We start from the raw sequence: 115,343 nt of genomic DNA, 5'->3' as shown, positions 1-115,343 counted from the left end.
CCCGTGGAACTTCCCTCTGGCGATCTTTATCGGCCAAATCGCCGCCGCTCTGGCGGCAGGGAACGCTGTGCTGGCCAAACCCGCGGAACAAACCCCGCTCATCGCGACCCGCGCGGTTGAAATGCTTTATGCAGCGGGCGTGCCACGGACCGCGCTGCAACTGCTGCCCGGTGGGGCGGCTGTCGGGGCGGCGCTTACCTCTGATGCGCGGATCAATGGCGTGGCCTTCACCGGATCCACAGGCACAGCCTTGAAAATCCGCAGCGCAATGGCGGCCAATTGCGCGCCCGGCACGCCGCTAATCGCAGAAACGGGCGGACTGAACGCGATGATCGTCGACAGCACCGCCCTGCCCGAACATGCGATCCGCGATATCGTGAACGGGGCGTTCCGGTCCGCCGGACAGCGCTGTTCCGCCCTGCGCTGCCTGTATGTCCAAGAAGACATCGCCGCCCCTCTGCTGAAAATGCTCAAAGGCGCGATGGACGAATTGGTCATCGGCGACCCATGGTATTTGTCTACGGACCTTGGCCCCGTCATCGACGCAGCCGCGCATAAAACCATCGTTGACCACATCGCGCAGGCCGAAGCCGAAGGCCGGATCATCCACCAGATCAAAGCACCCACCGCCGACGGGCACTATATATCGCCCACCGCGATCAGATTGGACAGCATCGCCGACATGACCCAGGAAATCTTTGGGCCAGTGCTGCATGTTGTGACATACAAATCCGACCAACTTGACGCGGTGATCGACACCATCAATGCCACCGGCTACGGTCTGTCGTTCGGGCTTCATACCCGCATCGACGACCGGGTCCAAACTATTGTGGAACGGATCGAAGCGGGCAACATTTATGTCAACCGCGACCAAATCGGTGCAGTCGTCGGCAGCCAACCCTTTGGCGGTGAGGGTCTTTCAGGGACCGGACCCAAAGCCGGCGGTCCGCACTACCTGCCCAGATTCACCGCCGACCCCGCACCCGCCGCGCAAGAGACATGGGACACCGACAGCGATCTGCCCGTCCTGCTGGACAGGATGCGCAACACGACACCCGCGACCACCAAACCCGCCACAGACCTGCCCGGCCCAACTGGCGAATCCAACCGCCACAGCCTGCACGCGCGTGGCCCGATCCTGTGCATGGGACCGGGCGAAGCGGCCGCAAACGCGCAAGTCGCCGCAATCAAGGCGCTTGGCGGGATCGGGGTCAGCGCCAAAGGGCGCATTGCCCCACAATATGTCACGCAAATGCCGCTGCTTTCTGCCGTGATCTGGTGGGGGGATGTCGCCACAGGCCGCGATCTTGAAACCGCGCTATCACAACGCCCCGGCAAGATCGTCAACCTGATCACAGGCATCCCCGACGCGGGCCACGCGATGCACGAGCGGCACGTCTGCATCGACACCACCGCCGCAGGTGGCAATGCCGCGCTGTTGGCTGAAGTGGCCGACCAAGCAACATCTTGACGGCGCCTGCTACATAAATCACGGTCGCGGTATGATTTTCCCATTCCGCGACCACAACCCGTCGACGCGCGTGCCCTATGTCACGCTTTGCATTATTGCGCTGAACATCCTGATTTTTATGCTGACCTACGCCAGCCAATCAGAACGGGTGATTTCCGACATCTATCTGACCTATGGCATGATTCCCGCCCGCCTGTCCGCAGGCGAAGGCTTTGTCACACCCGTCACATCCATGTTCTTGCACAGCGGGTTTATGCATCTGGCCGGGAACATGCTGTTTTTGTGGATCTACGGCGACAACCTCGAAGACAAAATGGGGCATGTGCCGTTCCTGATCTTCTACCTCATTTGTGGAATCGCAGCGGCCTTTGCGCAAATGGCCGCCGGGCCCGCATCACCGGTGCCGATGGTGGGTGCGTCCGGTGCAATTGCGGGGGTGATGGGCGGCTATCTATTGCTCTATCCCAAGGCACGCGTTGACGTGCTTTTCTTTTTCGTCGTGTTTTTCCGGGTTGTCCCGATCCCTGCATGGATCACGCTGGGGTTCTGGTTCGGGGCGCAACTGATCAACGGCGCCGCCAGCCAAGACGCAGTCGGCGGCGTCGCATATTGGGCGCACGCCGGCGGCTTTATCATCGGCTTTGTGATGATGATTCCATTCTGGATGAAACTGGGCGGACCGCAATTCTGGCAGCGGACGCACGGTCATCCGGACCATCCGGAAACCCACTATGGACGCAGCAATATCCCGATTGTTCGGCGCTAAGCCTTCCGGATAATCTTGGCGAAGGTTTCGAAAATTGGTTCGTTGGCGCAGACAATCTCGCCATCGGCCAAAATATCACCGTCTGCGCGGATCGGCTCGACGATACCGCCTGCCTCGCGCACGATGATCACGCCAGCGGCCAGATCCCAAATCTTGAGTTTGCGTTCCCAGAACCCATCGTAGCGCCCCGCCGCGACATACGCGAGATCAAGCGCGGCCGCCCCAAAGCGGCGTACGCCGGCACAGGCAGGTAACACACGTGCAAGGTCTTGCAGGGTTTCGGGCAAATCAGACCGACCCGCAAACGGCAGACCTGTTGCGAAAATGCTTTCGATCATGCGGTGACGCCCCGACACGCGCAGACGGCTTTCGTTCAGCCACGATCCGCCGCCTTTTTCCGCATAGAACATTTCATCCTTGGATGGATCATAAATCACGCCAGCGACGATCTGGCCTTTATGCTCTAACGCAATCGAGACCGCCCAATGTGGCAGGCCGTGCAGGAAATTTGTTGTTCCATCCAGCGGGTCAACGATCCAACGGCGTGTCGGGTCTTCGCCTTCGATCTCTTTGCCCTCTTCACCCAAAAAACCATAGGACGGGCGGGCCAGCATCAATTCGGTGCGAATTGTTTCTTCAGCGGTGCGGTCCGCACGGCTGACAAAGTCACCGGGGCCCTTTGCGCTCACCTGAAGCTGTTCAACCTCACCAAAATCTTTCAGCAATGCGCGCCCCGCTTTCCGGGCGGTTTTCATCATTACGTTCAGGTTTGCGCTGCCAGCCATCGGTCACTCTCCGGGTTCGGGATCAAGCCGGGCGTATAGGCCCAAGTGGCACGCGGAACAAGGGGGAAGTCCGTTAAATGAAAAACAGGCACATGTGACCCCGTTAACGGGATCTTTGCAAGTTTGCGGGTTTATTCCAACAAAGGACACCTGACATCCATGCGCCAAGATTTGATTGCACACTTTTTGCACGAAACACAAATTGTGGGTCACATCTCTGGCCGCGATGTCGTCAAACGCATCGCCACCGCTGCGCTAATGGCCACCGTCTGTTTCTTGGCAGGGTTTACAACGCACGCCTATATCGCAGTCGGCTTTGTGGCGGCCGTCGAAATTGCGGCCTACCCCCTGAATTCACGCGCAGGCAGGTTTGATCAGCCGATCTCGCTCTTGGCAGGGATTAGCGTATTTCTGGTCAACTGGATCAGTGTGTTCGCATTCTTATCCTTCGCCATCATCCTGTCGCACAGCGATACGACACCCTTTATTTTGGCGGGTTTTTTGTGGATCTTTGGGATATGCGTCCACATCAGCAATTCGTTTGGGTTGATGCCTGTTTATAACTGGACGCAAATGACCCCGACATTCGTCGCGATCTTCGTGATGGTTTGGAACATGTCAAAAAACCCGGCGCACAATGCCCCGACGCAAGACTGGATCATGGTTTCTGCATTGGTTTTTGTCTATGTGGTGAACACCTTTGTCATTATGAATCGCCAAAAAGATACACATTTGGCGCTCGAAGCGGCCCGCGAAGAGGCTTATGCACGCTTGGTCGAACTTGAACGTCTCGCGCGGCACGACCCACTGACGGGGCTCATGAATCGCCGTGCCTTTGACGATGTTGCGACCAGTCAAATGCGCCAGCACGCGAACAAATTAGGGATCACAGTATATTTGATTGACCTTGACGGGTTCAAACCTGTCAATGACAGCTATAGCCACCACGCCGGGGATACGGTGCTTTGCACGATCGCGGAACGTTTGCAGGCGCTTGTTGACAAAAACGGATGCGTTGCCCGTTTGGGTGGGGACGAATTTGCTGTCCTTAAATCAAACATTACCTCGCCGCGGGCGGCATTGGCATTCGGTGCCGAAATTATCACGGCAATCTCGCGCCCGATCCAATTCGAACAAAAACACCTGCAAGTCGGTGCCAGCGTTGGCATCGCACGCCAAAGCAATGACACCCCTGTCCTTGCCACGCTGATGTCCGGGGCCGATCAGGCGATGTTTCGTGCAAAACAGGACCCGAACCGGGTGCCAATGATATATGACAAATCTGCGTTCCCGGTACGCGCCACACTTCAGGACCGCAAGGTCCTGATCTCGGCCTTTGATAGCGGCGAAATTCGTCCGTATTATCAACCGAAGGTGTCGCTGGATACGAACCACGTCGTCGGCTTCGAAGCACTGTCACGATGGGAACACCCCAAGCGGGGCCTTTTGATGCCCGCATCATTTCTGCCGCAAATCAACGAACTAGGCCTGCAAGGGGCCTTTACATTGCACACCGCCGAATGTGTGCTCGCTGACATCGCGCAGTGGATCGCATCCGGGCTCGACCCGGGTGAGGTATCGATTAACGTTTCAGAAGTCACGCTTGCGACTGTCACGGGCCACGCCGACCTTATGGCCGTGATCGACCGCTACCCGCAGCTGCGCCACCACCTTACGTTTGAAATTACCGAGGATATCTTTATCGCCCGATCAAGCGAAATCATCCAACGGTCCATTGCAAATTTCCGGCGGGCGGGCGTGCGGATCTCGCTTGATGATTTTGGTACCGGGTTCGCATCATTCCAACACCTGAAGGATTTGGAATTTGACGAGCTGAAACTTGACAGCGGATTTGTACGTGATCTTGGCCACGACACCGCCACAAATGTGCTGGTCGACGGTCTATTGACGATGGGTAAGGGGCTAGGTGTGCAGGTCGTGGCAGAAGGAGTCGAAACGACCCAGCAACGCGACATCTTGCGCCGCATGGGCTGTCATGTGGTGCAAGGCTATTACTACGGCAAGGCAGAACCGTTTTCCGACGCGTTTTCTCGGTTGCAAGAAAACCGGCGGGTCATGTCGCGGCCACTGTCGGAAACCTATGGCTAGCGGCGCTGCAATTTCACCGCTTCTTGCCGCGCCAATCGAATGAGATGTGCCATATATGGGCGACTGGTATCGTCTGACCGGGTCGCCGCATAAAGGCGGCGAGTGATTCCTTTTTTGGTCAGCGGACGGGTCACATAATCCGCGTTATAGCGCACTTGACTGACGACCCAATCGGGCAACACCGCCACCCCGCGGTTCGACGCCACCAAAAGCAAGATTACCGCCGTCAATTCCACCTGCCGGATCGCGGCAGGTTCGACCTTGGCAGGGGTAAGGAGCTGGGAAAAAATGTCCAACCGTGAGCGGTCCACTGGATAGGTGATCAAGGTCTGCCCGCGAAAATCTTCGGCCTCGATCACGTCTTTCTGGGCCAACGGATGCGCGGCCGCCGCGACAAACACGGGTTCATAATCAAATAGCGGCGTGAAATCCGTTTCAGGCAGGTCCTCGGGGTCGGACGAGACCACCAAATCCACCTCTTCCTTGCGCAGCGCCGGAAACGCGTCAAACGCGAGGCCGGGGCGAATGTCGACATCAACCTCTGGCCAGGCTTTGCGAAACTGTTCAAGCACAGGAAACAACCATTCGAAACAGGCATGGCATTCAATGGCGATATGCAACCGCCCGGCTTTGCCTTTGATCAGGCCGGAAAACTCTGCTTCTAGTGCGGCAACCTGCGGTAAAATTGATTCCGCTGCCGCAAGCATTTTCATACCCGCCGCCGACAGTTTAAGAGGCTTGGATCGCCGCACGAACAATTCAACGCCGGCCTGATCCTCTATCCCTTTGATTTGATGCGATAACGCGCTTTGGGTGATGTTCAACAGGTCAGCAGCACGGGCCAATCCACCAGTATCATGGATCGCCTTGATGGTGCGCAGATGGCGGAATTCGATATGCATATGTGAACGACCCTCATGATCGTGGTGAAAGTTATGAATTTGTCTCAACTCAATAAAGATGCGACAAGAGCAAATCAAGTATGAGGTCTGCATCATGTCAACGCCGTCTATTTCATTCGAATTCTTCCCACCCAAGTCGCTTGAGGGGTCGTTCCGTTTGTGGGACTGCGTCAACACGCTGGCGCCCTTGGACCCGACATTTGTGTCCGTGACATACGGCGCAGGCGGCACCACCCGCAAGCTCACCCACGAAGCCGTGGGGACCATTCACCGCACCAGCGGCCTGAACGTGGCAGCCCACCTGACCTGCGTTGATGCGACCAAAACCGAAACCTTGGAAATCGCCAACGGCTATGCCGAGGAAGGCGTGCGCGAAATCGTCGCCCTGCGCGGCGATGCCCCCAAAGGGTCCGACGGGTTCAAACCGCATGCCGAAGGTTTCGCCAGCTCGGTCGAACTGATCGAAGCGCTGGCCGACACCGGAAAGTTCAACATCCGCGTCGGCGCCTACCCCGAAAAACACCCCGAAGCGACCGATCAGGCCGCAGACATTGCCTTTCTCAAGCGTAAAATCGACGCAGGCGCATCCTCTGCGATCACGCAATTCTTTTTCGAGGCAGACACGTTTTTCCGTTTCCGCGATGCCTGCGTCAAAGCGGGAATCAATGCGCCAATCCTTCCCGGTATCCTGCCGATCGAAAACTGGGGCGGCACACAGCGGTTCGCAGCACAGTGCGGCACCCATATTCCACAGGTGATCCAAGACGGATTCACCAACGCAACCCGTGATGGCACCACGGACTTGTTGGCGACCGCCCTCGCAACCGAACTTTGCGATGACCTGCGCCGCGGAGGTGTGGACCACCTGCACTTTTACACGCTCAACCGCCCGGAACTGACCCGCGATGTCTGTCATGCGCTTGGGATCACCCCAAAAGCACGGTTGCAAAACGTCGCTTGAACCGCCAGCCTTGGGCGAAACAAACCGCCCGAGGCCCCATGACCACACCCCCGTACACACTCCCTGACCGCGACCGGATGTTGTCCATGTCCGGTCTTGATTACTTGCGCGCGATGCAACAAGAACCCGCGCTTGCCGCCCCGATCGGGCGCGTCATTAATTACTGGCTGGATACCGTCGCACCGGGCAAGGTCACTATTCGGGGTATTCCCGGCTATGAACACACGAACCCGATGGGCGGCGTGCATGGCGGTTGGTACGGCACTTTGCTTGACAGCTGTATGGCCTGCGCGGTGATGACGACCGTTCCCAAGGGCGCGATTTACACAACCCTTGAATACAAGGTGAACCTGACCCGTGCCATCCCGATCGGCACCGAAGTGATCGCCACAGGATTTCTTGACCACGCAGGACGCACCACTGGCGTGTCACATGGTGAAATTCGCGGGGCAGCCGACGGCAAGCTGTATGCGACCGGGTCAACCACTTGTTTGATTATGCAAATTCATAAGACCTGACCGGTCATCCGTTTGATCGGCAATGGTTTCATGCAATCGCTCTGACGGATCAAATCCGATAGGGCGGGTCTTGCGCGCCAGAAAAATCTTGGACCACCCGCGCCAGTTTCCCAATGAAGGCGCGGATACGTCTTGCGGAAACCGCGCGCGCCATCCGTCCGGTAGCGGAACACCACAGGTCTCCAGCCGGTCCAGCATCCAAACCAGCGGAATATTCGACAACGGACGCGCGGCAGGATGCTGCCAGACCTGACCGCCAATGTCGGCATGATTGCCCCGAAACCAGACCTGTTCCATGTGGCCGTCCCAATTGGGGGGACACTCCCAAATCACGGGCGCAAACGCACGGCGGCGTTCGTCAATCGCAAGCGCGTGAAACCCATTGCGTACATGTTTGCCCAGCGCGTGATTGTGAAAATCATGTTGGCCTTGCGACAGTCGCCACACCAATGGCAACCGCACCCCCAACGCCCTGACCGTATCCCAAACCGCAACCACGTCGACCTGCACATCGTCGTGGCAATACATTTTGTGAAACTGAGCAAACGCGTCCCCCGCCCCGCGGTTGCGATAATGCCGATAGGCCTGCCGTACGGCACGCACAGTCGCATGGTCATGCTGTAGCAATCCAACGACATCAATCACCCCCGCCAGTGACCGTGCGGCATAGGCCCCGCGGGAATAGCCGATCAGTACGATTTTATCACCCGGCCTGTAGCGCGATGCCACCACCCCATAACCGCGTTCAATTTGCCCGTTGATGCCCTTTCCGGTCATCACGCTCCATGTGCTTTTCCAATCGCGCCACTGAATCCCCGCCTCGTAATAGACAGTCAGGTTGGCGGTGCGGCTTGCCTCGCGCAGCAGTTTAAACGTCAGCCCGGCGTTGGTTTCCCGGGCCGGTTCCAGCGATGACATTGTGCCATCCAGAATGATCACATGGGTGGCGGGTCCGCGTCCGCGAACGCCACTTTCTTCGGTGCGCGCCCGGCGCCCAAATAGCCCAAAGAACCAATCACGCAGCTGCACTGTTATCCTTTGCCGCCTCGATTGTCGCCCAAATCCGGTGGGGGGTGAACGGCATATCTACTTGGCGTACACCCAGATCCCACAGCGCGTCTACGACAGCATTGGCCACTGCGGCTAACGCCCCCACGGTCCCGGCTTCGCCACAGCCCTTCATCCCCATCGGGTTATATAACGACGGCGTGGGTTGGGTCGCAAATTTGATCATCGGCATGTTATCCGCACGCGGCATCCCGTAATCCATGAAGCTTGCCGTTAGCAATTGACCGTCTTCGTCATACACAACCCGTTCTGTCAGCGCCTGCCCGATCCCTTGGGCAACACCCCCGTGGACTTGGCCTTCGGCCAACATCGGGTTGATGAGATTGCCGAAGTCATCAACGACCGTATAGCGATCAACGGTGACGACGCCGGTTTGCGGGTCAATCTCGACCTCGGCCACGTGGGCACCGTTGGGGAAACTGCGGTTATCTAGATTGATTGTCGCCGTATGCGTCAGCAAATCGTTGCGTCCAGCCGCGCGTGCCATATCCACCACATCCAGCATGGTTGGTGTCAGGTTGGACCCTTGAATGCGGAAACGCTCATCGTCAAAACTGACCATGCCCGCATCCACGCCCTGATCTTCGGCCAGAAATGCGCTAAAGGCCGACACCATCACCGCAACGGTTGCCAATGTGGCCGTGTTCTGCACCGTCACCGACCGAGATCCACCCGTGCCACCGCCCGTCGCAATCCGGTCGCTGTCACCTTGCACGACCGATATCCGATCTGCCGGAATTCCCGTTTGATCCGCCAAAAACTGCGCAAAAACGGTTTCGTGGCCCTGCCCATTGGATTGCGTGCCGACGTAAACCAACGCGCCATCCGCGGTGAATTCGACCTTGGTGGTTTCGTTTGTGTCGCCAAGAATGCTTTCGATGTAATAACACAAGCCCTGCCCGCGCAATTTCCCTGCGGCTTTTGCTACGGATTTACGGGCCGCAAATCCGTCACGGTCTGATTCTATGGCGGCGCGGTGCAAAAGATTGGCAAATTCACCCACGTCATAGGTCACCCCCGTGACCGATGTGTAAGGAAACTGATCCGGCCGGATAAAGTTTTTTTCGCGCAGCGCCCAAGGGTCCACGCCCAACTGTTTTGCCGCCTCATCCATTGCCCGTTCCAACACAAATATCGCCTCTGGCCGCCCGGCCCCACGATAGGCGTCAACAGGTGTCGTATTGGTAAACACGCCCACGCAGCGCATATAGGCTGTCTGCACGTCATAGGTTCCCATCATGACTTTTGCGAACAGCTCTGTCTGGATCGGTTGGGCGAAATTCGAATTATACGCTCCCATGTTGGCAATCGTGTCCAGATGGTAGGCGACGATGCGGTAATCCTTGTCAAACGCCAGTGTCGCGGTCGTCGTCAAATCGCGCCCGGCATTGTCCGACAACATTGCCTCGGTGCGTTCTGACATCCAACGCACGGGTCTGCCCAAAACACGCGCCGCATGCGACACGACAAAATATTCAGGGTACGGCATCCCCTTCATGCCGAATCCGCCGCCCACATCGGGGTTGGTCACGCGAATATCGGCGGCATCCAGACCAAAATGTTTGGCCAGATCTTTTTTCATCCCCCAAACGCCCTGCCCGCCAAAGGCAAGATGCAAACGTCCATCGACAACCTCGGCATAGCAGCCGCGCGGCTCCATCGAATTGACAATAATACGGTTATCAAAAACCTGCGTGGTGACGACATGGGCCGCGCTGGCAATCGCCGCCTGCACCGCATCATCGTCACCCAAGCCGAAATCAAAGGCTTGGTTTTGCGGGGCCTCAACATGGATCGTTTCACCACCCACCGCCAAATCGACGTAGACAGGCAGGTCATCAATCTCAAGACCGATCGCCTCTGCGGCGTCCTTGGCCTCCAGCAGACTGTCAGCGACGACCATCGCCACCGCTTCGCCGACATGGCGCACACGGCCTTGCGCCAACAGCGGGCGCAGCGGCGCCGCACCGCGCGAACCGTCGCGATTTTTCACAATCGTGGCGCCCATTCCGATTTTTACACCCGCTGCAATTAAATCATCGACAGTCACAATCAATTGCACGCCGGGCATGGCGCGCGCGTCATCCAGATCAAGCGCCAATATGTCGCCATGCGCGACGGGCGACCGCATGAAATATGCAAAAAGCGCGCCCTCGGGGGTGATATCATCAACGTATCGCCCGTGGCCGGTGAGAAGCCGCACATCCTCGACCCGTTTGACAGATTGGCTTTTGCCGAATTTTTCCATGGGTTTGCTCCGCGATTCCAATTTCCTCCACCCTAGGCTGACTACCCACGATGTCCAGTAAACTGCGCGACACAAAATTATTTTCACTTTTATCAGAATAAATCGGCAGGACCACGCGTAACCCTTGTAACTGACGGGCAGCCCGGCAGCACACCAACCCAGACAACCGGAGAAACACCATGAAACTTTCGATGATCGCCTTTGCAACTATCCTTGGTCTCAGCGCCTGTGACGCCTACGCAGCAGGCCACGCCAGCGCCCCTGCCATCGACACCAACGGTATCCTGACCAACGCTGACGGCATGACGCTTTACACCTTCGACCCCGACACGGCGACCACATCCGCGTGCAACGGTGGCTGCGCTAAAAACTGGCCGCCCCTGACAGCTGCGGACGATGCAACAGCATCCGGTGACTTCACGGTCATCACCCGCGACGATGGCAGCAAACAGTGGGCCTATGCGGATCAACCGCTGTACCTGTGGATCAACGATGCACAGCCCGGCGACACCACTGGCGACGGCGTTGGCGGCAACTGGCACACCGCCCGCCCTTAAAACCATCTTTCTGACAGGGGTGAACGCCGGCCCCGACCCTGGGGCCGGCGTTTGCATTGGGGGGCGAAACCCCCTTTCCCTTGGCCAGCCCATTGGGTATTCGGTCCCAAACCGGAATGGGAACGTGAAAATGGCCATGGACAAGACATTCGATGCAAAAACCGCCGAAGCACGCATCTACGCGATGTGGGAAAACGCGGACGCGTTCAAAGCAGGCGCAAACGCCAGCCGCGATGACACCTTTGCAATCATGCTGCCGCCGCCCAACGTCACCGGGCACCTGCACGTCGGCCATGCCTTTAACCACACCCTGATGGATATCCTGACGCGCTGGAAACGGATGCAAGGCTATGACACGCTATGGCAGCCGGGGCTGGATCACGCCGGGATCGCCACGCAACTGATGGTCGAAAAAGAACTGGCCGCAACTGGCCAACCCAAGCGCACCGAACTTGGGCGCGAGAAATTCCTTGAAAAGGTGTGGGAATGGAAAGCTGCCAAAGGCGGCGTGATCGAACAGCAGGCTCGCCGTCTGGGCGACAGCATGGATTGGTCCCGCTCGGCATTCACCATGTCCGGTGCCGCCAGCGCCCCTGCCTCTGAAAAGCCCGGAAACTTCCACGACGCCGTGCTGAAGGTCTTTGTGCAGATGTACAACGACGGGCTGATTTATCGTGGTAAACGTCTGGTCAACTGGGATCCGCATTTCGAAACCGCGATTTCGGACCTCGAGGTCGAAAATATCGAAGTCGACGGCCACATGTGGCACTTCAAATACCCACTGGCGGGTGGCGAAACATACGAATACATCGAAAAAGACGAAGACGGTAACGTCACCCTGCGCGAGACCCGCGATTACATTTCCATCGCCACGACCCGCCCCGAAACCATGCTGGGCGACGGTGCCGTTGCCGTGAACCCCAAGGATGAACGCTATGCACCCATCGTGGGCAAGCTGTGCGAAATCCCCGTCGGACCAAAGGCACAGCGCCGCCTGATCCCTATCATCACCGACCCCTACCCCGATATGGACTTCGGGTCGGGTGCAGTGAAAATCACCGGCGCACATGATTTCAACGACTACGAAGTCGCCAAGCGCGGCAACATCCCGATGTATTCCCTGATGGACACCAAAGGCGCGATGCGTGCCGATGGCAAACCCTATGTGGAAGAGGCGGCAGTGGCCCAAGCGATCGCCAACGGCGAACGCGAATTTGACGAGGCAATGATCGCCGCGATGAACCTTGTCCCCGAAGAATACCGCGGGCTGGACCGGTTCGAGGCCCGCGCGAAAGTCGTCGCCGACATCACCGCCGAAGGGCTGGCCGTCATGCATGACGTGACCCGCACCGAAAAAGACGAAGACGGCAACAAGATCGAAGTGACCGAGACCGTACCATACGTCGAAGCCAAGAAAATTATGCAGCCGTTCGGTGACCGGTCCAAAGTCGTGATCGAACCCGCGCTGACCGACCAATGGTTCGTCGACACCGCCAAAATCGTCGGCCCCGCACTGGATGCGGTCCGTGAGGGCCGCACCAAAATCATGCCGGAATCAGGCGAAAAGGTCTTCTACCACTGGCTGGAAAACATCGAACCCTGGTGCATCTCGCGCCAGCTGTGGTGGGGGCACCAGATTCCGGTTTGGTTCGGACCATCCATTTCTGAAAATGGATTAGACTACCTTAACCAACAACAGTTTTGCGCGACCTCGGAAAACGAGGCTTTAGAGCTCGCGAAGGAATACTATTCACCAACATACGGCGTCGAAATCAGCGAATTAAGCGCATTTGTCAGCCTTCAAAGCGGCCAAAGGGAAGTTGCGGTAACCGGGATGGGGGTCCATTCTGAAGTCTTGGGAAATAACCCACGAGCGGGAGAAGTATATGCGCTCATCGCACGCGACCCCGACGTCCTCGACACATGGTTCTCCTCTGGCCTTTGGCCCTTCGGCACGCTCGGCTGGCCCAAGGACGACCCCGCGATGAAATACTTCCCCGGTGATGTGCTGATCACCGGACAGGACATCCTGTTCTTCTGGGTCGCCCGGATGATGATGATGTCGCAAGCTGTTCTAAAGCAAGATCCGTTCCACACCGTCTATCTGCACCAGCTCGTCCGCGACGAGAAGGGCGAGAAGATGTCGAAAACCAAGGGCAACGTCATTGACCCACTGGACATGATCGACCTTTACGGTGCCGACGCGCTGCGGATGTCCAACGCGTCTATGGCCGCCCTTGGCGGCGTGCTGAAAATTTCCGAGGACCGGATCAAAGGCTACCGGAATTTTGGCACAAAACTCTGGAACGCGTTCAGCTTTGCGCAACACTATGAAATCGCCTACCCCGGCGATGCGGGGTGCCCGGCGGCCACGCAAACAGTGAACAAATGGATCATCGGCGAAACCGGCAAAGTCCGCGAAGAAGTCGATACCGCACTTGAATCCTACCGTTTCAACGATGCGGCCAACGCGCTTTATGCCTTCACGTGGGGCAAGGTCTGCGACTGGTATCTGGAGTTTTCAAAACCGATCCTGCAAGGCGAAGACGCAAGCGCCAAGGCCGAAACAGAACAAACCCTGCGCTGGGTGCTGGACCAATGTCTGATCCTGCTGCACCCGATCATGCCGTTCATCACCGAAGAATTGTGGGGGCTGGCCGACAACCGCGCCAAAATGCTGGTCCATGCTGATTGGCCGACCTACACGGCAGCCGAATTAATCGACGCCGACGCCGACCGCGAAATGAACTGGGTGATCGCGCTGATTGACAACACCCGTTCCGCCCGCGCCCAAAGCCACGTACCCGCCGGGGCCAAAGTGGCACTGTTGGTGATGGGACTGGACGACAAGGGACAGGCGGCGTGGGACAACAACGCGACCTTGATCCAGCGCCTCGCGCGGATCGACAGCCTGACAGCCGTCGACGCCTTCCCCAAAGGCTGCGTGACGATCCCGATGGAAGGCGGCACATTTGGCCTGCCACTGGCAGACCTGATCGACGTCCCCGAAGAAATCGCACGCCTTGAAAAGACGCTGCAAAAGCTGGCCAAAGAACTGGGCGGTCTGCGCGGACGGCTGAACAACCCCAACTTTGTTGCCTCTGCGCCAGACGAGGTGGTCGCAGAAGCCAAAGAAAACCTCGCGCTACGTGAAGGCGAGGAAGCGCAGATCAAAGCGGCGATTGGGCGTTTGAAAGAGATCGGCTAGGATAAGGGCTGCCCAATTGGGGCAGCTTTCGTCCACGCATGGTTGCTTCGGCTTGTCCCGTCGCACGTGGTTCTGGTGTCGCGATACGATCAATGCAACAAGAAGGCCAATCGGAATCCACAGTAATTGGATTAAGATTTCGTTCAATATTTTCACATCTGACACCCTAGGGCACAACCCGTTCAACAGCCCGCATCATCCCCAGCGCCTTGTCATAAACCAGCGTCAGAATCCGCCGCCCGCCAGTTTTGGTTGCGACCTGTGGCAGGGCGCGCACAGTAACGGCTGCGCCTGTGCTGGCCAGAAATCCGCGTCTCGTTAACTTCATTCGGAACCCTCCTGTTGCGAACAATTCTCAGATATTCACGATTGCAATAATTTCAATGCCCCGCTTATCTAGCCCCATGACAAAGCCCGTCCTTACCCCCCTCGCGCAGTCGCTGCCTGCATCGGTTCCTTTCGTCGGCCCGGAGGCCGCAGAGCGCGCCAGCGGCAAACCGTTCATCGCCCGCCTTGGCGCAAACGAGAACACATTCGGCCCCTCGCCACGCGCGATTGCTGCCATGCAGAAGGCTGCATCAGAGGTCTGGATGTACGGCGACCCTGAAAGTCATGATTTACGGCAGGCACTTGCGCAGCACCATGGCATTGCCCCCGAAAATATCATGATCGGCGAAGGTATTGATACCTTGCTTGGCGTGCTCGTTCGCCTTTATGTCGGTGCGGGCGATCCGGTGGTGACCTCTGCCGGTGCCTATCCGACATTCAATTATCATGTGGCCGGGTTCGGCGGTGTGTTGCACACGGTCCCATATGTGAACGACCACGAAGATCCGGCATCCCTGATCAAAAAAGCACGCGAGGTTGACGCCAAACTGATCTATATCGCCAACCCCGATAATCCTATGGGCAGCTGGCATTCGGCAGATGTCATCAATCAGATGATCGCCGATGTTCCCGACGGGTCACTTTTGGTGCTGGATGAAGCCTATATTGAAATGGCCCCGCATGGGACCGCGCCCGAGATGCAGGTCGATAACCCGAACCTGATCCGTATGCGGACGTTTTCAAAAGCCCACGGGATGGCTGGCGCGCGCGTCGGCTATGCGATTGGCGCACCCGAGGTGATTGACGCCTTCAACAAGGTCCGCAATCATTTTGGCATGTGCCGCATGTCGCAAGCTGGGGCGCTGGCCGCATTGCAGGACGTAGACTGGCTGACCCATGTGCAATCGCAGATCACCGATGCGCGAAACACAATCGCCAAGATCGCAGAGGCCAACGGGCTAACGCCGCTCTCTTCGGCCGCGAATTTTGTCACCATTGACTGTGGCCATGACGGCGGGTTTGCGCGCGCGGTGCTCGCCGCGTTGGTGACGGACGGCATCTTTGTGCGAATGCCATTCGTTGCGCCCCAAGATCGGTGCATCAGGATCAGTTGCGGAACACCAGACCAGCTTAACGCCTTTGCGGATGCACTGCCCCGTGCTCTTGAAATTGCAAATCGCAATTTGAACTTGGCGGCTGTCTGAAACAGTGCTTCACGTCTTTTTGCTTTGCATTCCAGCTACTGGAAGCTGCGATGTTTCTATTTAGGAAACTTATAGGTGCAACATGCAACGACTTAAACTGATCCTCTGCGCGGCTTTTTTTCTCACCACAGGTGCGACGGCACAAACGATGGTCACTGACCATAGCATGGATTTGACAGCCCCCGACGACAGCCCAGCAAGCGAAGCCTATGCCCGGGTCAATACGCAAATGCATAGCGCTATGAACATACCCTTCACTGGGAATGCTGACGCCGATTTTGTCCGCGGGATGATCCCACACCATCAGGGCGCTTTGGCCATGGCCAAAGTTGTGCTGGAATATGGCACTGACACCGAGGTACGCAAGCTGGCCGAAGACGTCATTGCAGCGCAAGAAACCGAAATTGCGTGGATGAAAGCATGGCTTGTTGAAAATGGCTATGACCTGCCCGACTAGGCAGGTCACTCCGCCTTTTTAGGCCGTCGCAATCACTTCTGATGCCGCGTCAAGCGCCCCACGGCCATGGGGGATGTTCAACGCCTTGAGACCTGCATCAATGGTACCCAGCGCGCCCATGATCATTTGCCCGCTGACATGCCCCATGTGCCCGATCCGGAAATACGCGCTTTCGGGATCACGGCCCAAACCGATGCCCAGCGTCAGCCCGCATTTTTGCTCGGTCCAGCGGCGCAGGTCTTGGGCGATGGGTGATCCCATCGCGACCGAAGTCACCGCATGGGACCGCAAAAGAGGGTCCGCAATATTCAGCGCCATAGGCCCATCAGACCCCCACACGTCAATTGCGGTCCAGACACAACGGGCCAGCTTTGCATGGCGGTCGAAAACGTTGTCCAACCCCTCGGATTTGATCAGATCAAGCGCGGCGCGCAGACCGTAAAGATGGTGGGTTGGGGCAGTTCCGGCAAAGTACTGATAATACATTGCGGGATCAGTGCGCGGTAGCCAATCCCAGTAACGCGACACACGGTCAGGGCGGAAACCTTTGGCCTTTTCATTAAAGAAAACAAAGCTGACCCCAGCTGGTGTCATCAGTCCCTTTTGGCAAGCCGCGACCATGACGTCGACGCCCCACGCGTCCATCTCGAAACGATCACAGCCCAGTGATGCGATACAATCCGCCATCAACAACGCAGGGTGCCCGACCCGGTCAAGCACCTGCCGCAGCCCCGCGATATCGCTTTTTACGCTCGTCGACGTGTCCACATGCACGGCCAACACGGCCTTAATGCGACCCGCGGTATCGGCGGCTAATGCCTCTTCTGCACGCGCCAAATCGATTGACGATTGCTGACCAAAATCAATTGTCTCGACCTTGGCACCAAGCCCCTCTGCGATATCGGCCCAGCCGAAACCAAACCGCCCCGTCGCCAGAACCAACACCGTATCACCCGGCGCAATCACATTCGCAAGCGCGGCTTCCCATGCGGCGTGACCGTTACCGATGTAAATCGCGACGTTGTGGTCCGTCATCGCCACGGTCTTTAGATCTGGAATCACGCTGGCAGTGATGTCATGCAGTTCGCCTTCGTAAATATTGGGCGAGGCGCGGTGCATGGCCCGCAAGACAGCATCAGGGATGACAGAAGGACCGGGTATCGCCAGATAAGGGCGACCGAATGACAAAGACATGGGGGGTGCTTTCGATAGTGGTTGTTCGTGGACACTAACGCCCAATCAACCGGCGTCAAGCGCAGCCAACTTGCCCCTTCCCCCCATTTCCGATTAGACCACACCTAAGTCAAACCGAAAGGCCTGCAATGCCCGCGCCCGCACCACCTATTGGCCATAAAAAAACGCAATCCGCAGTAGCGCTGTTTTGGTGGCTTTGGAAAGATTACCTGCGCCCGCAAAAGTGGGTCTTGGTTGGGGCGATGCTGCTGATGGCCGTCGAAGGGTCCATGCTGGCGTTGCTGTCACGCATGGTGCAGCCGATGTTCGACGACGTGTTTTCCGAAGGCAACGCCAGCGCGCTGTATTTGGTGGCCTTTGGCGTGCTGGGCATTTTCATTGTACGGGCCATCACGTCGGCGGGACAAAAGATCATGATGACGCTGATCGTCCAACGGACGGCTGCGGCTATGCGGCGTCACTTGTTGCGACACCTCATGTCGCTCGATAGCGGGTTTTATAATATCAACTCTCCGGGCCAACTGATCGAACGGGTGCAGGGTGATGTGGGGTCTATCAATTCCGTCTGGAGCAGCATCGTCACCGCACTTGGTCGCGATCTCATTTCGCTCATTGGCCTTTTCGGCGTCGCGCTATGGGTCGACTGGCGCTGGACGTTGATTGCAATCGTGGGCATCCCGCTTTTGGTGCTGCCATCGTTGCTGGTGCAGGCCTATATCCGTCGCCGCGCCCGCAGCGCGCGCGAAATCGCAGGGAAAATCTCGACCCGTCTGGACGAGGTTTTTCACGGCATCAACCCCATCAAACTCAACACCCTCGAAGAGTATCAGGCCGAACGCTATGACCGGCTGATCAAAGACGGGATGAAGGCCGAATTGAACAGCGCCGTCGGACAATCAGCGGTGCCTGCTTTGATCGACATCATGACCGGCATCGGTTTTATGGGGGTTATGCTATATGGCGGCGCCGAAATCATTTCCGGCGACAAGACGAATGGTCAGTTTATGGCGTTCTTTACAGCGATGTCGCTGGCATTTGACCCGTTGCGTCGCCTGGGCCAGATGAGCGGCCAGTGGCAAATGGCTGCGGCAAGCGTTGAACGTCTCCAGCATGTGCTGAACCTGAAACCGACCATCCTATCACCAGCGACCCCCAAGACGCTGACCGCTGGGCCGCCGCAGATCACCTTGACCGATGTCCACCTGAATTATGGCGATTTGCCAGTGTTGCGCGGCGCCGGATTTATCGCCAAGGCAGGGAAAACGACGGCGCTGGTGGGGGCATCTGGTGCAGGAAAAAGTACAATCTTTAACGTCCTTACCCGGCTGGTCGAACCCGGCAGCGGGCATGTGATGATCAATGACATGTCTGTCACCGATCTTGCGCTGTCTGACCTGCGCGGGCTTTATTCGGTCGTAACCCAAGACGCCGCCCTTTTTGATGAAACCTTGCGCGATAACATCCTACTAGGGCGTACCGACGTTTCTGAAACCCGTCTGAACGCCGTGCTCAAGGCAGCGCATGTCGCTGACTTCTTGCCGATGCTTGCGAACGGGCTGGACAGCCCGGCTGGCCCGCGCGGATCAAACCTGTCAGGCGGACAACGCCAGCGCGTTGCGATCGCCCGCGCCCTGCTGCGCGACACACCAATCCTGCTCTTGGACGAAGCCACGAGCGCGCTCGACACCAAATCCGAAGCCATCGTGCAAGAGGCGTTGGAAAAACTGTCAGCGGGGCGCACGACACTGGTCATTGCGCACCGTCTGTCCACCGTCCGCAACGCAGATTCCATTGTGGTCATGGACCACGGGCGGGTCGTCGACCAAGGGACACATGACGCATTACTGGCGCGCGGCGGGCTTTATACCGATCTTTACAATATGCAATTCAAGCAGACAGAAAGCACCGAAGATGAATGACCGCACTGTTCTGGCCGTCTCGGGAGACGACCGCATTTCTTTCCTGCAAGGGCTGATTACCAACGATGTTATGCGCGCCAAAGACAGCATTATATATGCCGCGCTACTCACACCCCAAGGCAAATTTATCGCCGATTTCTTTGTTGTTGGTCAGACGGACCGCCTGTTGATCGATGTTGCAACACCCCTTGCGGCGACGCTTGCACAACGCCTGTCCATGTACCGGCTGCGCGCAGCGGTGAAGATTGATGCGACCGATCTGGTGGTGTCACGCGGCACCGGTCCAGCACCACAAAGCGCCCTTCCCGACCCGCGCCATAGCGCATTGGGATGGCGTTTCTATGGTGACGCCGACATCAGCGATACCACTGATTGGGATCACCTGCGCGTCACGCATATGGTCCCTGAAACCGGGGCCGAACTGACCCCGGACAGCTATATCCTAGAGGCCGGCTTCGAAGCCTTGCACGGCGTGGATTTCAAAAAGGGGTGCTTTGTCGGCCAAGAAATCGTGGCGCGGATGAAACACAAGACCGAGCTTAAAAAGGGTCTCGTGCGTGTAAAGATTTCCGGCGCGGCACAGCCCGGCGAGGAAATCATTGCCGATGACGGCAAACCCGTCGGCACGCTTTATACGGTATCAGGGGATCTTGGGCTGGCGCATGTCCGTTTCGACCGCGCCACCGGTCCAATGAAGGCTGGCAGCGCGGTCCTGAAACGTGTCGTCGATTAGGCGCGTTCGACGTATTCGAACAGTTCAGTATTCACGATGATTTTTTCGTCTGTTCCGACGAAAGGTGGGATCATGACGCGCACGCCATTGTCCAAAATCGCTGGCTTAAAGCTGTTTGCCGCTGTTTGACCTTTGACCACAGGTTCTGTCTCGACGACGACGCAGGTCACCTTTTGGGGCAAAGTCACGTTCAGCGCTTCTTCGCCGTAGTATTCGATGTGAACAACCATGCCGTCTTGCAAAAACGGGCGGCGATCGCCAAGGATATCCGCTGGTAGCGCGATCTGCTCGTAGGTTTCGCTGTCCATAAATGTCAGCATATCGTCTGTCTCAAACAGGAACTGCTGGTCTTTTTGGTCCAGCGTCACGCGCTCTACCTTGTCGGCAGACCGGAAACGTTCGTTCAGTTTGCGCCCGTCGCGCAGGTTTTTCATTTCAACCTGAGCAAACGCGCCGCCTTTACCGGGCTTAACGTGGTCTGTCTTTACCGCGACCCAAAGGCCGCCATCATGTTCCAGCACGTTGCCAGGACGAATTTCATTACCGTGAATTTTAGGCATTGGTCACTTCATTTCGGATTTAAGGGAAAGGTTGAAAGATGCTGGACCTAGCCTATATATTGCGAGTGAGCGCCTGACAAGATCATGGGAATGGCTATACGTAAGCAACGAGCTATGCAATAAACGCATAGGAGCCATTCCAAAAGAGAACCCCCGAATCGGGTTCAAACATGCATATTGCGCTTCACTCGGGGACTACAAGAGCAAAAAAAGGAAGCAAGATGAGAGATTTCGTCGACGGTACGGCCTTCAATAACGAACAAGGCAACCGGGCGCGTAAGTTATTTGCTGCTGTCGTCCTTGCTGCATTGGATGATGCAATTGCAGACGACAAGAAATACGGTAATGGCCCTGAACAAATTGCACGCTGGGCACGGTCGCGCGATGGACGCGAAGTGTTGTCTTGCGCCGGTATTGACCCCAACGAGCGTGTGGTCACCGGTTTGATGGACTTTGTCAGCAAGGGTGTACGGACCTCGGTTGCGCTGTCGCGCGAAGAAAGCGAACGTCGCAATGCTGCCGAACTGGAAGCACGCGCCGCGTAAACTTTGCACGCGATCTGTAACAGATAAATAAAAGCGCGGCCCGAGGGCTGCGTTTTTCGTTTTGGCTTTCGCCCCCCCACGCCGCCCCCTATTGTCACCCAAAAGCGAGGCGAGATGACCAAATCAATCATGATTCAAGGCGCCGGGTCGAACGTGGGAAAGTCCATGTTGGTGGCTGGTATCGCGCGTGCCTGCGTCAGACGCGGATTGTCTGTCGCGCCGTTCAAGCCGCAAAACATGTCGAACAATGCAGCAGTCACAGCCGACGGTGGCGAAATCGGCCGCGCTCAGGCACTGCAAGCGTGGGCCTGTGGTCTTGAACCGCTGGTGGATATGAACCCGGTTCTGCTCAAGCCCGAGACTGACACGGGCGCGCAAGTGATCGTGCAAGGGAAGCGGTTTGCGACCCTTAAGGCGCGTGACTATGGTAAGCACAAGGCGCAGCTGCTGCCAAAGGTTCTGGAAAGCTTTCACCGCATCGGCCAAGCACGAGATCTGGTCATCGTCGAGGGCGCAGGCAGCCCTGCCGAAGTGAACCTTCGCCAAGGTGATATCGCCAATATGGGCTTTGCCACTGCGGCGGGCGTACCGGTGGTGCTGGTGGGCGATATTGATCGCGGTGGGGTGATCGCGCAACTTGTCGGCACGCATGCCGTGCTTGCCCCTGACGATCTGGCATTGATCAAGGGTTTTGCGGTCAACAAGTTTCGCGGCGATCCAAGCCTGTTCACTGACGGTATGCAAATGATTGCGGCGCGTACCGGATGGGGCGACCTTGGCGTGATCCCGTGGTTTGCTGATGCGTGGCGCCTGCCCGCCGAAGACGTCATGGACATCGCTAGCCGCACCGGGGGCGACATCAAAATCGCTGTACCCCGGCTAAACCGGATCGCCAATTTCGACGATTTGGATCCCCTATCTGCCACGCCGGGTGTCAGTGTCCAGATCGTCGACGCAGGGCGACCCCTGCCCGGCGATGCAGATTTGGTGATTATCCCGGGGTCGAAATCCACCATTGCCGATCTGGCCCATTTGCGCGCACAGGGCTGGGACATCGACCTGCAGGCGCATGTGCGCCGTGGCGGCCATGTGCTGGGCATTTGTGGCGGTTACCAAATGCTTGGTACACTGATCAGCGACCCCGATGGCATCGAAGGACCACCGTGCACCGTCGAAGGGCTGGCAGTGCTGGACGTGCAAACGGTGATGCGACCCCATAAACGCCTGAACCGCACCACAGCCACCTACCTGCACAGCGGCGACGCCGTCAGCGGCTATGAAATCCATATTGGCGAAACCACTGGCCCCGACACATCACGCGCATGGCTGTCAATCGATGGCCGCGGTGAAGGCGCCGCAACACCCGACAGCCGTATCAAGGGCTGTTATCTGCACGGGCTGTTCGAAGCCGACACCTTTCGCGCAACATTCCTAGGGCTTTTGGGCAAGCCCGTGAACGCACACAGATATTCACACGGCGTGGAACAAACATTGGATGCACTGTCTGAACACCTGGAAGCGCATATGGACTTAGATCGTCTGATCGGAATGGCGCAAAAGGTTTAGCCCAAGCCGCGGCTAACCAGAATACGGTTTATCTCGCGACGGACCAGTTTACGAACGTTGCGCGTGATGCGTTCGCCCAGTTCGCCGCCCAACTCTTGGTGCACAATCTCTACGACAAGCTTGCGCAATGCTTCTTCGTCGATTGAAATATCCGCAGTTTCAACGGCGTCATCATCGGCGACCTCTTGCTGATCAACGGGGTCTTCACGTAAAATCGGCGGTCCGTTCATGATCGGAGAAGAATCGAGAATGCGCGATTGAAATGCGCTGGCGGCCCATGCCGCCTCTTCAAAGGTCTCGCCTTCGTCGGCTTCCCATGACTGTGGATGTGATGTCACCGCGACTTCAAGTTCGGCAATCGTGGCCTCTAGGCCTGCGCGATCGGAACGTTTCGCCGGCTCAAGCACAAGTACGCGACTGGTTTCGCGCGTGTCGGGAATGGAAACTTCTTGTTTTTCTTCAATATTCCGGTCGTTATTTCCATCGACCCGCAGCGCAGGTGTCAGGATCAGCCGCCCCATCCCCGTGTCAGCGATCGCAGCGCGGTTTGCGGCGTTCACAGACACCAGCTTGCGCACAGAGTTCAGCAGTGAATCGTCGACTTCGCCTGTTCGCACGGTGTTGGACATACTGTTTCCCTCAATCCAGGTTCTGTTGAAAAAGGTAACTCAGAATGTTCGCTGGAACAATAAGCTGATTAATCTTGGCCGATCGCACGCAGGACACGATCAAGCGAACGACCCTGTTCAGACAACAACGGAGGCGCGTCTTTGACAAGGTTATAGTAGGCCGCCGGGTCATAGGTTTGCACGGGCAAATTCAAATGCTCCGCATTCAACAATCCCATTGCCGCAAGAACGGCATAGGACGCGATAACCTCGTCCGCTTGCCCGGAAATCCGGCTAGCCTCGGCATCCAGCAACTCTTGTTCCGCGTTTAACACTTCAAGTGTCGTGCGCGAACCCAGGGTCGCCTCTTCACGGATACCATCAAAGGCGATCCGCGCCGCCCCGATTTGCTGGTCCGCAGCTTGGCGCGATGCGCGCGCAATCTGAAGCGATGCAAACGCATTGCCGACCTGTTGTTCGACTGCGGTCATCGTCAGATGCAACCCGGCACGGCTTGCGTCACGGTTTGCGATCAACTGACGCATTGCACTGGCCACTTGGCCGCCAGCGTAAATTGGACCGCCAATGTTAATGCCGATCTGGCCTGCTTCGACGGAATCCTGATTGGTTGAAATAGATCCATTCAAGGTCACGGTCGGAATCACCGCTGTTTCTCCGCGGCGAATGTTCAACTCGGCGGCGGAAACAGAATGTTGTACTTGCAGGACATTCGGATGGTTACGGACCGCAAAATATTTTGCATCGCTCACGCTCTGCGATACGGGCGCAGGCGATACTGCCACCAGATTGCGGGGCCTGTTACCGACCGCAGCAACATATTCTTCCATTGACTGCACAAGGCTACCTTCAGCTGCCGCCAACAAGCTGCGGGCAGCAGCAAGACGGGCCTCGGCAGAGGCGACATCGGTGCGGGTCACCTCGCCCACATCAAATCGATCTTGCGCGGCGCGCAATTCCTGGGTGATCACACGCACGTTGCTTTGGCGCAAAAGCACAAATTCCTCGTTCCGACGCACGTTCATATACGCCTGAACTGCACGCAACAGCACATCCTGCTCCACGCCACGCAAAGATTGGCGGGTGCTCAACACCAGCTCCTTTTGGGCGTCGACCGCCAACCGGTTCGATCCACCATCATAAAGGGTGAAACTGCCGCTGATGGCTGCAATAGCGGTATTTGTGGCTTCGCGTTGCGATGCGGGCAGTGCATTGTTGATCGAACTGGACGCCTGTGCAGACCACTGTATCACCGGCATCATCGCCCCAACCGCTTGGGCGACGTTTTCGTCTGCGGCGCGCAACAACGCGCGGTTCTGTTCCAGCAGACCAGAGTTGGTATACGCAGCAGTTAGCGCATCCGCCAATGTTTCAGCATGCACCATCGGCGTTGCAAAAACAGAAAATACAACTGCCACTGCAGCGAACCGGTTGCGTTTGATCATCGTCTATCTCACTCACTTTTGGTTTGCGCCGCAATCTTCGGGATAAAGCGTTAGAGCGCGAATTCTTTTGTTTTTCCGAAACCGCGAATAACGGGAGCACTGGCGTTGAACGCAAAGCGCCAGTTCATGACACCATCAAGTTTGTAACCAATCCGCACAACACCAAGATTGCCTTCGGCAAAGACGCACGCAATCCGGCCACCTTCACGCAGTTGCGCCAAGATCGCGTCAGGCAAAGCCTGAACACCGCCTTCGATGATGATAATGTCATAGGGGCCAGATTTCGACGCACCGGTATCCAGCGGGCCAGCCATCACAGCGGCGTTGTCAATGCCCTGCCCAGACAGCAAGCTTTGCGCGGCTTCCGCGCGCGCTTCATCGTCTTCAACAGCGACAACAAATTCACACATGCGCGCCAAAATTGCGGTCGAATACCCAAGGCCACAGCCAATATCCAACGCAACATGGTTTGGTTGGATGTTCAGCGCGTCCAGCATCTTGGCTAGGGTGCGGGGCTCCAGCAGAACACGCCCTTTGCCGATATCTAGATTTTCACCGATATACGCCGCCTCGCGCAGGCTATCGGGCACAAAATTTTCTCGTGGCACTGACAGCATAGCATCAATTATGGGGAATTTGGTTACGTCGGATGGGCGCACCTGTGTGTCGACCATCATTGTGCGGCGGGATGCATAATCAGTCACGATCTAAACTCTTTCGTTCAGTACATTTTCTGTTTCATGCCACAGTTGGCTGGTTGCGGCAACGCTTGATCTAATGTTGCGCAGATATCAGCGCAAGCACAACACGCCTGCCAACCGTTAAACACCGATTGGGACGATATGGTTATCCCATGCCAGTTCTGCAACCCGCGCAAGCGCTAATTGTCCCCCCGCAATTTGACCCAGTTCGCCAAAGCCGGTTGTGATGATAAAACCATCATCAAGCGCGGCAACGCCGCCCACATCAGCAGCCGGCAGCGTTTGTTTCCAGCTGGCGGAGCCAATATCGTACAGTTGAACAACACCACCGCGCGGCGACGTCACGGCCACCACACCCTGATCGGGTGAAAACGCAATGCTTCCGACATAGCCTTTCATGTCCCGCGTGACCGCAATGTCTGCGCGCAAGAGTGTGACGGGGCTGCCCAACGCATGGACACCGGCAAGCACGTCGATATCGCCGTCGCCCTCCCACTGCATCCCAAAGGCAACCTGCCCCGCGGCAGTCACATCCAAATGCCGGATCGAGTTTTTATGGCGTTCTGGTCCAAGCGATACCACATCGATCACGTGGCCATCTTGCAAATACGACAGATTTGGCGCCATCGTTGCGATGTTGAGTTTGACGCGACCACTGTCCGGGTGGGTATCAATGCCACCATTGGCAACAACCAACGTTTCTGAACCGGGCAGCCGTTTGATGTCATGCGGGCCAACGCCACCGCTGGCAAATTCACCGGCCCGTGTATAACCCGCTGACACATCCCACACACCCACAACGCCGCGCCCTGCGTCATAGTCATTTTCGGTGGTAAACAGCCACGCGCCATTCGATGAAAATACACCGTGACCGAAGAAATGCCGCCCCTCAGGGGCTTCAAGTGTTGCCTTGGACTGCCCGGACAGACAGTCGATTACAATGGCAAAAGTACCCGGACGGCGCGCAAAGGCGACCGCTTCGGGACGGGTGGGATGCGCAGCGGCGGCATGACCACGCGCAGGCAAAGGGACTTGAAACAGCACGATGCGCTGCGCTGAAATTCCGCACAACACATACGCCCCGTCCGGCAGCGCCGCCGCCGATAAATAGGCCGGTGACCCGACATCAGCCCATGTTGGCGCCGGCACCAGCCCAGTGGCCAAAAGCCCCGCCAAAAATTGCCGGCGATTTGTCATGTCAGTCCCCATCAAGCGCGTTAAAACCGGCGACAACGCCCAACTTTGGCCCGACTTCATCGCGCACCAGTGTCCGGATATCGCTAATCGACTGCTGCAGCACCTCAAGCTTGAACCGCCCGTTAACATCAGTCACCGCCGCAAAATCGGGGTCATTCAAATGCGCAAGCCTGTCCTCAGTGCGGTTAAAAACGTCGTTCAGTCGGGCGACCAACCTTTCGTCGTCACCCGCCAACCGCAGGGCGATGTCACGCAGCGCGTCAAGAGACACGGCTACATGGCGGGCAGACCGACCCGAACGCCACACCTCTGCCCGTGTCGGGCGCGGGCGGTCAAATGTCCCCAACGGCCGGCCCAGACGCGTGTCGCCCGTAAACTCCAGCCCTGTCGACAGCGCTTTGAACAGCTCTTGGGCGGCTTCTTCGGTGCTTCGGTATTTCCCGGCCTCTGACGGGTTTAGCAGTACCTGTGCGTAACGATCATGCCAGTCCGCATCAATCGCACTCGCCACATTTGCGATATCGCCCGTGATGGCCTGTACCAACCCGCACCGATACGCGTCTGACCCCAATTGCGCGATAGCGTCGTCGTAAATCAAGAATTCCAGCGCGTAAAATCCGCGCCCTGCGATGGAAGATTCGGCATAGGTCTCTGCGCTCTGGCCGATCGGGTCTTGTGCTGTGATCAAACCCGACAATGTTTGCGGCGTGAACCCGCGCGTATCGGGCCAAAACGCCAATGCAAACGCGCGGTCGCCAACCTCTGTCGGGCCGAAACGCAAGTGGCTGACGGCGACCCACGCATCAAAGGCGTCAGAATACGCCGCGCGCAATTCGGGTGCCTCAGGGCCGCAATGGTCCACCGCGACAGCAGCAAGGGTTTGAGACTGCTTAGCCAATTGATCAAAGCCGGGAAGGATATGATTTTCGACGATATCAGCGGTAATCTGCGCGTTCGTTTGGGCCAAAGCACAACTTGTGCCGGCAAGCGAGACCGAGACAATGACAGCAAGAATGTAACGTTTCATAAGCTCTCCAAGAATGTGATCAATGCGTCACGGTCTGGTTTTGGCATGGCAATCACCGCGTCACGTATACGTTCAGCTTCACCTCCGTGCCATATGATTGCCTCTAACAGGCTGCGCGCCCGACCGTCATGCAAAAAGTAACTGTGCCCGCTGACCTGTTGTGTCAGGCCAATCCCCCAAAGCGGAGCTGTGCGCCATTCAGTGCCCGTCGCACGGGCCTCGGGGCGATGATCGGCAAGGCCTTCGCCCATATCGTGCAGCAACATGTCCGAGTAAGGCCAGATCAGCTGGAAACTTTGCTCTGGTTGATCGGTCAATCTATGGGTCACGAAATTCGGCGTGTGGCACGATGAACACCCCGTCTCGTAGAATATCCTTTTGCCCGCAAGCACCTCCTGATCGTCCACATTGCTGCGCGCTGGCACACCCAAGTTACGGCTGTAGAACGTCACCAGATCAAGCGCGGCTTGATCGACTTCGGTGCCGCGCGCGTCACCGTCGCCATGCAATGCGCGCTGGCAATCTTGTTGTGCCCACGTGCATTCACCCGCGCCATTGGGAAACAGCGGCGATGAAATGCCAATATCGCCCGCAAACGCCGCCGCCGATTGTTCGCGCACCGTCGGCATTCCAGCCTTCAGGCCAAAACGCCCCAGCATTGGCATGTCGTATTCGACCGACCAGACAATATTGGGACGGCCAGAAATACCGTCGCCATCGCGGTCATCGGGGTCAGCCCCCGCAACAATATCCGCAGCCGGGATCGCCTCTAGCAGACCCAGTCCGATCATCTGCGGTGTCACCCGCGGGCTTAGCATGGCATCAGGGTGCAGCGGACCGTAGCCAAGGTCAGCCGCGCGGTAGGTCGGGTGGCGCAAGAAAACGGTGTCGCCGCCTGAAAGGTTTATCAGTTCTTCGGTATAAGATACCTCTAGCCGGTATTCGGCCGCATGCCCCTGCACCGCAAAATCTTGTAGTTGCGACCCGTACGTCGGGTCTGGCAGCGTGGCAATGTAACCTTCGATATCCGCAATCTTTGCATCGTAATCCCCGGGGATAGACACACGCAAAAACATCGAGACCGCCATATCTTGGGCATTTTCCGGCGGATGACCTCGCCCGTCTTTGATATGGCAGCGCTGACAGGACCGCGCATTATAAAGTGGACCCAAGCCATCAGAGGCAAGCGTTGACGCCGGGGACGACACCCATATTTTTCGGAATAGCCCGTTGCCGACCTTAAAATCCAACTCATCTTCGAAACTGATGTTCCCCGAAGGTTGCGAAAACGCATCATGCCCCGTGCGTGCGCGTACTGTTGCAGCGCCGGCGGGCATGGCTTCGAACGGGGCGGAGGCGCTGAAATCGGTGGGGGCAGCGGTCACAGTGGCAATGCGCGTGGTTTCGGCACCCGTGCGGGTTACCACATTCAAATGCGGCTCATCAAGAACACCCGCAGGTGTCGCGACAGGCAAACACGCGAACCACAATCCTAAATATCCAACACGCCAGCGCATGTGGTTCCTTTCAACGACACGGATGCGTGTCTGAAATGAAAGAAGGCGGCGCAATGTGCAGACCGCCTTCCTCACAGATTACGATCCTAGCTTACTGAAAAACAGCGTCCGGGCTGTCAAGGCTGTCAGAGCCTTCAAAGGCCACCTGATCGATACCTAATGCGGTCACGACCCGTTCAAACGACCGCGTTTGATCGATAAGACCATTCACGCCGCCCATCACAAGGGCTTCGCCGCCCGCATTGCCGCGTTCCAGCATTTGGTCATAGGCAAAGCCCGCTTCAGCAGCCAATTTGATGCGGCCCAGCGCCAACATGGTATGCGCCAGCTTTGCCGTAACCTCGGTATCAAGTGCAGGATCGACTGCGGCAACCAGATCAGACAGCGACGGGCCGGACACCAGTGTGCCATCCACACGGACATATTCACCAAGGTAGACGTTCTGCACGCCCAAGCCATCATAATAGTGGCTGTTATGGGTGTTGTCCGAGAAACAGTCGTGCTCTTCCTCTGGGTCGTTCAACATCAGGCCAAGGCGCATCCGTTCACCCGCCTGTTCCCCGTACGACAGCGATCCCATGCCAGTCAGCATAGCGGAAATGCCGTTGACGTCGCTTTCTGTCACTTCGGCACGTGCCGCACCACCATCGGCCCACTGGCCCACCATCCATTCCAGATCCGAAACAAGCAGGTCAGTTGCCGCGATCAGATAATCGCCGCGGCGGTCGCAATTGCCACCGGTGCAGTCTTCGCCCGCAGCATAATCAGTCCAAGGACGCGCACCGGCACCACTGCTGTGTCCGTTCAAATCTTGCCCCCAGAGCAGGAATTCAATCGCATGGTAGCCCGTGGCAACATTCGCTTCGACGCCGTCAGCTTCGTGCAGTGTTTCACTCAATAGTTCCGGCGTGATTTCAGTGGCATCCACGTCTGTCCCTGACAGGGAAAATGTCGGGTTCGCGATCACGTTAAGCGCAGCAAATGCATTTTCATCGGACGGCCCGCCGTAAGACGTATCGACATAGTCCATCAGCCCCTCATCAAGCGGCCAGGCATTCACTTTGCCTTCCCAGTCATCAACAATCGCATTGCCGAACCGGAACACTTCGCTTTGCTGGTACGGGACACGCGCAGCCAGCCAAGCCGCTTTTGCGGCCTGCAAATTTTCCGCCGAAGGTTCCGCAACCTGCGCGTTCACAGCGCGCTGTAGCCGTTGCGCAGTGATCAACGCATCTTCGTAAGTCGCGGCGGCGATGTCGGCATAGTTTGTCAAAACATCCGCTTTTTCAACGGCCAGCACGGGTGTCGCAAGACACAGGCCAAGCGCGGTCGTGATCAAGTAGGTGTGTTTCATAATTTCTTTCCTTTGTAGCGTTTTCAGTGGTGGGTATAATTGCGCGTACGGTCCGCGCTATTTCGTCAAGATCAGCTTGCCCGCGCGCGTGATCCGCAATGTGTAGGTCTTGTCATCCAGTACGATCAGCGCCCGGTCACCCGCCGCGGTCAGGTCTTGCGCCGCGTAGCAGGGCAAATTTTCCCCCATCTCAGCGGGTACATTCGGCACTGACACGGCGGACATCACGCGCCCCACCGCATTGATGCGAGTCGACCATAAGTCTGAACGTGGCGCAGGCACGCAAACGCGCCGACGCCGACAGACGCACTGCCAAACACGCTCTTGCTTTTCTCGGTCCGTTTCATCGCGCATCCTTCCTTTGGGTCGCGCAAGAACAGCGCGATGACCACATTTCCGGTTATCGACATATACCTGAGTAATTTTATAAAGAATGTCAATCTGACTTTTTTAGTCGGATTAAAAGAGTGACCGTTCCCCGCGACCCGCAACCAGGTTTCGGGCGGTGCATCATCAATCGGGATTTGCGTGCGCGCATTGAAAAATTGGGGACGTGCAGTCGGGTCAACGGAATCCGATAGATCCGTTCCCTGCGCTTTTGAAACCAACAATTGGGTTAACTGCGCAAAACTAAACCACCATTATTTATGGCGGATTACAGAATCACAGTGCTTTTATCGGTGAAGGCTGTGACGCCAACGGGCATTGGCCGCCGGATCGGTTGATCCGCACGAATTGCCGATGCGTCATGATGCCAAACTGATCGCCACTTACGGCGTGACGGAAACGGACACCCGTTTAATGCGTCCAAGCTCCGCGGCGGTTAGTTGCAAAATTTTCGCCGTAGCCACCTTGGCGAATATTGGGTTTGCGTGGCTTGGGGTCCTGAACGACGGCATCAATCCCATGCGCCTGCGCATAGTCCAGCGCATCTTCCTTTGTCGCAAACATCAGACGCACCTGTGCCTGTGTGTCAGTCGATGACGTCCACCCCATCAACGGATCAATCTCGCGCGCAGAATCTGCGACATGTTCCAAAATCCATTGTTTGGTTTTGGCGGTGCCAGATGACATTGCAGTCTTTGCAGGGCTGTAAATACGTGCGCGCATGAATGATCTCCTTGGGTCGGCTTATTTCCAAGATAGGCCGCCTTGGCAAGAGTGGCGAGAGGAGAATTACTTGAGGCGTTAATCAAAGCGCAACAGGTCGCCTGTATCCCTGCCACCAGACCCGCGCCATGCGAGAAAACATTATTCACACTTAGGAAATGGTTATGTTGAAAAGAAGCCTGATGATTGCCGGTGTTATTTCACTCGCTCAAACTGCATCTGCAGACGAATTTGCCGACGCGCTGAATATGTATGTGCAAGAATACGTTGCGATGTGGGCAAGCGACCCCATCATAATTGACACCATCGTTCATGCGAACGAAGTCAATGCAGCCCTTGACGCGGCAAAAGTGCTAGAGCTTGACGCCACCTGGAGAAGTGAAGTCGGCACACAGGACACGCCGACAATCACGCCGATTCTCACAAACCCCGCCGCCGACTTTTTACGCGATAAAGTCGACGCATCAGGGGGTATTATTTCAGAGGCATTTATCATGGACTCGCGCGGTCTGAATGCAGCAGCCTCGTCGCTGACATCTGACATGTGGCAAGGCGATGAAGAAAAATTCACGGCAAGCTACGGCGCAGGTGTCGGCGCAGTTCACATCGGCGACGTCGAATTTGACGAATCGACGCAATCCTATCTGGGGCAAGTATCACTTGCGATTACTGATCCCGCCTCTGGCACGCTTGTCGGCGCACTGACTGTCGGTATCAACGCAGAAGCGCTTTTTTAGCCTCATGAAGGATAATGGCATGTCTCAGGCCCCAATTCCCAACGCTGTGCAAACTTCGGCGCATTCTGTCTACATAAAATGCCTTTTTGTCACCGCCGCATCAACGATCTTGGTCGCGGCCACGCTCGGTTTACTGAGCGCGAAACTTACCAGCGCCGTGGCACGAAATGGTATTGTCGAGATTGGCGCAATAAGTACCTCGCATGCCGCAAGCGCGTTGGGGGGTGCTATCCGGTTTAACAAAGTTGACGACATCAACGACCAAATTGCGCGCGTTTTAGAAGTTTCCGGAGGGAGCGCTATCGGCGCAGTCGTATATGGTCAGAACGGCGAAACGTTGGGTCAGATGGCAAGTGACGGGGCTGACATGGCGTCACTGCGGGCCACCGCCAATGACGCGTTGATGCAAAGGGTTAGCACAACCGCACGAAATGGACTGGATGTTGCGGTGCCAATCAGGTTTGGACAAGACGGCACACTGGTCGGCGTGGTGGCGATCGCCTGGACAGCGAAACCGATTCTTGCCGCGCTACAGACAGAGCGAGACCAGACATTTACAATCAGTGCAGGCGTGATGATCCTCATGCTCGTCCTTTCAACAGTGATTTTTCGCGCCATCCTTGGCCAACCTCTCACCCGGCTGCAGACTGCGGTCTCAGCGGTGACCGACGGGAAATACAGCCACGCGATATCAGACACGCAAAGGAAAGATGAAATTGGCCAACTGGCTAGAAATCTGGAAAAAATGCGCGATGGGCTCGCCGCCGGGCATCAAGCTTCAGAAACCACACGCGAGGCTCAGGTCAAGCAGCGCGTCGTTCTTTCAACACTTACCAATGCGCTCAAGGCGCTTGCAGCCGGCGATCTGACTGTCCGCATTCGTGAAGAGTTCACGCCAGAATATGGACAGCTTCGCTCGGACTTCAACGCCACCGCAGAAACGCTGCACCATACGATGACCGCGGTCGTTTCGAACGCCGAAACGATACGCGCAGAATCAGAAGAAATCGGCGAACAGTCCAGCGCGTTGTCACGAAGAACAGAAAATCAGGCGGCCACACTAGAGGAAACAGCCGCTGCATTAGACGAGCTGACAACAAGTGTTCGCGCTGCGGCGCAGGGCGCGCAGGATGTGGAAAAGATTGTGCAGCAAGCGAGATCAGAGGCCACCGATAGCACCACCGTCGTAAGCGAAACAGTCACGGCGATGTCCGCAATCGAAAGCTCTTCTAACCAAATTTCAACCATCATTTCGGTGATTGACGACATTGCCTTTCAAACGAACCTTCTTGCCCTGAATGCAGGCGTAGAAGCGGCCCGCGCGGGCGATGCCGGCCGTGGATTTGCCGTCGTTGCGTCAGAAGTGCGTGCACTTGCACAGCGATCATCCGAAGCTGCCCAACAAATCAAAACCTTGATTGGTGGCAGTTCGGCGCAAGTTTCGCTAGGGGTTAAACTTGTTGGCGACACCGGCGTGGCCCTGACGGCGATCACAGAGCGTGTCATACAGATATCCGCCCTGACGTCAGACATGGCGAGCGCTGCCGGAGAACAATCGCGCAGCTTGGCCGAATTAAACATCGGTGTCGGGCAGCTTGATAAAGCCACGCAGCAAAACGCGGGGATGGTGGAAGCCGCCGATGCCGCCAGTCAAAAACTGCGCCAGCAGGCAGCGGAACTCAGCAACTTGATAGCAAGGTTCAACATCAGCGCGGTTCATGGCAATCCCGTCCGATCAAGGGCCGCTTAGCGGCACAAAGCATAAACATTTTGACCGTGTCGGGTTGAAACCAGCCGTAAAAACCACAACTCTACACCCTATAACGGGGGTATGATCAATGGACGCAACATCACAGACTTTGAAGGCATCCGCCTCTGTACTGTCAAACCCTGCGCCCGCTGTGAAAAACCGGCCCAAGCTTGAGGGCGGCAAGCGGTTTGTTTTGAAAACAGAATTCGAACCGGCAGGCGATCAACCGACCGCGATCAACGAGCTAAGCAATGGTGTTCTGCAAGGCGAGCAAAATCAGGTCTTATTGGGGGCAACGGGGACCGGCAAAACCTTTACGATGGCAAAAATCATCGAACAAACCCAACGACCCGCAATTATTCTGGCGCCGAACAAAACTCTTGCTGCGCAGCTCTATGGAGAATTCAAAGGATTTTTCCCCGAGAACGCCGTTGAATACTTTGTTAGCTACTACGATTACTATCAACCAGAAGCCTACGTCGCACGCTCTGACACCTTCATCGAAAAAGAAAGTCAGATAAACGAACAAATCGACCGCATGCGCCATTCTGCGACGCGCGCGCTTTTGGAGCGTGATGATGTGATCATCGTGGCATCTGTTTCGTGCATTTACGGGATCGGATCGGTCGAAACCTATGGTGCCATGACGCAAGATATCCAGGTTGGGCTGGCATATGATCAGCGGCAGGTCATTGCAGATCTGATCGCACAGCAATATCGCCGCAACGATGCCGCCTTTCAACGTGGGACCTTTCGTGTGCGGGGTGATAGTCTTGAAATTTGGCCAGCCCACCTTGATGATCGTGCTTGGAAACTGTCATTTTTCGGTGAAGAGCTAGAGAGCATCACAGAGTTTGACCCGCTGACAGGTATAAAAACCGGCAGTTTCAATCAGGTCAGGGTCTATGCAAACAGCCACTACGTGACGCCAAAACCGACGATGCAACAAGCCATTATCGGGATCAAAAAGGAACTGCGGCAAACGCTTGATTTGATGCTGGCCAATGGCAAATTGCTAGAAGCGCAGCGGCTTGAACAACGCACAAACTTCGACCTCGAAATGCTTGAGGCGACCGGCGTGTGCAGTGGTATTGAAAACTACTCTCGGTATTTGACCGGGCGCGCCCCGGGCGAACCGCCGCCCACGCTTTTTGAATTTATTCCCGATAACGCAATTGTTTTCGCAGATGAATCCCACGTGTCTGTCCCGCAGATCGGCGGCATGTATAAAGGTGACTTTCGGCGTAAAGCCACGCTGGCTGAACACGGATTCCGCCTGCCTTCTTGTATGGATAACCGCCCCCTGAAATTTGAGGAATGGGACGCCATGCGTCCGCAGTCAGTTTTTGTCAGTGCGACACCGGCCGCATGGGAAATGGAACAGACGGGCGGCGTGTATACGGAACAAATCATTCGGCCGACCGGGCTCATTGACCCCCAAATCGAAATTCGCCCCGTCGAGATGCAAGTTGATGACTTGCTTGACGAGGTGCGAAAGGTGTCCGCTGCGGGCTACCGCACTTTGGTCACGACCCTGACGAAACGCATGTCCGAAGATTTGACCGAATACATGCATGAACAGGGCATCCGCGTGCGCTACATGCACTCTGACATCGATACGATTGAACGGATCGAAATTCTGCGTGATCTTCGGCTTGGCGCTTTCGACGTGCTGATCGGGATTAACTTGCTACGCGAGGGATTGGATATTCCTGAATGCGGGCTGGTTGCGATTTTGGATGCGGACAAAGAGGGGTTCTTGCGTTCTGAAACCAGTCTTGTGCAGACCATCGGCCGTGCCGCGCGGAACGCCGAAGGCCGGGTTATCATGTATGCCGACAAGATCACCGGGTCGATGGCCCGCGCGATGTCGGAAACGGAACGCCGTCGGACCAAACAGATGGCTTATAACGTTGAACATGGCATCACCCCCACCACGGTGAAAAAGAACGTCGAGGATATTCTGGCGGGCCTTTATAAGGGCGATGTCGACATGAACCGCGTTACCGCAAAGGTCGAAAAGCCGCTTGCGGGTGCCAATCTTGCCGCCGTTCTTGACGGATTGCGGACCGATATGCGCAAAGCGGCCGAGAACCTCGAATTCGAAGAAGCCGCACGTCTGCGCGACGAGGTTAAGCGATTGGAAACCGTCGAATTAACGATCGCCGCTGACCCGCTCGCACGGCAACACGATGTTGATCGCGCGGTCGACGACGCACAAAAGGCATCGGGGCGCAGCACAGCGGGCCGTGGCGGAATGCGCGGCGGAAAAAGTAGATATGTGGGGAAAAAATAGACGGTCCCGCCGTGACATTGAGGCATGTGAAAGCAATCAATCGTGGATGCTTTTGCCTGCCTCAAGATCACTTATGTGGACCTCTATTCCGACAGCGTGTGGTTGAAAACGTTGTCGGCCCACAAAAGCGCCTGATCCCCCCCCAATTTGCTGTGTGACAACGGGCGAAACGTGTCAGCGTATGCATCCAGTGCGGGGTCGGGAGACAGGACCAGATATGCCTCGAGCCACGCCATTTGGTAGCTTTGCAATTCATCGGTTCCGTCGAACAGGGTCTGCGGTTCCCCTGAAATCGCGGTACTGGCCGCCCCTGTCGCGAGGTCGTCAATGGTAAAGCGCACGATCCGATCCAGCGCATTGTCACAAACGCCGCGAATAGAGAGCCCCTGTTGTTCGAGTAAAAGCGTCGTGACAACCAGCGGCGCAACCGCGTGCAGTTGATAGTGCAGCGCATATTTCCCACGCCGCATTTCTTGCGGCAGGCTGCCGTCAGCTTGGGCCTGACATTGAATGTAGGTCGCGGACCATGCGGACCAACGCAAGGCAACCGGATCGTTGCGAATTTGCCCGACAAGGTTAATCGCCAGCGTCGCCCAAGCCCGCAAATTCCCCGTTTTAGATCCCGATGTTGCGTCCTCTTCCCAGAATGTCATCTGTTCGTTGGTCCGCTTGCCCAGCCAGTCTTCAATGGCTTGTCGGGCCTGCGGATCCGACGCAAAGGGCGCGACTTGACGATAGACCATGGCAAAACCGGCCAGCCTCGCGCCGATCGAAAAATTTGCGGTGATCGTTTCCAGTTCCGAGAACGCGTCAGCTTTGGCCCATGTCAACATCTGCGCCACCACGCAATCGGCCGCCGCGGCTTGGTCGCCTTCACCCTTAGTGACGTCGTTCGCGACACGCGTCAAATCCCGCAAAAAATCATCAATAGGCCCGAGCGCGGCATTTACCTCGGCGTTGCTTTCGCTATCGATATCCGAACGCGACTTGCTTTCGGCTGTGTATCGGCTGCCAAATCCCAAGGACACAACAGGTTCGGGCGCGGTTGCGCAGGTTTCTGTATCGCTTTGGGCCAAAACCGGACTGGCCAGCGTCACGAGCAAGCCTGCCCCTGCAATTCGCATGAAATTCCGCACTATGTGTCCTCACTTAGTTTGAGTAGGGCCGTGATCGCAGCCGCTTTTTCGGATCCGTTTGCGGCGGCGCGTTCAAGCCAGTCGATGGCTGTATTAAGGTCGGCGTCTGTTCCAATACCAAATGCCAAGGCATAGCCAAATTCTGCCATTGCAGTGGTATCCCCGCCTTCTGCTGCACGGCTAAGCCACTGCGTCGAAGCGGTTAAGTCGTCACGGCTGGCGGCGTTTTCTCGCAAATAAAGCGCGTATGAGCGCATCGAAAAAATGTCGCCTGTTTCGGCAGCAGCAAGATAGATCGACGGCATATCAACCTGCTGCGCGATCTCAGCCTGCGCAGATTCCTCCGAGGCGCGATAGACGCCCAGAAATTTGCCCAGATTTGTGTGCGCAGGATCCTCAAGCGCTTGACTAATCAACCGCGCCGCACGGTCTGGGTTATAGGTCGCCGCTGAGGTGTTCAGCAACAGTTCAAACGCTTCACGAGGGGCGTTGTCATCGCCTGCCGCTGCGGCAGCTTGAAACAACTCTAGCGCTTCGGGTGCAGCGTCAACCCCCACCACTTCCAGTTTAGACTGTGCAAGATCGACCATCGACCACGCGTTATCGCCCATCAGATGTTCTGCAATGCCCATCCAGTGCAGCGCGCTTTCGGTATCGTCGATGCGTAAAAACAACCGCGCCAGCGTCATCACATTTTTATAGTCGCAAGGAATGATCCCGGTTGCACGCGACAGATATTCCCGCTGTTTTTCATCGTCCACATAGGGGATGGCAAATACCAGTGCATCGAAGTCACCGTTTGTCTCAATCACATCAGCAAACTGATCGAAAATGCGTCGTCCGCTTTGACTGTCTTCATCCAGTGACGCGAGCAAACGCATCGCAGCACCTTTTCCAGTACTCGCCGGTTCCTCCAGCAAGCTGCGGATCTCATTGGTTTGCGTCGCATCGTCGCTTTCGTATGCAATCATCGCTTCTGCAAGCGCCAAAGCCGCGGTGGCGCCTGACTGTTGATACTGCTGGCGCAATAGGTCAAAGGCCACGTCGCGCTGCTGCGCGCTTTCGGCCAGCTCGAATTCCAGATCAGCCAAGGCCTCTAGGACACTCGCATATTGGTTCGAATAGTCTTGCCAAAATGCGACCACCTCGGGCGCGATCTCTGGCGCGTTTTCAAGATACTTCAGGTAACTTGCCATCGCCCGCGGACGCCCATACAGCGCGTGCGATTGTATCAACGCGATCGTAAGCGCGTTTTCATCCGGCGCTAAGGCAAGCAGATCACGGGCGGCAATCTCGACGTTGGCGGTGTCTGTCGCGGCTTCCATAGCCTGCCAATACAATGCCTCTTCTAGCCGCGGACTGTCTTGGGCTTGGCACATAAATACGCCGTGCAACAATTTTGCCGGGGTCACACCACCCAACGCAGAGACGGAATGCGACAACAAATCGACGGCACGTTCAAAGTCTTCGGGTTTTTCGCGGTGCGCGACAAGCTCTAGCGCCAGATCGATGGCACCATCCATGTCACCCAATGCAGCCGCCTTTTCCAAATACGGCATGGCTTCGGCATGCCCTGCCCAGCGGCCTTCGCGTTCAAAAACATCTTCGGCCAAACGCGTAAAGACCCATCCACCGACATCATCAAGTTCTGCCATCTGGTGCAGCGCACGCATCCGCTCGTCTTGCAGCTCTGGATAGCGGTCCGCGTGTTTTTCTAAAAAGAGTGCAAGACGTGTCAATCCTGGACGCAAGCCCGACCTTGCAGCCGCACGGAACAATGACAGCGTTTTATTCAAATCCTGCTCGACCAGCGCGCCGGTTTCATAGACGCGGCCCAGCGCAATCTGCGCGTAGGGCAGTTGAGCATCCGCAGCTTGTGTCAGATATTGCAGTAATACCGCATTATCCTTGTCGAACCCTTCTGCCTGCATGTGAAATTCGACGATCTTCCAGGCCGAGTTGGAATCGCCAAGGTCAGCGGCAAAGCGAAACCAATCATGGGCCAATTGCGGGTTGGGCTGAACGATCTCGCTGCTGCTGTATTCGCGTGCGATCCGCGCAACGCGGTCACAGATCGATGGGTCCAGTTCACCAACCAACGATCCGAACGCCATTGTGACCGCTAGGTCGGGCGCCACGTCCCAGCCTTCGACGCCGCGACCCTCTAGTTCCATTTTGGTCAGCGTCAGCAACGCGTCGGCATTTCCGGCGTAGCCCGCATCAACCAGCAATGCGTTGGCATGATCAATATCACGCGCGACACCGATCCCGTCGCGAAAATAGTCTGACAGCGCATTTTTGAGACGCGGGGAAAGCGTGTCTTCTTGCGCCGCCAACTGTGCGACAAGCTGTTGTTGGTTAAGTTCTTCAAATGCCCCGGCGGCCACCATCGCAGAAATCCGGGCCAGCAACGCGTTATTACCCGCATAGCTTGGTTCGGCTTCGGCCAGACGCATGATGATCTGATCAATGGTCGACAGCCAGTAATTGGGGTCGATTTGTTGCAGGCGGTTGATGTCACGTTTGATCAAAGCCGGGTCGATGTTTGGCAAACGTGTGCCATCCCAATTTTCCCAATTCGCAATCGTTTCCGCATCGGGCGCGCGTGGCACACAGATGCGGGTTGGAATAATCTGCGGCGGCACGAAAGACACGTCGAGCAATTGCTTTTCCGCCTCTTGTGCATGTGTCGCCGCAGCGCCGAAAGACAGGGCAAGCACCGAAAGGATCGCTGACCAGAGTGGTTTGGATTGATAAACGAAACCGAACATGTGTTTGCTCCTGTTAAAACGAATTACTTGAGATACGAGTTTGCTGTCGCAAAGGCTGAATAGCCGTCGGCAGTTTGCAGCAAGACAATGGAAACACCCGCGCCGCGTGCCAGATCAACCGCCGCGACAGATGCCAGAACGTCGTCACCCGACCGCAGTTCAAAATCCAGCGTCAAAGGTGCCTTGATCGCGACAGACTGACCTTGCATCGGCCCGATATCTTCGATCGCCAATGCGTTGGCTTGCGGTACAAACAGATCGATATCGGGCGTATCGGTAAGGTTATAGACGGAAATGTCGGCCTTTGATGGGCTATTGGTGATGTCGTCGGTTATCACCTGCGTTTCGCCATCTTCGGTAAAGATCACCGTATAGTACGTGCTTGGGCCAGCGTCGACCGTACCGGTCCCGTTCGGCAATACGACATCAATTTCGCCAGGCATAACAATTACATAATCCGACACACCTGATGCAAGATCACGTACATTTTTACCGTTGATTGACGCAACGGTTTGGCCGGGTGCGACGACCCGAACAAAGCTTGAGTTGGGATCGGCCACGTCTTCATACAGGGTATCTTGAGCGAAGGAGGGACCAACCTGAACAAGGATGGCCGCGACGGCGGCGAAAAGCGGGCGTTTCATATTTCTTCCTTTATTTGAGTGGTGCAGGCAAAGATGCTGGGTTGGGAGGTAAATGGACCCGACATCGAAATATCGACCGATGCTGCGCCGTCAGCCCATAGTCCGGACAACGGCATGTAAAAGCGGCCCGTCCGGCTTAGACGCTCGCCTCGTTCGATGGTTTTGACCCGTTCCATCCCGTCATGGGACCGGAACAGGAAATTTGCTTGGCTTCCCGCCGCCTGATTTATGTCCAGGAAAAGCGTATCCTGTGGACCAAAATCATAGCTGGTCAAATCAACGGTCAACGTGGTGCTGTCTTCGTTGATTTTCGGTTCCAGCGGCAAAGTGCAGGTTTCGCCAGCTGCCGCAATAAGTTCCCGCATCGGCTGATCGCCGAATTGGGCAAGGTTCGTATAGATGGGGTTTTCCCAAATCAGAAACCGGGGGCGTGTTTCCTGAAATTCGGTCGACGTCAAATAAGATGTCATTGCCCCGAACTGGTTCCCGCCGGTCAGTGCATAGTTCACGACCTCAAGCTCGGAAAATTGCGCTAGAAAGCCCGGAAAGTTGTTGATCGGGCTGTCGGAAAACGATGTCCCCAGCAGGGCCACCGGCACTGTCATTTCTTCTTCGCCGAACAGATCAAGCCCCCCGTCACCCACATCAAGTGTCGGCACCTGCGTGGTCCGATAGGTAATTGTTGCAGCTTCCGGCAACGTGTTGCGGCAATGTTGTTGCAGCTCGCGGCGCATCCCTGAAAATGCGACGCCGACCTCCATCGGGACCGTCTCAAACTCGGTTTTGTCCGTGTCCGCATATTCTGGCAAAGCTTTGATGGTGTCTGCGATGGCGCGTGCGGTTTCGCGTGCCCCCGCTGCCGACCAGTGAAAGTCAGCCTTAAAGAACGGCAGCGCCCCATCCGAGGTTTCCATCATGGCTGCGCGCGCATCGACCGTGATGACCCCCGCGGCGTCAAGCCTGTCCAGAATATCGCGGTGCACCGCCGTCGCGATATCAAGGTCGAAACCATATAACGCGGCTTCTGGGGGAAGATGGTCCGGCATTGTCACACTTTTGGTTGGGATCGGCACGAAGATAAGTGTGGTGCCGTTTTCAGCCAGCGCACGCGACAGTTCCGCCATCTGTGCAACGGTCTGATCCGAAAACGGGTGGTTCATGCGAAGATCAGCATTGATCCGAAAGAACACACCGTCTTTCCCTTCCAGCACCGGAAGGTCGTCATCCACCTCAAGACCCGTGCACCCAAAATATGAATCGGCCATCACCGGACGCGCATCAGCGATAAAGGCCGACAATGTGATGCATGCAATTCCCAATACCCTTGGAATTATGGTTATCTGCTGTGTCACTGTGGCACCTCCGTGGTCGTTGTTGGTTGCTCGGCCAAGGCTTGATCGAGCAGTGGAACAAGGTTCGCGGCAACAAGCTGTGTTTCAAGCGATGCAGACGCTGTTGCAGTTTCCAAATATCCGCGCGCCCGCAGCAGATCGTCAGGTGTGTGTGCGGGGTCTTGCATGATGTTCTGCGCCAGATGCAAACCCAGGGTGGCAGCGCCTTCGCCTTGGGCCAAATCGACAAGGCTTTGAACTTCCGTATCCAGCCGTCCGAAAGGTTTTTGTGAAATTTGGTATCGGATCACGGCATCAAGCGCGTGACTGTTGCCTGCGCGTGCATAGGCAAACACGACGCCTTCCAGAACATCACTGCGCGCACGCGACAAGTCCGCGGGTTCCATCCGATCAAGTATGGAAATCAGGTGGGTAATCGCCCCGCCACGTCCGGTTGCCGCGGCCATCCCATAATAATGTGCAACGTCAGACGCGCGCACATTATCGCCTTGCGCCTCTAACCACTGCGCGAATTTATACGCCGCGAAACCATCACCCAGATCCGCCAATTGACGCATCTGAGACGTGTAAATGGTCTGGCCCTGCGTCAGCGCCTTGCGTGCCGCAATCAGTTCGGGTGTTGGCAACTGCGCCGACGATGTGATGCCGGGCGTCATCTTGACGGTGATGCGGCTGGGTGCGACCGCTTCGTCGCTGGTCTGGGCGATGACTGGCGTGGCGAGGCCACACAACAAGAGAGCGACAAGTTTAATAGACATTGGCGTCTCCTTCGTGCGGGGCCAGGCTGTCCAACAGGGATGGATCGCTCAGGTAACGCACGGGAAATTCCCAGATAACCACCGGTGGGGCATCCACTGGTTCCAGCGATGCCATGTAGGCGTGCATCGGGGCGACCGGCCCCTGTCCTTGTTCCGCGTAATTCAAAACGTCGTGCCGCAGGTTCAACTTAAGCGCTTCGACAAAGCTCCAGTTGGGGTTGGCAGAATAGCTTGTACCAACCAAGACAAGCGGCGCAGGCCCGTCATTCCCGAACAGGTCGATCTGCCCGGTCTGCTCGGCGATCTCGGCCCGATAAGGTGTCACCGTCTCGGACTTCAGGCCCACAACCGGGCCAAGGTCGTCCGACGTCACAAAGGACACCAGATCACCCACAAAATCGACGCGCTCCAGATCCGTACGGATAAACGTGTCGGTTCCCAGATCGATGGCGCCGGACGCAGCAACCTGCGCCGCGACAGTGGCAGCGCCGGTCGATGTCCAATGGGTGTCGGTCGGAAAAAACATGCCCGACTGACCGACCAGCGCGGGGCGCGTATCAACGACTGTGACCCCCTTTGCCGCCAATTCGGTCATGAACCGGTCGTACGTTTCTGCAACGGCCTGCGCTTGCGCCAGATCGCCAGCATAGGCTTGATCGATGTCGAGCTTGGCAGGCACGGGCACAATCACCAGATCGGACCCCATTTCTGCCAACGCAGCTTGCACGGATACCATCCAATCGACGGTCGTATCCAGCCCAAGGGCGTCTGCGTCCTGCGCACGGTACTCCTCGGATGTGAACAGCCACCCTTTTTCACCGGGCACGACACCTTTGCGGCCCTCGTTCAAAAGCACATAGCGCGCAGCGCCGACCCAGCTGACAGCCACCTCGCGGTGCGGCAGGTTGGCGCGGTACAATGTATCAACATCTTTGGTAAAGCCGCCTTGAACAAAGTCGTCCAACCCCGGCCCGTCCACGTCGGCCTGAACCAACGCGATATTGGCAAAAACGGCATAGCCGAAGAATGCAACGGGGGCCGCCAGCTTGGTCGCAGTTTGAAAGAGCATCTTGGGCCTCCGTTCAGAATTGAAAGTAAAGAAAGGGCGAAAAGCTTTGTTCGGCGAGCTTAAGAATGGTCACCGTCCCGATCAGCAGCACAGCCAGCGCGTTCACGACCTGCATCGTTGGGTTGGCAACAACCGTGCCATCAGATTGCACATGCCCGATACCCGGTTGCGCCGCGCCGAGTGCCGCCGAGATATGCGGTTCTGCAAAGACCACGACAATCGCCAATCCGGCCAGCAGCAAACTTTCACGGGTCACAGATAGCCACACAGCGGGATCGCCAATCAGACCGTTCAGGCCGATCATGCCCCCGTAAATCTCGAAGGCTTCGCCAACATAGGCCGCGCGAAACATCACCCAACCCAACATCACAAAGAACAGGGTCAGCGGCAACGCATACCAATGGGTTTTCGCCGCGCGATCCCAGCCGGTGTACCGCTCGGCCGCCAACAGCGCGCCATGCCAAAAACCCCAGATCACAAAGGTCCAGTTCGCACCGTGCCACAGCCCGCCCAGCACCATCACCGTCATCAAGTTCACATAAGTGCGCGCCGCGCCTTTGCGGTTGCCGCCCAGCGCGATGTAGAGATAATCGCGCAACCAGTTCGACAGAGAAATATGCCAGCGCCGCCAAAATTCGGTGATGGATTTGCTGATATAGGGAAAGCGAAAGTTCTCTAGAAAGTTGAACCCCATCATCTTGCCCAAACCAATCGCCATATCGCTATAGCCCGAAAAATCAAAATAAAGCTGAAGCATATAAGCCACCGCCCCCGCCCAAGCGAGCGCCATACCCGGATTGTCGGTCGCGAACGCAAGGTCCGCCAGCGGTGCGACAGCGTCGGCCAAAATCACCTTTTTCCCTAAACCGATGATGAACCTTGCAAAGCCGTCACCGAACATCTCTAGTGAATGGGTACGTTCACGAAACTGATCCTCAAGGTCTTTATACCGCAGGATCGGTCCGGCAATCAGTTGCGGGAACAGGGCGATGAAGGCCGCGAAATCAATAAACGGCGCGTCAGCGGTGGCATCGCCGCGATGTACGTCGATCAGATAGCTAAGCGCCTGAAACACGTAGAACGAAATCCCGATCGGCAGGATCAAGCGCCAGTGAACACCCAGCCCGGCCGCATCCGTCCCCAGCAGCATCGCAAAGCTGTCGACAAAGAAGTTAAGGTATTTGAAGACGCCCAAAACACCTAAACACCCGACCACGCCGATGATCAGATATGTACGCCCCCGCGCCGTCCCGCGGTGCTGCGATATCTTCTGGCCGATCACATAGGCAAAGGCGGTTGTCAGAAACAGCAGCCCCAGAAAATCAACCCGCCACCACGCATAAAAGATATAAGATCCTGCCAGGATCGCATAGGATTTGAACCGCGTTGGCGTGGCATAATAGACCAATAAAAAGACCGGTAAAAACAAGAACAGGAAAGATTCTGACGAGAATACCATGGTTTAGCTATCCACTTTGAAGGTGCAGGTGACGGGCGGCTGATTGAAGACTTCAATGCCGCCAGCGGTCAGGTCGATGTCATGTTCGCCGCGCAGGTCTGCAACGATCTGATGGCTTTGCGCTGCAAGATCCCCATCCAAAAAGCGCGGGAACTGGTTCTGGAAATTATTGCCATGCAGCGTCAACCTGTGCGCCGATGCCGACGACAAGCCGATGCGATTAGCCACGAAAGTATTATCAGTGACTTGCGTCAAAGTGCCGACGGGTTGATCTGCGACAAACAAACCAATGCTTTGATTGCCCAGCAACTGATTGGCCAAAACCTCAGCGTTCTGGCTTGTTCGCAGCTCGATCCCTTTTAGGGCATTGTCGATACTGATGTTTTCAGCGACGTAGATACAGTTGGAACGCGAAGCCGAAATGCCACCACCGCCGCTTTTCCAGACCAGATTTTGGCGGATAATCGTGTCATTGCTGCCGCGGTTCACTGCAATGCCGGTGCGGTCGCTGCCCAACACGATGTTGCCAGCGATCGTGGTCCCCAACGATCCGTCAGTCACCCGCAAGGCCGCCCCGCGCGCGTTATTTAAAAAGAAATTCGCGGTGATATCGGCGTCACGGCTGTTTCTTAGTTCAAGCGCACCCGCATTTGCGCCCACAAATGCATTGCCTGCAATCGCGGGCGAATCCGCGCTGTCAAACGTCACCTTTTTGACATTACGCAGCACAGAGCCGGTCAGAAATGACGCGCCAATCGGCTGGTACAGACCACGGTTTATTACGGCGACACCGGAAAAAGCCGCCGTATCCCCAAAGCCAAGGTCAGCAAATAGCGCGTTCGACATATGCGCCATGCCTGTACCGATGGTGGTCACAAACGGTGCAAATTCGACCGCGCGCAGGTTCTTTTGTGCCGTCGCCGAGATTTCTGCATCGTTGACGACCAGCGTACCCAAATTCGCGATAAAGGCACCGTCTGTCTGACTTAACCGCAAGACATCGCCGGGTGTGAGATCAAAACGCGCGTTTTGGAAAATCACCAGCGGTAACCGCAAGGTATCGCCATCAATAATCGCCTTGGGATCGGGCAGCGTTGCGGCCCAAGCCTGCAACTGGCGCAGGTCGACTGCGCCATTGCGGATGGCAATGACTTGTGGCTGTGCCACAGGTTGGGCGCGCACGATCGTAATTTGATCGTTGCTGCCAACCGCAAACGACATCTGCACCAAGGCAAGGCGCAAATCGACCAAGGTCACATCGCCATTTGCCATCTCTTGTGGCGCAGTAAAAGAATGGTTGCCATGCGATACCGTCGTCCCGACGAAATCCTCGACCAGTGGCGCCAGGTCAGACGCATGACGCAACGACGGCGCGACCTCTTGCAGCGCGGCATGAAGGCCCGCGACCTGCACACGTTTGGCTTCATAGTCCTGCATTGTCTGTGATTGGGCCACAGTGACCCCGCCACAGACAAATGCAGTCAGGCAGAACGCCAACCTGATATGAAGACGCAAATCACCCATTCAAAACACTATCCAATGGAAGAGATGGTGAAATAGAGGCATTGAGGGTCACCAGAATGACGTCGATCCGATCCGAAGACGTATTTGTCAGCTTGGTCCGGTCCAAAACATCCAGCATCGCGCGTTCGCCCTTGCCCAATGTCCGGTTACGCAACCCGTCAAACACAGCCAAACCGCCACGCCCTGCAATGATCTGCCGACCCGGCAGCGGGTCCACCGTGATTGACGACCCCGGATTGATGCTGATCATCGTCATGTCGTGATCGCGTGATGTCATCACATGCTCACTTTTGCCCCAGTGATGGTCGCGTGCGAGATGGCGCACCGATTCACGGCGCGATTCAGCCTTGAGGGTCTCGACAACTTTTTTGACGTCTTGGCATTGGCCACGCGCCGTCACCAAAACGGCATCGGGGGTATCAACCACGATCACATCAGACACACCGACAACCGCAACCAGACGTTTGCCACCACGTACCAACGTGTTCTTGGAATTAACCGAAATCACGTCCCCGGTCAGCACGTTTCCGTCCGCGTCGGCTGTCCCGATCGCGTGCATTGAGGTCCAGCAACCTACATCGCTCCAGTCAACATCAAGCGGGGCAAAGGCCACCGATTTTGCGCGTTCAAAGATCACGCGTTCAGTCGGTTCGTTTGTGGCTTTGCGGAAACTGTCCGCATGCAGCATCAGACAGTTACCTGTCCACTCTCCCATGGTGACCGCCTGACCGACGGCATCCAACGATGTTTTGTCCAGACGGGTAAATTCCTGAATAATCGTTGTGGTCGCATACAGTGAAATGCCTGACGCCCAATAGGCGCAGCCTGTACCAACTAATGTAGCCGCTTTTGAAAGCGGCGGTTTTTCAACAAACTCGGCAACCCGGTGCAGTCCACCATAGTTCGCAAATGCACCGCCATCGGTGATATACCCGTATCCTGTTTCTGGATAGGTCGGCGTGATACCAAAAGTCACGATCAGCCCATCGCTCGCGGCTTGGCGCATTGCCAAAATCGGCGTATTCAGGTTGCCCTCGATAATGTGGTCAGCGGGCAGGATCAGCATCAGCGCATCGGGGGTTTCTGCTTCGATCACCATAGCCGCGGCCAGAACGGCAGGGCCAGTGTTGCGCGCCATTGGTTCGCAAATGACAGTCGCATCACACTGAATTTCGGACAGCTGTTGCTGCACGGTACGATAGTGCTGCGCAGCCGTCACAATGACGGGCTTGCCAAAACCCTTGCTGCGGTGGCGCTGCACAGTCGTTTGAAAGAAAGTTAACGACCCGGTGCCCGCAACTGGCTGAAATTGTTTCGGGCTTTGGGTCCGTGACATCGGCCAAAGTCGGGAGCCTGTACCGCCACATAGAATAATCGGTCTAATATCTTGCATTTGTCAAAAATTCCTCGTGTGAGCCCGCTCTTTTTGGGCTGTTAGGGAAACTAAGTTGGCTCAAATTGAGCCGGTGATGGCGCCCGTTGATCGGTCAAATGGCGCCGTTAAACAGGTTCGATATGCTTTCAGGCAAAAGCAGGCGGCGGAACCGCAACCGCGCGGTTTCACCAAGGTTGACCGCCGCTTCTGATGTCGCGTCAAAGGTAACTTTTGCAGCAATGCTATCGTTGGCGGTCGCGGTATCTGCACTGTCAACCAAGCTGATCGTCACAGGCACAATCTGCCCGTTGCTTAGCTCCAGCTCGGCGCTGTCCCCCGCAAGCAGGCGCGCGGCACCTTCAAAACTGACCTGTGTATTGGCTTCGATTGCGGCATCGACGCGCACCAGTTTCACCAATGGCGCTCCCGCAAGAATGGTGGCACCCTCATAAAAGTCAGCCAACGGCAGCATGGTACAATCACACGGCATTCGCACGCTTAGCAGATCGCCCGAATTGGCCCCGATAGAGTAAATGACATCACCGACGCCGGCCGCTTCGTTCAGGTAGGTGATTTGCCCGGCAGCGGTCGCGCGCAGTGTCTCGCCTTCTTGGCTGATGACAACGGGACGCGGTTCATAGCTGAACAACACACGTTCACGCGCCACACTTGCGGCAACCGCAACCAACGCCAAACTGAGCGCGACCAAACCAACCTGGCGTAGGGCTTTCCCCATGCGCGCGGTGGCTTTTGGTTGTGCTGCGGGGGCTTTTGGCTTGACCTGTGTCGGGCCAGTGTAGCCCAGAAAACGTCCGACCGTGACCAGATCACCTGCAAGATGGCTGTTCAGAATATAGCGCAGCGGCGCAAGGTGGCTGCCAGTCGGATTACAAAAACGCAGGCAATAGTCTGGACTGTCAGACGCACCGATCTTTTCCAGATCGGCCTCTAGAAACAGGCTTACCGAAAAGCTGTCAAAGTCGAATTGTAACACAACCGGACACTTCTGGTAATTGCCCGCAGGTGGCATCAGCCCGGACACCATCGCCTGCGTGATGGAAATAGATTGCCCTTCCAACCGGCGATCACCAATCCGCACCGCAAACGGCATCTGCAGTAGCGGATGTTCGTTTTCGTAGATGAAACCGCGCGCAACAGGCGCCTCTGCGTTCACTGGCTGGGTCAATTGTGTGTCGCTCATTGTGATGTCCTATGCTGCAAAATTTAGACGACGCCGGTCAGGTACAAGACGGCGACTGTCAGCCATCCCAGGGTCAAGACGTGAAGATAAGAGGAACTGGCAGCGCGCACGCGCTCACCAATGGGGCGGCGGATTCCGACCGCGCTTGCGCTGGCCTGGCGGGTCCATTTCTGACGGTCCAACCGGAACAAAACATAGCTTTTGACGGCAGCACCAAAGAGTTGACCAAAATACAGCAACCCTGTGTAAACAATCGGAAAACTGCGGCCGCGGAACAGGCAGATCGCCGTGCAAAAAACGTAGCGTGTGAACATGACCCAAGCGATATAGACAGGGATCACCATCGGATCGAAAAAGATCGCCGCCATGATCATACAGATCGGGCCGGCCAGCGTGGTCCACATCGACAACCGCTGATCAAGGATCGACCACCATGTGAACAGCCCGATATGTGACGGTGCCAGCTCCAGCGCGCGGCCATTGGTGCGCAGCATATTGCCAAACCAGCGGACCATCAGCGCTGTCGCACTGCCGACAAACGACGGCTTGGGCTGCGTTTCCATCGAACTGCTGGCCACATCCGGCAGATAGGCCATTTGATAGCCGTTCTTCATCAGCCAGAACCACGTTGATTTGTCATCACCGGTCAGAAAGTTGACGCGGCCCAAACGCCAGTGATCGATATAGTCATGTTGCACAGAGTTGATAAAATCAGGGTCGGTCGCCAGATCACCGCGAAACACCGACATCCGGCCTGTCAGTGTCAGCACACGGTTGCTGAGCCCCATTGAACACATCATCACCTGACGCTGGTCAAAACGCAGTTCGAACCAGTCGCGAAACAGCCCGGGTTTTGGAATCTCGACCTCTTCGTCGGTGGTCAGCGCGCCGATTTTCGGGTTGGTAAACACCGGGGCGGACTGCGCGACGATATCTTCGGGTACGCAGCTGTCGCCATCAACGAATAGAATGATATCATGCGCAGACGGGCATTCGCGGGCGATTAGGTTCAACGCCTTAGCCAAAGCATCACGTTTGCCGGTGCCGGGGATACGGTCGATGATCAACTTTACCGACGACATATCGACGGGCATGGTTGCGTAAATCTGCTGGATCAGCCGTTCATCCGCACCGTCGACCACAGACGACACAATCGTCGCGCCATTTTCAGATTTAGCCGCCGCCAAAAAGATACTGCGGTACACCGGGATCGTGACGCTGCTTTCGATCATATAGGATGTGGTCAAAAAGAACGCATGTGCGCGCACCGGCCGCGCCGCATAGCGGGCATGTGCCCGCGCCTTGCGCTTGGGGTAGACGTACCAACGGAACACCGCGGCGCGGGTGAAATTGATCGATGCCCACGAATACCGCCAAGCGCCAAGCACCCCCAGCACAACTGCCGCTTCTTTCACGTCACCAAGCAGCCCCGCTGGCACTGTTGATGCCAGCAGAACAATGACCGAAAGATACGCAAGATGACTAAGGGCGCGGATCATGGCGGGTTACCAGCAGATGCCAGCGTAGCCACCACCGGTGACCCGGTTACGGCTGATGCGGGTCAGATCGACCATCGGCTTGTTGCTCGCGTCAAGTTCCGCAAGCGTGTCTTTGTAGATGTTGCCCACAACAATCATGTCGGACCCGGCGATCATCGACGTCAGGTTCGCGTTAAGGCGCTGCTGCAAATCAGGCACCACATCATTGCCACGGCCAGCAGTTGAATTTTCGTTGGCATAGGCTTCGTGCACAAACGGGTCATAGATTTCGACAGCAACACCCGATTTGATCAGCCGTGACGCCAGCTCTGCCAACGGGCTTTCACGCATATCGTCTGTACCGGGCTTAAAGCTGATACCGACAAAGCCAACTTTGGTGGCTTTGGCATCTGTGATCATTGTCTGCGCTTTGACGATCTGGGCTTCGTTGGCTGCCAACACCGCGTTCAGCAAGGGTGCCGGTGTGTTGTTTTCTGCTGCCAGATGACGCAACGCCCGCACGTCCTTGGGCAGGCACGATCCACCAAATGCAAAGCCGGGACGCATAAAGTAAGGCGACATGTTAACCTTGAGGTCGGAACACAAAATCTCCATCACGTCTTGACCGTCCAGGCCGCATGACTTTGCAATATTGCCGATTTCATTGGCAAAGGTCACTTTGACCGCACGCCACGTGTTGGACGTGTATTTGACCATTTCAGCGGTCCGCAGATCGACTGTGTGAATTTTGCAATTCAGGTTTTCGTTAAGAGTGGTCAGAATTTCACGGGTACCGTCATCCAAGGCACCAAACACGATCAGGCCCGGATCATAGTAGTCTTCAATCGCTGTGCTCTCGCGCAGGAACTCTGGGTAATATCCCACGCCAAAATCTGTTCCGGCTTTTTTGCCCGATGCGGCTTCAAGGGTCGGGATGCAGGTATTTTCGCAGCTACCCGGCACAATGGTCGACCGGATGATCACCGAATGGAACGCATCCTTTTTGGCAATTGCTGCGCCGATATTCTCGCAGACCGATACCACATATTTCAGGCCAACCGACCCGTCCGGGGCGCTGGGTGTGCCGACGCAAACAAACGACGCATCGGTGTTATTGATCGCAAATTCCACATCGTCTGTGGCGCTGAGGCGGCCGGACGACACGACCTCTTTGACCAATTCATCCAAGCCATTTTCCACAATCGGAGAGAGACCCGCGTTAATCGCCGCGATCTTGCCGGGATCAACATCAACCGCGATTACATCGTGCCCGTCTTTGGCCAGACAGGCCGCAGCGACAACGCCAACGTAACCGATTCCAAAAATACTAATCCGTGCCATCATTTCCTCGCTAAATCATGTTCGCCTTTAAAATGCCGCAATGCAGAACATTCACCAGTCGGGAAAAATCCCTACAGTGTAGGGGAACACTGTCACCCTGTGAGGATTTTAGGTAAGTTATTGATTTTACAAGATTTTAGACAAGCATAAATCCGCAGGGATCCGGCGGATTTATGCTGCATGCGCAGAATAACAATTATAGATTGTGTTTATATTTGGTCGAAAATTAGACGATCCAGCCTTGCTGAATCACATAGCTGACCAATTGTGCACGGTCGCCCAAATCCAGCTTTTGGCTTGCACGCGCCTTGTAGGTATCGACTGTTTTATTGCTAATATTCAGGTCATGGGCGATCTGCTTCGCGCTCAATCCACGCGCGAATCCCACCAGCACTTCTTTCTCACGTTCACTTAGCCCGTCACCGTCAGATGTTTCGGCAAGCATCGGGCGCAAATGCGCGCCAAAAGCCTCGTCAAAGAAAATTCCACCGTCAAGAATCACCGCGAGCGCAATCGCCAATTGGCGCAGGCTCGCATTCTTAGAAATACAGCCACAAAAACCGGCGTCCAACGTTGCGCGGACCATCGGGTTCGTCGCTTTGAAACTATACCCCAGCATTCTGGTCTTGGGATTCGCGCGGCGAATCATGCGACCGAAATCCAGGATGTCGTTTTGTTTCGATAACTGAAGGTCGCCCGGGTCCAAAATCAATACTTCGGGGCGACGCATCGCCACGTGATCACCGATGCTGTCTTCATATGGCACAACCGTGCAATCCAGCGCCTCTGTCAAATTGAGCTGACTTGCGAGCGTTTCAGAAAGTACGGGGTTTCGATCGACGATTAAAACCCGTCGTTTACTTGATTCTGCGCTCTCAAATTGCGCAAAGTTTTTACTATCAAATTCGGCCACCACTTATAATCCTTTTGCATGCCGCGCAGTCCTCCCAGACCCCTGCGCCAGTTTCACTGCTGAAAACACAACTTTTATCGCCACACGCTTGCCCAAATAGTCGGCAATGGCCCATCTCAAATATCATTACGACGGCCCCTACCTCCCCCCACGAAAGGCGAACCAATTTAGTCCATGGACTCATATTGTCCCCAAACCGATCACAGTTCTACACTTTTCTGCGGTGACATGGTCCAATGTGGCGAATTTCCACCCAATAGGCGGAATTTGACCGATAATTAGGCGCCAAAATTTCGCGATACGGCATCCCGAACAAGATCATGTAGGCTAACTTTAGCCCCCTACTGTTCGCCGCTCACGTGTCACGCTCTCCCATCAAGTCAGGAAATCCACATGCCCTCAGCCCACATCTACACATCCGCATCCATGGCGACTGGTGACCTGCAATTGTTGATTGATACGGCAGAGCCCGGAACAACAATACATTTAGCCGCCGGAACATACACATTCACCCAAACGTTGCTGATCGACCGAAGCGATATTTCCGTTGTCGGTGCCGGAAGCGAAAAGACCATTATTCAAGCGTCAAAAGGCCTGATGGATGCACCCGTCATTCAAGTAGGGCATGATATATTTCGCCCCGACACGATCGATTCGTTCCAACTGGTGGCACGGGCGGCCGCAGGCAGCACCCAAATATCGGTCGAGGCGGGCCATGACCTGAGCGTTGGGGATTATATCTACGTCACTCAAAAAAATACCGCTGCATTTTTTGCAGAGATTGGTGACAGCGATTGGCAAAAAGAGTCACCTCTGCGCACCGTCCTTGCCAAAGTCACAAACGTTGATGGCAAAAAAGTGACGTTTGACACACCGCTTCCCTTTGATTTTGATCCCGCGATCACGACCGTCGAACACCGCGACATCCAAGAAAACAATACGCTGACGGGCTTCACCGTTGTTGGCGCGTGGGGACAGGCAGATCCGTCGGACTTTAACAACAGGCTTGGCACTGAAACCGGCGCCACAGCAATCCTGATTGCGGGCACCAGCAACGCCAAATTAACGGACATCGCAGTGCTCGATTCGGCGTCAAATGGGATCACGATCGCGAACTCAACACATCTAGAGATGACGGATATCATCGTTGATGGCGCGCACGACAAGGGCGATAGCGGCAATGGCTATGCGATTTGGATTCGGGATGTGTACGAAAGCACCTTCTCGGAACTCGCGCTAACTGACACGCGGCATGCCGTGGTTTTCGCCAGCCACAGTTCGGCGGTCGGAAACACAGTCCATGTAACAACGACCAATCGCGACATCAATTTCCACGGGGGTTTGGACCAAAACAACACAGTTGTGGTTGATGAATCAATCCGAACCGGTGCTGAAATGAATTATATGGCGCCGACAGTTTTCTTTAATCAGGGCACAACATACGGGGCGCCCACTGATCCAACAACGAACTCTGTAAGTTTTGCGACGATCGTCGGCACTGTCAGATCCGAAGAAGTCACCGTCGCTGACAAAGGTTCGTTGATCGCGATGATGGGCGGTGCAGACATCGTCCATACGGGCGGCGGCGACGACATCGTCGATCTGGGGACAGGCCGCGATATCGTTTATGCATCAGGTGGGCGCGATACCTTGGTGGGGGGCAATGGCCGGGACACCGTCGTTTTCGCCATGTCAGAGCAAAATTACACGATATCTTGGGATGACAACACATTGGTGGTCTCACATGGCGCGCATGAAACCCGCCTGCGCGAATTTGAAACGGTCACTTTTGGCGATGCATCCTATCAGTTCGCAGACGTCAAACAGAGCGACCTTGTTGTGTTGCCACAGTACCAAAGCCCTGAGGTCAATGGGCTGAAGACGGTCGCAGGTGCCAACGGGTGGCAGCGCGAAACGGTATCAGAATCGGTTGTGATGGGGGCGAACCTTGAGGCGATCAAAATGGTTGGAAGCGCCGATCTAACGGCAGTCGGCAATGTTCAAAACAACAATATCCTTGCCAACGCAGGGGACAATCTCATCGATGGTGCGGGGGGCCATGACCGCATCTTTGGGCGCGCGGGCGATGACGTCATCTTTGGGGGGGACGGGAATGATTTTCTGTATGGTCAGGCCGGCGATGACACACTTGTGGGCGGCTCGGGCAACGACATCCTGATTGGTGGCTTTGGCGCGGATGTCTTTGTCGGTTCATCAGGCCTTGATAAAATCGCCGATTTCAATACGGCAGAAGGCGACTGGATCCACTTTAACGCCGATGTCGACGGTAAATTCGATGCGGCCTTTGATCGGTTCCAAAAAACGGGCCAAAATTCTGACGGCTTCGAATTTTCTTATGTCAGTGGCGACCTTCATATTCACTTTGAAGACAGCACACTGGTACTGCAGGACACGGTACGCGCTGATTTCGATTTTTAGAACGGTGCAATCCGGATCATGATGGGACGCTGTGGCGCAGGTCACAGCGCGCAGCAGCCACATCCCACAGCACGCAGTGCCGGATCAAACGCTGCCTTCAGTTGAAATGTAGATCGTCGTGCCACAATGTTTGCAATGCACTGCATCCGCATCATGAAGAACCAATCCGCACACCTCACATTCTTGCCGGACCTTATGCGGGCGAAACAAGACCTGCAAAAGACGCAAGAACAGCGTCACACCAAAGATCATCACCGTAACGGACAGCATCCGCCCGCCCGTACCTGTCAAAGTGATATCGCCAAAGCCCGTTGTCGTCAGTGTCGTGACAGTAAAATAAAGCGCGTCTGCATAGTTTCGAATGTCCGGATTAACCCCGAATTGCGCGGCATAAATCAACCCGGTCATCACAAACAGAAAAACCCCAAGGTTCAGTCCCGCAAGGATGACATCTTCGTTTTCGCGAAAATATGCGAAATCCTGCCGCAGCCGCACCAACAGTTGATAGGTGTGCAACAAACGCAATGTGCGCAAAATGCGTAAAAACCCTAACCCTTCGCCCGCGATCGGCGCCAAAAATGACAACACTGCCACGATATCGGCCCAGGTATGCAGGCGCAGGAAATAACGCCCTTTTTCACGTTCCAGCCCAAACCGGATTGCGAAATCCGTCAGGATCAGTATGCCAAAAACCGCGTCGGTGATCTCGATGGCACGTGTGTGTTCAAAAAACGAAGTCGCGATAACAAAGACAATCGTCGCCACGTCAAAGATCAGCAAACCATAGCGAAATCTGTGCGCACGCGGCGTGTCGCCTTCATAAAGGGATCTGATCTGTCCGAACACGCCCATACCCATACTGTCGTTATCTCGCGACAGTAGTGCCCCCGTTTGACCGAACCATGCAAGGTCGCACCGCGTATTTTTTATCTACTCCGCCGCACCTGCCGCAGCAAAACAGGTACCAGAAACACCAAAATCAGAATACGCGCGAAGTGATGCGTGGCCACAAAGGCCGGATCATACCCAAGCGCCAACCCGATAGCGGCCATCGCCTCGACGCCGCCGGGCGCATAAGCGATCCACACTTGCCCCGCAGGCAATCCGGTCAGCCATACGGTCATTGCTGCGAACCCGATCGACATAACCAAAGATGTTCCGATCAAAACCACCCCTGCCCGCCCCATGACCAGCAATTGCCGGACCGAGATCGATGTGAGGCGCGTTCCGAGCGCCGTACCCGTCACGGCAAAGCTGGCAAAAATCGCCCAAGCGGGCGCCGGCCCATGCGCAAGATCGCCGACATGGGCACCCGCGCTCAGGATCATCCCAAACAGCAGGCAGGCCGCGGGAAGTTTGAAGCGCGCGGCGCTGATGCCCAGCCCCAAGGTCAGCACGAGCAAAGGCAAAAGCGCGCTGGCCTGCATGGGTGGCGCAAGGGCGCCCACCGCCGCAGGCGCATCAACCGATGCAGCCAGCAAAGGGACAACCGCGACCAGCACCAGCAGGCGCATGACCTGCAAAATCGTGATCGCCGTGACATCTCCATGCCCGTCCAATGCGATCGCGATTGCATTGGACATTGTGCCGGGTGAGCTGGCTAACAGTGCTGTTTCGCCATCAAGTGCGAACCATCGGCGCAGCATCGCCGCCCCCACCAGCATCGTGGCCAGCAATGACCCACCAAGCAAAATCAAACTTATCGACCACGCGCCCAGTTGATTCAAGACACCGGGCTCTACCCCTGCCCCCAGTGAAATGCCGATAATCGCAAAAGCGACATCGCGCAGCCGTTGCGGCAGCGCCATCGGCACGCCAGCGGTTGCTGCGACCGACACGGCAACCGCCGATCCGATCAACGCCGCAGCGGGCAAACCCGTTAGGGCGGCGCATATTGCGCCGCCCAATCCGATCACACATGCCGTGATCCATTTAACAAGCGTGGTTTTGGTCGGGACGAGGGACATGGATCGTTGGTCTTTTCTTCTAGGCCTCAACATTCATCTGGCGGCGGGCGCGGCGTCCCATCAGGATCGGGATCGCCACAACAATGGCTGCCAGCACATACAGCAAGATGCTTTTCCAGTTCTCGATCAGGATCATCCAGTCCCCCCCAGAAATCGACAGGGCACGGCGCAGGTTGTTTTCGAAAAGCCCACCCAACACAAAGCCCAAGATGACAGGGGCCAATGAAAAGTCGAGCTTGCGCAAGAACCACCCAAAGATACCAAGCCATGTGATCATGAACAGATCAAACGGATTGCCAACGATGGAATATATCCCGACAAAGGCCAAGATCGCGATCAGCGGCGTAAGATAGTGCTGCGGTATTGTCAGCATCCGGGCGAACAGCCCAACCAGTGGCAGGTTGATGATCAGCAGCGCGACGTTGCCAACATACATCGATGCAATCAGTCCCCACGCAATTTCCGGGCGCTGCGTAAAGAGCAGTGGACCGGGCTGGATATTAAACATCAACAACGCACCCAGCAAAATCGCAGTGGTCCCCGATCCGGGAATGCCCAAGGTCAGCATCGGCACCATCGCACCACCAGCGGCAGCATTATTCGCAGCCTCTGGTGCGGCCAAACCGCGGATGTCACCGGTGCCAAACGTCCTTTGACCCTCGGCGCCAGCCATCCGCTTTTCGGTGCCATAGGCCACAGCCGATGCAACAGACGCGCCTGTGCCGGGCAAAACGCCGATAAAAAAGCCGATCAGCGACGATCGCAGGATCGTCCACTTTGTCGCCGCGATATCGGCCCACCGCACAAAGCTGCGATCAACGGGCAGTGTTTTCAGGCGCCCAGTGACTTGCTGTTCCACAAGGTGCAACAGTTCCGCCATCCCGAACAGCCCGACAACGACGATCAAGAAATCGATCCCGGCCAGAATATCGGGCAGACCAAAGGTATAGCGCGCAACGCCTGTATTGCTGTCGATCCCGATCGTGGCCAACATCAGTCCAATCAGCGCGCCCAGCAAGGTTTTCACCGTACTTTTGCCGACCAGCGACGCCAATGACGCGAACGCAAATACCATCAGCGCGACATAGTTCGCAGGCGAAAATGTGACCGCGAATTTGGCCAACAGCGGTCCGAACAACGACATCAAAACGACGGCGATGGTCCCACCGATAAAACTGGCGACTGCCGACAACGACAGTGCGCGCCCTGCTTCGCCCTTGAGCGCCAACGGGTGACCGTCCAGCGTTGTCATCACCGCACCGGAATCCCCGGGAACGTTCAGCAGAATAGAGGAAATCCGCCCGCCGTATTCCGCACCGTAGTAGATGCCCGCAAGCAGGATCAGCGCGCTTTCGGGTGGAAAGCCAAGCCCGTAGGCAATCGGCAACAAGATCGCGACCCCGTTAATCGGGCCAAGACCGGGCAAGGCCCCGATCAGGGTTCCCGCGAAACAGCCCAGCAAAACCAGCATCAGATTAAAGGGCATAAGCGCGACACCAAAGCCGGTCGCAAGGCCAGAAAAGACCTCAGACATCAGATCATTCCTTCATATGTAGTCAACGTTTGCGCCGATAATTCAATCAGCTCGCCATCCGGCAGGTTCAAGTCCAACAAAACGACACACAGCAGATAGCCAAAGACACCCGCACAAAGGCCAAAAATTCCTGCCCGAACCCACGTTGCCCCCAACATGCGGGCGACGACGGCACCAAACAGCAGTGTCGAAATGATAAAGCCCAGCGGCTCGTAAAGTTCAGCGTAGGCAAACAGCAAGATGATCATTGCGCCCAAGCGGAACCAGGTTTTGCCAGCGACACCGATGATGTGGGTATCGGGTTTCCATAAAATTCCCAAAATGCACAGCGTCGCCACAACGGACAAAATCTGCGGCCAGCTTTCGGGGCCAAGCGGGTCGTATTGAAATGGCGCCTGAATGATGGTGAATGCGATATAGCCATAGGCCAACGTCACGATCAAAAGGACACCGGCGAATATCCGGTCGGCCATGGGTTTACCTTCCTATAGCATTAGAAAATAGGTGGGGTGGCAGCGGGAAAACGTACCGCCACCCCGGTGGGGTCTGATTATTGAATCAGGCCCGCCTCTGTGGCGATCTCGCGTAGGGTTGCCATATTTTCAGCAATCAGCGCGGTCAGGTCGTCACCTGCCACATTCAGCGGCAGCAACCCTTTTTCAGCCTGAACCTGTGCCCATTCGGGCGTGGCATAAGCAGCCTCAAACGCGTTGACCCATGTCGCATAATCCTCGTCCGACACGTTCTTGCCCATGTAGAAACCACGCATGATCGTCCATTCCACGTCAAAACCTTGTTCTTTCGCGGTTGGAATGTCCGCAAATTCACCACCCAGACGCGCATCGGACATCACAGCCAATACACGCATTGTGCCTGCTTCCATATGGGCCGCCATTTCGCCGACATCACCTGTGTAGACCTCGATAGAGCCACCCAGCAGCGCCGCAATCGCATCGCCGCCGCCGTCAAACGCGACATAGCGCATATCCATGGGGGACGCGCCGGTTTCACGCACGAGCAGCGCGGCCTTCATCCAGTCCTGCGACCCGACAGACCCGCCCGCGCCGACCACGATGCTGGAAGGGTCAGCACCCAGATCGGCCATCAGTTGGTCAAGCGACGTGTAGGCGCTGTCAGCTTTGACAACAACCGCGCCGAAATCAGCGCCGGCCGTGGCCACAAAGCGCGCATCATTTTCGGTGAATGCACCGTATTTTCCGGTTGCGAGGTTCAGCAGGGATCCGGTTGAAAACGCAACAATCGCATTCGGATCGTCGGTACGGGTTGTGTTGAACAGGTTGTAGGCCACCGCGCCGATACCGCCGGGCATAAAGGTAACCTGCATTGGGCCGCCAAACTGCGCCTCAAGCCCGGTTTGCGCAATGCGGCAGGTCAGATCAAAGCCACCGCCGGGCTGTGCCGGGGCGACACATTCCGGTTTGTCCACTTCGGCGTGGCCGAGCGTGGGCATGGCAACGGTCGCGGCGGCAATAAGCGCGCCGTAAAAACGGTTCATAGTCATAAGGGTCTCCTCCCAGTGAGACTGCGTGTTGGTCGGGCAGCGCCCTGCGGGAGACGTTAACGCCGCTTCCTGTTGTCTTGCTGAGATAGGACTGTTGCCAGCCTGACCTGAAACTGACCGGAAACTGACCTGCCCGCGCCTTCCGCCGATAGGACTATGCTGCGTCACGCGCGCCCCCTATGATCGCGCTCATGCGGATGCTTTTGGTAGAAGATAATGACGACCTTGCCGAAACGATCATTGATCGGTTGCGGGCCGAAGGCCATTCCATCGACCGAGAAGCCGATGGCAATGAAGCCAATGATCTTTTGCGTCATGCGCAGTTCGACATCATCTTGCTTGACGTCAATTTGCCCGGTCGCAGCGGCTATGAGGTACTGCGGTCGTTGCGCGCGCGTGATGACCGTACCCCTGTTCTTATGTTGACCGCGCGCAGCCAGATTGACGACCGGGTCATCGGTCTGGATGCAGGTGCCGACGACTATATGGTGAAACCCGTCGACTTTCGCGAATTGTCTGCGCGGTGCCGGGTGTTGGCGCGTCGGCGGGCGGGCGCAGCCAGCAACGTGTTCAGGGCGGGCGATCTGACATTTGACCGGGCCGCCAAACGGGCAACGGTCAAGGGGATTGATGCCGAACTGCGCGCCCGCGAAATCCAACTGCTGGAAATCCTGATTGATAATCTGGGACGGATGCTGACCAAAGAAGAAGTCGCCGACAAACTTTACAGCTTTGACGAAGCCCCTAGCATGAACGCCGTCGAACAACTGGTCGCGCGGCTGCGCAAAAAGCTGGACGGCACGCCATTGGTGGTGAAAACCGCACGTGGATTGGGATATATGGCGTATGTTACCGAAGACTGATCAGCCCTATTCGCTGCAACGCCGTCTGCTGGCGCTTATGGCGCTCGGGTTTCTGGCGCTTTTGCTTATTATCTCGACCCTGCTGTGGAGCTATTCGCGTGCGGCGGCCAATCGCACATACGACCTGCTGCTGGCGGGCGCGGCATTGTCGGTGCTGGACAGGGTGTCATCGGGGCCATCGGGGATCACGGTCGACCTGCCTTATTCCGCGATGGAGATTTTGGCGCTCGCGCCGGATGACCGGGTGATTTATCGCGTTTTCTCTGAAGGCCAGGGCGAGATCACCGGGACGGCTGACGTACCCGGACCGCGTGATGTCGCGCTCAGTACCGATCCCACGTTCTATGACGCGGATCTGGATCAACCTTTCCGGTTTGTGCAGCAAGGGCGCCAGCTTTCAACGCCCTCGGGCCGGATCTGGGTCGGGGTGCAGATCGGTCAGACCCGCGCCGGGCGATCCGCACAGCAATGGTCGCTTTTCGTGAATGGAATGGCCGGGTTGGCGATGGTCTCGCTGATCGGGCTGGTTTTTGTGTGGCTCGCGATCCGGGTCGCGTTGTCGCCACTGCGGCAGTTGGCCCAAGACCTGCGCGCACGCGATCCTGCTGATCTGTCACAAATAAGCGGCACGCCCCCCAAAGAAATCCGTAGCCTGTTTGATGCGATCAACGGATTTATCCGTCGGCTGAAAACAAACCGTACCCTGACAGAAACCTTTATTGCCGACGTTGCGCATCAGACGCGGACGTCGCTGTCTGCGTTGCAAGGACAATTGTCCTTGGCCAGCGACGCCGCGGATTTCGACCAGATCAAAGCCCGCCTTGCCAAGGCCGAAAACCATGCCAACCGGACAGTGCGCCTGACGAACCAGCTTCTGGCCCATGCATTGGTGATCCACCGGTCAGAAACCGGCACGCTTTCTCCGCTCGCGCTGCGACCCGTCGTGACCGAGTTGCTGACTGAAATGCTGCGCGACAGTGATATGCGCGGCGTGACGGTGACGCTGTCGGCTGACACGCTAGGCCCCGGCGAGGATCTTGTGCGCGGCGATGCGATTTCAGTGCGTGAAGCCCTGTCCAATCTGTTGGAAAATGCACGCAGGCACGGGCCCGCGAATAATACTATCGACGTCAGCCTTGAACCCTTTGGCAAGAACGACCTGTCACTGGTTGTCGAAGATGCAGGGCCCGGCATTGCGCCTTCGGACCGCGCACGGGCCACGGAACGGTTCACTTCGATCGCGCGTGATACCGCCGGGTCCGGGCTGGGCCTGTCGATCGTGCGGGCGGTGGCGGATAGCCACGATGCAAAACTGCTTTTGGGCACTTCGCCGCGGGGCGGGTTACGTGCAGAAATCCGGTTTCGGCGGCTGCTGTCGCCCGTGACGGCGCGTGCAATCGCAACTGCCACCGCAGTGTGTCTTGCGTTAACACTGATGGGGCAACCCGCCAAGGCGCAGGACCGCACCATCCTATCCATCGCAAGCAGTACCGATACCAGCACGATGGTCGCCGTCATCGCCGCATTTGAGGCGCGCAACCCAAACATCGTCGTCAGCTATCAAGAGCTTCAGACTGTCGACTTGTATGGCACAGTTTTGACAGCAACCGCTGAAACGATGCCTGATTTGGTGATCAGCTCTGCGATGGATTTACAGGTGGATCTGGTCAATCGTGGGCTGGCACGTGAATTGACGCTGCCTGAGGCGTCAGCGCTGCCCACATGGGCCAGATGGCGATCCGAATTGTTTGGTTTCACCTTTGAACCCGCCGCCATCGTGTACAACGTCGATTTGATTGCACCGGGGTCACTGCCACAAGATCACCGTGAATTGGTCAGCTTCATCCGCGAAAACGAAGCATTCCTGAACCGTCGGGTTGGAACGTATGATTTGCGCGGGTCAGGGATAGGATACCTGTACGCGACCCAAGATGCCGTCCAAGGCCTGCAGGCCCAACGCACGACCGAAGTTCTGGGTCGCGCCAACGTGCGCACCTATTGCTGCACCTCACAAATGATCAACGCGACCGCCACGGGCGAACTGGCGTTTGCGATGAATACGATCGGATCATATGCCCTTGCAGCGGCCGCGAAAGATCCCCGGATAGGGGTGCATTTCATGAGCGACTACAACCTTGTCATGGCGCGCAGTGTCTTTGTGCCAAAGGCCGCAGCTCACCCCGACGTCGCCACGCGCTTTGTCGCGTTTCTTTTGTCTGACGGACAGGAAATCCTCGCGACGCAATCGGACCTGATCCCCATTTTTCCTTTGCCCGGCCCCGACCAACCCGTTTCGGGCGATCTTTTTGCCGTTTCCGGCAGCTTTCTCCCCATCAGACTGGGGCCCGGGCTGCTTACCTATCTGGATGCCCGCAAAAAGGCAGAGTTCTTGGCCAGCTGGGAATCTGCCGTGCGGCAATGACCCGCAAGCCATGACACGCACCCCGGTCGCAGTGATCGCGTGTTGATGCGGCGGCCCCTGCGTATTGCCTCCGGCCTGCACCAACGCGTCTAACGTCCCAAACCCAACAAGATCACGCTGCCTTCCTGCCATCGGCCTTTGACCAAAAACCCCCGATCATTCAGTTTGGGGAACTGGTTCTTCCAGTCGATAAAACGATCATTGGTCAATACGCGCCAGCCTTCTGAACTGGCCCGCTCTAGCAAGATGGGATCGGCGGGTGTGCCACTGGGCGCGACAACCACGTCGTCTTCTGGTACGCCAAGAAGTTGGGCAATTTTGTCAGGGTCGACGTGTTTGTTCCACAATTTATAACCAAAATTGGCATCAAAATAGATAATCGGTTCATACCCGCGACGCTGCAATTCAGCAATCACGCGGGTCAGAACAAGCGCCGAAGGTTCATTCCCGGCCCAGTGCATTACGTTAGACCCGTCAACCAAAATCGGCTTGCCCAACCGACGCCTTGGGGGTGCTGGCGGCCTTTCGGGCGATTTCAGCCACCGTCGAAACCGCCAGACATAGCTAACCAGCACTGCGCCAAAGACAGCAAATACCGCCTTGCCTAGCCCGTCCATCACACGGATCTTATCTGCATTTTCGGGCAAGACGACACCACAAAGCACAAAGGCCACGACGGTGCAAATCAGAAACCCCTTCAGAAAGCGCATACAGTTTTCCATTTCAACGCCATCGCAATGTTTCGCAAAATTGATACAACCACAAGGCAAGCTTGGGGCAATTTAAAGGCGGCGTTCTGGATTGAAACCCGACGTAAAACGCAGCGTGCCGAAAAACCGTTGAACGGAAAATATGCGTGCGGCAAGCGTCCCGTTTCGTTCGTTGAACGTGCAAAATTCACGCGGCGGTACGATATGGCGCACCGACCGCCACAAATATCGCGCCACGCCAATGTTGCAAAGGTCGCGGAATGACAACGGGGCCGGTGGGATGTATACCGTCGCGGGTGCCAGCGGTCGCCCGATCCACGTGGTCGTCATCGCCGTCCCGCGCCGGCACATTTCAATGCTGGATGTCGTTTCTCTCGATCATCTCGCAGATTGCTGCGTAAAATTGCGGCACTGTCGGGTGATAGCAACGCCCGCCACTGTTTTATTTAAGGTGATCGTATTTCGGTAATTGTTCCAATCCCTCGCGTTTCAGCGTGTCACCGTGCCTGTTTCAACGCGGCTGTCGCGAACGTGCCGCGGCTGTGTACACCGTCGGGTCGATGCCCAAAATCAGGCAAACCCGGCGCAATCGGTCAATCAAAGTTAGAAATGGAACCGAAGATCGGGGACAGCTCATTAGAAATATTGGATATACGCATCTGCGCAAACTGGACCTATTGAGATTGCAACGTCTATAGGCAAACTGAACCAGAGTAAGGCAGCCGCGAATAGGATTCGCGCTACCCTTTTTTTCTTACACAGATGGAGCCACCTAGATGGACACCGCCAGCTTTTCGAATGATCCCGGCCATGTGATCGAGGCGGACCGCGCCCACATCTGGCACCACCTCAGCCAGCACAAACCCTATGAAACGATCGACCCGCGCATCATCGTCGAAGGGAAAGGCCTGCGGGTGTGGGATATCAAAGGCAAAGAGCATGTCGATGCCGTTTCTGGCGGTGTCTGGACCGTCAACGTGGGCTACGGGCGGGCGCGGATCGGACAAGCCATTGCCGATGCCGTGACCAAGATGTGTTTCTTTGGCGGTTCGGCAGGGACCATACCCGGCGCCCAATTCGCTGAAATGCTGATCGCAAAGATGCCCGGTCTTGATCGCGTATATTATGCCAACTCCGGCTCCGAGGCGAATGAAAAGGCGTTCAAAATGGTGCGCCAAATCAGCCACAAGCATCACGGCGGTAAGAAATACAAAATCCTTTACCGCGACCGCGACTATCACGGCACCACAATCGGCGCTTTGTCGGCCGGGGGGCAGGACGAGCGTAACGCGCAATACGGCCCCTTTGCGCCAGGCTTTGTCCGCGTCCCGCATTGTCTTGAATACCGTGCCGACAACGGCCTGACAGGCGAAGCCTACGGTCTGGCAGCCGCCCAAGCGATCGAAGATGTGATCCTGCGCGAAGGCCCCGATACTGTCGGCGCACTGTGCCTCGAGCCGATCACAGCAGGCGGAGGTATCATCGTTCCGCCCGCAGGTTATTGGGAACGCGTCCAAGAGATTTGCAAGAAATACAACATTTTGCTGCATATCGACGAGGTGGTCTGCGGTCTGGGACGCACCGGAACATGGTTCGGGTATCAGCAATTTGGTGTACAGCCTGACATTGTCACAATGGCCAAGGGCGTCGCGTCCGGCTATGCCGCGATTTCATGCTGCGTCACCACGAATGCGGTCTTTGAACAGTTCAAAGACGACACCGATAAAATGAGCTATTTCCGCGACATATCGACATTTGGTGGCTGTACAGGCGGACCCGCCGCCGCGATCGAGAATATGCACATTATTGAGGAAGAAAGCCTTTTAGCCAACTCTGCCGCTGTCGGTGATCACCTCAAAAACAATCTTTTTGCGTTGATGGATAAACACAAGTGGATCGGTGATGTGCGCGGGATGGGGTTGTTTTGTGGTGCAGAACTGGTCGTTGACCGCGCCACCAAAGAACCGGTTGACGAAAAACAGTTGGCAGCGATTTTGGCCGATTGCATGGCGCAGGGCGTCATCATCGGCGGTACGAACCGGTCACTGCCCGGCATGAACAACACTTTATTATTCGCCCCCGCACTGATTGCCACCAAGGACGACATCGACCACATCACTGGGGCTGTAGATCAGGCAATCACCCGCGTTTTGGGATGATCGTCACAGGGGCAGCGGCGATGTTGCTGCCCCTTGCCCCGCGCCGCCGATAGGTCCAGATTGGCCGAAACTTAGGGCCAAATCATGTCGATCGCTGTTGATACGTTTTTCCTTGATCCCTCTGCCGAAGGGACGCTGCAAGCGCGCGTCCAACAAATGGTCGCGCAGGGTATTTTGGCGGGGCGATTTCGACCGGGCGAACGCCTGCCGTCGTCGCGTAAAATGGCCGCGCATCTTGGGGTCAGCCGCATCACGGTGACGCTTGCCTATACAGAGCTTGTCGCTGATGACTATGTGACCTCGCGCGGACGATCCGGGTATTTCGTGTCCGATAATGCGCCCGAACCGCCTGCGTTTCCTGCACAACGTGTTCAAACTGGGACCGTCGATTGGAACCGTGCGATCGGGCAGCGGTTTACGCCGGACCTGAGCGTGAATAAACCCGCGGACTGGGCCAGCTATCGGTATTCGTTCATCTATGGGCAGGCTGACAAGACGCTGTTTGACAGCGCCAATTGGCGTCTGTGCGCGCTGCGCGCCCTTGGGAGGCGTGATTTTGGCGCGCTGACATCGGATTATTACGACCGTGACGATCCGCAACTGATCGAATTTATTGCCCGTCAGACACTACCGCGCCGAGGCATTTTGGCGAATGATGACGAAATTCTGGTGACCATGGGCGCTCAGAATGCGCTGTGGCTGGCCGCCCAAGCTCTTCTGAACAGTCGCCGTATGGCCGCAATCGAAGATCCCTGTTACCCCGCACTGCGCAATATTCTTGCGCACTCGCGCTGCCAATACACCGCCGTTCCGGTTGATGCTGACGGATTGCCACCTGACGCCTTACCGCAAGGGATCGATGTGGCGTTCACGACCCCCAGCCATCAATGTCCGACGACATCGACCATGTCTGTCAATCGCCGCAAAGCCCTGCTGCGCAAGGCCGAGGAAGATGATTTTATTATCGTAGAAGACGACTATGAATTCGAAATGTCGTTTCTCAAGTCGCCATCGCCATCGCTCAAATCGCTCGATCAGAACGGGCGGGTGGTCTATGTGGGGTCTTTTTCCAAATCATTATTCCCGGGCTTGCGGTTGGGGTATCTGGTCGGCCCAGCGCCATTTATTCGTGAAGCACGCGCCCTGCGCGCCACCGTCCTGCGCCACCCGCCCGGTCACATTCAACGCACGGTCAGTTACTACCTGTCGCTGGGCCATTATGACGCGCTGATCCGTCGTATGGCCAAGGCATACCATGAACGCCGACAGATACTGGACGCGGCGTTGATCGACTGCGGGTTGACCGTTGCGGGGCATGGCACCTACGGCGGATCATCGGTTTGGCTGCGTGCGCCCGAACGCATCGACACAACCATTCTTGCACATCAGCTAAGGGCGGACGGTGTCCTGATCGAGCCGGGCGCCCCGTTCTTTGCGGCGCAAAGCCCACCAAAAAACTTCCTGCGCTTGGCTTATTCGTCGATTAGCGCCTCACAAATCGCACCGGGCATGGCACTGATCGGGCGCGCTGTGACATCCTTTTAGGCAGGCTTTGCACTACGCGATAAATGGCGTTTCTTGGCCGTAAACAGCGCATCAAACTGGCCCTGTATCTCGACCTGTCCCGTTCGTAATGTCATGCTAGTAAACTGGATCCCGCTGCGCCCGTTTTTGATCGATCCAGCCATCAAAGGACTATTTTTCATGAAAATGCCCGCGCAAGAAGCGATTGTCAAAACCCGGCAAATGCGCGGCATCAAACATGATTTTAGCATGATCGGATCGGCCATGATGCCGGTTTCAGATATTTCCCCGACCGCAGGCATCGCGTTTTGGGCCCTGCGCATGATGGCTGTGCCGGGATTGCGCGGGCGTGTGGCCTGAATGATGTGCAGGCCAAGACAATGAACGCAGTCACATCCCCGCTAAGGAACGCGATGCATAATCAGATGACGCACACCACCACGGTGATCGCGGTCCCCTTGAACCAACGGTTGGGTGAACCTTTGCGCCGTGACGCCATGAAAAGGCCCCTTCGCGGTCGGGCTGATCGTCACGGCAGGGGAAACGCCTGTGCGGCTGACCATTTCTGCGGTCATCCTGGTGATGTCGGTTGCCTTGCTGACGGGATGGCAGTTCAAAAAATCGCTGACGGCATTTGGTCATACCTGCGTCGGGGTTTTGTCGGGCATGTGCAACGCGGCGGGGGTGGGCGGGTTGCCTGTTGCCGCGTTCTTGTCGGCGCAACCTATCGCGCCGCCGCAGTTTCGCGCGACCATGATCGTGTTCCTGACCGGGCTGGACCTGATCACACTGCCGTGGATGTGGCACGGCGGGTTGGTCACGTCTGATACAGCCATAGCCGCCGCGATGGCATTTCCTATTTTGGGTATCGGCGTCTGGCTGGGTGGACGCCATTTTCTGGCGGCATCGCCGCAAAGCTTTCGGAAATTTGCTGTTTTTCTCTTGCTGATCTTGTCGGCAATGGGCCTACTTCGGGCATGGATGACATGAAAGGCCGCCTTCCCATGACACACCCCTTCCCTTTTCTTGCCGCTCACGCAGCACCTTGCCCTGCGGGGTTGCTGGCGCGCGCGCAAGCCTTGCCCGCACCCAAGGTTGCGTTGGTTAACGCGGGTTCTGTCAATCCGCTACAAGGCATCCGCGAGGCGACAGACCTTGGGCTTGCCGACCCTGTTTTGATCGGTGACACCGACAAAATCCGTCAAACCGCCGATCAGATCGGGTGGGATATTCGCCCGTACCGTATTGAACACGCACCCCACGCCGAGGCGGCGCCGCGCGCTGCAGCGTTGGCGCGTGACGGTGCGGTGGACAGCATCATGAAAGGCCAAGTGCATACATCGACGTTTCTGAAAGGGTTGCTTCCCTCGGCGGCGGGCTTGCGTGAAAAAGGCACACGCTGTGGCCATGTTTTCCACATCACACGCGAAGGATCAGAGCGCCCGCTATTTCTGACCGATGCCGCCCTGAACGTGGACCCCGATCTGGACACACGCAAAGCGTGCCTGTCACATGCCGTATGGCTTGCCCAACTTTTGGGCAACCCCCATCCAAAGGCGGGAATTTTATCGCCGACAGAAGACCCGATTCCGTCGATTCCCAACACCATGGAGGCCGCCGCGATCGCGGCATGGGCCAAGGACGCCCTGCCACAGGCGACGGTCCAAGGTCCGATGGCGCTTGACCTTATTTTCAGCAAAGCCGCTGCCGAAGCCAAGAATTACGCGTCGGATGTGGCGGGTGATGCCGACATCATGCTGGTCCCCAACATCACATCGGGTAATGCGCTGTTTAAACTGATGGTGTTGGGCATGGGATGCTGCGCGGGCGGGCTGCTGATGGGCCTGAAGGTGCCGGTCCTGCTGACCTCGCGCAGCCAGCAGGCGCCCGCGCGCATTTGTTCGGCGGCGCTGGGGGCTATTGTGGCGGCAGCCCGATGATTTTGGTAGTCAACGCAGGGTCATCATCGCTCAAGGTCAGCTTGTTCAAAGATGGCCTGACCCGGATTGCTACGGGTAAGATAGAAAACATTGGCGCAAAAAGCATCCTGACACTGGATGGACAAAAAGCGCCAGTTGCCTGTCCGGATCACGCGACCGCGTTGATAGAAATGCTTGCGGCGCTGGATCGCGCGGGTCATAAAAACACGGATATTACAGCTTTTGCACACCGCGTTGTACATGGCGGCACATATTTTGTAGCCCCGGCGCGTGTCACATCCGAGGTGATCGCCGCCGTTCGTGCGTGCATTCCGCTGGCTCCGCTGCACAATCCTGTCAACTTGCGGGGCATCACGGCCTTAGCCAAAAGCCACCCGCATATCCCGCAATTTGTCAGTTTCGATACGGCATTTCACGCCACCAACCCAGACGTCGCCGTGCGCTATGCCATTCCCGACGCGCAATTCGCGCAAGGCATCCAACGCTATGGCTTTCACGGGTCATCTTATGCCAACATGGTCACAGAATTTGGTGCCGCCCTGCCCGCACGGCTTTTGGCGCTGCACCTTGGTAATGGCGCAAGCCTGTGCGCGATCAAGGACGGGAAATCCATCGCCAGTTCGATGGGATACTCCCCGATGTCCGGTTTGGTCATGGGCACCCGCTGTGGCGACATCGACGGGGCGGCGGTGCTGCGGATCGCGGCGGATCAGGGGCTGGAGGGTGCGGACCAGCTATTGAACAAAGAAAGCGGGCTGAAAGGTCTGGCCGGTGATAACAACATGAAAAACCTGCTGGCGCGCGATGATGATGCCGCAACGTTTGCGGTGGATCACTTTTGTTACTGGGCTGCACGGCAGGCGGGTTCGGCCATCGTGGCGATGGGCGGTGTTGACGCTGTCGCCTTTACCGGCGGGATTGGTGAAAATGCGGCCCCTGTGCGGAATAAAATCATGGCGCATCTGGCCTGCTTTGGCGACCTGCCCGTGCATGTCATCGCCGCTGACGAAGAAAAACAAATCGCCCGCGACGCGCGGGCGTTGATGGGGAAATAAGGACCGATGCCCAAGGATCAACCCACAGTTGATACATCGCCGCATGTGTCGGACGAGGTACGCAAAACGACCTGCTATATGTGCGCCTGCCGCTGCGGAATCAATGTACACATGAAGGGTGGCAAGGTCGCCTATATCGAGGGCAACAAGGATCATCCGGTGAACAAGGGCGTGCTATGCGCCAAAGGGTCAGCCGGTATTATGCAACACAACGCGCCATCGCGGTTGCGCGCGCCGCTCAAACGGGTCGGGCCGCGCGGGTCCGGTGAATTCGTCGAAATCAGCTGGGAAGAGGCGCTTGATATGGCGGTCGGCTGGCTAAAGCCGATCCGCGATATCGCGCCGGAAAAGCTGGCGTTTTTCACAGGGCGCGATCAGTCGCAAAGCTTTACCAGCTTTTGGGCCCAAGGGTACGGCACCCCGAACTACGCGGCCCACGGCGGGTTTTGTTCCGTGAATATGGCCGCTGCGGGCATTTACACCATGGGCGGCGCATTTTGGGAATTTGGCCAGCCGGATTGGGACCACACCAAGCTGTTCATGCTGTTTGGTGTCGCCGAAGACCATGACAGCAACCCTATCAAAATGGGCATTGGCAAAATCAAAGCGCGGGGCGCGCGCATCATCGGCGTGAACCCGATCCGCACCGGCTATAACGCGGTGGCGGACGATTGGGTGGGGATTACGCCGGGGACCGACGGGCTGTTCATTCTTGCGCTGGTCCACTGTCTGATGAAGGCCGGAAAGGTCGATCTGGACTATCTGGCGCGTTTCACAAATGCATCTGTTTTGGTCAACCAAGACCCGAAATCCGACCAATACGGGCTGTTTTTGCGCGACAATGACGGCCAACCGCAGGTGATCGACCGGCGCACAGGCAAGCTGGCCCCATGGAACGGCCAAGGTGTCGAACCTGATTTGTCCGCCACGCACCGCGCCAAGGGGGTCACCCACCGCCCGGTGTTTCACCTGATGGCGGACCGTTATCTTGATCCGTCTTACGCGCCCGAAGCGGTCGAAGCCCGCTGCGGTATCTCTGCGACCCGTATCCGCGCGATTGCCGCCGAACTGGCGCGCGTCGCCTTTGACGAGGCGATTAGTCTGGACCGCGCATGGACCGATTTTCGCGGCGTAAAACACACCAAAATGATCGGGCGGCCCGTCAGTTTCCACGCCATGCGCGGCATCAGTGCGCATTCGAACGGGTTCCAGACCTGCCGTGCGCTGCATGTATTGCAAATCATTCTTGGCACGGTTGAAACGCCGGGCGGCATGCGGTTCAAACCGCCCTACCCCAAACCCGCGACAGCCCACCCGAAACCGCATTGCAAGGTTACGCCCGGACAGCCGCTTGATGGTCCGCATCTGGGTTATGTGCAGGGGCCAGAGGATCTGTGTATCGACAGCGCGAATAACCCGGTGCGGATCGACAAAGCCTTTAGTTGGGAAAACCCGATGTCGGCGCACGGGTTGATGCACATGGTGATTTCCAACGCCCACGCCGGAGACCCGTACAAGATCGACACGCTGTTCATGTATATGGCGAATATGGCGTGGAATTCGTCGATGAACGTCGGCGGCGTGCACACCATGCTGACCGATACCGATGACAACGGCGACTATGTCATCCCGCATATCATTTATTCCGATGCCTATTCGTCCGAAATGGTGGCCTATGCCGACCTCATCCTGCCCGACACTACCTATCTGGAACGCCACGACTGCATCAGCATCCTTGACCGCCCGATTTGTGAGGCCGACGGCATTGCCGACGCGATCCGCTGGCCCGTGGTCGAACCGGATCGCAATGTGCGCGGATTTCAATCGGTGCTGTGTGATCTGGGCGCGCGGTTGAACCTGCCCGGATTTGTGAACGCGGACGGCAGCGCAAAATACAACGACTACGCCGACTACATCACCAACCATATCCGCCGCCCCGGCATTGGCCCGCTGGCGGGATTTCGCGCGGGCGGGGATGGGCGCGGCGGTGTCAATCCTGACCAGATCCAGAACTATATCGACAATGGCGGTTTCTGGGTCAGTCACGTGCCGGAAAACGCCGCCTATTATAAACCTTTTAGCATGGACTACCAAAATTGGGCTGTGGACATCGGCTGCTATGATGTGGTGCAACCCTATATCTTTCAGCTGTATGTTGAACCGATGCGCAAGTTTCAAATCGCCGCCGAAGGCAAAGGTATCCGACAGCCACCAGATCATCTGCGCGGGCAGATCAAGCTAACCATGGACCCGCTGCCGATCTGGTACCCACCGTTAGAGGATGGCTATAGCGATCCGGTCGAATATCCGATCCACGCGCTGACCCAGCGTCCGATGGCAATCTACCATTCATGGGGTGGCCAGAACGCGTGGCTGCGGCAGATCCACGGCCATAACCCGCTGTATGTGCCCACAAAAATCTGGAATGCATACGGATTTCAAGACGGTGATTGGGCGCGCGTGACATCCGGCCACGGGTCGATCACTGTGCCTGTCGCGCATCAGGCATCACTGAATGAAAATACCGTCTGGACGTGGAACGCGATTGGCAAACGCAAGGGCGCATGGGCGCTGGACAATGACGCGCCCGAAGCCACCAAGGGTTTCTTGCTTAATCATCTGATCCACGAATTGCTGCCGCCCAAAGGCGACGGGCTGCGCTGGGCCAATTCCGACCCGATCACCGGACAGGCCGCGTGGTTTGACCTGCGGGTGAAGATCGAAAAATCCGGAGTCCCGAACGAGGCGCAGCCTGTGATGCCCGCGATAAAGTCCCCGGTTCCACCCGCGCCGAAAACACTGCATTGGAAGGTCGGCCAATGACCCAATTACCCGAAAGCACCGTCAAAAAACTGGGTCTTGTGATTGATTTGGACACATGCGTCGGCTGCCATGCCTGCGTGATTTCCTGCAAGGGTTGGAACACCGAAAACTACGGCGCACCGTTGTCTGATCAGGACGCTTATGGCGGCGATCCGTCCGGTACATTCCTCAACCGGGTCCATTCCTACGAAGTGCAGCCCGAAGACGGCGCGGCGCAACTGATCCATTTCCCCAAATCCTGCCTGCATTGCGACGACGCGCCCTGCGTGACCGTCTGCCCCACCGGCGCAAGCTATAAGCGGGTCGAGGACGGGATTGTTTTGGTGAACGAAGCAGACTGCATCGGGTGCAGCCTGTGTGCGTGGGCCTGCCCTTATGGTGCGCGCGAATTGGACGCGGCGGCGGGCGTGATGAAGAAATGCACGCTGTGCGTGGACCGCATTTATAACGAAAACCTCCCCGAGGAAGACCGACAACCGGCCTGCGTGCGGACCTGCCCTTCGGGTGCGCGCCATTTTGGTGATCTGGGTGATCCTGACAGTGCAGTCAGCCAATTGGTCGCGGACCGGGGCGGATTTGATTTGATGCCCGAACAAGGGGCCAAGCCCGTGAACAAATACCTGCCCCCGCGCCCCAAAGACGCAGCGCCCGACATCGACATTCTGGCGCCGTTTCTTGACCCCATCGCCCAAGATGGCAATGGCTTTGTCGCATGGCTGGACAGGGCGCTTTCGGCGCTACCCGGGGGTGCCCGCTAATGCATCCAGCGCCGTCAGTCATTTTTTTCACCACGTTTTCAGGTCTTGGTTTTGGGCTGCTATTCTGGCTGGGCGTGGACCCGACCCCGCCTATGGGTTGGGTCGGGTTTGTCTTTTTTGCGATCGCCTATCTGGCGGCGGTTGGCGGGCTTTTGGCGTCGACCTTTCATCTTGGGCGGCCGGAACGCGCCATCAAGGCGTTCAGCCAATGGAAAACCAGTTGGCTCAGCCGCGAAGGCATCGCCGCCGTGGCAACCCTGTTGATTATGGCAGCCTACGGGGCGGGATTGGTATTTTTGAAAACGTCGTGGTGGCCGCTTGGCTGGCTGGGCGCGGTTGGATCGCTGGCAACCGTTTTCACGACATCGATGATCTATGCCCAGCTTAAGACGGTTCCGCGCTGGCGGCATTGGACCACGCCCGCGCTTTTCCTTGCGCTTGCGCTTGGCGGCGGCGCGCTGCTTGCAGGCAAGGTGACCATCGCATGGGTGATGCTGATGGTCGCTGGGGCGGTGCAGGTCGTGGCATGGATCACCGGCGACACCCGGTTGACACGATCTGGCACAGACATGGCCAGCGCCACCGGATTGGGACATATCGGCAAGGTCCGCGCGTTTGAGCCGCCCCATACCGGCACCAATTATCTGATGCGCGAATTCATCCATGTGGTCGGTCGCAAACATGCGCGCAATCTGCGCATCATTGCGCTATTACTGGGGTTTGCGGCGCCCATCGCACTGCTGCTGGTGGGGATCACACACATCACGGCCCTGCTTGCCGTGATCTGCCATATTGCAGGCGTTCTGACCCTGCGCTGGCTTTTCTTTGCGCAGGCTGAACATGTGGTCGGGTTTTACTACGGCAAGCGGTAAATCCGCAGCAAGTCGCGCTTTATTCTTCGGACGTGGTGATTTATCAATCGTCGTGCCGCTATAAAGTCCGGCGATGGCTACCTGATATATAGGCGGCCAAGGGGGGAAATTGATCGCAACCTATCACGACCTGAACGATGCCTCGGTGTTTATTACCGGCGGCGGCAATGGCATTGGCGCCGCCCTGACCGAAGGTTTTTTGGCGCAAGGCGCAAAGGTCGCCTTTGTCGGCCGCTCTGACGCCTCTGCATTTGTAGACGCGATGGAAGTGGCTTACGGCAATCGCCCGTTGTTTATTCCCTGCGATGTGACCGACACGGACGCACTGCACGCCGCGATGGACCGAGCGGCCGCAGCTCATGGCCCGTTCAAGGCGGTCGTCAACAACGCCGCGAACGACCAGCGCTATGAACCCGCCGATGTCACCCCGGGGATTTGGGACGACATGCAGGCCATCAACCTGAAGGCCTATTTCTTTGCCTGCCAAAAAGCAGCCGGTTTGATGGCCCCCAAAGGGTCTATGATCAACTACACCTCGATTTCCTATATGATCGGATCGGCTGATTTGGTCCCTTATACGACCGCCAACGCGGGGATCATGGGCATGACCCATTCTCTGGCTCGGGCGTGGGGGCCGCAAGGTATTCGGGTGAACTGCATCGCGCCCGGTTGGGTGTTCACACAAAAACAGGAAACGCTATGGGCAACCCCCGAAGCCAAGGCCGCCTTTCGCGAAAAACAATGCCTGAAAGACTTTATTCAACCGCAAGACATGGTTGGCGGCACGCTGTTTCTCGCGTCATCTGCGTCGGCGATGATGACAGCGCAAACGATGATCATTGATGCAGGTGTGGTGGCAACCGGATGACAAAAACAATCAAAGCAGACTGGGTTGCCGTCGATTGGGGCACCAGCAATATGCGGGCTTGGGCGATGTCTGCGTCCGGGACCGTCTTGGCCGAAGCCGGGTCGGATCAAGGCATGGGCAAACTGACCCCCGACACATTCGAGCCGGCATTGATGGACGTAATCGGTAACTGGATCCACGGCCCCACCACGATTGTCGCCTGCGGGATGGTCGGCGCGCGCCAAGGCTGGATCGAGGCCCCCTATGCCACCGTCCCCTGCCCCGCTATGCCCGACGGTTTCGTGCGCCCCAGCGTCCAAAACCCGGACCTGACGGTACATATCATTCCCGGTATCAGCCAAGCCCAACCTGCCGATGTCATGCGCGGCGAGGAAACGCAGATCGCCGGGTTTCTCGCACAGAACAAAAACTGGGACGGTGTGATCTGCCTGCCCGGCACCCATACCAAATGGGTCCATGTCAGCGCCGATGAAATTGTCAGTTTCCAAACCTGTATGACGGGCGAACTGTTCGACACGATCGCCAAACACACCGTGCTGCGCCATTCGGTGGCAGGGGACGGGTGGGATGGTGACGCGTTTCATGCCGCTGTATCCGATGGCTTATCGCGCCCCGAAAAACTGGCGTCACGGCTGTTTTCGCTGCGAGCAGAGGGGCTGTTGAACGGGCTGCCCCCTGCGGCCGCGCGGGCGCGCCTGTCCGGGCTGCTGATCGGCGCCGAACTGGCCGCAACCAAAGCATACTGGCTGGGGCAGCAGATCGCGGTGATCGGCGCAGGCGGGTTGTCAAAGCTTTACGTCGATGCGCTGGCTGCGCAATCCGCACCCGCCACACAGGTCAACGGCAGCGCCATCACCCTTACCGGCCTCACCGCCGCGTATCGCAAACTTAAAGGATAATCCTCATGCACCGTCCTCTGATCGCTATTTTGCGCGGGATCACCCCTGCCGACGCGGCGGCCGCAGCGGCCGCGCTGATTGATGCGGGCATCACCCAGATCGAAGTGCCGCTCAATTCGCCCGACCCTTTCGACAGCATCAAAGCGATGGCTGACGCGCATGACAAGGACGCGCTGATTGGCGCGGGCACCGTGCTGACCCCCGATGATGTGGGCCGCGTCAAACATGCGGGCGGTCAGTTGATCGTGTCACCCAATTGCGACCAACGGGTGATTGTCGCCACCAAAACGGCCGGGATGCAAAGCTGGCCGGGTGTGATGACGCCAACCGAATGTTTCGCCGCCCTGAAGGCCGGTGCCGATGGGCTCAAGATTTTTCCGGCCAACTTGATTGGTCCCGCAGGCATCAAAGCCATCCGCGCCGTTCTGCCCCAAGGCACACAGGTCTATGCTGTGGGGGGCGCGGGGGTTGAGAATTTCAAACTGTGGCTGGACGCCTCTGCGGATGGGTTTGGGATCGGGTCCGCGCTTTATACGCCCGGCATGCGCATCGCCGACATCAGTACCCGCGCCCGCGATATTGTTGCGGCGTTTGAAGAGGCCAAACATGATCTTTGATGCCACCCCCTGCCAATTAGGCGAAGGCCCGCTTTGGCACCCGACACGCAACCAGCTGTTTTGGTTTGATATTCTTGGACACCGCTTGCACACAAAAGGGCGTCACTGGCAGTTTGACACCTACGTCAGCGCGGCAGGCTGGGTCGATCAGGATACATTGATCGTCGCCTCTGCGAAGGCACTGCACCGGTTTGACATTGCCACTAGCGATCACAGCGAAATCTGCGCGCTCGATGCTGACAATAACGTCACCCGTTCAAATGACGGACGCGCCGATCCGCAAGGCGGGTTCTGGATCGGGACAATGGGTATCAATGCCGAAAAGGACGCAGGCGCGATTTACCGCTATTACAAAGGCGAGCTGCGCCAATTGTTCGCGCCAATCACGATCAGCAACGCGATCTGCTTTGCGCCGGACGGCAAAACTGCATACTTCACAGATACGCCCAAGGCCTTGATCATGCGCGTTTACTTGGATGACCACGGCTGGCCGTCAGGAACACCAGAGGTCTACATCGACATGGCGAAATCCGGCGACCACCCGGATGGCGCAATCGTCGATATTCACGGCAATTTCTGGAATGCGCAATGGGGCCAAGGGCGCGTGGCGGGTTATACGCCAGCAGGCGACTTCATCAAGGCATATGAATTCCCCGCCCCCCAAACCACCTGCCCCGCATTTGGTGGTCCGGATCGCACAACACTGTTCTGCACCTCCGCCGCAACAGGATTGCCTGAAAATGACAGTAACGGGCGCACCTTTCAGGTCGCCACCGATATCACGGGGCAGGCAGAACACCGGGTGATCATCTAACCCTCGCTTTGTCCGAAATACTCAAAATATCCGCGCCAGCGGACAGACATCAGGATCACGCTATGACAGCCTTCGGCACAACAAAGAACGGCGACAATATTGAAAAGGTCACTATTGGCGCGGGCGATTTGACCGTCAGCATCCTTACACGTGGGGCGATTTTGCAAGACGTCCGGCTGAATGGTATCGGCTACGGGCTGACCGAAGGGTCACAAGACCTGTCTGACTACGAAGCACAGATGGGGTATTATGGCGCAATCGTTGGTCCCATCGCCAACCGGATCAGCAACGCGCGCGTGCGTCTGGACGGGATGATGTACGAATTAGAGCGCAACGAGAATGGTCAAAGCCACCTGCATTCGGGCAGCGATGGCACCCACACACGGGTCTGGCAGGTTGTCACACAGACCGACAGCAGCGTCACACTCGCGCTTGATCTGGCGGATGGTGATTGCGGCCTGCCGGGGGCGCGCAAGGTTACGGCCACCTTCACCGTCACCGCCCCCGCCAGTTTGACCCTGACGGTCACCGGAACCACCGACACCAAAACGCTGATGAACTTTGCCAATCACAGCTACTGGAACATGGACGGGACCGAAAGCTGGGACGGGCACACCTTGAAGATCGCAGCCGACAGATATTTGCCGATCAACGACGCCACGTCGCCCACCGGCGATGTTCTGGATGTTGCCGGCACCGATATGGATTTCCGCGCTGGCCGCCAATTTGCGCCGGGCGCGCCGGCTTTGGATCACAACTTTTGTCTGTCAGACACCCGCGTGGCACTGCGCGACGTGCTGACGCTGACAGGGGCAACAGGCGTGTCGATGACGATTGCCACCACAGAACCCGGCATTCAGGTCTATGACGGGCGCACGGCCTACAAGGGGCTTGCGATCGAGCCACAGTGCTGGCCCGATGCGCCCAACCACAGCGGTTTCCCATCCATCACCGTCACGCCTGACGCGCCATATGCACAGACATCACGCTGGACGTTCCACCGCTAACTGCCGCGGTAGGTCGCGAAACTGAACGGCGAGACAAGCAGTGGCACATGATAGTGCGATGCCGGATCATTTATACCGAACCGGATCGGGATATCATCCAAAAAGCTGATATCTTCGGTCCTGTTGAAATAGGCACCTGCCTGAAACACCAGTTCATACTTACCGGTGGCAAAGGCATCGGCCGGTAGAATGGGGCTGTCGGTGCGGCCGTCAGCGTTGGTGACCATTGTCACCAGATGGTCGCGCCGCGCGCCAACCAGCCGGTAAAGGTCAACAGTCATACCCGCAGCAGGCAAACCGCTGGCCGTGTCGAGCACATGCGTCGTAAGAAATCCGGTCATATCAGTCCCTTTTCGTTGGGATGATTTTTGCGGAAAACATGCCGGAATGTCACGCCCGATTTACGAAACCAAAAAATGGATTGGTTAAAACCCCCCTTTGGGCACAGAATCGGTTTGACACCCCCCGCACCTTTGCTTAATCGGACGTTCGTGGTTAGGCGCGGTAGCTCAGTTGGTTAGAGCGATCGACTCATAATCGATAGGTCGGGAGTTCAAGTCTCCCCCACGCCACCACCACATTCCCCTTAACGCCTTTTTGTGCTGCATGATCGCCCGCGGGCGCGTTGCCGGATTAAACCCCATTGTATCAATCAGCTACACAAAGCCGCCGTGCTTTTTATCTGACTGTACTAAAGAACAGCTATGCACAGCGCGAATAATTTGAGAAACAGCTCTCCGAAAAGTTGTAAATGTGACAGGCCGCAAATTGGCCTATGTTTGGGTTAGGAATAGAATGCTTGATGTTTTACTCGTTGTCGCGTTGTTGGTGGGCGTTATTTTTGGCAAGCAAGGCACGCCCTTTGGTGGCTTCGCGGCGCACTCATGGCGGGAAAAAATCCATGCATGGCGCGGAACAACCATGGAACCTTTTGGTGTCGAAAGTGTTAACAATACAGACCACAACAGTTGCTAACACTATATTTTTAAATGTATTTCTTGTTTAGGGGTTATCACGGGCATTTTTCCGCTTATGATATTGTTTAAACTCTAGGCTGAATTCGGCCATTAGATTTCAGGAGTATTCCCATTCCATTGAGGTACATGTCATATGTTGCGTGCTCATTCGCAGGGCTCGTTCTTTTTGCGATCAGCTTGATAGGTATCTATGACTTGCCTTCACGGCCCGCAGAGGCGCTGACTGTCCTGCTGGAACCAACGGGATTTGGTTCATTTTTCGATATGGTATACCTCTGGTCTCTGATGTTTCTTGGCATTTGGCTCGTGCTATTCGTTTTCGTGCGCATCGCGTCGGGCTTGGCGCTGGTGCTAGTGTTGTTCAAGATACTGGTGACAAACGGCTGGCTCGCGCTCGCTGTGACGATCAGTCTTTGCGTATTGCTGAATATGGTAAGACACATCGCCCCCACCAATCAAACGGGGCATCAACGGTAATCCGGTGGCAACCCCAACAGTTTTATAGCCCCAGACCTTTCGCCGCTCTGCGATTAGCGTTAGCAATTCTGCAAGTTGATGCAGGGGATATAAAATGAGCATGTTGGACGATATTGCCGCGATTATTGGTGCGGATCGTATTCTGGTGGGGCGCGATGCTGCCCCTTATGCCACCGACTGGACCAGCCAATACAAAGGCACCCCGCTTGCTGTGCTGCGCCCGGGATCAACTGCCGAAATCGCCGAAATTATGAAAATCGCTTATGCGACGGGCACACCCATCGTTCCGGTGTCGGGCCACACGGGTTTGACCGGGGGAACGTTGGCGACCGACGCCTTGGTGTTGTCGGTGGACCGGCTGAATACCATTTACGATATCGACACTGCGGGACGTACGGCAACGGTGGGTGCAGGTGTCATCCTGTCAAATCTGCATAAAGCCGCTGATGCGCATGATCTGATCTTTCCACTTACCTTTGGTGCGCGCGGGTCCGCGATGATTGGCGGCGTGTTGTCGACAAATGCGGGCGGGTCAAATGTCGTGCGTTACGGCAACACCCGTGATTTATGTCTGGGGCTAGAGGTGGTGATGGCCGATGGCCGCATCATGAATTTAATGAGCGCGCTGCACAAAGACAATTCCGGCCTGAACCTGCGCCACCTGATGATCGGCGCGGAAGGTACGCTGGGCATTATCACCGCCGCCGTGATGAAGTTGAAACCCAAACCCGGCGCTTATGCCACCGCCATGATCGCGGTCCCGTCATTAGACGACGCGTTATCGCTGTTGCACACGATGCAAGACAGTACCGGCGGTGCAGTTGAAGCATTTGAATATATGCCGCGTAACTATATCGATCGCCATTTGTCGATTATCAGCGGATCGAAGCCTCCGTTTGAAACCAGCTATGACGTCAATATTTTGATCGAAGTTGGCGCGACGGCTGCGCGCGATGCAATCCCCGGCCCAGACGGGCAAATCCCGGTTGTCGCCCAGTTGGAAGATACGCTGGGTGCAATGCTAGAGGATGGCCGCCTGTTGGATGCCGTTATCGCCCAAAACGACGCGCAGCGCGCCGAAATGTGGCGCCGTCGTGAAGACGCTGGCGAAGTTATGGTGCACGGCGAGGTCATCGTGAATACCGATGTCGCCGTTCCATTGGACAAGGTCAGCGCGTTCGAGGCCGCGATCACCCCGCGCCTCAAGGCGCTTGACCCCGATTGTTTCGAAGTCATCGTGTCCCACCTTGGCGATGGCAACATCCACCACACCACATTCCCCAGCCGCAACGACCCGGCCCTAAAGGACGCCATGGTCGAAGCGGTCGAAGACGTGGTCCAGGAATTGGGTGGATCGTTTAGCGCCGAACATGGCGTGGGCATTTCCAAACTGGAAACCATGCGCCGCCGCAAAGACCCGGTCGCGCTGGATACGATGCGCGCAATCAAGGCCGCACTCGACCCCAAAGGAATACTGAATCCCGGCAAGGTGATCCCCCGCGCATGATGCAGCTTTGGCATGATCGCACGCTACGGCTGATCAGCGTTCTTGCACTGCTGTTCGGTGTTTTTGCCGCGTCATTTGCGCCATATGTGTCACTGCTGGGCATCACCATCTTCGGCCTTAGCGACCCGATGTTCGCGCTACAAATGACGGCGACGCTGTTGGTCTCTGTCGTCACGTCAGTGGGCATTGGTATTCTGACAGACCGGCACCCGTTGCGCCGCCTGTTTGCGTTGATCGCGATGGGGGCGTCCTGTGCGGCGCTGTTGCTGGTTTGGCTTTGGGGCAGTACGTCTGCGTTTTTGATCGCGCATACTTTGATCTTTCCGCTGGGTGGGACCATTTTCGGGCAACTGTTTGCGGTCATGCGTCTTTATACAACGCATCTTCCTGCGGATACCCGCGACGCGCTGACCGCGACGATCCGGGCACTGTTTGCGGTGCCTTTTATTATGGTCCTGCCGCTGTGGGGGTGGGCGTTTGATGCGGGTGTCCCGCTTGTCACGCTGTACCCCGCGGTTTTGGTGGTCATGTTGGTCATGTCCGCGCTGATCTATTTTGCATGGCCCGCCGACGCTGATGCGCCTTGGGGCGAAGAAAAATCCACCCTGACATTTATGCAATCCGTCCAAGAGGTATTGGCGTCCAACATCGTGTGGCGGCTGTTTTGGATGGGCGCGATCCATGCCGGATCGACCCTGATGGGAGTTCTGCTGGCGCTGGTGTTTGATGCAGCAAACGGGCGCGGTGCTGGTGACGTTGGCCTGTTTTTCGGCAGCTTTGTCGCGCTAGAGGTCGCAGTGATGTTCGCGGTCAGTCCCTTGCTGCGCTACGTCCGTCGGCTGCATATTATTGCCATCGGCGCGGTGTTTTATGCTGTGTTCTTGGGGCTATTGCCGGTGCTTGCGCCATATGGCGCGGTCTGGTTGCTGATCGTGCCTGCGGCCGTGGGCGGCGGGCTGCTGTACGGCCTTAGCATCACATATTTGCAGGATCTTTTGGGCGCGCGCGCGGGGGCAGGTGCGTCGTTGGTCACGCTGCAACGGCTGGTGTCCGAAGGATTAGCCGCAGTGATCTTTGCGATAGGCACGTGGTTGGGTGGCTATCACATTGTGGCGTTCATGGGCGCGGTGGTGATCGTGTCGGGGGCCGTAAGCCTGCTTTGGATCGACCGTCGCAACAGCTAGCGATTAAAAAAGTCGGGCCCCGCGCGTGACAGCAACCGCAACGCCATCGCGCTGCCCATGTCGGGGCCGCTGGCCACAGGGCCTGTAACGTCATCTGTCAGGACGCTGGACCCGTCTTCGCGCAGGATTTCACCGCGCAGGCGCAGCTGATCACCGTCAATTTCAGCCAAGGCACCAATCGGCGTTTCGCACGATCCATCAAGGCGGCCCAAAAATGCACGTTCCGCCGCGATACGCAGGCCAGTTGGCACATCGTGAATCGCCGCAAGCATCGCCTGCGCCCGCGCATCATCATTGCGACGTTCAATGCCAATCGCGCCCTGCGCCACGGCGGGCAGCATGTCATCGGGTGAAATCGGGGTGTATGGCACGTCGTCCATGCCCAGACGGCGCAAGCCAGCGGTGGCAAGGAATGTCGCATCGGCCACGCCGTCAGCCAGCTTTTTCAGGCGGGTTTGAACGTTGCCGCGAAATTCAACAACTTTGAGCTTTGGGAAGCGCGCGGCAAGCTGCGCGCGGCGTCGGGTTGAAGACGTGCCAACAACCGCGCCATCGGGAAGGTCATCGAGGCTTTGGTATTTGATTGATACAAACGCATCGCGCACGTCTTCGCGCGGCAAAAACGTATCCATCACCAGTCCACCCGGCTGGGCGAACGGCATGTCTTTGGTCGAATGCACCGCGATGTCGATACCGCCGTCCAGCAACGCCTCTTCGATCTCGCGGGTAAACAACCCCTTGCCGTCGATCTCGCGCAGGGGTTTGTCTAGGATTTGATCGCCGGTCACCTTGATCACGCAAATCTCAAAGGCATCCTGAGGCAGATCAAACGCCGCCGCCAGCCGGTCGCGGGTTTCATGCGCTTGTGCAAGCGCAAGTGGCGAACCACGGGTTCCGATTTTAAAGGTTTGAGCGGGGGAGGGCATTTGAAATGTCATGAGCGTTTGTTATCCGCCCCGATCTCGCTTGACAACAAGCCATGCAATTGGGACCACCATTGCAATCAAAAGGACGACCCTATGACGCAGCAAAAAACCATCCTTCGGGCCCTGGCGGGCGAAACTTTGGCGACACCACCGATCTGGATGATGCGGCAAGCCGGGCGGTACCTGCCCGAATACAAGGCGACGCGCGCCCAAGCGGGCGACTTTTTGTCGCTGTGCTATAACCCCGAACTGGCCGCCGAGGTCACTTTGCAACCGATCCGGCGCTATGGGTTTGACGCGGCAATCCTGTTCGCCGATATCTTGCTGCTCCCGCAGGCTTTGGGTGCGGACCTGTGGTTTGTCACTGGCGAAGGTCCACGCCTGTCGACCATCACCACCGCCGATGAGCTGGCGCAGCTTAAACCCGTTGACGCGATTCATGACACGCTGAACCCCGTCTACGAGACGGTGAAGATCCTCTCGCAAGAGCTGCCCAAAGAAACCACATTGATTGGTTTCGCCGGGGCGCCATGGACGGTGGCCACCTATATGATCGCCGGACAAGGCACGCCCGACCAAGGACCGGCACATGCGTTAAAGGCCGAAAACCGCCCGGTGTTCGAAGGTATCATCGACCGGATCACCGAAGGCACAATTTCTTATCTGTCGAAACAGATCGATGCCGGTGCCGAAGTTGTCAAACTGTTCGATAGTTGGGCGGGATCGCTAGAAGGCGACGATTTCACCCATTTTTCGGTGCGGCCAATGCAGCGGATCACGGCGGCGCTGAAAGAAAAGCACCCCGGCATCCCGGTCATCGCGTTTCCGCGCGGTGCAGGCCACCGCTATGCCGGGATGCATGCAGCCACCGGCGCGGATTGCATCGCGCTGGATGACGGGGTCGAAGCCACATGGGCCGCCGCGCACGTGCAAACTGACGGCTGCGTGCAGGGAAATCTGAAATCGTCCCATATGGTGACTGGCGGTCAGGCCTTGGTTGATGAAACACGCGCCATCTGTGATGCGTTTGGCAAAGGGCCGCATATCTTCAACCTAGGGCACGGCATTACGCCTGACGCGGACCCGGCAAATGTGCAACTGATGATCGACACGGTTCGCGGTGGCTAGGCTGCGCCTGCCTCTGACACTGCGGGTGGTGTTCCACAGCTTGCGTGCGGCATGGCTGGGGCTGCTGTTGATGATCATTGCCTGGCTTTGGCTGGTGCCCGCGACGCCCGTCGAGCGGTCTGCACTGTCTGCGCCGATTGGGGTAGAACGTCCCGCGGGCCTGACCGCGATGCGCGTGGCCCGCGCAATGGTGCATTTCGCGCCAGAGCGTGCTGCAAAGATGCTCAGCGATGCCAGCGAAGGCGAAATTTCACCCGAACTTGCCGGGATGATGCTGCGTCAGGTTGCAAACGGCGATACCCCGCAACCCACCCAACCTGAAACCACAAGTCGCATGGGCGGCGGTGCAAAGTTTATTCGACCGGAAGCGCCGTCGACCACCCAAACCACAGCGCAACCATAACAAGCGCCAGCGCCAGTGCGCGCCGCGCAATCCGGCTGCGTCGTTCGTCTTGCAGCAGCGCTTGGGCGGTTCCTGCCAGCGCAACAATCCCTGCGTGAATCGCTGTCGCGACCACCACAAAAACAGCCGAAAGCGCAAGCGTTTGCGGCATCACCGGTGCCTCCGGCGTCACAAAGCTGGGCAGGATCGCGATGTAAAACACCGCCGCTTTGGGGTTTAACAGATTTGTCACCAATCCGCGCCGGAAATACACCCCGGCAGAAAAGCCGCTTGCGACCTTTCCGACGGGTTCATCCGCGCCGCGCCAGCCATCCCATGCCAACCACAGCATATAGATCACACCACCAATGCGCAGCGCCTGATAAAGAACGGGCGACGCGTTGATCACTGCCGCAAGCCCCAGCGCCGCAGCAATGCCGATCAGCGCCAGACCCAATGCCACGCCAGCAACAGCCGCATAGCCAAGCCTGCGCCCTTGGGTCGCCGCAACCACCGCCAGATAAACCATATTCGGTCCCGGAGTCAGTTCGATCAGCATCGACGTACCCGCAAAGGCCAGCAATGCCGCCGGGTCGATTCCCGTTAGACCCATTTGGCCATCGGAGGCAGGCTCATCAGCACCGCGTTTGCGTCATGGCCGGTGGCAAGACCGAACTTGGTGCCCCGGTCATAAACAAGGTTATATTCGGCATAAAGCCCACGGTGGATCAGCTGCGTCTCTTTGTCGGCATCGGTCCACATGCTATCGCGCCGTTTATCAACCAAGGGCACGTAGGCCGGCAAAAACGCGCGTCCGATGTCTTGGGTCAGTGCAAAATCAGCGTCCCAATCGCCCGTGCAGTAGTCATCCATAAAAATACCGCCAACGCCACGGGCGCGGTTGCGGTGCGGGACGTAGAAATATTCATCCGCCCAAGCCTTGAGGCGCGGGTAGTGGTCAGTGCCATGCGGATCAAGATGCATTTTTTGCACGCTGTGAAAATGTGCGGTGTCATCAGCATATTCGATGCAAGGGTTCAGGTCTGATCCACCACCAAACCACCATGCATGGGGCGTCCAGAACATTCGCGTGTTCATATGGACCGCCGGCGTATGCGGGTTTTGCATATGTGCGACCAACGAAATGCCCGAGGCCCAGAACCGTGGATCTTGATCCATGCCCGGAACGCCGCGCGCCGCCATCGCTTTTTGTGCGGCCTCGCCCAGTTGGCCGTAAACCGTCGAGACATTCACCCCCACCTTTTCGAAAACGCGCCCCCCGCGCATCACCGACATCAACCCGCCCCCCGCATCCAACCCGTCGTCTGATGCGCGCTGGGTCTCGGTTACGTCGAATCGGCCAGCGGGCGCGTCAGATTTCTGGCGGTCTTCTACAGCTTCAAATGCCGCGACGATCTCGTCACGCAGGGTGCGGAACCATGCCGCGGCTGTGCTTTTTTGTGCTGCTAATTCATTTGTCATGACGGTCTCTTTACGCTCTGCTATTGTATATCAGTCTATGTTTGTTTCTTTGCAGGATATCAATGAACCTACGATGATCCAGATCAACCCGGAGACCGCTATGCGCCCTGCCCTTTTTATTCTTCCACTTCTTGCGCTTACCGCCTGCGCCACCCCACGCGAGCAGTGCATCAGCGGTGCCAACCGCGAAACCCGCGTGTTGGGTAGCCTGATTAACGAAGCCCGCGGCAATATTGCACGCGGCTATGCGATTGAAGAGCGGCAAGATGTGCGCACACTTGTGCGCAATTGTCGCGGTGAAAATGCGGACGGTTCGACGTTCAGTTATCCCTGCAATGAAACCGAAACCTATACGACCACCGTCCCCGTCAGCATTGACGTCGCTGCCGAAAAAATCAAACTTGCCCAACTTGAACAACGTTTTGCACAGGCACAGGCCACATCGGACCAGATGATCGCACAATGTATTGCGATCCACCCGGAATAATCAGTGGCAGGACACGCCTGCCGGGTCCAGCAATGTGCGGCCGCCATCAACTGTGATCACCTGCCCAGTCACAAAGCTGGCGGCATCCGACGCCAGATACTGAACGGCATCGGACACTTCTGACGCGCTGGCGATCCGGTGCAAGGGTGTGTTTTCGACAATGTCGTCACGGTCTTCATCGCTGTCTTGCAATGATCCCTTCAGGCTCGCGCTCATCACGCTGCCAAATGACACGGCGTTGACCCGGATGCCGCTGGTGGCCAAGGCCACGGCCATCGACCGGGTCAACTGATCCAGCGCCGCCGAACTGACCGAATAGGCCAGCAAATCAGGGTGCGTGCGGCGTGCTGCAATCGAACTGATGTTGATGATTGTACCAGTCTGCTGAACGTTTTCCGCGTTTGCTTGTTTGATCATCTTGCGCGCGACGGCCTGACTGACCCGGAAAGCGGTCAATGTGTTTTGCTGCAACAATTCTTCGAGGCTATTGTCATCCGGGTCGAGCGGGGCCGTTTTCAATATCTGGCGCGAGGCGTTGACCAGAATATCCACACGATCAAAGGCGTCAATCGTGGTGGACAGCAGATTTGTGATTGTCAATTTCTTGCGCAAATCGCCGGAAAACACGCGAATGTTTTCTTGTTTTTCGTGCGCTTCGCCCATTTCCGCATACAAGGCTTGTTCGTCCATATCCGCGAACACGACGTTGGCGCCCTGCTGGGCAAAGTGGCGGCCAATCGCAAGGCCAACACCATTTGCGGCGCCAGTCACAATGGCGGTCTTGCCAGAAATCGAAAAGGACATCGCGGTTCTCCTGTGGCCGGGCTAGCGCTGCGGCCGATTGGCGTGAAAAATTTTAAACGCACCATTTCCGCCAATCATGTCGACATTACGGAAACATTCGGACAACACCGTTTCATAGGGCAAATGGCGGTTCGCAACCATCCAAAGCTTGCCATGCGGCGCCAACATCCGCGCTGCAGATTGAATAAAGACACGCCCTAAACTTGGGTCACTGGCGCGCCCTGTGTGAAACGGCGGGTTCATGATGACAGCGTCATAGCGCATCGCGGGTTGAAACTGTGTCGCATCCGCCCAGTGAATTTTCGCGCGCGGATCGGTCACATTGCGTTTTGCGCAGGCCACTGACAGGGCCTCGGCTTCGATCAGGTCGACAGATTGCACACCGTCACGCTGCAAAATGGCTTCGGCAAGGTAACCCCACCCTGCCCCCAAATCGGCAATACGCGCAGGCAGTTTTGGCGGCAATGCCGCAACCAGCAGCGCAGACCCCGCATCAATCGCGCCGTCTGAAAACACGCCAGCGGCCGTGTAATAGCCATGAGGCCCTTGGGTTAACGGTGGCGCGGCCCAATCAGCGAACACATCGCTGGCCGCGAACCAAAAGATGCGCCCGTGCGCCTTCGTGATCGAACCCAGATGACCAAGCCGCTTGCGGCAATCTTTGAAAATACTATCAACGCCATCGGTTTTCTGTCCATCGACGATCACCAGATCCGCATTGGCGCAGGCCTCTGCGACCATGGCGCGCGCTAATGCCTTGGCGCGGGGAACCACCACGATCGCAACAGCAACTTTGCCCAGTGTTTGGGACACGGCATAGCCCGCGTTTTCCCACGCAGCGTAATCAGGATAAAATCCGTGCACGATCTGAACGCGGTCGCGGGGCAAGCCGGCAACATCATATGTGGCGTCGGGGCGCATAATGGCAATCAGCCCATCGGGCAAGGCAAGAAGGCCGTCATCGAGGGCGGTGCTGAGGCGTGACTGTGACATATTTGGTGCGAATAGCGGGGGGCGCTATTCTTTCTCCATCGTACATTGCAACGGGTGTTGGTGACGCTGTGCGAAATCCATCACCTGCGCGACCTTGGTTTCAGCGATCTCATGGCTAAAGACGCCAACGACGGCAACACCTTTTTTGTGAACCGTCAGCATAATCTCGAAAGCTTGGGCGTGCGACAGCCCAAAAAACCGTTCCAGAACATGCACGACAAATTCCATCGGCGTGAAATCGTCGTTCAGGATCATGACCTTATACATCGGGGGGCGTTTTGTCTTCGGTTTTGTCTCGACCACGACTCCAAAGTCGGTGTCGTCACCGCCGTCTTTCTTATCTGCCATCATCGTGAAGTCAGCCAATGTGAAATCGCCTTTTTTGCTAGGCTTTATATATAGGACAGCATGCCAAAGTGAAAAGCCCCCCGTTTGCAACCCCGACATACACAAATCGGCCATGTAGCGGGCCACCTGGTCAGCACCACTAAATGTGCGATTTACCATGTCATGATCACCGGAAAAGTCTTTGAATTTAGGGTATTTTCTGAAACAACATCTTATGTTAGCCTTTCTGAATAACAATAAGGGCACCGGAAAAATCCGGGTCCAGAGGCAGTAAAAAAAGAGGCAAACGACGTGGCAAGTCGTACGGGACAGCTAGCCCTTCGCGGGCTATATCTATTCGCATTCGTGATCGTATCACTGCTCGCGCCGATCAGCGCGGCGGCAGCGCCTTATGCGGCGCTGGTGATGGACGCACGCACCGGTGAGGTTTTACAGTCCACCAACGCGGACACGCGGCTGCATCCGGCGTCGCTCACGAAAATGATGACGCTTTATATCGCGTTTCAGGCACTGGAGCGTGGTGAAATCACGCTTGATACTGAAGTACGGATCAGCAGCAAGGCCGCCAACGAGCCGCCATCGCGTCTGGGCCTTCAGGCAGGGCAGACGATCCGCCTGCGCTATCTTTTGCGCGCGGCAGCCGTCAAATCAGCGAATGACGCAGCGACCGCCGTCGGCGAGGCGATATCTGGGTCCGAAGAAGCGTTTGCCACACGCATGAACCGGACAGCAGCCGCCATGGGGATGCGCAACACAACATTCCTGAACGCCCACGGTCTGACCCAATCCGGGCACATGTCCACAGCACGTGACATGACCATCCTTGGGCGGCACATCATCTATGATTTCCCACAATATTATAACCTGTTTTCGCGGCGGACTGCTGACGCAGGCATCGCCACGGTGCGTCACACCAACCGCCGCTGGCTGGACAGCTATGAAGGCGGCGATGGGATCAAAACCGGCTATACCAATGCGGCGGGTTTTAACCTTGTGGCGTCGGCGCAACGCGGTCAGGAACGGATTATTGTCACCGTCTTTGGCGGCACATCGACCGCCGCACGGAATGCGCGTGTTACCGAACTCATGGATATGGGCTTTGGCCGCGCGCCATCGCAGGCCACGATTCGCAGACCAAATCCGCCCGCGGCGATGCTGACCAGCGCACCTGCCAGCCAGTCGCGGTCTGCGACCCGCACGTCGGGACTGGTCAGCCGTAGTTTGCGTCCGGTGTCACGACCTGTGCCTGTGGCACCAGTTCCCGAGGCCGCACAAGAGCCTGAAATGCTTGTCGCCGCAGTCGAGGCGCCCGCGGTCACCGACGCGGCCCTGATTGACAGTGTTCTGGCTGGCGTAATTGACGCCGCATTGGCCGAGGCATTGGCAGAGCCCGACCCTGCACCCGTCGCGGAAGCAGAACCAGAACCAGAACCAGAACCAGAGGTCCAGATCGCCGCTGCCGAGACAACAATAGCACCACTGTTGGCCAGCACGGAACCGGTTCTTGTACCACAGATGCGCCCTGCCAACCTTGTTTCGGCGCCCGCTGAAGCCACCGCAACGATCGCTGTCGCCGCCGCAGCGCCTGAAACCATCGTCGATGATGGTCCCGAGGTCGTGACCCGCATTTCCACATCGGGTGGGCGTCACTGGGGCGTGAACGTGGGCCGCTACAACAGCCGCTATGACGCCGAACGCGTGTTGCTACAGGTCGCATTGAACGAAATGAGCACGTTGGATGGATCATTGCGCCGCGTTGTACAGCGGTCTGGTGGATTTGATGCCAACTTTATGGGCCTGACCCGCGAAGGCGCCGACCTTGCCTGCCGCCGCCTGCAAGCCCGTGGAACAACATGTTTCATGATCGGCGCGGAATAAGAAAGACGCGCGCGACCTGAGGGTGGTGAACCAGATTACGGGTGACTGATAGGTCAGCCGTACCAAGATAAACCTGAAGCGTGTTGACCGGGGGCCGCATGAATGCCGCGAGGTCGCATCGCAGTTCGCAAAATTTTTGACGACCGTTTCTTGATTCTTTCACAGCATACACGGGAACGGATGCCGTTCAAAAATGCGCCTACCCCCTCACAAAGCTGTTGGATGTGATCCCAGAAATTTCGGACAAACCGTTTGCCTGAACGGCCCGTAAGTGAAGCAATGAACGCTTGCGCGCTGTACGTCGCCATGCCCCCCCCAACGCAGGCATTCCACAGCGTAGCCCCTTAAACCACGTCCCCGTCAAACGCCGCGGCCATCAGCGCCCGCGTGTACGCAGTCTGGGGCGCGTCAAAGATTGTGCTGGCTTCGCCGGCTTCGACCACGTCGCCTTGTTTCATCACCATCACCTTGTGAGAAAGCGCGCGCACGACCTTCAGGTCATGGCTGATGAACAAGTAAGCGAGTTGGTATTTCTGCTGCAAATCGCGCAAAAGCTGCACGATCTGACCCTGCACGGTCATATCAAGCGCGCTTGTTGGTTCATCAAGGATCAGCAGTTTGGGCCGCAGGATCATCGCACGCGCGATGGCGATCCGCTGCCGTTGGCCGCCAGAAAATTCGTGCGGGTAGCGGTCCATCATGACGTGATCCAACCCGACCTCGCCCATGATCTCAGCCACCATGCTGCGCCGGTCGCGCCCGGGTTCCACACCGTGCACACCCAAACCTTCGGCGATGATTTCAGCCACCGTCATGCGCGGGCTCAGCGACCCATACGGGTCTTGGAACACGATCTGCATGTCGCTACGCAAAGGCCGCATTTGGCGCTGGGTCAGGTGCTGAATATCTGTGCCTTGGAACGCGATCCGCCCTTCCGACCGGATCAGACGCATCACGGCAAGCGCCAATGTCGTTTTGCCTGATCCGCTTTCGCCAACGACGCCCAATGTTTCACCGGCACGCACCGTCAGGCTGGCGGCATTCACCGCCTTCACGTGGCCAACAGTGCGGCGCATCAGGCCCGCATGGATAGGGAACCAGATCCGCGCGTTTTCTGTGCGTAGCACGACAGGCGCATCGGCGGGCACGGGCACCGGCAAGCCAGTCGATTCGGCGGCCAGCAATTTTTGCGTATAGGGGTGCTGCGGGTTTCCGAAAATTTCGGCGGTGGGCCCGGTTTCGACGATTTCGCCGTCTTTCATCACGCAGACCCGGTCAGCGATCTTGCGCACGATGGTCAGGTCATGGGTGATGAACAGCATCGACAGGCCTGCGTCGGCTTTCAACGTCGCCAGCAACGATAGGACTTGCGCCTGAATGGTCACATCCAGTGCGGTGGTCGGTTCGTCCGCGATCAGCAGATCGGGACCGTTGGCCAGCGCCATTGCGATCATGACCCGTTGCCGTTGGCCGCCGGACAATTGGTGCGGATAGGCAGACAGCCGGCTTTCGGCATCGCGAATGCCAACACGTTCCAATAGTTCAAGAACACGCGCGCGCACCTGTGGACCACGGATGCCTTGGTGCAGTTCAATGCTTTCGGCGAGCTGTTTTTCCAATGTGTGCAGCGGGTTGAGCGATGTCATCGGCTCTTGGAAGATAAAGCTGATGTCGTTGCCACGCACACGGCGCAGCGTGCGTTCATCGGCGCCAACCATTTCGGTCCCTTGATAGGTGATTGAACCGGACATTACCGCGCTTTCGTCCAAAAGCTGCACGGTTGAAAGCGCAGTGACCGATTTACCGGACCCGGATTCACCCACCAGCGCCACGGTTTCGCCCTTGTTGACCTGAAACGACACGCCGCGCACGGCATGGGTCACGGCGCCGTCTTGGCGGAAACCAACGCGCAGATCGCGCACATCTAGAACGGTATTCATAGGGTGGTATCTTTCGCTGGGCCATCCGACAGGATGCCCACATCAACCTTGCCGTCCGCCACAAAGGTTTTACGCGGATCAAAGGCGTCGCGGATACCTTCGAAAATAAAGACCAGCAGCGACAGCATGATCGCAAAGGTAAAGAAGGCGGTGAAGCCAAGCCATGGGGCCTGCAGGTTTTGTTTGGCTTGCAGGGTCAATTCGCCCAGTGACGGCGCGTTGGATGGCAAGCCATAGCCAAGATAGTCAAGCGTTGCCAAAGTACCAATCGCCCCGGTCACCAAAAACGGCAGCATCGTCACCGTGGCGACCATGGCATTGGGCAACATGTGACGGAACATAATTGTCCAGTCACCAACGCCCAAGGCCCGCGCCGCGCGAACGTATTCCAGATTTCGCGCGCGCAAAAATTCGGCGCGCACCACGCCCACCAGGGCAGGCCAGCCAAACAGCACCGTCAAAAACACCAATAACCAATAGCTACGGCCCAAGATGGCGAACAAAATGATGATGACGTAAATCGATGGTGTGCTGGTCCAGATTTCCAGCACCCGCTGAAACACCAGATCGACCCATCCGCCGAAATAACCCTGCACGGCCCCCGCCAGAATACCCAGCGCAGATGCGGCCGCCGTCACGGTCAGCGCAAAAATCACCGACAATCTGAACCCGTAGATGACCCGCGCGGTCACGTCGCGTTTGGTGTCGTCGGTGCCCAGCCAGTTATCCGCCGATGGCGGCGCGGGCGCCACCCCCTGCACGTCCACAATCGTCTTGTACGAATAAGGGATCGGCGGCCAAAGCACCCACCCCTGTTGGAAATCGCCGTCTGGCACGTCGCCCGCTTTGACCGCAGCACTGATGGCGTCCGGGTCGTCGAAACAGGCGTCCAGGCCCCCGGTGACAATCAGGCAGTTGACCTCGGTGTCCTGATAGGCAGCCTCTGTCGGGAAATCGCCGCCAAAGTCCTGTTCGGAATAGAAGGAAAAGATCGGCATCCGGATTTCACCGCGATAGCTGACCATGATCGGCTTATCATTGGCCAAAAATTCTGCAAACAGCGACAGACCAAACAGCACAAGAAACACGCGCAGCGACCAAAGCGCACGACGGTTGCGTTTGAAATTACGCACCCGGCGTTGGTTTAACGGGGACAGACCGATCATTCGCGGGCCTCGAAACTGATCCGCGGATCAATAAACACATAGGTCAAATCGGTAATGATCCCCACAACAAGTCCGACAAGGGAAAAGGTGAACAGTGTGCCAAACACAACCGGATAGTCGCGCGCGACCACCGCCTCGAACCCAAGCCGCCCAAGACCATCCAGCGAGAACAGCGTTTCGATGATCAGCGAGCTGCCAAAGAACACCCCAATAAACAGCGCCGGAAAGCCCGAGATCACGATCAGCATGGCGTTGCGAAACACATGGCCATACAGCACCCGGCTTTCTGACAACCCCTTGGCTTTGGCGGTGATCACGTATTGCTTTTTGATCTCGTCAAGGAAGCTGTTTTTGGTCAACAATGTCAGGGTCGCAAAGGACGCGATTGTCGATGCCAGCACGGGCAAGGCGATGTGCCAAAGGTAATCAAGAACCTTGCCGATCAGGCTAAGTTGATCAAAGTCGGAAGATGTCAGACCACGCAGCGGAAAAATCCGCCAATACGAACCGCCCGCGAACAAAACGATCAGCAAAACAGCGAACAAAAATCCGGGAATCGCATAGCCGATGATGATCGCGCCCGATGTCCATGTATCAAACCGTGACCCATCGCGGATCGCCTTTTTTATGCCCAGCGGGATCGATACGAAATAGGCGATCAACGTTGACCAAAGGCCCAAGGTGATCGACACCGGCAGCTTTTCGATCACCAGATCAACAACGCTGATGGATCGGAAATAGCTCTCTCCGAAGTCAAAACGCATGTAGTTCCACATCATGTTCAGGAAGCGTTCCAGCGGCGGCTTATCGAACCCGAATTCCTGTTCCAGCTGTTTGATAAACGCGGGCGGCAGGCCGCGCCCACCGATATATTCGCTGTCGCCCTGGCTACCCATATCGGCATCAGATCCACCACCCGAAATGCTTTCGAACACGTCACCGCCGCCTTCCAGCCGCGCCAAGATTTGTTCAATCGGGCCGCCGGGGACAAATTGCACAAGGCTGAAATTGACAATCATGATCCCAAGCAGGGTCGGGATCACCAGCAAAAGCCGTCGAAGGATATAAGCACCCATACCGGTCTACTGAAACGCGCCAGCGGCGGTCAGCGCATCAGCTTTGCCCTGATCAAACCACCAGTAATCCAAATACCCCAACCCGAATTCAGGCAGGTTCGCCGGATGATCATACATGTCGTAGTAAGCGACCCAATTTTTGCCCAGGTACCAAACCGGCACGATGTAATAGTCATAGCGCATGACCCGGTCGATGGCGCGCACCGCCGCGGCCATTTCTTCATAGTCTGCGGCGCCGGTGACGAATTCAGCCAATTTATCGACGGCTTCGGAACAGTAGCCCGCCGGGTTAAAGACATCATCTTTATCTTCACACCCAAAGCGCTGGGTCAGCCCGCTGCCTTCGACCAGCCCTGTCGAATAGACGCCAAACATCATGTCAAAGTCGTTTTCCTGCGTGCGGGCCTGATACTCGGACGGATCAACGCGGGTATAGGTGATATTCACGCCAAGGCGTTTGAGATTTTCAATGTAGGGGTTGATGATGCGGTCAAAACTTTGGCGGGTTTCCAGAAATTCGATATCAAGCGTGTTGCCATTGGCATCGCGTAGCAACCCGTCAGTGCCGCTGGTGTAGCCAGCCGATTCCATCAAAGTCAGCGCCTGCCGCAGGTTGTTGCGATCCAGCGGACGATCCCCGCTTTGGTGTGGCAGGGTCGCGTCCTCGGCAAAAACCTCGGGCGGCAAAAATGCACGCACGGTTTCCAGCATTTCCAATTCGCGGCCTTCGGGTAGGCCTACGGCCTTAAGGCGATCATTTTCCCAAAAACCTTCACGCTGCTGGAACAGGCCATATTGCAGGTTTTCATTCGTCCACGTGAAGTTGAACATCATGCCCAGCGCCCGACGCAGGTTGCGGTTCTGGAATTTTTCCTGACGCAGGTTGAAAACAAACCCGGTCGCAGCAGGCAGCGTGCCATCGGCCAATTCGTCGCGCACAACCCAGCCTTTTTCAATCGCTGGGAATTCATAGGATGTGGCCCAGTTCAACGAACTATTTTCCCGACGGAATGTGAATTCACCCGCCTGAAACGCCTGAAACGCCGCAGAGGTATCGGCGAAATATTCGATACGGATACTATCGTAATTGCCGCGTCCGACATTGATCGGGACGTCTTGGCCCCAATAGTCGGGGTTGCGGGTATAGATAATCTGACGACCGGGGTCGATCGATCCAACCATGTACTCGCCAGTCCCCGGTGACGTTTCCATGCTCGCCTCGTCCAGACGCGCGCCTGTTTTTTCAAACCATGCTTTTGACATCACGATCTGGCTGACGATTTGCGCGACACGCCCGCGCACGTCCGATTCGGGATTAAATGTGTATTTGACCCGGTAGTCGTCCAAAATCTCGGCGCTGGCGACCAATTGTGCAAGGCCTGTGCGATAGGATGGTGTGGCTTGGGTCAGCAGCAGTTCATGGGTGAAAATCACGTCTGCGGCCGTCATCGGCGTACCATCTGAAAATCGCACATCGTCGCGCAGGTTGATGATGACCCATGCTTGATCTTCGGGGTATTCAATCGTGGTACACAGTGCGCAATATTCTGACCCGACCTCATCATCGGTCGGAGTCATAATGCGGTCATACATGATCGATGACATCATACCCGGTGTCCCGCTAAGGGTCGCGAATGGGTTCATGCTGTCAAAGGTGCCGCTCGCGGAAATGCTGATCTCTCCGCCCAGCGGTGCATCAGGGTTGACGTAATCCAGATGTGCAAAATCGGGCCCGTATTTCAGGTCGCCATATTCATTGAAACCGTGGCTTTCGATGACCGCGGCATGGCTTTCGGCGTGCAGGCTTTGCGCGGTGGTCAACGCAGCCATCGCGACAAACGACCCCAAAATCCAATGCGACAACGTGAGACCATCAGTTTCACGATGTCGGGCGATGGCACAGGCATTGGGGCGATTTTGCATCATTCTCTCCAAGGGGACTAAACGGTTGCCTGCAAAGCTACGTGACGGACCACATGACATTCAAGTTGAGAATGCGTGATCACGCTGTGTTCACCGGCATTTGCACAACAAAAAGGCCGCCCTGGCAGGACGGCCTTCATATGTTGCGCGTCAACTCGCGCTTTAGTTGTCAAGGCTATCCAGATACGCGATCAGGTTGGCGCGGTCTTCGATTTTGCGCAGGCCGTTGTACCCCATTGCGGTACCCGGCGCGAAGCCTTTTGGATTTTCCAGGAAGTGGTTCAGATTCTCTGGTGTCCAGACATCGACCACGGCTTCGAGTGCGCCGGAATACCCATAGCCCGGTACAGCATCAACTGCGCGCCCCACAACGCCATACAGCGCGGGTCCAGTGGCGTTTTCGCCAGGCGCAAGCGAGTGGCAAGACCGGCAGTTGCGGAACACGCCTTCGCCGTCAGCGGCGCTCGCGGTTGCGTAAATTTCATCAAACGACGGACCCTCGTCAACAGGGGCATCGCCACCAGCATCTGCAACCTCGATCACATACGCCTGTGCATGGTCGCCATGCCCGCCTCCGGTCGCATAAATGGTATCTGCAACCCAAGAGCCCAGAAGAAATACCAGCAACGTACCGCAAAGGCCGCCTACTACTTTTGTCAAAGTCATTGTGTCGAACATGTCGCGTTCCATTCAGTTCACATTTTTGAAGGTATCTATCCGCTTCCCCTAGGTGGTTGCAAGGTATACTGCCGCGACCAATCGCCCATTTTTGACGGGTGTTGCGCAGGAGGGCCGGATATGTCGCAGAAAATCGCGTTCCAAGGAGAGCTTGGTGCCTATGGTCACGAGGCCTGCGCGACAGCGCGCCCGGATTATGAACCCCTTCCGTGTCCCACCTTTGAAGATGCCATCGAGGCGGTGCGCAAAGGTGACGCCGACCTTGGCATGATTGCTGTCGAAAATTCGACATATGGTCGGGTTGCCGATGTGCATTCACTGTTACCCGAAAGCGGTTTACATATCGTTGACGAAACCTATGTCCGTGTTCACGTCAACCTTTTGGCGAAAAAAGACGCACAATTACAGCATGTTAAGACGGCATTTGGGCACCCCGTTATCCTGCCGCAATGTGCGGGTTTCCTGCGCAGTCACGGCATTATCGGCCACACCAGCACCGATAACGCCCGCGCCGCGCGCGAGGTCGCCGAAGGTAACGATTTGACCGTTGGTGCGCTGGCGTCCGAACTTGCTGCCGATATTTATGGCCTTCAGGTGCTTGCCCGCCATATCGAAGACCACGACCGCAACACCACCCGTTTTCTGGTGATGGCCCGCGACCCCGACTACCGCAAACGCGGCGAATTTGGCATGATGACCAGTTTTGTCTTTCGCGTGCGCAACATTCCTGCGGCCCTTTACAAGGCAATGGGGGGATTCGCGACAAATGGAATCAACATGACAAAGCTGGAAAGCTACATGGTGGGGGGCACATTTACCGCAACCCAGTTCTACGCCGAAATCGAAGGGCACCCCGACGACAGCAATGTAAAGCGCGCGATGGAAGAGCTCGACTATTTCACCGACAAATTACATGTCATGGGCGTTTACCCCGCAGCTGCGCGGCGCCACGAATAATGCGTCAGCGCCTTTTGCGATAGTCGTCCTCGATATCTTCGGTGAATTCCAGAACCCGTACGCGAAACCGTTTCGCCAGCTTGGATTTGGCCAGCTTCATCGACTGCAAGACAAGCCGCGCAGTCAACGATCTGGCGCGCAAATCCATCCCGACCATAACGCGGGTCCGTGTGCGCGAAAGCGCGATCAATTCGACATCGGTTGTGATGTTCATGCCATCGCTTGCCGCCTCGATCTGATAGCCATTCGGCGGATCAAGCCTGACCAATTCGGCAACCAGAGACCGATTGCGTCCACGGAATTTTAAATTGATTTGCCATTTGGTACCAGCCTGCGCGGGCATGGAAGGGTCCGCGTTTTGCCAAGTAACTTGCACGCCATGGCGCAGCGCACGGCGTTCAAACGCTACAAAATCGCTCAATTGGCTGTAGACAACGTCAATTGGCACTTCGATATCTTCGCGCGAGTTAAACTTCATACTGACCGACCTTTTGGAACATCATAAAAGAGTATTGGTTAATCAAGTCGATCCGCCAACCAGTTTTCCAACAAAAAATGTGCAATCGCACCTTTGCGCGCCGGTAGGATGTCCGGATGCTGACCAGAAAAGGCCTGTGCCAGCTCTTCGCGGGATACCCAGCGCGCATCTTCGATTTCCGATGGATCGATTTCTATCTTTGTGGTTGTGGCAACCCCTGCACACCCCAACATTAACGACGACGGGAACGGCCAAGGCTGACTGGCGAGATAGCGCACATCGCCAACATGAATTCCAGCCTCTTCCAGCACTTCGCGCCGCACGGCTGCCTCGACCGTTTCACCCGGTTCAACAAACCCGGCCAGCAACGAATACATGCCCTCGGGCCAACCCGGCGACCGCCCCAAAAGAACGGCATTTTCATGGGTGATCAGCATAATAACGACCGGATCGGTCCGCGGGAAATGATGGCCCCCACATGCCGCGCAATCACGTTGCCAGCCCGCCTGGGTCATTTTGCTTTCTTCGCCGCAGCGCGCGCAAAATCGGTGTGATTGATGCCAGCCAAAGATTGCCCGCGCGGTTGCCGCAAGCTCTGCGTCTTGCGGGCTAATGCGGGTCATGATCGCACGCAATTCGGCGAAAACTGCGGTGTGCGGCATCGCCGGGTGGTGTTGTTCGGACGGGTCCAGAAATGTGTCGATCGTTGTGGCGTCAAAATCTGTGGGCGTCCACCCCGACAGATCGGCTGCAAAGATTGGTCCGGTGTCATCTTGACCTAGAAAAATCAATCCCGCCGCCGCGTCTTGCATCACCGGATGCAACAGTGGCACGCGCACCAACGCGTCGCCATCGCACATGGGTTTGCCACGCCACATCAAGATGGCACAAGCTGTTGGATTCTTTGCAACCACCTCTGACTGACCACGCAAATGCGCAGCACGATCAAGGCCGGAGCCACCAAATGTCACTGTTTCTGCATGTCTCATTGCGCTGCAATGACATGACGTACGGGCAAGTTCAATTTTTTATCCACACGGGGTGTGGTGCTCGCTAATTTTCTAGTTATAGTTGCACCATGACAGTTCATGCGCCAACGAGTGATACCGTTCAGGAGCCGAGCAATACAGCGACCGGTGCGTTGCGTATTTTGGAAACATCCGATCTGCACATGCAGATATTAGACTACGATTACTTTGCAGATCGTGCCGATGAACGCACTGGTTTAATCCGCCTGGCGGACAAAATTGCACACCTGCAGGGCGACCAGCACGTGACCACGATTTTACTTGATAACGGCGACTTTTTGCAGGGCAACCCGTTGGCCGATTATATCGCGGCGGGATGGGAATACGGCCACTTACATCCGATGATCGCAGCAATGAATTTGCTCGGTTATGATGCGCTGGCGCTGGGAAATCACGAATTCGACTATGGCCTACCGTTTCTGCGTGACGTGTTGGCAGGTGCGCGCTGCCCTGTCGTTTGCGCCAACGCGGCCGTGGCGGGGCAGCCGCCGTTGGCGCAATCCTTTGCCATTTTGCCGCGCGATATTCTGTGTACAGACGGTGTCACCCGCCCCATTAAAATTGGCGTCGTCGGCTTCTTGCCACCGCAAACAGCGGACAACGTTCCGAACGATTTTGGCGAAACCCTCAAAACCCAGGACATTCTGACCTGTGCCAAAGATGTCGTTCCGCAGTGCAAGGCGGCCGGTGCCGACATCATTGTCGCCCTGTGCCATTCAGGAATAGACTTAGGTGATCAGGGGCCCAACGGTGAAAACGTTGCGCTTCCGCTGGCGGCGATTGATGGAATTGACGTCGTCCTGACGGGACATACACACGAATTTTTTCCCGACAGCCGCCGGCCCGCGACTGATATGATCGACACAGGTTCGGGCAAACTGCATGGCAAGCCGGCTGTGATGCCGGGGTGTCACGGCCATCGCCTTGGCAGGATCGATGTCACCCTGCATTGGTCTGACGATCAGTGGAAAATCGGCGCGTCACACAGCCAGCTTGAGTGCGGTCAGCAGGGCGTCATCAAGGAAAGTGTGCTAACGCGCGCAGTGCGTCAAAAGGTCGATGCAGCACATATCGCGACGTTGAACCATATCCGCCAACCGATTACGACCACCCAAGTCCCGATCCATAGCTATTTTGCACCAATGATTCCCGACATTGGCCAGTGCCTGCTGGCCGACACACAGCGGGCATATATTCAGCACCGGCTGAAAAATACGGTGCACGCCGACCTACCCGTTCTGTCTGCCACAACCTGTTACATGACCGGCGGCAGGGCCGGACCAGGGCATTATATCAACATCGCGCCCGGCCCCATCGCCCTACGCGACGCCGCAGCCATATTTCCGTTTGCAGATACCCTATGCGGCATCCGCCAAACCGGCGCTCAGGTACGCGATTGGATCGAACGATCGGCGGCCCATTTTATTCACCTGAACGTTGGCGCAGACGGTCAAACTTTGATCAATCCGCTCAGCCCCGGGTATCTTTGCGATACCATCTTTGGTGTCACCTATGAAATTGACCTGAGCCAGCCACCAAGGTTCGATGTCCGTGGTGGGCTGATTGACGCTGCAAACCACCGCGTGCGCAATCTGCGCTATCAAGGCACAGCAGTGAAAGATAGCGACATTTTTATCCTTGCCGTCAATCATTATCGGGCAAAAGGCGGCGGCGGATTTGTTCACCCAAAAACGACACCCATCCTTTATTCATCAAATCAACAGATACACGAAATCCTGGCAACGGCGTTGCGGTCCAATCCCATCGCGGCCATAGACTGCGCATCACCTTGGCAGTTTACGCCCCTGCCAAATACCCATGCGACCTTTGCATCCGGTGCATCCGCCCAAAAATACATGCCCGCAGGCGTCACGCATATCGGGCCTGCAGGTGATGGGTTCGATCTTTACCGTCTCGCGCTCTGACGCCTTGCATCGCGTGCAATCCGGCCCTATATGAAACCCCGAGAGGTTGGCGCGGGCAAGTGCCTCGCCAACCTGGTCAGGTCCGGAAGGAAGCAGCCACAACGAGCCCCACTTGGGTCGATGTCCAGCCTCTCACCTTTGCACGTTGCGCATACGCGTATTGGTGCCCCGTTCGGTATGACGTTTCAGCGTCTTTATCCGGTCAGCCTTTCAGACAATCTTCGGGCAATTGGTCTCTCCATAGATATGGACCCAGAACAAGGCTGGGTTTTACGGATGTTTCATCGGCAGCGTTATAGGCCACGGCGCATTCCGGAACATCACGGCCCATCAGATCAAGACGCACATAGCGTGCCCGGTCAACCGCCCAACCCGTCTTGGTGCGATGCATGACAAGTTCCGCAGTAAATGCGCCATCCATTCCCCAAAAAACAATTCCATCAGGCTGTCCGGGTTCGGATGCCTGCGTCGATCCGATTGTTTGCAAGTCTTGGCGTGTTTCAATCGCACCCGCAGGTAAAATCGCTGGCACGACCTCTGTCTCCGCCAATACTCCTGTCGCGGGGTCTGAAATAAACGCCAGCAGATCAACGGCGTCCCCTGCTTCGTTGCGCACCAATAAAACCCTGTCGAACACCGTATCGCCATTCAGATCCAGAACGCTGATCGCCGCCGCCAAACGCGTCAAATCAAACCTAAGGTCAGCATCATCACCATCAGCGGCCATCGCAACCGGACAGGCAAGCAGCATGAGCAGCATAAAATAACGCATGGTCGTCGGCTTCCACATTATGGCAGACACGGATTGGGCAGATCGCGCCAAGTCCACTGCATCAACACCGGTTCTTGGTCCAACGGATATTCGGTTTTGACCCCGTCAGGCCCTAAAACCATGGCGCGGGGCGCGACGCCGGAACCATACAGGTCAACATACAGAAATTCACAAACCTGCGTGGACCGGGTGGCGTCGTCCGCAGGCGCAAACGTCGACACGCTTAGCACGCCGGACGCTGTACCCCGGGCGTTGATGCTCAGGTAAAGTGTGCGCAGGCTGTCGGTCTGATAGCTGACAACAGGTTCGTAAGCCTCGTGGCCCGGGCCGATCCCATAGGTCGCGCGCCGATCATAGGGTAGTATCCCGTAGGCCACATCAGTGACATCCAGCAGGCCTGTTTCGGGGTCTGACGTCGCAAGATAGACGTCCACTGCGTCGCCTTGGCTCGAAATCGCAAGCACGGCCAGATCGGAAAACCCGTCAGCGTTCCAATCGTTTTCACCGTATTCCGAATTGCCATAAACACCCAAAATCCGGTCAGCCGTCACATCGAAAGCCGCGGCAGACAGTGGCAGCATCCCAAGCGTCACAAATATTGCGATCTTATACAGTGTCCTGCCCTCGCGCATGTTGCAAAGCGATATTAGCGCAGTGCAGGTTTGCTGCACAGGTGCAAATTTTTGATCGGTCGCGTGGCAAACCCATCGCCTTATTGACATTGCCATCCCGCATCGGTGATCAATGACATAAGTTACAGGCAAAAGGAGGACAAAGATGATTGTGCTGATTTCCCTCCCGGTTTGGGTGCGCTGAATCGAATTTCGTTCCCTCGTCCGGCTCGAACTGGTAGCTTGCGCGTACCAGCCAACGTATTTCCTTTGACGAGGACACTCTATTGACACATCTGACACGCGACGCCCTTGGCTGGTCGCCTTTTTTCATGTCGCAGCTTGATCTATCAGAGCTGGAAACGTTCACCCCTGCCCGCATTTCAACGGTGCACCGCGACCGGGTGTTGGGTCTTTCCGAGATTGGCACGCTTGAACTTACGTTGGATCCCGGCCTGACCACCGCCGCGGTGGCCGTTGGCGATTGGGTTCTGGCCGCGCCAGAACAACACCGCCTGATCCGGGTGCTTGACCGCAAAACGGAATTATCGCGCGGGACAGAATTTCATACGGGTGAAAAACAGTTGATCGCCGCCAATCTGGATACCTTGTTTATCACAACATCCTGCAACAACGACTTTAACGTGGCGCGGTTAGAACGGTATCTGTCATTGGCCCATGACGCGCTGATCACGCCGGTCATTTTGATGACCAAGGCGGACCAATGCGACAATCCACAAGACTATATCGATCAGGCGCGCGCGCTTGGGCGCAATCTGGACGTCATCGCGATTGACGCAAAATCGGATGATGTCGCGGCCATTCTTGGGCCATGGTGTGGCAAAGGGCAGACCGTGGCACTGACCGGATCATCAGGCGTGGGCAAGACCACGGTCGCCAATGCGCTGACCGGCGGTAACGCCCTGACCCAAGATATCCGTGAAGACGATGCACGCGGACGCCACACCACAACCGGGCGGTCACTTCATGCCCTGCCAATGGGTGGGTGGCTGGTTGATACGCCGGGGATGCGTGGCCTTGGTGTGGCGCAGGTGGCCTTTGGGATCAACGCGACGTTCCCCGAAATCTCAGAGCTTGTGGAATCCTGCAAGTTTCGCGATTGCGCACATGAAAGCGAACCGGGCTGTGCGGTGCAGGCGGCGATTCAGACGGGCGATATCGATCCCGAACGCCTGAAACGATTTAAAAAGCTGCAGCGCGAAAACACCCTCGCCAATGAAACCATTGCCCAAGCGCGTGACAAAGCCAAAAAATTTGCAAAACACGTCAATCGCACAGTCAAGAACAAAGGGCGCTAAACCACCTGTTCCATCAGTGTGGCGGGCGCTCCGGTGCCGCCCATACCGCCGTCTTGGTCCTGCATCGGCGCTGTCGTACAGGCCACCAATCCCAACAGACATATGACGATAAAGATGCGGCGGATCATAGGCCTGTTTCCTTGTAAAAATATCCACCTGCGCGAAACCGGGTCTGCCCCGGATCGCGGGCTTGCAACGCTGCCGCGCGGGTGTTGATCTGTTCTAACACATGCATCTGCGCCGCGCGATACTCTGTCTCTAGCGTTTGCGCAGCCGCTTCCGACAGTTGGTTGTAATGCACGGCTCTTTCGAAAAAGGGTGCAGGGTCTTGCAACAGGTTTTCAGTTGCAGCCATTAGAAAATCACCGCCGTTACGCGCCAGATAGTCCATCTGCGCATCGGACCCCGGCAAAGGCTGATAGGACGTGGCTTGCAGTGTCACCATGTCGCCTTCAACCGTCACCGTGCCGGCATCTTGCAACTGTGCCCGCATCGTCGCGGGGTGCACGTCGCGGCGGATGTCTTGGGCTAGGGTATCAAATGCCTTGCGATCCAATGGCGCGCCACCCTGCGCGACCCACCGCGCGACAAGCCGAGACAAGTTGTTAATCGGTGGCGGAATGTCCTGCTGTGCGGCGCGCAGCCGGACAATATCGCGCCGTTGCAGCCCAGTCATCACACTGATCCGGCTGTCCGTCGCTTTGCCCGCGATTTCCGCCTCGGCGGCACGCACGAATTGTAGCTTCAGGCGTTCTGCCACCGCCCCATAGCTCAGCCCGCGCGCAACACACAGGCGCGCAATCGGGAAAAGCAATTTATTCAAAACGAAATTCATATGTGCATATTGCACATTTTATATTGACAGCGCAACAAGATTCAAAATATGTGCAATTTACACATTAATAGGAGCCACCCATGTTTCGCCCTTTTATCTTCGTTCTTGCGCTGGCCGTTGCAGGCTGCGACGCAACTGTCCAAACCACATCTGGTCGCGATTATGTCGCCGCCGCTGGCGGGCAGATTGATCCGACCATCGCCGCCATTGCGTCGGTGGAACCTAATTTGCACTTTCCGGCCAGAATCGGCGTCGCACGCATTGTGAATGACCGGTTGACCTTGCCCACGGCCCCAGAAATAGCATTGTTCGAACAGGCCATTGCGGGCCGGACATACGGGACGTTCGTCCCCGTGAACCCGCAAATCACCGACCTTTTGCGCAGTGTCCCCGTGCCCACCCAATTGAATGGCCGGCCGCAGTATGTCACCGATGTCAATCAACTGGTGCGGATGACAGCGGCACGCCAGCATCTGGACTATGTGCTGATTTACAAGGTGGGCGCACGTGGCGCACGGGTTCGCAGCCCCTTTGGGCTGGATGATATCAGGGGGACAACCATTGCAACACCAGACACTGACGTCACGGGGATCGTCCAAGCGGTGTTTTTGGACGTGCGCAACGGCTATCCCTATGCCGCGCTTCAAGTGGATACCGACCTGAGCCGTGTGCAAACCAATTACCGGTTGCGCAACCGCACCGACATGGCGCAACAGGCCGCCATTGTTGCGCTGACGGTCGAAATGATGCCCCAAGTGCAGCAAATGCTTGCCGACTTGGCCGAAGAGGCGCGCTGATCCGTAGGGTGGGTTTTAACCCACCCTGCCGTCTTGGGTGGCCCACGCCAATTGCGCTGCGGTTTCCACCGCACAGGGCCGCAGATCGCGCAGCCGTTTCAACGCCCCATCCGGGCTTTCACCTGCTGCGATCATCATGCGCAAAACCATCATTCCCGACCGACCGCATCCCCCCTTGCAATGCACAAGAACTTTGCCACCTGTTGCCAGCAATGGCAGGACGTGTGCAGGCACCACCCCCCAATCAAACGCGACTGGCACCCCAAAATCGGGGACCGGTAGATGGTGCCAACCGATGCGCTGCGCTGTTAACCGTGTGCCTAAGTCGCCAATCCCGGCCAAGGCCAATTCCGACACTTCCGTCATTGTCAGTACCAGATCAGGCCGCCAAACCATCAGCGTTTGCAACCCCGCACCTTTCGGCATTGGCGACAACGCGAGCGTCCCACCCCCCACCTGCCACGCGAAAATTTCAAAACTTTCCGACGTCATCGACATCCCCTTAGGCAATCACCCGGATAAACCCGGCCAAACCGGTTTTCTGGTGTTCGATCACATGACAGTGAAACGCCCAATCGCCGGGGTTATCCATCACCATCGCGATTTCGACGGTTTCTTCGCGCAGCAACAACACGGTGTCTGTCCAATTCGACGGCAATACCCGTTTGTTCGATGACAGCGGGCGAAACGTCATGCCGTGTAGGTGGATGGGATGGTCATTGGGGCTTTCGTTGCGCAACCGCAGCACCACGCTTTCGCCTTGCTGAAATGTGGCCAGCGCAGGTGTCGCATTCGCGGCATCCCCGGCCCAAGGTGTGCGGTTGATCGACCAGAACGAATAACCAAGCGACCCGCAAAGCCCGTCATTTGGCGCGGTTCCCTCGGGCGTCCAGCCAAACACGAACTCTTCGACGCGGGGCGCGCTTAGGTCCGGCTCTGACACCGGATTTGGCGGCAGAACCGGCGCATCGGCCAAAGCGCGGTTCAGACTGGCGCCCACACTGTGCAACACCGCCAACTCGCGCGGCCCACCCGGCGCATCGGTGAACACGATCACTTGCGCCCCCGCGACGTCCGGAATCCGCAGCACGATATCGGCGCGCTGGCCCGGTGACAGGGTCAGCGGGGTGTCAGCGCCCGGAAACGGCACTGCCTCGCGCAGCGGGTGTCCATCCATCGCGATAACCTGACCATCGGCACCAGCGATCCGCATCTGATAGATGCGGGTTGTATCGGTCGCAGCCAGACGCAGGCGCACCAAGCCGCCCGCAGGCACATCATGCTGATCCAACTGCTGCCAGTTTGCGGTCATCACCGTGCCAAATGTGCCCGACCGCGCCGCACCACGCGCAGTCCACAGATCGATAAATTTCCCCGCGCCGTTCAGGCGAAAGTCGCGCAGGTTCAACACAATTTCGGCGTCGAAACCGGGGGCATCGGCCTCTTCGACGATCAACACCCCCGTCATGCCGCGCGCCATCTGTTCCATTGTCATGCAGTGCGGGTGATACCAATACGTCCCTGCATCAGTGGGCGTGAACGCATAGCGAAAGCTTTCGCCGCGTGCGATCGGGAATTGCGTCAGATAGGGCACACCATCCATCGCATTCGGCACCCGCAACCCATGCCAATGCATCGCCGTGTAATCGGGCGTGTCATTCGTCACATCAATCACAAAGGCCTGGCCCTGCACCATGCGCAAAACGGGCGGTGGCGCATCAGCTGAAGCGGACACCATATTCAGGGTTGGCTGCCCCATGACCGGATAGCTGGCCGCCTGAATCGTCATGCTGTGCACTTGGGCCACGGCTGGTTGCGGCCAAAGTCCGGTGGTTGCTGCCGCAACAGTACCACCGCCCAAAACGCCCATAAACCTACGCCGAGACATGACCATCTGTGACACTCCTGCTGGTTCTCATCAGCACAGATATGCCCGACCCACCCCCAAAGCAAAAGTGGCATTGCGGTCGCGGTCAAAGCAGGTGGACCTTACGCGCCCCGTTGCTTAGGCTAGGCCCGACAGAATCCCGCGCACAAGGCCCCCATGACCGATACCCCCGTCTACCAAGTTCTCGCCCGGAAATACCGGCCTGAAACCTTTGCCGACCTTGTGGGCCAAGACGCGATGGTGCGCACGCTCAAGAACGCCTTTGCCGCTGACCGCATCGCGCAGGCCTTCATGATGACCGGCATCCGGGGCACCGGAAAGACAACGACAGCCCGCATCATTGCCAAAGGCATGAACTGTATCGGTCCTGATGGGACCGGCGGTCCGACGACAGACCCTTGCGGGGTTTGCGAGCCTTGCCGCGCGATCATGGAAGGGCGCCACGTTGACGTGATGGAGATGGACGCCGCGTCGAATACCGGCGTCGCCAACATCCGCGAAATTATTGATTCTGTGCACTACCGGGCCGCGTCCGCCCGCTACAAAGTGTATATCATCGACGAAGTACACATGCTGTCGACAGGCGCGTTCAATGCCCTGCTGAAAACGCTGGAAGAACCACCCGCGCACGTCAAATTCATCTTTGCGACCACTGAAATTCGCAAGGTGCCAGTGACCGTGCTTTCGCGCTGCCAGCGGTTCGATTTACGCCGGATTGAACCCGAAGTGATGATCGCCCTTCTGCGCAAGATTGCAGGGGGCGAAAATGCGCAAATCAGCGATGACGCATTGGCGCTGATCACCCGCGCCGCCGAAGGATCCGCGCGCGACGCAACATCACTGCTGGATCAGGCCATTTCGCATGGGGCCGGCGAAACCACCGCCGATCAGGTTCGCGCGATGCTGGGGCTGGCCGACCGTGGCCGCGTTCTTGATCTTTTTGACATGATCCTGCGCGGACAAGCCGCCGAGGCGCTGACCGAGATTTCCGGACAATATGCCGATGGCGCCGACCCGATGGCGGTGCTACGCGATCTGGCCGAAGTCTGCCACTGGATCAGCGTCATCAAGATCACGCCCGAAGCCGCCGAAGACCCGACAATCGGCCCGGACGAGCGCACACGCGGTCAGGCAATGGCCGCAGACCTGCCGATGCGCGTGCTCTCGCGGATGTGGCAGATGCTGCTGAAAGCGCTGGAAGAGGTCGCGATGGCGCCGAACGCGATGATGGCGGCCGAAATGGCGGTGATCCGCCTGACCCATGTCGCCGACTTGCCAACGCCCGACGAGCTGGTGCGCAAATTGCAAAACGCAACACCACCCCCCGGTGGTGGCCCGTCCGGCGGGCGTCCCGCCCCGACAGGTGGCGCGACACACGCCATGTCCAGCACCCCCGCGCCAACCCACAGCGGACCAAGCGGCAGCACCATGTCGTCGGGCGCACAAGCCGCTGTCGCGCTATCCACGGATGCCTTGCACCACTATGCGCGCTTTGAAGATGTTGTTGAATTGATCCGCGCGCACCGCGATGTCAAACTGCTGGTCGAGGTCGAAACCGGATTACGTCTGGTCGCTTACCAACCCGGCCGGATCGAGGTGAACCCGACCGCAGATGCCGCGCCTGATCTGGTCGGCAGGCTTGGGTCGCGCCTGCAAGCATGGACAGGCAACCGCTGGGCGATCAGCGTCACCAACACTGGCGGCGCGCCCACCATCGCCGAGGTCCGCGATGCCGCCGAAAACGCGATCCGCGCCCAAGCCCAGAACCACCCGCTGGTTCAAGCCGTGATCGCGTCCTTCCCCAAAGCCAAAATCACCGACATCAAGACCGAAGCTGACAAAGCCCAAGACGCATTGACCCAAGCCCTGCCCGAGGTTGACGACGAATGGGACCCGTTCGACGCGGACTAACCCACATTGTCAAATTCAGGCAAAGCCCCTATCTGAAGGACAAAGAGACAGGAGATTACGACATGCTTAAAGGACTAGGTGGTCTTGGCGATATGGCCAAGATGATGAAACAAGCCCAAGAAATGCAAGGCAAGGTCGCGCAGATGCAATACGATCTTGACAACATCATGGTCGAAGGCGTCAGCGGCGCAGGTCTGGTCAAGGCGACCGCCACCGCCAAAGGTGAACTCAAGGGGCTGGATATCGACCCGTCCATCTTTAACGGCGACGATAAAGAAGTCGTCGAAGACCTGATCTTGGCTGCGATCAAAGACGCGCAATCCAAAGCATCCGAACGCAGCCAGCAAGAGATGGCAAAAATGGCCGAAGACCTGGGTCTGCCCGCCGGTATGAAGCTGCCGTTCTAACCGCGTCATCAAAGCCTATTTTCCCCGCCGTAGGCATCAAAGCTGCACAGTGGCTTTGATATCAAAAACCGAAAGTTCCGATGTCAAACGGCAACGAAGATCTTGATCACCTGATTGCGCTGATGGCCAAGTTGCCGGGGCTTGGCCCGCGCTCCGCGCGGCGTGCGGTTCTGCATCTGATCAAAAAACGCAGCCTTGTGCTGCTGCCGTTGGCGGACGCGATGCATAGGGTCGGGACCACGGTGCGCGAATGCCTGAACTGCGGCAACGTCTGCACCAACGATATCTGCGACATCTGCCAATCGGACAAGCGCGCGATCGGGCAGATCGCCGTTGTCGAAGACGTGGCCGATCTATGGGCGATGGAACGGTCCGGCGTGTTCAAAGGGCGCTACCACGTTTTGGGTGGTACGTTGTCCGCGCTTGACGCTGTCGGCCCCGAAGAACTGCGCATTCCGCAATTGATCGCGCGGGTGCAAACCGAAAACGTGACCGAAGTCATCCTCGCGCTTGGTGCCACAATCGACGGGCATACCACCGCGCATTATATCGCGGACCAATTGCCCGATATCGCCGTTACATCGCTGGCCCAAGGGGTGCCCGTCGGTGGTGAACTCGACTACCTTGACGACGGGACGATCACTGCGGCGCTGAACGCCCGCAAGGCGCTTTAGCGGCGCGGCAGGGCATCTAATTCTTGCGCCAGCAGGTCAAAAACAACACGGATGCGGCGACTTGTGTTCAGTTCGCGGTGCGTTGCGAGCCAAACAGGAAATTTCATCGGCGGCAGGTCCGGCAAAACCTGTTCGACACCCGTTGTGCCAGGCCATAGTGTCGGAATGGCTATATAATGAGACTGAATTACTGGGACTGTGAATGCAGTCTTATCAAAGGTCTAGGTTGTTAGCTGTATTCATAGTTTTTCGGTCAAATCTTGGTAGTTCCTTGCTGATGTCACGCCGCAAGGTAGCGCTTTGCGTTACACGTATAACGAAGAACAGCTGATCCAATTAATTGGAGATTCCGGTTCGTTGATGATAGCAACTGCGCTTTGGTGCTGCGGTGCAAACCCCTGCCGCATAATGGACGCTATCGGCCCACAACGGACATTGACACATCCTTGGCCATGCTGCGGCGCGGTCCGTCATTGCAGCCATTCGTGCATCTTGCAGCATTTTGGCGGCTTAAAGACAATCGTCCGGATGCCGATGCATTGGAACTGGAGATATGTGAGCTTTTTATTCAGCTTATGCCTGAAATTAATACAGCTCTCGCCGACGCTGAAGATATTCAATTTTGGGCGGATGAGAGGTGGGAGCGACAAGCCTTGTCCCATCAAACTTTTGCAATGCTTCCTTTAGCTTGTGGTCTTCACCAACCTTCTCCCAGTTAACGGTAACAGTAAAGTCGTCAGCAATAATTAAGCATCCTATTTCAAATGCTCGATCCACAAGAACGGATAAGCAGATTCCATTGGAGGGGTCTAGTCGGATTGTTTCGTCTACGCTCCAAGGAACGATGTGCGAGGCTATAAGGAATTCACGTGTATTGATGCCTGTCAACGCACAACGATGGCCGTAATTCCGTTTGACCGCATCTGCGAACACCCGCTGAGCACTACCGCGGGTCTTAACTGTCGCACTGGAATCAGCGACTTCATAACTTCCGGTTTTCAAGCTCTCTTCTAAGGCAGAGACTTCTTCGTTTGAGAGCGGGGACACTTCTGCCGAAGCGTCACTGTCTATGGCATAATCTGGCGGCAGATGGGCTGACCAAATTGCTACTTTATCTGCTGCGTCGGTAGCCTCTGCATTCCATGGATCGGTTTTTCTGCTTGAATCAAAATATAGATCTTCTTCGATTTCGTTTGAAGAGAACAACTTCCACGCAAGCGCCGAATTTTGCGATGTGCTGGCCGCCAAGTCTTGGATCGATTGAGGTGCCATATCCAAAGAGGCCCATTCAAAACCGTCGCTCGGCGTGCCGATGAGAACGCGCAAGTGGACCTTCTGCGTTTCGTTCCGAAGCTTAACAGCTACCAAAAAGGGCTGCCCAAAGTCTGATGCATCCAACTTAGCAAATTCCTCATCAGCGGCAGCCGCTGTGGTATGCTCGGGGTCGCCGAGTATTGTCTCGACAGTTAATTCAGTGGGATGTAGTGACATCTTCCATGGAGGGGGCGCGCTATTGGTTTCCCAAGCTAAGTGAGGCCGATCTGCTGATCGCCTGAACAGTTTTCCCATTGCCGTTCCTGAAGGCCACTGAAATGAATAGCCCCTAGTATTGTAGACGCTTTCTTCCCTAATTTTGAGGCAAGGAGGCCGTTATGGGGAAGCCAAATTTCAGTGAAGATTTCAAGCGTGATGCTGTGCATCAAATCACGGTG

At 56.9% G+C, this 115,343-nt stretch carries 106 protein-coding genes, 1 tRNA gene and 1 other RNA gene (1 of these 108 running past the window's edge); 50 read left to right on the top strand and 58 right to left on the bottom strand.

Annotated features, from left to right (window positions below; genetic code table 11):
- On the top strand, positions 1–1,471 hold the final stretch of the coding sequence (gene putA / locus ACXJGX_RS09550) for a bifunctional proline dehydrogenase/L-glutamate gamma-semialdehyde dehydrogenase PutA (protein WP_474781008.1). 2,003 nt of this gene lie to the left of the window's left edge; the window shows 1,471 of its 3,474 coding nt (coding positions 2,004–3,474); the start codon falls outside the window, past its left edge; it ends in the stop codon at positions 1,469–1,471.
- 34 nt (positions 1,472–1,505) lie between these two features.
- Entirely contained in the window at positions 1,506–2,237 is a 732-nt protein-coding gene (locus tag ACXJGX_RS09545) for a rhomboid family intramembrane serine protease (RefSeq protein WP_474781899.1), read from the top strand.
- On the opposite strand, the gene ACXJGX_RS09540 is transcribed toward ACXJGX_RS09545, so the two are convergent.
- Positions 2,234–3,022, bottom strand: a complete 789-nt coding sequence (locus tag ACXJGX_RS09540; protein ID WP_474781006.1) for an inositol monophosphatase family protein — start codon at positions 3,020–3,022, stop codon at positions 2,234–2,236. The genes ACXJGX_RS09545 and ACXJGX_RS09540 overlap by 4 nt on opposite strands.
- A 159-nt stretch (positions 3,023–3,181) precedes the next feature.
- Here ACXJGX_RS09540 and ACXJGX_RS09535 point away from each other — a divergent pair, with 159 nt between their 5' ends.
- Positions 3,182–5,131 (top strand): putative bifunctional diguanylate cyclase/phosphodiesterase, encoded by a 1,950-nt coding sequence (locus ACXJGX_RS09535; protein WP_474781004.1) that lies wholly within the window; start codon positions 3,182–3,184, stop codon positions 5,129–5,131.
- Here ACXJGX_RS09535 and ACXJGX_RS09530 read toward each other — a convergent pair.
- Positions 5,128–6,033, bottom strand: a complete 906-nt coding sequence (locus tag ACXJGX_RS09530; protein WP_474781002.1) for a LysR family transcriptional regulator — start codon at positions 6,031–6,033, stop codon at positions 5,128–5,130. The two genes, ACXJGX_RS09535 and ACXJGX_RS09530, sit on opposite strands and share 4 nt — an antisense overlap.
- 94 nt (positions 6,034–6,127) lie before the next feature.
- Between ACXJGX_RS09530 and metF the strand changes: the two genes are divergently transcribed.
- Both metF and ACXJGX_RS09520 read left to right on the top strand, forming a co-directional pair.
- On the top strand, positions 6,128–6,994 hold the full coding sequence (gene metF / locus ACXJGX_RS09525; protein WP_474781000.1) for a methylenetetrahydrofolate reductase [NAD(P)H]: 867 nt from the start codon (positions 6,128–6,130) through the stop codon (positions 6,992–6,994).
- Positions 6,995–7,032: 38 nt separating this feature from the next.
- Positions 7,033–7,512: a PaaI family thioesterase gene (locus ACXJGX_RS09520; protein ID WP_474780998.1), complete on the top strand. Its 480-nt coding sequence runs from the start codon at positions 7,033–7,035 to the stop codon at positions 7,510–7,512.
- Here the strand turns inward: ACXJGX_RS09520 and ACXJGX_RS09515 are convergent.
- Together ACXJGX_RS09515 and ACXJGX_RS09510 are read right to left on the bottom strand one after the other, a co-directional pair.
- Positions 7,474–8,541, bottom strand: a complete 1,068-nt coding sequence (locus ACXJGX_RS09515; RefSeq protein ID WP_474780996.1) for a DUF2235 domain-containing protein — start codon at positions 8,539–8,541, stop codon at positions 7,474–7,476. The genes ACXJGX_RS09520 and ACXJGX_RS09515 overlap by 39 nt on opposite strands.
- Positions 8,528–10,828, bottom strand: a complete 2,301-nt coding sequence (locus ACXJGX_RS09510) for a xanthine dehydrogenase family protein molybdopterin-binding subunit (protein WP_474780994.1) — start codon at positions 10,826–10,828, stop codon at positions 8,528–8,530. The genes ACXJGX_RS09515 and ACXJGX_RS09510 overlap by 14 nt, the downstream gene beginning before the upstream one ends.
- A 179-nt stretch (positions 10,829–11,007) precedes the next feature.
- Here ACXJGX_RS09510 and ACXJGX_RS09505 point away from each other — a divergent pair, with 179 nt between their 5' ends.
- Positions 11,008–11,385, top strand: a complete 378-nt coding sequence (locus ACXJGX_RS09505; protein WP_474780992.1) for a COG4315 family predicted lipoprotein — start codon at positions 11,008–11,010, stop codon at positions 11,383–11,385.
- Positions 11,386–11,515: 130 nt separating this feature from the next.
- A complete protein-coding gene (locus ACXJGX_RS09500) occupies positions 11,516–14,593 on the top strand; it encodes a valine--tRNA ligase (protein WP_474780990.1) in 3,078 nt (1,025 codons plus the stop codon).
- A 166-nt stretch (positions 14,594–14,759) separates the two neighbouring features.
- On the opposite strand, the gene ACXJGX_RS09495 is transcribed toward ACXJGX_RS09500, so the two are convergent.
- Complete coding sequence (locus tag ACXJGX_RS09495) at positions 14,760–14,921, bottom strand: Tat pathway signal protein (protein ID WP_474780988.1); 162 nt, start codon at positions 14,919–14,921, stop codon at positions 14,760–14,762.
- 76 nt (positions 14,922–14,997) lie between these two features.
- Between ACXJGX_RS09495 and ACXJGX_RS09490 the strand changes: the two genes are divergently transcribed.
- Positions 14,998–16,125, top strand: coding sequence for a pyridoxal phosphate-dependent aminotransferase (locus ACXJGX_RS09490; protein ID WP_474780986.1), 1,128 nt, complete (start codon positions 14,998–15,000; stop codon positions 16,123–16,125).
- Between the two features lie 82 nt (positions 16,126–16,207).
- Positions 16,208–16,582, top strand: coding sequence for a CopM family metallochaperone (gene copM / locus ACXJGX_RS09485; protein ID WP_474780984.1), 375 nt, complete (start codon positions 16,208–16,210; stop codon positions 16,580–16,582).
- Between the two features lie 18 nt (positions 16,583–16,600).
- On the opposite strand, the gene ACXJGX_RS09480 is transcribed toward copM, so the two are convergent.
- Positions 16,601–17,776, bottom strand: coding sequence for a pyridoxal-phosphate-dependent aminotransferase family protein (locus ACXJGX_RS09480; RefSeq protein ID WP_474780982.1), 1,176 nt, complete (start codon positions 17,774–17,776; stop codon positions 16,601–16,603).
- Positions 17,777–17,904: 128 nt separating this feature from the next.
- Between ACXJGX_RS09480 and ACXJGX_RS09475 the strand changes: the two genes are divergently transcribed.
- Both ACXJGX_RS09475 and ygfZ read left to right on the top strand, forming a co-directional pair.
- A complete protein-coding gene (locus ACXJGX_RS09475) occupies positions 17,905–19,695 on the top strand; it encodes an ABC transporter ATP-binding protein (protein WP_474780980.1) in 1,791 nt (596 codons plus the stop codon).
- On the top strand, positions 19,688–20,428 hold the full coding sequence (gene ygfZ, locus ACXJGX_RS09470; RefSeq protein ID WP_474780978.1) for a CAF17-like 4Fe-4S cluster assembly/insertion protein YgfZ: 741 nt from the start codon (positions 19,688–19,690) through the stop codon (positions 20,426–20,428). The genes ACXJGX_RS09475 and ygfZ overlap by 8 nt, the downstream gene beginning before the upstream one ends.
- Here the strand turns inward: ygfZ and efp are convergent.
- Positions 20,425–20,988 (bottom strand): elongation factor P, encoded by a 564-nt coding sequence (gene efp / locus ACXJGX_RS09465; RefSeq protein WP_474780976.1) that lies wholly within the window; start codon positions 20,986–20,988, stop codon positions 20,425–20,427. The two genes, ygfZ and efp, sit on opposite strands and share 4 nt — an antisense overlap.
- A gap of 221 nt (positions 20,989–21,209) precedes the next feature.
- Here efp and ACXJGX_RS09460 point away from each other — a divergent pair, with 221 nt between their 5' ends.
- Both ACXJGX_RS09460 and ACXJGX_RS09455 read left to right on the top strand, forming a co-directional pair.
- Positions 21,210–21,533, top strand: a complete 324-nt coding sequence (locus ACXJGX_RS09460) for a DUF6280 family protein (protein WP_474780974.1) — start codon at positions 21,210–21,212, stop codon at positions 21,531–21,533.
- A 114-nt stretch (positions 21,534–21,647) separates the two neighbouring features.
- Positions 21,648–23,099, top strand: a complete 1,452-nt coding sequence (locus tag ACXJGX_RS09455) for a cobyric acid synthase (protein WP_474780973.1) — start codon at positions 21,648–21,650, stop codon at positions 23,097–23,099.
- Here the strand turns inward: ACXJGX_RS09455 and ACXJGX_RS09450 are convergent.
- The 9 genes from ACXJGX_RS09450 to ACXJGX_RS09410 all read right to left on the bottom strand — a co-directional run bounded on the left by ACXJGX_RS09450 (position 23,096) and on the right by ACXJGX_RS09410 (position 32,076).
- Positions 23,096–23,728: a hypothetical protein gene (locus ACXJGX_RS09450; RefSeq protein WP_474780971.1), complete on the bottom strand. Its 633-nt coding sequence runs from the start codon at positions 23,726–23,728 to the stop codon at positions 23,096–23,098. The two genes, ACXJGX_RS09455 and ACXJGX_RS09450, sit on opposite strands and share 4 nt — an antisense overlap.
- 68 nt (positions 23,729–23,796) lie before the next feature.
- On the bottom strand, positions 23,797–25,170 hold the full coding sequence (locus tag ACXJGX_RS09445) for a TolC family outer membrane protein (RefSeq protein WP_474780969.1): 1,374 nt from the start codon (positions 25,168–25,170) through the stop codon (positions 23,797–23,799).
- 50 nt (positions 25,171–25,220) lie between these two features.
- The gene (locus ACXJGX_RS09440) at positions 25,221–25,874 is read right to left on the bottom strand and encodes a protein-L-isoaspartate O-methyltransferase family protein (protein ID WP_474780967.1); all 654 of its coding nucleotides are present in this window, start codon (positions 25,872–25,874) and stop codon (positions 25,221–25,223) included.
- Positions 25,875–25,991: 117 nt separating this feature from the next.
- A complete protein-coding gene (locus tag ACXJGX_RS09435) occupies positions 25,992–27,068 on the bottom strand; it encodes a DUF1513 domain-containing protein (protein ID WP_474780964.1) in 1,077 nt (358 codons plus the stop codon).
- Between the two features lies 1 nt (position 27,069).
- Positions 27,070–28,095, bottom strand: coding sequence for an imelysin family protein (locus tag ACXJGX_RS09430; protein ID WP_474780962.1), 1,026 nt, complete (start codon positions 28,093–28,095; stop codon positions 27,070–27,072).
- Positions 28,092–29,612: a di-heme oxidoreductase family protein gene (locus ACXJGX_RS09425; RefSeq protein WP_474780960.1), complete on the bottom strand. Its 1,521-nt coding sequence runs from the start codon at positions 29,610–29,612 to the stop codon at positions 28,092–28,094. The genes ACXJGX_RS09430 and ACXJGX_RS09425 overlap by 4 nt, the downstream gene beginning before the upstream one ends.
- A 91-nt stretch (positions 29,613–29,703) precedes the next feature.
- On the bottom strand, positions 29,704–30,966 hold the full coding sequence (locus ACXJGX_RS09420; RefSeq protein WP_474780959.1) for an imelysin family protein: 1,263 nt from the start codon (positions 30,964–30,966) through the stop codon (positions 29,704–29,706).
- 57 nt (positions 30,967–31,023) lie between these two features.
- On the bottom strand, positions 31,024–31,155 hold the full coding sequence (gene hemP, locus ACXJGX_RS09415) for a hemin uptake protein HemP (RefSeq protein ID WP_474781897.1): 132 nt from the start codon (positions 31,153–31,155) through the stop codon (positions 31,024–31,026).
- Positions 31,156–31,764: 609 nt separating this feature from the next.
- Entirely contained in the window at positions 31,765–32,076 is a 312-nt protein-coding gene (locus ACXJGX_RS09410; protein ID WP_474780957.1) for an ETC complex I subunit, read from the bottom strand.
- Positions 32,077–32,240: 164 nt separating this feature from the next.
- On the opposite strand from ACXJGX_RS09410, the gene ACXJGX_RS09405 reads away from it, so the two are divergent.
- The 3 genes from ACXJGX_RS09405 to uvrB all read left to right on the top strand — a co-directional run bounded on the left by ACXJGX_RS09405 (position 32,241) and on the right by uvrB (position 36,859).
- Positions 32,241–32,813: a hypothetical protein gene (locus ACXJGX_RS09405; RefSeq protein ID WP_474780955.1), complete on the top strand. Its 573-nt coding sequence runs from the start codon at positions 32,241–32,243 to the stop codon at positions 32,811–32,813.
- A 19-nt stretch (positions 32,814–32,832) separates the two neighbouring features.
- Positions 32,833–34,563 carry a methyl-accepting chemotaxis protein gene (locus ACXJGX_RS09400; protein ID WP_474780953.1) on the top strand — a complete coding sequence of 577 codons (1,731 nt, stop codon included), beginning with the start codon at positions 32,833–32,835 and terminating at the stop codon, positions 34,561–34,563.
- 88 nt (positions 34,564–34,651) lie between these two features.
- Positions 34,652–36,859, top strand: coding sequence for an excinuclease ABC subunit UvrB (gene uvrB / locus ACXJGX_RS09395; RefSeq protein ID WP_474780951.1), 2,208 nt, complete (start codon positions 34,652–34,654; stop codon positions 36,857–36,859).
- Between the two features lie 83 nt (positions 36,860–36,942).
- On the opposite strand, the gene ACXJGX_RS09390 is transcribed toward uvrB, so the two are convergent.
- The 13 genes from ACXJGX_RS09390 to ACXJGX_RS09330 all read right to left on the bottom strand — a co-directional run bounded on the left by ACXJGX_RS09390 (position 36,943) and on the right by ACXJGX_RS09330 (position 53,880).
- Complete coding sequence (locus ACXJGX_RS09390; protein ID WP_474780949.1) at positions 36,943–37,995, bottom strand: alginate lyase family protein; 1,053 nt, start codon at positions 37,993–37,995, stop codon at positions 36,943–36,945.
- Positions 37,995–40,766: a tetratricopeptide repeat protein gene (locus tag ACXJGX_RS09385; RefSeq protein WP_474780947.1), complete on the bottom strand. Its 2,772-nt coding sequence runs from the start codon at positions 40,764–40,766 to the stop codon at positions 37,995–37,997. The genes ACXJGX_RS09390 and ACXJGX_RS09385 overlap by 1 nt, the downstream gene beginning before the upstream one ends.
- Positions 40,767–40,789: 23 nt before the next feature.
- A complete protein-coding gene (locus tag ACXJGX_RS09380) occupies positions 40,790–41,410 on the bottom strand; it encodes an alginate O-acetyltransferase AlgF (protein WP_474780945.1) in 621 nt (206 codons plus the stop codon).
- Positions 41,407–42,762, bottom strand: coding sequence for an alginate O-acetyltransferase AlgX-related protein (locus ACXJGX_RS09375; protein ID WP_474780943.1), 1,356 nt, complete (start codon positions 42,760–42,762; stop codon positions 41,407–41,409). The genes ACXJGX_RS09380 and ACXJGX_RS09375 overlap by 4 nt, the downstream gene beginning before the upstream one ends.
- Entirely contained in the window at positions 42,759–43,520 is a 762-nt protein-coding gene (locus ACXJGX_RS09370) for a hypothetical protein (RefSeq protein ID WP_474780941.1), read from the bottom strand. Before ACXJGX_RS09370 ends, ACXJGX_RS09375 begins: the two co-directional genes overlap by 4 nt.
- Positions 43,510–44,589, bottom strand: coding sequence for an alginate O-acetyltransferase AlgX-related protein (locus ACXJGX_RS09365; RefSeq protein ID WP_474780940.1), 1,080 nt, complete (start codon positions 44,587–44,589; stop codon positions 43,510–43,512). The genes ACXJGX_RS09370 and ACXJGX_RS09365 overlap by 11 nt, the downstream gene beginning before the upstream one ends.
- 13 nt (positions 44,590–44,602) lie before the next feature.
- A complete protein-coding gene (locus ACXJGX_RS09360) occupies positions 44,603–46,048 on the bottom strand; it encodes an MBOAT family O-acyltransferase (protein ID WP_474780938.1) in 1,446 nt (481 codons plus the stop codon).
- Between the two features lie 3 nt (positions 46,049–46,051).
- Positions 46,052–47,572, bottom strand: coding sequence for a NosD domain-containing protein (locus tag ACXJGX_RS09355; protein ID WP_474780936.1), 1,521 nt, complete (start codon positions 47,570–47,572; stop codon positions 46,052–46,054).
- Positions 47,565–48,965: a mannose-1-phosphate guanylyltransferase gene (locus ACXJGX_RS09350; RefSeq protein WP_474780934.1), complete on the bottom strand. Its 1,401-nt coding sequence runs from the start codon at positions 48,963–48,965 to the stop codon at positions 47,565–47,567. The genes ACXJGX_RS09355 and ACXJGX_RS09350 overlap by 8 nt, the downstream gene beginning before the upstream one ends.
- 94 nt (positions 48,966–49,059) lie before the next feature.
- Positions 49,060–50,148, bottom strand: coding sequence for a hypothetical protein (locus tag ACXJGX_RS09345; protein WP_474780932.1), 1,089 nt, complete (start codon positions 50,146–50,148; stop codon positions 49,060–49,062).
- A gap of 23 nt (positions 50,149–50,171) precedes the next feature.
- Positions 50,172–51,647: a glycosyltransferase gene (locus ACXJGX_RS09340; RefSeq protein WP_474780930.1), complete on the bottom strand. Its 1,476-nt coding sequence runs from the start codon at positions 51,645–51,647 to the stop codon at positions 50,172–50,174.
- 6 nt (positions 51,648–51,653) lie between these two features.
- A complete protein-coding gene (locus ACXJGX_RS09335; protein WP_474780928.1) occupies positions 51,654–52,970 on the bottom strand; it encodes a nucleotide sugar dehydrogenase in 1,317 nt (438 codons plus the stop codon).
- Positions 52,971–53,193: 223 nt separating this feature from the next.
- Entirely contained in the window at positions 53,194–53,880 is a 687-nt protein-coding gene (locus tag ACXJGX_RS09330) for a LuxR C-terminal-related transcriptional regulator (protein ID WP_474780926.1), read from the bottom strand.
- A 393-nt stretch (positions 53,881–54,273) separates the two neighbouring features.
- Here ACXJGX_RS09330 and ACXJGX_RS09325 point away from each other — a divergent pair, with 393 nt between their 5' ends.
- The gene (locus tag ACXJGX_RS09325) at positions 54,274–56,319 is read left to right on the top strand and encodes a calcium-binding protein (RefSeq protein WP_474780924.1); all 2,046 of its coding nucleotides are present in this window, start codon (positions 54,274–54,276) and stop codon (positions 56,317–56,319) included.
- 84 nt (positions 56,320–56,403) lie between these two features.
- Here ACXJGX_RS09325 and ACXJGX_RS09320 read toward each other — a convergent pair whose 3' ends face one another.
- The 5 genes from ACXJGX_RS09320 to ACXJGX_RS09300 all read right to left on the bottom strand — a co-directional run bounded on the left by ACXJGX_RS09320 (position 56,404) and on the right by ACXJGX_RS09300 (position 61,342).
- Positions 56,404–57,177 carry an ion transporter gene (locus ACXJGX_RS09320; RefSeq protein WP_474780922.1) on the bottom strand — a complete coding sequence of 258 codons (774 nt, stop codon included), beginning with the start codon at positions 57,175–57,177 and terminating at the stop codon, positions 56,404–56,406.
- A gap of 68 nt (positions 57,178–57,245) precedes the next feature.
- Positions 57,246–58,286, bottom strand: coding sequence for an AbrB family transcriptional regulator (locus tag ACXJGX_RS09315; RefSeq protein ID WP_474780920.1), 1,041 nt, complete (start codon positions 58,284–58,286; stop codon positions 57,246–57,248).
- A gap of 19 nt (positions 58,287–58,305) precedes the next feature.
- Entirely contained in the window at positions 58,306–59,820 is a 1,515-nt protein-coding gene (locus ACXJGX_RS09310; RefSeq protein WP_474780918.1) for a tripartite tricarboxylate transporter permease, read from the bottom strand.
- Entirely contained in the window at positions 59,820–60,293 is a 474-nt protein-coding gene (locus tag ACXJGX_RS09305; protein ID WP_474780916.1) for a tripartite tricarboxylate transporter TctB family protein, read from the bottom strand. Before ACXJGX_RS09305 ends, ACXJGX_RS09310 begins: the two co-directional genes overlap by 1 nt.
- 77 nt (positions 60,294–60,370) lie before the next feature.
- Positions 60,371–61,342 carry a Bug family tripartite tricarboxylate transporter substrate binding protein gene (locus ACXJGX_RS09300; protein WP_474780914.1) on the bottom strand — a complete coding sequence of 324 codons (972 nt, stop codon included), beginning with the start codon at positions 61,340–61,342 and terminating at the stop codon, positions 60,371–60,373.
- 191 nt (positions 61,343–61,533) lie between these two features.
- On the opposite strand from ACXJGX_RS09300, the gene ACXJGX_RS09295 reads away from it, so the two are divergent.
- Both ACXJGX_RS09295 and ACXJGX_RS09290 read left to right on the top strand, forming a co-directional pair.
- Positions 61,534–62,205, top strand: a complete 672-nt coding sequence (locus ACXJGX_RS09295) for a response regulator transcription factor (RefSeq protein ID WP_474780912.1) — start codon at positions 61,534–61,536, stop codon at positions 62,203–62,205.
- Positions 62,189–64,627 carry a sensor histidine kinase gene (locus ACXJGX_RS09290; protein WP_474780910.1) on the top strand — a complete coding sequence of 813 codons (2,439 nt, stop codon included), beginning with the start codon at positions 62,189–62,191 and terminating at the stop codon, positions 64,625–64,627. Before ACXJGX_RS09295 ends, ACXJGX_RS09290 begins: the two co-directional genes overlap by 17 nt.
- An 89-nt stretch (positions 64,628–64,716) precedes the next feature.
- On the opposite strand, the gene ACXJGX_RS09285 is transcribed toward ACXJGX_RS09290, so the two are convergent.
- Together ACXJGX_RS09285 and ACXJGX_RS09280 are read right to left on the bottom strand one after the other, a co-directional pair.
- Positions 64,717–65,337, bottom strand: a complete 621-nt coding sequence (locus ACXJGX_RS09285) for an NYN domain-containing protein (RefSeq protein ID WP_474780908.1) — start codon at positions 65,335–65,337, stop codon at positions 64,717–64,719.
- A gap of 72 nt (positions 65,338–65,409) precedes the next feature.
- Entirely contained in the window at positions 65,410–65,667 is a 258-nt protein-coding gene (locus tag ACXJGX_RS09280) for a hypothetical protein (RefSeq protein ID WP_474780906.1), read from the bottom strand.
- Positions 65,668–66,113: 446 nt separating this feature from the next.
- Here ACXJGX_RS09280 and ACXJGX_RS09275 point away from each other — a divergent pair, with 446 nt between their 5' ends.
- From ACXJGX_RS09275 to ACXJGX_RS09210, 14 genes are all read left to right on the top strand, one after another.
- The gene (locus ACXJGX_RS09275; protein WP_474780904.1) at positions 66,114–67,496 is read left to right on the top strand and encodes an aminotransferase family protein; all 1,383 of its coding nucleotides are present in this window, start codon (positions 66,114–66,116) and stop codon (positions 67,494–67,496) included.
- 84 nt (positions 67,497–67,580) lie between these two features.
- Positions 67,581–69,041, top strand: coding sequence for a MocR-like pyridoxine biosynthesis transcription factor PdxR (gene pdxR, locus ACXJGX_RS09270; RefSeq protein ID WP_474780902.1), 1,461 nt, complete (start codon positions 67,581–67,583; stop codon positions 69,039–69,041).
- A gap of 159 nt (positions 69,042–69,200) precedes the next feature.
- On the top strand, positions 69,201–69,380 hold the full coding sequence (locus ACXJGX_RS09265; protein ID WP_474780900.1) for a hypothetical protein: 180 nt from the start codon (positions 69,201–69,203) through the stop codon (positions 69,378–69,380).
- A 189-nt stretch (positions 69,381–69,569) separates the two neighbouring features.
- On the top strand, positions 69,570–70,010 hold the full coding sequence (locus tag ACXJGX_RS09260; protein WP_474780898.1) for a hypothetical protein: 441 nt from the start codon (positions 69,570–69,572) through the stop codon (positions 70,008–70,010).
- Positions 70,011–70,024: 14 nt separating this feature from the next.
- Complete coding sequence (locus ACXJGX_RS09255; RefSeq protein ID WP_474780896.1) at positions 70,025–70,960, top strand: phosphate acyltransferase; 936 nt, start codon at positions 70,025–70,027, stop codon at positions 70,958–70,960.
- A complete protein-coding gene (locus ACXJGX_RS09250) occupies positions 70,957–72,015 on the top strand; it encodes an acetate/propionate family kinase (RefSeq protein WP_474780894.1) in 1,059 nt (352 codons plus the stop codon). The genes ACXJGX_RS09255 and ACXJGX_RS09250 overlap by 4 nt, the downstream gene beginning before the upstream one ends.
- 6 nt (positions 72,016–72,021) lie before the next feature.
- Entirely contained in the window at positions 72,022–74,838 is a 2,817-nt protein-coding gene (locus ACXJGX_RS09245; protein ID WP_474780892.1) for a molybdopterin oxidoreductase family protein, read from the top strand.
- Positions 74,835–75,596, top strand: a complete 762-nt coding sequence (locus ACXJGX_RS09240) for a 4Fe-4S dicluster domain-containing protein (protein WP_474780890.1) — start codon at positions 74,835–74,837, stop codon at positions 75,594–75,596. Before ACXJGX_RS09245 ends, ACXJGX_RS09240 begins: the two co-directional genes overlap by 4 nt.
- Positions 75,596–76,468 carry a dimethyl sulfoxide reductase anchor subunit family protein gene (locus tag ACXJGX_RS09235; RefSeq protein ID WP_474780888.1) on the top strand — a complete coding sequence of 291 codons (873 nt, stop codon included), beginning with the start codon at positions 75,596–75,598 and terminating at the stop codon, positions 76,466–76,468. Before ACXJGX_RS09240 ends, ACXJGX_RS09235 begins: the two co-directional genes overlap by 1 nt.
- A 109-nt stretch (positions 76,469–76,577) precedes the next feature.
- Positions 76,578–77,336 (top strand): SDR family NAD(P)-dependent oxidoreductase, encoded by a 759-nt coding sequence (locus ACXJGX_RS09230; protein WP_474780886.1) that lies wholly within the window; start codon positions 76,578–76,580, stop codon positions 77,334–77,336.
- Positions 77,333–78,235, top strand: coding sequence for a 2-dehydro-3-deoxygalactonokinase (locus ACXJGX_RS09225; protein ID WP_474780884.1), 903 nt, complete (start codon positions 77,333–77,335; stop codon positions 78,233–78,235). The genes ACXJGX_RS09230 and ACXJGX_RS09225 overlap by 4 nt, the downstream gene beginning before the upstream one ends.
- Before the next feature lie 5 nt (positions 78,236–78,240).
- Positions 78,241–78,852, top strand: coding sequence for a 2-dehydro-3-deoxy-6-phosphogalactonate aldolase (locus tag ACXJGX_RS09220; RefSeq protein ID WP_474780882.1), 612 nt, complete (start codon positions 78,241–78,243; stop codon positions 78,850–78,852).
- Entirely contained in the window at positions 78,842–79,666 is an 825-nt protein-coding gene (locus ACXJGX_RS09215) for an SMP-30/gluconolactonase/LRE family protein (protein ID WP_474780880.1), read from the top strand. The genes ACXJGX_RS09220 and ACXJGX_RS09215 overlap by 11 nt, the downstream gene beginning before the upstream one ends.
- 62 nt (positions 79,667–79,728) lie before the next feature.
- On the top strand, positions 79,729–80,673 hold the full coding sequence (locus ACXJGX_RS09210; protein ID WP_474780878.1) for an aldose epimerase family protein: 945 nt from the start codon (positions 79,729–79,731) through the stop codon (positions 80,671–80,673).
- Here ACXJGX_RS09210 and uraH read toward each other — a convergent pair.
- Complete coding sequence (uraH, locus tag ACXJGX_RS09205; RefSeq protein WP_474780876.1) at positions 80,670–81,014, bottom strand: hydroxyisourate hydrolase; 345 nt, start codon at positions 81,012–81,014, stop codon at positions 80,670–80,672. The two genes, ACXJGX_RS09210 and uraH, sit on opposite strands and share 4 nt — an antisense overlap.
- Before the next feature lie 157 nt (positions 81,015–81,171).
- Here uraH and ACXJGX_RS09200 point away from each other — a divergent pair.
- The 5 genes from ACXJGX_RS09200 to ACXJGX_RS09180 all read left to right on the top strand — a co-directional run bounded on the left by ACXJGX_RS09200 (position 81,172) and on the right by ACXJGX_RS09180 (position 84,818).
- A tRNA-Met gene (locus ACXJGX_RS09200) sits at positions 81,172–81,248 on the top strand.
- Between the two features lie 220 nt (positions 81,249–81,468).
- Positions 81,469–81,648 (top strand): hypothetical protein, encoded by a 180-nt coding sequence (locus ACXJGX_RS09195; protein WP_474780874.1) that lies wholly within the window; start codon positions 81,469–81,471, stop codon positions 81,646–81,648.
- Between the two features lie 197 nt (positions 81,649–81,845).
- On the top strand, positions 81,846–82,127 hold the full coding sequence (locus ACXJGX_RS09190) for a hypothetical protein (RefSeq protein WP_474780872.1): 282 nt from the start codon (positions 81,846–81,848) through the stop codon (positions 82,125–82,127).
- A gap of 94 nt (positions 82,128–82,221) precedes the next feature.
- The gene (locus tag ACXJGX_RS09185; RefSeq protein WP_474780870.1) at positions 82,222–83,634 is read left to right on the top strand and encodes an FAD-binding oxidoreductase; all 1,413 of its coding nucleotides are present in this window, start codon (positions 82,222–82,224) and stop codon (positions 83,632–83,634) included.
- A complete protein-coding gene (locus ACXJGX_RS09180) occupies positions 83,631–84,818 on the top strand; it encodes an MFS transporter (RefSeq protein WP_474780868.1) in 1,188 nt (395 codons plus the stop codon). Before ACXJGX_RS09185 ends, ACXJGX_RS09180 begins: the two co-directional genes overlap by 4 nt.
- On the opposite strand, the gene hemC is transcribed toward ACXJGX_RS09180, so the two are convergent.
- A complete protein-coding gene (gene hemC / locus ACXJGX_RS09175) occupies positions 84,815–85,756 on the bottom strand; it encodes a hydroxymethylbilane synthase (protein WP_474780866.1) in 942 nt (313 codons plus the stop codon). The two genes, ACXJGX_RS09180 and hemC, sit on opposite strands and share 4 nt — an antisense overlap.
- Before the next feature lie 81 nt (positions 85,757–85,837).
- Here hemC and hemE point away from each other — a divergent pair, with 81 nt between their 5' ends.
- A complete protein-coding gene (gene hemE / locus ACXJGX_RS09170; protein WP_474780864.1) occupies positions 85,838–86,872 on the top strand; it encodes a uroporphyrinogen decarboxylase in 1,035 nt (344 codons plus the stop codon).
- The gene (locus ACXJGX_RS09165) at positions 86,865–87,275 is read left to right on the top strand and encodes a hypothetical protein (RefSeq protein WP_474780862.1); all 411 of its coding nucleotides are present in this window, start codon (positions 86,865–86,867) and stop codon (positions 87,273–87,275) included. The genes hemE and ACXJGX_RS09165 overlap by 8 nt, the downstream gene beginning before the upstream one ends.
- Here the strand turns inward: ACXJGX_RS09165 and ACXJGX_RS09160 are convergent.
- Positions 87,226–87,867 carry a LysE family translocator gene (locus ACXJGX_RS09160; RefSeq protein WP_474780860.1) on the bottom strand — a complete coding sequence of 214 codons (642 nt, stop codon included), beginning with the start codon at positions 87,865–87,867 and terminating at the stop codon, positions 87,226–87,228. The genes ACXJGX_RS09165 and ACXJGX_RS09160 overlap by 50 nt on opposite strands.
- On the bottom strand, positions 87,858–88,736 hold the full coding sequence (gene hemF / locus ACXJGX_RS09155) for an oxygen-dependent coproporphyrinogen oxidase (protein ID WP_474780858.1): 879 nt from the start codon (positions 88,734–88,736) through the stop codon (positions 87,858–87,860). The genes ACXJGX_RS09160 and hemF overlap by 10 nt, the downstream gene beginning before the upstream one ends.
- A gap of 100 nt (positions 88,737–88,836) precedes the next feature.
- Here hemF and ACXJGX_RS09150 point away from each other — a divergent pair, with 100 nt between their 5' ends.
- Complete coding sequence (locus ACXJGX_RS09150; protein ID WP_474780857.1) at positions 88,837–89,223, top strand: hypothetical protein; 387 nt, start codon at positions 88,837–88,839, stop codon at positions 89,221–89,223.
- Here ACXJGX_RS09150 and ACXJGX_RS09145 read toward each other — a convergent pair whose 3' ends face one another.
- The 3 genes from ACXJGX_RS09145 to clpS are packed head-to-tail and all read right to left on the bottom strand — an operon-like array spanning position 89,224 to position 91,371.
- Positions 89,224–90,027 carry an SDR family NAD(P)-dependent oxidoreductase gene (locus ACXJGX_RS09145; RefSeq protein WP_474780855.1) on the bottom strand — a complete coding sequence of 268 codons (804 nt, stop codon included), beginning with the start codon at positions 90,025–90,027 and terminating at the stop codon, positions 89,224–89,226.
- A 21-nt stretch (positions 90,028–90,048) separates the two neighbouring features.
- On the bottom strand, positions 90,049–91,020 hold the full coding sequence (locus tag ACXJGX_RS09140) for a class I SAM-dependent methyltransferase (RefSeq protein ID WP_474780853.1): 972 nt from the start codon (positions 91,018–91,020) through the stop codon (positions 90,049–90,051).
- 24 nt (positions 91,021–91,044) lie between these two features.
- The gene (gene clpS / locus ACXJGX_RS09135; protein ID WP_474781895.1) at positions 91,045–91,371 is read right to left on the bottom strand and encodes an ATP-dependent Clp protease adapter ClpS; all 327 of its coding nucleotides are present in this window, start codon (positions 91,369–91,371) and stop codon (positions 91,045–91,047) included.
- A gap of 288 nt (positions 91,372–91,659) precedes the next feature.
- Between clpS and ACXJGX_RS09130 the strand changes: the two genes are divergently transcribed.
- Positions 91,660–93,246: a D-alanyl-D-alanine carboxypeptidase family protein gene (locus tag ACXJGX_RS09130; RefSeq protein WP_474780851.1), complete on the top strand. Its 1,587-nt coding sequence runs from the start codon at positions 91,660–91,662 to the stop codon at positions 93,244–93,246.
- Between the two features lie 344 nt (positions 93,247–93,590).
- Here ACXJGX_RS09130 and ACXJGX_RS09125 read toward each other — a convergent pair whose 3' ends face one another.
- The 5 genes from ACXJGX_RS09125 to ACXJGX_RS09105 all read right to left on the bottom strand — a co-directional run bounded on the left by ACXJGX_RS09125 (position 93,591) and on the right by ACXJGX_RS09105 (position 100,029).
- Positions 93,591–95,186 carry an ABC transporter ATP-binding protein gene (locus tag ACXJGX_RS09125; RefSeq protein WP_474780849.1) on the bottom strand — a complete coding sequence of 532 codons (1,596 nt, stop codon included), beginning with the start codon at positions 95,184–95,186 and terminating at the stop codon, positions 93,591–93,593.
- Positions 95,183–96,352, bottom strand: coding sequence for an ABC transporter permease (locus ACXJGX_RS09120; protein WP_474780847.1), 1,170 nt, complete (start codon positions 96,350–96,352; stop codon positions 95,183–95,185). The genes ACXJGX_RS09125 and ACXJGX_RS09120 overlap by 4 nt, the downstream gene beginning before the upstream one ends.
- Positions 96,349–97,428 (bottom strand): microcin C ABC transporter permease YejB, encoded by a 1,080-nt coding sequence (locus ACXJGX_RS09115; protein ID WP_474780845.1) that lies wholly within the window; start codon positions 97,426–97,428, stop codon positions 96,349–96,351. Before ACXJGX_RS09115 ends, ACXJGX_RS09120 begins: the two co-directional genes overlap by 4 nt.
- A gap of 6 nt (positions 97,429–97,434) precedes the next feature.
- Complete coding sequence (locus tag ACXJGX_RS09110; protein ID WP_474780843.1) at positions 97,435–99,354, bottom strand: extracellular solute-binding protein; 1,920 nt, start codon at positions 99,352–99,354, stop codon at positions 97,435–97,437.
- 159 nt (positions 99,355–99,513) lie between these two features.
- Positions 99,514–100,029, bottom strand: a complete 516-nt coding sequence (locus ACXJGX_RS09105; RefSeq protein ID WP_474780841.1) for a c-type cytochrome — start codon at positions 100,027–100,029, stop codon at positions 99,514–99,516.
- Between the two features lie 120 nt (positions 100,030–100,149).
- Here ACXJGX_RS09105 and ACXJGX_RS09100 point away from each other — a divergent pair, with 120 nt between their 5' ends.
- Positions 100,150–100,986, top strand: a complete 837-nt coding sequence (locus tag ACXJGX_RS09100; RefSeq protein ID WP_474780839.1) for a prephenate dehydratase — start codon at positions 100,150–100,152, stop codon at positions 100,984–100,986.
- A 4-nt stretch (positions 100,987–100,990) separates the two neighbouring features.
- Here the strand turns inward: ACXJGX_RS09100 and ACXJGX_RS09095 are convergent, their stop codons facing one another.
- Entirely contained in the window at positions 100,991–101,464 is a 474-nt protein-coding gene (locus tag ACXJGX_RS09095; protein ID WP_474780837.1) for an SRPBCC family protein, read from the bottom strand.
- Positions 101,465–101,502: 38 nt separating this feature from the next.
- The gene (gene nudC / locus ACXJGX_RS09090; RefSeq protein WP_474780835.1) at positions 101,503–102,453 is read right to left on the bottom strand and encodes an NAD(+) diphosphatase; all 951 of its coding nucleotides are present in this window, start codon (positions 102,451–102,453) and stop codon (positions 101,503–101,505) included.
- Positions 102,454–102,542: 89 nt separating this feature from the next.
- Between nudC and ACXJGX_RS09085 the strand changes: the two genes are divergently transcribed.
- Together ACXJGX_RS09085 and ffs are read left to right on the top strand one after the other, a co-directional pair.
- Positions 102,543–104,417, top strand: a complete 1,875-nt coding sequence (locus ACXJGX_RS09085; RefSeq protein WP_474780833.1) for a 5'-nucleotidase C-terminal domain-containing protein — start codon at positions 102,543–102,545, stop codon at positions 104,415–104,417.
- A 39-nt stretch (positions 104,418–104,456) separates the two neighbouring features.
- Positions 104,457–104,555, top strand: an RNA gene (gene ffs / locus ACXJGX_RS09080) — signal recognition particle sRNA small type.
- Positions 104,556–104,619: 64 nt separating this feature from the next.
- Here ffs and ACXJGX_RS09075 read toward each other — a convergent pair.
- Both ACXJGX_RS09075 and ACXJGX_RS09070 read right to left on the bottom strand, forming a co-directional pair.
- On the bottom strand, positions 104,620–105,189 hold the full coding sequence (locus ACXJGX_RS09075; RefSeq protein WP_474780831.1) for a hypothetical protein: 570 nt from the start codon (positions 105,187–105,189) through the stop codon (positions 104,620–104,622).
- Positions 105,190–105,206: 17 nt separating this feature from the next.
- Positions 105,207–105,821, bottom strand: a complete 615-nt coding sequence (locus tag ACXJGX_RS09070; RefSeq protein WP_474780829.1) for a hypothetical protein — start codon at positions 105,819–105,821, stop codon at positions 105,207–105,209.
- Positions 105,822–106,087: 266 nt separating this feature from the next.
- Here ACXJGX_RS09070 and rsgA point away from each other — a divergent pair, with 266 nt between their 5' ends.
- Positions 106,088–107,119 carry a ribosome small subunit-dependent GTPase A gene (gene rsgA, locus ACXJGX_RS09065; RefSeq protein ID WP_474780827.1) on the top strand — a complete coding sequence of 344 codons (1,032 nt, stop codon included), beginning with the start codon at positions 106,088–106,090 and terminating at the stop codon, positions 107,117–107,119.
- Here the strand turns inward: rsgA and ACXJGX_RS09060 are convergent.
- Positions 107,116–107,247, bottom strand: a complete 132-nt coding sequence (locus ACXJGX_RS09060) for a hypothetical protein (protein ID WP_474780822.1) — start codon at positions 107,245–107,247, stop codon at positions 107,116–107,118. The genes rsgA and ACXJGX_RS09060 overlap by 4 nt on opposite strands.
- A complete protein-coding gene (locus ACXJGX_RS09055) occupies positions 107,244–107,954 on the bottom strand; it encodes a hypothetical protein (protein WP_474780820.1) in 711 nt (236 codons plus the stop codon). Before ACXJGX_RS09055 ends, ACXJGX_RS09060 begins: the two co-directional genes overlap by 4 nt.
- A gap of 80 nt (positions 107,955–108,034) precedes the next feature.
- On the opposite strand from ACXJGX_RS09055, the gene ACXJGX_RS09050 reads away from it, so the two are divergent.
- Positions 108,035–108,751, top strand: a complete 717-nt coding sequence (locus tag ACXJGX_RS09050; RefSeq protein ID WP_474780818.1) for a hypothetical protein — start codon at positions 108,035–108,037, stop codon at positions 108,749–108,751.
- A gap of 15 nt (positions 108,752–108,766) precedes the next feature.
- Here the strand turns inward: ACXJGX_RS09050 and ACXJGX_RS09045 are convergent, their stop codons facing one another.
- Positions 108,767–109,243: a protein-tyrosine phosphatase family protein gene (locus ACXJGX_RS09045; protein ID WP_474780816.1), complete on the bottom strand. Its 477-nt coding sequence runs from the start codon at positions 109,241–109,243 to the stop codon at positions 108,767–108,769.
- A 10-nt stretch (positions 109,244–109,253) separates the two neighbouring features.
- Entirely contained in the window at positions 109,254–110,645 is a 1,392-nt protein-coding gene (locus tag ACXJGX_RS09040; protein ID WP_474780814.1) for a multicopper oxidase domain-containing protein, read from the bottom strand.
- 150 nt (positions 110,646–110,795) lie between these two features.
- Here ACXJGX_RS09040 and ACXJGX_RS09035 point away from each other — a divergent pair, with 150 nt between their 5' ends.
- The 3 genes from ACXJGX_RS09035 (at position 110,796) to recR (ending at position 113,631) form a co-directional block, all read left to right on the top strand.
- Positions 110,796–112,550, top strand: coding sequence for a DNA polymerase III subunit gamma/tau (locus ACXJGX_RS09035; protein WP_474780812.1), 1,755 nt, complete (start codon positions 110,796–110,798; stop codon positions 112,548–112,550).
- Positions 112,551–112,612: 62 nt separating this feature from the next.
- On the top strand, positions 112,613–112,957 hold the full coding sequence (locus ACXJGX_RS09030) for a YbaB/EbfC family nucleoid-associated protein (RefSeq protein WP_474780810.1): 345 nt from the start codon (positions 112,613–112,615) through the stop codon (positions 112,955–112,957).
- A gap of 80 nt (positions 112,958–113,037) precedes the next feature.
- Complete coding sequence (gene recR, locus ACXJGX_RS09025; protein ID WP_474780808.1) at positions 113,038–113,631, top strand: recombination mediator RecR; 594 nt, start codon at positions 113,038–113,040, stop codon at positions 113,629–113,631.
- Positions 113,632–114,216: 585 nt separating this feature from the next.
- On the opposite strand, the gene ACXJGX_RS09020 is transcribed toward recR, so the two are convergent.
- Positions 114,217–115,122 carry an HNH endonuclease gene (locus ACXJGX_RS09020; RefSeq protein WP_474780806.1) on the bottom strand — a complete coding sequence of 302 codons (906 nt, stop codon included), beginning with the start codon at positions 115,120–115,122 and terminating at the stop codon, positions 114,217–114,219.
- A 35-nt stretch (positions 115,123–115,157) separates the two neighbouring features.
- A partial coding sequence (locus ACXJGX_RS09015; RefSeq protein ID WP_474780804.1) for a hypothetical protein occupies positions 115,158–115,343 on the bottom strand: 186 nt, incomplete at its 5' end.

It is taken from the genome of Yoonia sp. SWMV100 (assembly GCF_056108365.1).
This window is presented reverse-complemented; position numbering and strand designations above follow the sequence as displayed.

Bases quoted from the DNA above. Each gene is read 5' to 3' on its own strand.
- ACXJGX_RS09110 (WP_474780843.1), bottom strand. From the start codon at position 99,354: ATGATGCAAAATCGCCCCAATGCCTGTGCCATCGCCCGACATCGTGAA.
- ACXJGX_RS09035 (WP_474780812.1), top strand. From the start codon at position 110,796: ATGACCGATACCCCCGTCTACCAAGTTCTCGCCCGGAAATACCGGCCT.
- ACXJGX_RS09060 (WP_474780822.1), bottom strand. From the start codon at position 107,247: ATGATCCGCCGCATCTTTATCGTCATATGTCTGTTGGGATTGGTGGCC.
- ACXJGX_RS09430 (WP_474780962.1), bottom strand. From the start codon at position 28,095: ATGAAACGTTACATTCTTGCTGTCATTGTCTCGGTCTCGCTTGCCGGC.
- ACXJGX_RS09425 (WP_474780960.1), bottom strand. From the start codon at position 29,612: ATGCGCTGGCGTGTTGGATATTTAGGATTGTGGTTCGCGTGTTTGCCT.
- ACXJGX_RS09460 (WP_474780974.1), top strand. From the start codon at position 21,210: ATGAGAGATTTCGTCGACGGTACGGCCTTCAATAACGAACAAGGCAAC.
- ACXJGX_RS09345 (WP_474780932.1), bottom strand. From the start codon at position 50,148: ATGAGCGACACACAATTGACCCAGCCAGTGAACGCAGAGGCGCCTGTT.
- ACXJGX_RS09085 (WP_474780833.1), top strand. From the start codon at position 102,543: ATGACAGTTCATGCGCCAACGAGTGATACCGTTCAGGAGCCGAGCAAT.
- ACXJGX_RS09220 (WP_474780882.1), top strand. From the start codon at position 78,241: ATGCACCGTCCTCTGATCGCTATTTTGCGCGGGATCACCCCTGCCGAC.
- ACXJGX_RS09225 (WP_474780884.1), top strand. From the start codon at position 77,333: ATGACAAAAACAATCAAAGCAGACTGGGTTGCCGTCGATTGGGGCACC.
- ACXJGX_RS09450 (WP_474780971.1), bottom strand. From the start codon at position 23,728: ATGTCCAACACCGTGCGAACAGGCGAAGTCGACGATTCACTGCTGAAC.
- clpS (WP_474781895.1), bottom strand. From the start codon at position 91,371: ATGATGGCAGATAAGAAAGACGGCGGTGACGACACCGACTTTGGAGTC.
- recR (WP_474780808.1), top strand. From the start codon at position 113,038: ATGTCAAACGGCAACGAAGATCTTGATCACCTGATTGCGCTGATGGCC.
- ACXJGX_RS09380 (WP_474780945.1), bottom strand. From the start codon at position 41,410: ATGAAACGCCCGCTTTTCGCCGCCGTCGCGGCCATCCTTGTTCAGGTT.
- ACXJGX_RS09435 (WP_474780964.1), bottom strand. From the start codon at position 27,068: ATGACAAATCGCCGGCAATTTTTGGCGGGGCTTTTGGCCACTGGGCTG.
- ACXJGX_RS09405 (WP_474780955.1), top strand. From the start codon at position 32,241: ATGTTGAAAAGAAGCCTGATGATTGCCGGTGTTATTTCACTCGCTCAA.
- ACXJGX_RS09305 (WP_474780916.1), bottom strand. From the start codon at position 60,293: ATGGCCGACCGGATATTCGCCGGTGTCCTTTTGATCGTGACGTTGGCC.
- nudC (WP_474780835.1), bottom strand. From the start codon at position 102,453: ATGAGACATGCAGAAACAGTGACATTTGGTGGCTCCGGCCTTGATCGT.
- ACXJGX_RS09215 (WP_474780880.1), top strand. From the start codon at position 78,842: ATGATCTTTGATGCCACCCCCTGCCAATTAGGCGAAGGCCCGCTTTGG.
- ACXJGX_RS09195 (WP_474780874.1), top strand. From the start codon at position 81,469: ATGCTTGATGTTTTACTCGTTGTCGCGTTGTTGGTGGGCGTTATTTTT.
- hemC (WP_474780866.1), bottom strand. From the start codon at position 85,756: ATGACATTTCAAATGCCCTCCCCCGCTCAAACCTTTAAAATCGGAACC.
- ACXJGX_RS09365 (WP_474780940.1), bottom strand. From the start codon at position 44,589: ATGCTCTTTCAAACTGCGACCAAGCTGGCGGCCCCCGTTGCATTCTTC.
- ACXJGX_RS09520 (WP_474780998.1), top strand. From the start codon at position 7,033: ATGACCACACCCCCGTACACACTCCCTGACCGCGACCGGATGTTGTCC.
- ACXJGX_RS09320 (WP_474780922.1), bottom strand. From the start codon at position 57,177: ATGGGTATGGGCGTGTTCGGACAGATCAGATCCCTTTATGAAGGCGAC.
- ACXJGX_RS09275 (WP_474780904.1), top strand. From the start codon at position 66,114: ATGGACACCGCCAGCTTTTCGAATGATCCCGGCCATGTGATCGAGGCG.
- ACXJGX_RS09490 (WP_474780986.1), top strand. From the start codon at position 14,998: ATGACAAAGCCCGTCCTTACCCCCCTCGCGCAGTCGCTGCCTGCATCG.
- ACXJGX_RS09310 (WP_474780918.1), bottom strand. From the start codon at position 59,820: ATGTCTGAGGTCTTTTCTGGCCTTGCGACCGGCTTTGGTGTCGCGCTT.
- efp (WP_474780976.1), bottom strand. From the start codon at position 20,988: ATGCCTAAAATTCACGGTAATGAAATTCGTCCTGGCAACGTGCTGGAA.
- uvrB (WP_474780951.1), top strand. From the start codon at position 34,652: ATGGACGCAACATCACAGACTTTGAAGGCATCCGCCTCTGTACTGTCA.
- ACXJGX_RS09335 (WP_474780928.1), bottom strand. From the start codon at position 52,970: ATGATGGCACGGATTAGTATTTTTGGAATCGGTTACGTTGGCGTTGTC.
- ACXJGX_RS09280 (WP_474780906.1), bottom strand. From the start codon at position 65,667: ATGACGACCACGTGGATCGGGCGACCGCTGGCACCCGCGACGGTATAC.
- metF (WP_474781000.1), top strand. From the start codon at position 6,128: ATGTCAACGCCGTCTATTTCATTCGAATTCTTCCCACCCAAGTCGCTT.
- ACXJGX_RS09160 (WP_474780860.1), bottom strand. From the start codon at position 87,867: ATGGGTCTAACGGGAATCGACCCGGCGGCATTGCTGGCCTTTGCGGGT.
- uraH (WP_474780876.1), bottom strand. From the start codon at position 81,014: ATGACCGGATTTCTTACGACGCATGTGCTCGACACGGCCAGCGGTTTG.
- ACXJGX_RS09045 (WP_474780816.1), bottom strand. From the start codon at position 109,243: ATGACGTCGGAAAGTTTTGAAATTTTCGCGTGGCAGGTGGGGGGTGGG.
- ACXJGX_RS09255 (WP_474780896.1), top strand. From the start codon at position 70,025: ATGACACACCCCTTCCCTTTTCTTGCCGCTCACGCAGCACCTTGCCCT.
- ACXJGX_RS09140 (WP_474780853.1), bottom strand. From the start codon at position 91,020: ATGTCACAGTCACGCCTCAGCACCGCCCTCGATGACGGCCTTCTTGCC.
- ACXJGX_RS09235 (WP_474780888.1), top strand. From the start codon at position 75,596: ATGCATCCAGCGCCGTCAGTCATTTTTTTCACCACGTTTTCAGGTCTT.
- hemP (WP_474781897.1), bottom strand. From the start codon at position 31,155: ATGGGGGAAAATTTGCCCTGCTACGCGGCGCAAGACCTGACCGCGGCG.
- ACXJGX_RS09315 (WP_474780920.1), bottom strand. From the start codon at position 58,286: ATGTCCCTCGTCCCGACCAAAACCACGCTTGTTAAATGGATCACGGCA.
- ACXJGX_RS09295 (WP_474780912.1), top strand. From the start codon at position 61,534: ATGCGGATGCTTTTGGTAGAAGATAATGACGACCTTGCCGAAACGATC.
- ACXJGX_RS09455 (WP_474780973.1), top strand. From the start codon at position 21,648: ATGACCAAATCAATCATGATTCAAGGCGCCGGGTCGAACGTGGGAAAG.
- ACXJGX_RS09185 (WP_474780870.1), top strand. From the start codon at position 82,222: ATGAGCATGTTGGACGATATTGCCGCGATTATTGGTGCGGATCGTATT.
- ACXJGX_RS09100 (WP_474780839.1), top strand. From the start codon at position 100,150: ATGTCGCAGAAAATCGCGTTCCAAGGAGAGCTTGGTGCCTATGGTCAC.
- ACXJGX_RS09020 (WP_474780806.1), bottom strand. From the start codon at position 115,122: ATGTCACTACATCCCACTGAATTAACTGTCGAGACAATACTCGGCGAC.
- ACXJGX_RS09340 (WP_474780930.1), bottom strand. From the start codon at position 51,647: ATGATCCGCGCCCTTAGTCATCTTGCGTATCTTTCGGTCATTGTTCTG.
- ACXJGX_RS09265 (WP_474780900.1), top strand. From the start codon at position 69,201: ATGAAAATGCCCGCGCAAGAAGCGATTGTCAAAACCCGGCAAATGCGC.
- ACXJGX_RS09105 (WP_474780841.1), bottom strand. From the start codon at position 100,029: ATGTTCGACACAATGACTTTGACAAAAGTAGTAGGCGGCCTTTGCGGT.
- pdxR (WP_474780902.1), top strand. From the start codon at position 67,581: ATGTCGATCGCTGTTGATACGTTTTTCCTTGATCCCTCTGCCGAAGGG.
- ACXJGX_RS09530 (WP_474781002.1), bottom strand. From the start codon at position 6,033: ATGCATATCGAATTCCGCCATCTGCGCACCATCAAGGCGATCCATGAT.
- ACXJGX_RS09360 (WP_474780938.1), bottom strand. From the start codon at position 46,048: ATGGTATTCTCGTCAGAATCTTTCCTGTTCTTGTTTTTACCGGTCTTT.
- ACXJGX_RS09075 (WP_474780831.1), bottom strand. From the start codon at position 105,189: ATGCGTTATTTTATGCTGCTCATGCTGCTTGCCTGTCCGGTTGCGATG.
- ACXJGX_RS09040 (WP_474780814.1), bottom strand. From the start codon at position 110,645: ATGGTCATGTCTCGGCGTAGGTTTATGGGCGTTTTGGGCGGTGGTACT.
- ACXJGX_RS09120 (WP_474780847.1), bottom strand. From the start codon at position 96,352: ATGATCGGTCTGTCCCCGTTAAACCAACGCCGGGTGCGTAATTTCAAA.
- ACXJGX_RS09420 (WP_474780959.1), bottom strand. From the start codon at position 30,966: ATGAAACACACCTACTTGATCACGACCGCGCTTGGCCTGTGTCTTGCG.
- ACXJGX_RS09535 (WP_474781004.1), top strand. From the start codon at position 3,182: ATGCGCCAAGATTTGATTGCACACTTTTTGCACGAAACACAAATTGTG.
- ACXJGX_RS09240 (WP_474780890.1), top strand. From the start codon at position 74,835: ATGACCCAATTACCCGAAAGCACCGTCAAAAAACTGGGTCTTGTGATT.
- ACXJGX_RS09480 (WP_474780982.1), bottom strand. From the start codon at position 17,776: ATGTCTTTGTCATTCGGTCGCCCTTATCTGGCGATACCCGGTCCTTCT.
- ACXJGX_RS09350 (WP_474780934.1), bottom strand. From the start codon at position 48,965: ATGCAAGATATTAGACCGATTATTCTATGTGGCGGTACAGGCTCCCGA.
- ACXJGX_RS09210 (WP_474780878.1), top strand. From the start codon at position 79,729: ATGACAGCCTTCGGCACAACAAAGAACGGCGACAATATTGAAAAGGTC.
- ACXJGX_RS09285 (WP_474780908.1), bottom strand. From the start codon at position 65,337: ATGCGCTTTCTGAAGGGGTTTCTGATTTGCACCGTCGTGGCCTTTGTG.
- ACXJGX_RS09400 (WP_474780953.1), top strand. From the start codon at position 32,833: ATGTCTCAGGCCCCAATTCCCAACGCTGTGCAAACTTCGGCGCATTCT.
- ACXJGX_RS09445 (WP_474780969.1), bottom strand. From the start codon at position 25,170: ATGATCAAACGCAACCGGTTCGCTGCAGTGGCAGTTGTATTTTCTGTT.
- ACXJGX_RS09050 (WP_474780818.1), top strand. From the start codon at position 108,035: ATGTTTCGCCCTTTTATCTTCGTTCTTGCGCTGGCCGTTGCAGGCTGC.
- ACXJGX_RS09145 (WP_474780855.1), bottom strand. From the start codon at position 90,027: ATGTCCTTTTCGATTTCTGGCAAGACCGCCATTGTGACTGGCGCCGCA.
- ACXJGX_RS09300 (WP_474780914.1), bottom strand. From the start codon at position 61,342: ATGACTATGAACCGTTTTTACGGCGCGCTTATTGCCGCCGCGACCGTT.
- ACXJGX_RS09055 (WP_474780820.1), bottom strand. From the start codon at position 107,954: ATGAATTTCGTTTTGAATAAATTGCTTTTCCCGATTGCGCGCCTGTGT.
- ACXJGX_RS09150 (WP_474780857.1), top strand. From the start codon at position 88,837: ATGCGCCCTGCCCTTTTTATTCTTCCACTTCTTGCGCTTACCGCCTGC.
- ACXJGX_RS09115 (WP_474780845.1), bottom strand. From the start codon at position 97,428: ATGGGTGCTTATATCCTTCGACGGCTTTTGCTGGTGATCCCGACCCTG.
- ACXJGX_RS09475 (WP_474780980.1), top strand. From the start codon at position 17,905: ATGCCCGCGCCCGCACCACCTATTGGCCATAAAAAAACGCAATCCGCA.
- ACXJGX_RS09030 (WP_474780810.1), top strand. From the start codon at position 112,613: ATGCTTAAAGGACTAGGTGGTCTTGGCGATATGGCCAAGATGATGAAA.
- ACXJGX_RS09325 (WP_474780924.1), top strand. From the start codon at position 54,274: ATGCCCTCAGCCCACATCTACACATCCGCATCCATGGCGACTGGTGAC.
- ygfZ (WP_474780978.1), top strand. From the start codon at position 19,688: ATGAATGACCGCACTGTTCTGGCCGTCTCGGGAGACGACCGCATTTCT.
- copM (WP_474780984.1), top strand. From the start codon at position 16,208: ATGCAACGACTTAAACTGATCCTCTGCGCGGCTTTTTTTCTCACCACA.
- ACXJGX_RS09095 (WP_474780837.1), bottom strand. From the start codon at position 101,464: ATGAAGTTTAACTCGCGCGAAGATATCGAAGTGCCAATTGACGTTGTC.
- hemE (WP_474780864.1), top strand. From the start codon at position 85,838: ATGACGCAGCAAAAAACCATCCTTCGGGCCCTGGCGGGCGAAACTTTG.
- ACXJGX_RS09180 (WP_474780868.1), top strand. From the start codon at position 83,631: ATGATGCAGCTTTGGCATGATCGCACGCTACGGCTGATCAGCGTTCTT.
- ACXJGX_RS09385 (WP_474780947.1), bottom strand. From the start codon at position 40,766: ATGTTCGGTTTCGTTTATCAATCCAAACCACTCTGGTCAGCGATCCTT.
- ACXJGX_RS09250 (WP_474780894.1), top strand. From the start codon at position 70,957: ATGATTTTGGTAGTCAACGCAGGGTCATCATCGCTCAAGGTCAGCTTG.
- ACXJGX_RS09495 (WP_474780988.1), bottom strand. From the start codon at position 14,921: ATGAAGTTAACGAGACGCGGATTTCTGGCCAGCACAGGCGCAGCCGTT.
- ACXJGX_RS09245 (WP_474780892.1), top strand. From the start codon at position 72,022: ATGCCCAAGGATCAACCCACAGTTGATACATCGCCGCATGTGTCGGAC.
- ACXJGX_RS09500 (WP_474780990.1), top strand. From the start codon at position 11,516: ATGGCCATGGACAAGACATTCGATGCAAAAACCGCCGAAGCACGCATC.
- ACXJGX_RS09070 (WP_474780829.1), bottom strand. From the start codon at position 105,821: ATGCGCGAGGGCAGGACACTGTATAAGATCGCAATATTTGTGACGCTT.
- ACXJGX_RS09510 (WP_474780994.1), bottom strand. From the start codon at position 10,828: ATGGAAAAATTCGGCAAAAGCCAATCTGTCAAACGGGTCGAGGATGTG.
- ACXJGX_RS09505 (WP_474780992.1), top strand. From the start codon at position 11,008: ATGAAACTTTCGATGATCGCCTTTGCAACTATCCTTGGTCTCAGCGCC.
- ACXJGX_RS09125 (WP_474780849.1), bottom strand. From the start codon at position 95,186: ATGAATACCGTTCTAGATGTGCGCGATCTGCGCGTTGGTTTCCGCCAA.
- ACXJGX_RS09410 (WP_474780957.1), bottom strand. From the start codon at position 32,076: ATGCGCGCACGTATTTACAGCCCTGCAAAGACTGCAATGTCATCTGGC.
- ACXJGX_RS09370 (WP_474780941.1), bottom strand. From the start codon at position 43,520: ATGTCTATTAAACTTGTCGCTCTCTTGTTGTGTGGCCTCGCCACGCCA.
- ACXJGX_RS09290 (WP_474780910.1), top strand. From the start codon at position 62,189: ATGTTACCGAAGACTGATCAGCCCTATTCGCTGCAACGCCGTCTGCTG.
- hemF (WP_474780858.1), bottom strand. From the start codon at position 88,736: ATGACAAATGAATTAGCAGCACAAAAAAGCACAGCCGCGGCATGGTTC.
- ACXJGX_RS09540 (WP_474781006.1), bottom strand. From the start codon at position 3,022: ATGGCTGGCAGCGCAAACCTGAACGTAATGATGAAAACCGCCCGGAAA.
- ACXJGX_RS09355 (WP_474780936.1), bottom strand. From the start codon at position 47,572: ATGGGTGATTTGCGTCTTCATATCAGGTTGGCGTTCTGCCTGACTGCA.